The organism is Prevotella sp. MA2016, assembly GCF_000619825.1.
Lineage (GTDB): Bacteria > Bacteroidota > Bacteroidia > Bacteroidales > Bacteroidaceae > Prevotella.
In genome coordinates, this window is record NZ_JHUW01000008.1 from 57,672 (window position 1) to 173,014 (window position 115,343).

Here is a 115,343-nt window from a genome sequence, read left to right on the forward strand (position 1 = left end):
CCAATAACGGCGCCTACCTCCTTCATCTTGGTAGTAACGTTCACCTCGCCTACTGCAGCTGCAGTGTACTTGCCACCATGCTTCTCTGTAACATCACGCAGGGCGCGGGTTGAAGAGAGGTTGCTGACTGTGGCCAGCAAGGTGTTGGGTGACAGGTGCTGGGTGTTGGACAACACATAGTCGGCTACTGATACAAGGGTGTACTCCTCGCCAAACATGGTGCCATCCTCGCAGATGAAGGCCAGGCGATCTACATCAGGATCAACCACGATACCAAGGTCGAAACCACCTTGCTTCATCTTGTCCATGATGCCATGCAGATTCTTCTCCAATGGCTCGGGGTTATGAGCAAAGTCACCCGTGCACTCGCCATTAAGTATTTCGAAATCAACACCCAGCGCCTTAAACAACTCGGGCAGGATAATACCACCTACAGAGTTGATGGTGTCGGCACAAACACGGAACTTGCGCTTGGCAATGGCCTCGCGATCTACAAGCTTCAGAGCAAGCACAGAGTCGATATGTCGCTGGTTGAATGTATCGTCGACAGTACAGGTTCCCAGGTTGTCAACTTCGGCATAGTTGAAATCTTCAGCCTCGGCCATACGGAGCACTTCTGCACCGTCGGCAGCTGTAAGAAACTCGCCCTCGCTATTGAGCAACTTCAGGGCATTCCACTGTCGGGGGTTGTGCGACGCGGTAATAATGATACCACCATCGGCACCAGCCATGCGCACGGCCAACTCGGTGGTTGGGGTGGTGGCATAGCCAATATCTATAACATCATAACCCATGCCCATGAGTGTGCCCACAACTACGTTGCGAACCATCAGGCCAGAAATACGACCATCACGGCCAACTACAATCTTTTTGCCACCAATGAACTGAGCATAGGCTGTAGTGAATTTCACGATGTCTAATGGATTAAGCGTGTCGCCAGTGCGTCCGCCAATAGTACCGCGGATGCCAGAAATAGATTTAATCAGTGTCATATATTTAATTCTCTTTAAGATTCGCGCTGATAGGTTATCTCATAATAATAAGGTGATACATTGCTAGATGCTCGGGCATGCCCCTGAGAATGAGGCACAATAAGATGCACCTTGGCACACTCGTCGGTAAGCGACTGAGGACGACCAACCTTAATATAAGAAAGCGGAACTAACCAACCTGAAGGTACTGAAGCACTCTGGTTAACAAGAAGCATCAGACCACTCTCGAAAGAGGCGGTAAACGAACCACTGGTGCGTGATATCTGAACGATATCAGGCAGGGTGACTACCGACTTCCCTCTATAATAGATATCCGGATCATTGTTGGTTACAGATGCGGTATCCTGCAAAATATCATACTCAGAGAAGCGGCACACCAGACGTGTGGTCTCGCCATCCTGCAAAGCACTTCCACAGCCTACACGCTCAATCTGCATGTAAACACCACTCTTGTCGAGCTTCACATACTCATTGCGGCTCACATTGGTGGTATGGCCCTGCTGGTTGAACTGATCTTCGCTGATAACAACAATCGAGCGATCGGCAATAAACTTGGCAATGGCAGTACGCTCCTTTTCTTTCTTATCGCCGTAGGTCTCGTAGTCATTACAACTACTGAGCACTGCGGCTAAAGCTATCATGATAAAAAGTATCTTCTTCATCTCTATTTTAACGATTGATGGTGCAAAAATACGAATAATTTTGTAAACACCAACAATATTAGGCTACTTTAACTTGTTTTCATAAGCAGAAATTGCCTTTTTGGTAATTTCTATCGCCTCTTCGATGGTTCCTTCTATCTTTCCGCCAGATGCATTCAGATGTCCGCCACCATTAAAGAACCCCTCGGCCATCAGGTTACAGGGGAAATCATCAACTGATCGCAAACTTACCCAAACCACAGGCTTCTCTGTATCCTCGCGCAGCGAAATAGACAGTTTGAGGCCCTTGATCTGCTGGGGGATATTAACCAAACCTTCAGCATCACCCTTGGCATAGTTGAAACGCTTCAACTCCTCACGCGTCAGTGAATAGTAAGCTGCGTTATAATCGGGCATATAAACCAGTTTCTCATACATCACATAGCCCATGAGGCGGATACGGCTCTCTGAATAATTGTGATAGACGTTGCGATAGATGCGGTCCTTATCGATATGTTTGGTGAGCAGTTCGCCAATAATGAAATAAATCTCTGGTCGGCTGCTGTTATAGGTAAAGCCGCCTGTATCTGTCATCATACCACAATAGACGGGTGCAGCAAAAGCCTTGTCGAGCTGAGGGAAGGCGCCCATCTGATAGACAATGCGGAACACCAGCTCGCAGGTGCTGGAAGCATCAGGATGAGACACTACCAACTGGGCAGGCACATCGGGCTTCAAGTGGTGGTCGATAAGCACTTTCTTGGCAGGACTGCTGACGAGTGCCTGCTCCATCTCATCTACACGACTTGGGGTGTTGAAGTCGAGACAGAACACCAAATCGGCTATCTTGAAGAGCATGTCGCACTTCTCCTGATGCTTGTCGTAGCGCACAATCTTATCTGTATTGGGCAGCCACATCAGGAAGTCAGGGTACTGATCGGGCACGATGACAGTAACATCTTTGCCACGATGGCGCATATAGTCGGCCCAACCCAGCGATGAACCAATGGCATCGCCGTCGGGACTCTTATGGCACACCACAAGTACCGTATTAGCATTAGAAATCAGCTGGTCCATCAGGGCCAGCTGATCTGTATCTAAAATGTTTATATTCATTTAGAAAAGTTTGTTAGGATATACACCCTCGTCAACGAGCTGCTTGATACGATCCACAGTAGCATCGCGGTCGGCAGCATAAGTCACACCAAACCACTTGCTGGTAGTATCAAGAACCTCGACAGTAGCAGTACCATCGTTGATCAGCTTATTTACCATGAGAGGGATAAAGAACTCGGCCTTGAGGTTCTCGATGTTCTTTGGATCGCTCAGGAACTCCTTGAAGTAGGCCTCGCTATACTCGAAATAGTCGGGTGTGAAGCCCCACATGTTCATAGACACAGGCGTATTGTCGGCTACCTCAGTCCATGTGCCGTCCTCGTCCTTGAAACGGATAGGCTCGCTGGCAGCACCTGCATTAGAGCCGTCAGCAGCACAACGTACAATCTCAGTACGCTCAACTACAGTAGTAAGATGTCCCTGCTCGTTCTTAGAACAGATGCCACGAGCCACAGTACCATTCTCAGAAAGGGTATTGCCCACACGGAAACCTACCATAGCATACTTATTCTTGGCCCCCTCAGGCAGATTGGCCAGATACTTACCAATCACCATGAAAGCATCACGATTATAGAAGTCGTCGCAATTGATCACGCAGAATGGCTCCTTGATAACATCCTTACCCATGAGCACAGCGTGATTGGTGCCCCATGGCTTCTGACGGCCTTCGGGAACACTGAAGCCCTCTGGCAGCGCGTCGAGCGCCTGGAAACAGAGCTCGCACTTCACCTTACCCTCATACTTAGAGAGAATCTGTGTACGGAACTGCTCTTCGAAATCCTTACGGATAACCCATACGATCTTACCAAAACCTGCCTGAATGGCATCGTAAATACTATAATCCATGATGGTCTCACCATTGGGGCCCAGTCCGTCGAGCTGCTTCAAACCACCGTAACGGCTTCCCATTCCAGCTGCGAGCAAAAACAAAGTTGGTTTCATTTTCTTTCTTAAATTTTTTGAGTTATATCAATTTTTGCGTGCAAAGTTACAAAATATTTTGGATATAGAAACAAAAAGAGCCGAAAAAAAACACGTTAGAATGGATAACCAACTGCAAAATGAAGGGTATGGGCATTTTTAAAGCTGGGCACATTAAAATAGCCCGACTTCTCGGTTGGATAGGGATAATGAAGCGCCAAACCCCAATCTAAGCGAATAACGAGGAAGCCCATATCATAACGCAGACCTAGACCTGTGCCAACGGCCGTCTGTTTCACCAGATCCTTCAGCGTAGTGGGGAAACCACCATTCTCTACAAACTCATCATCAAAGTCCCACACGTTGCCGGCATCAAGGAACACGGCGCCATTCAGGTTGCCAAACAACTTGGTGCGATACTCCAGATTGCCCACCAGTTTCATCTCGCCAATCTGTATCAGATAACCTAACTGGCGACCTAAGCCAGAACCATCCAAAGCACCAGGACCTATCGAGCGCACACCAAAAGCACGAATGGTGTTGGCACCTCCTGCATAGAAATACTCGCTGTAAGGGGCCTCGCTACTGTTGCCATAGTTATAAATGAAACCACCACTGAGATGACCCACCAGGCGCGATGACGACGAGAGGGTCCACGTCTTGGTGAAATCGGTTTCAAGGCGCAAGAACTGTGAATAGGGGGTCTTGAAGAGGGTCTTGCCTTGCTCGTTGAAGGGGCGACCAAACACGGCATCCCACACTGACAACAGATTGCCCGACTCCTCGACTGTCAACTCCCAACGGATAGGATGACGCTTGGTGGTGGGACTGGTGTACAGATAGGTGTAGCGCATCTTTGGCACAAAGTAATCTTCCATGGTAGCAGCCAGATATGGATTGTAGGTGACCACAGAGTCGAACTTCTCTGTATGGCTGTTCATGTACTGATACTTGATGGTGAGGGGCGAAAACTCGTGGCGACTATTGGCCGACGACTGCCAGCGGTAGGTCCACTCGCCACTCACAATGTGCATCTTATAGTAGTTGGGGCGACGAACCACATCGCTCGAAACCTTGACGAAGGTGGTGGGGGTAGAGAAGAAACGGCGACGTATGGGGCGACCATTCTTATCGCGGCGCACACGGTCGTTCTTATAGAAAGGTGCGATGATGCGTGGGAACTCTATCGACACATCAGCACCATACTGATAGCTGTTCATATCGGCATCTGCCCCACTCTGCCACTCGTAGGCACCATGGAGGTTCAGATCGAGTTTCTCGCCTGCATGGAAAGCATTGCGACGCGTGATACCTATACGGGCCTCCGGACCATAACGACCACTGGTGCGACCAATGGCATTGCCCTCAATATAAAAATCGTAGGGCTTGTCGAAAGTGCAGTTCAAGCGCAGGTCGAGGGTATCGGTATTGGGGCGCGGGGTGAACTGGAAGTCGGTGCTGAAGAACACGCCTGTGGCATTAATCCTGCTGGCCGACTCCATGTACTTCTCGTAGCTGTACTCCTGGCGTGAGCGCAGACTGAGGTTGCGCAGCACCACACGAGGCATGATGGGCGACTTCTTACCATTAAAATGAATGGTGAGCGAGCGACGCTTGATAGAGTCGGAAAGCACCTCGCGCGCTGACTTGCGGAAATTGACATCCACATTGCCGATGTACCATTTGTGCAGGGCTGCATCAGGAAGACCTTCGGCCAACTGGAAGCGCAATTGCACTTTATTGTCAATAGCAAATGTATCGGCTAGATAGGAGGCATAGCCCGAGTTGTAATAATAGTAGCCGTTGTTGCGCAGCAGCGTACTGATGCGCAGGCGCTCGGCATCGAGATTATTGATGCTGAAAGGCGACTCGCTCTTGATGAGACTCTCCTGACGGGTAGAATCGATGAGCGTCTGTATGGCTGGTGGAAAGTTCACATAGTTGACCGTATCAAGCGTAAAGAGCGAATCGAGATGGATGGTATAGCCTATCTTGCTCTTCTTGGGATTCTTGCTGGGCACGAGCTCGTAGGTCACATCGCCACGAAAGAAACCATTATTACGCAGCACCGAACGGGCCACACTACTGCGCAAGGCGGGATTCACATGACTCATGAGCACAGGCGCACGACCGAACGACTTGGTCATCCATTTGGCAAAGGGCGACTCCTTGCCTGAAAACGTGTTATACACCCACAGATGCCACGACCAGGGCGCCGTGTAATAGCTGCTGCCAAAGAGCGAGCCATTGGGCTGGGTGGCCAGCGCAGCCTCAACCTCAGCCTTCGTGTTTTCGAGGTGCTCATCGTAGGCTTTGACATCGTAGTCTTTCGCATCGTCGTAGGCAATCTTAGTAAGTCCTGTAAAGAGCTGTTCGCCCTCAGGGATATTCTTTGTCATAGAGCATGATGCCAGACAAAGAGCCATTGTGAAATATAGATACTTACTTCTTCTCATGAGTTACTGCGGGTGTGATTCTGGTACTATCTGCCCCAGGTGTGTTGCGCACTGGAGATAAGGGCATCAGCGGATTGGTAAGCTTTGGCGTCTTGGTAAAGAGGTCGAGCAGTGAGTTCATCTTGCGTCGCCATACGAAACCAATACCATATTCGCCTGTGTAGCCCTCCAGCCAGTCGTAAACATTCTGGTTGTAGAACAGTTTGATGTTCTTGGTAGCATCTTGATTGAGGCGATACTCCATGGTGACATTGTCGAAGAACGACTGGTTCTGCCCCATGGCGTCATTTGCGCCCGACGACACTTTTCCGCCAAGCTCAATCTTAAGACGGTTGTTGAAGAATCGCTTGGCAAACTTAAACGAGTAGTCGGTATGCATCATGCCCGAGGCATCGGTCGTGTTGTCAATGCCCACACTCAGATCAAGCGTCTTCAGCGCTGAGCCTGCTATATTGTTGATTTCACTCTGAAGGAATGAGCTTAATGCCGAGTTCATGGAGAAGGCTCCTGTATTGCCATCGGCCAGATACATGCCTGTAGTAAGCATGCCCACAGCCAATTTGCCTCGCTCTTCCTTCGACATCGTTGCCAGCTCGCCACTGATGCTTTGGTCTTCAGGGGCCTCGATGATAAACTCCAAGCCCATATCGTTCAAGGTCTTGGTGATGATAACACCACAATCGAACTGAACAGAACGACTGGCACCAACATCTGTGGTAACATTCGACTTGACACGCTCTGTAGCTGTGATGTTCAGCTTGGGATTCATCGGGTCGCCTGTAAACTCTACATAACTACCCTCCTTGACGGCGAACGTCTTCAGTGGGATGACAGGCAGCGAATATTTCATCTGACCGCTGTTCAGGGTATAGCGACCCGTCAGGTTGATACCTTCAGAATTATACTTCAAGCGCATGTCGCCTCCACCCATCAGGTCAACATAGTTGCTCTCATCGGCATTGAGGTCGCACACGATGTGCGCACCTTGCGACACGCTCACATTCAAATCAATATTGAGTCCGGATGGTGTGGGCTTGGTGACGACGCTGGCTGTGGGATAGCTAAAGTCGGTAAACTTCACAAGCTCATCCAAGCGGGTATCTGTAGAAAGTGGCGAATCGAGCAGCATGTAGGTCAAGTCTGTAGAACCCAACACATCCAGTCGGCCACGCATGTTCAACTCGTCAAGCGGACCTTGCATACGAGCCATGAAATTAACGTAGGCCTTACCCCATGCCACACTGCGTGCCTGCTGTTTGGCATCGATAAGCAGGAAGTCGCGTGCACGCATGCGCATATCCATTAATATATGGTCGGTATCGCTGAAGTCGATACTGCCCATGAGGTTGAGCAGGTCGTTGTGACTCGAATAGAGTCCAAAATTCTCCAACAACAGCTTTGAACCCACAATACGCACAGGGTCGTTATCGAAACGCATACGAATGCCGTAAGGGATGCTGACAAGATAGGCTGAATCTACAAACACTTCGCCATTCACCTCGGGATGATCGGCAGTTCCGCGGATAGTGACACTACCTTCGCCATAGCCTTCCAATCCTATCAACTGGTCTGGCACGAAACCATTGACAAGCGACAGCGGCAGACGGGTCATATCAAACTTTGCATCTACAAAACCGTCGCTCTGGTAGATGCCGCTCAGCATGCCAAACTCCTCATCGTCAAGCATCAGTCGTGCCTCTACGGCATGGGTGTCGTTTTCCTTCATGAGATACACCAGCTCTGCACTGATGTTACCCACAGGTGAGCCCTCGAAGGTCATCTGGCGCACACCCATATCGCTGGCCACAGAGATATTCTCATGCTTATCTTGCAGGATGTGGTAGTCGCCATTCAACTTACCCGTAATACGGGGCAGATAAGGCACCACAGCCGTTATTTCACCCAGGTCGAGCTGATTGATGCTCAAAGTGATGTCTTGCAGCATTGTTGAGTCCTGATTCTCTGTATAGAGTTTAATACCTGTTTTGTCGTCGGCTATGAGGTCGACCTTGGCCTGCAGACGCTTGTTGCGAGCCAGGAACAGATAGTTATCCTTGTTGAGATTAAACTCCTTGTAACCAATGGTTGGACGATCGGGCAGCAATTTGAATCGGATACCATCTGGCTCCATATCGGCCGTTGCCCCTAAACGCACACCCAACTTATCGTGCTGGTCGTAGTAACGCAATCCAGCCAGAGCGCCATGCTGATGGATGGTGCCATCTATCAGCGCATTGAACACAAACTGGGGATTGCGCTTGTTGTTGCGCACCTGCCCCTGATAGGTGAGCCGCTCTCCCTTCTGAGTGAGATTCAGGCGGATGGTGTCGATGCGTGTGCTGTCGTAAACCAACGAGTAGAGATAACTCTGGCCGTTGACACCTGTTACGGGCGATGTGCTCACATCGAGCATGAGCTCCTTGAACTGCACATCCAGAGCCTTCATCAGACTGGCCAAGGGGTTATTGCGCTTGCTCTCAACATGCAGTTTCATTTCTGGCAGCAACCGCTTCAGCGCAGGCTGGTCGATAATGCGCTTATCTATCTGAGCCATAGCCGAGTCGGCCACAAGACTGAGTTTTTTTAACAGCCGCTCGTAATTGCCACTGGCATCGACTTTCACAATGAAATCGCCACTCTGAACGCGGGCCATCACCGTATCGACGGTGGTGTTGATGTGGAGTCCGATAAAGTCAGGGCGCAGGGTTTCCCTTCGTCCTGATATATATATTTCGTCCACCAATCCTGTCACGCGATGCGTCAGTTTCATATCAGAAGCCACATCAACCGATCCGCACAAGCCGATGGCTAGTGGGGTATCTACAAGGCGCAGGCGATAAAGATCGGCCTTGTCGAGGTCGGCACTCAGAGTAGCCATGATTTTCTTGGTGTTCAGCTGGGCATCCACGCCGATTGTGCCTTGCAGCAGCTCGTTATGCCCAATGATCTTGGCCAGCGCATGACCATTAGCCAATGTGGCTTCGGCATTGATATTCTTCAGATTCCAACTGCCATACTGCAACTGGCGCACCTTAGCTGTTGCTTTCAATCGGCTCTTCGGCGAGAGGAAATTGGTACCATAGCCATTGGCCTTCACATCTGAAGAGAAGGTATAGATAGAATCGCGCGGCATGAAGTGATGGAGGTTCAGACTGTTCACACTCATATCGGCCTCATACTTCATCAACGCTGTCAACAAGTCGCCTCGCGCATTTACAGGAATGCTGGCGCTGGCATTCAGATTCACGCTACCAGCACCTTCGCGCAGAACCATCTGAGTGGAATAGTGGGTAGCATTGGCTTTCAGTTTGCCATCGAGCGTCATACCAGCAGGAATGCGATAGTGGCGCATCAGCGATGGGTCGGCCAAAGCCAACATGAAGTTCATATTCTCAGCACGGGCATTCAGACAGATATCTGCCTTCATACTAGCTATGTCTGTCACATGATCAGCTGTACCACTGACCTTCAGATGGAAAGCAGTAGGCAAATGCATGTTGAGTCCTGTAAACGCAATGTGCTGCATATTGCCGTTTATAGAGCCCTTGATACTGATGGGATAATTGGGATAGCTACGCACAAACTGGTGAGGCAAGCCGCCAACAAATCGCATCACATCCTGCTTACCTATCTGAGCATTCAAGCGCATCTTCATAGCACCCGGATGCTGCTGGTCGAAGGTATTCAGGTCCATAGCCAGCTCGGTATCTATCTCTGTATCAGGTGTACGCAAGCGCAGCTGGGGAATGGTGAGCCGCTTATCATCCATAGCAACGCGCGCCATCAGATGACTGATCTGCAGCCCACTCTTCTCATGTGCCTTGAGATCCTTTAAGACAAATGCGGTGCTTGGCTCTACATACTCAAACGAGTCAACCTGCAGGTTTATATCAGTAAGCGCCAAGTGATTATAGTCCAATCCAGAGATGGCCGGCTCATATCGGTTATCGTAGTTCAATCGGCCTTGCTGCCATACCAGTTGGCCCACGCGGTATTGTTTCTGCCCCAAGTCGGCAAGCACATCACGAGCCACAGCCTTACCCATATAGGCATACGCATTGAGGGTGTCGCCAGGAAGATGCACCAGAAACTGACTCTTGAGCACACTCACTGAGTCGGCATTCACAATCCATTTAGCTGTAGATTCTGTGGTATCTACAGCAGCCGTATCACTCAAGGCGATATCAAGATGGGCCTCTGACAAGCGGGCACCATTCACTTCGACCGTCTCTTTATCGAGATCGATACCGCGTGAAGAGAGCCAGAGCTCCTGCAACTGACCTTTCACACGCAGGTCGCTGATAAACCCGTTGGTATTTATCTTGGCTTGAGCAAGCGACAGTTCGTCGATAACCACACGCTTTTGAAGCAGCGGCAACAGTTGCACGTCGCACACCATCTTGCGCACGTCGGCAATCGTATCAATCAAACCAGGGATAGAGTCGTTGGGATGTAAAGCACGAAAGCCCTCGATGCCTAAGTCGAGCGGAAACTCCAGATTCACATGCTCAACAGAAATCTGCATGCCTGTTTTCTCTGAGGCTACGGCAGCCACTTTCCTTACCGCCCAATTCTGCACGGGTGGCAGGTAGATAAGCACGGCCAGTATCACAAAGAGCAGAATGGGCGTCAGGACCGCTATGCCCATCCACTTCAGGGCTTTCTTCATGTACTATTATTCTTTGGGTGCAATAGCACGCCACAGTGCATCAGCAGGCAGTGGGGCTACAACACATATATTCTCTTTCGATACAGGGTGAACAAACTCCACACGACGCGACAGAAGCGAGATACTGCCATCAGGATTGCTTCGTGGGGATCCATACTTCAGATCACCCTTGATAGGACACCCCATAGCTGCCAACTGACACCTGATCTGATGGTGTCGGCCTGTCATCAACTGTATTTCCAGCAGGGTGTAATTGTCAGAACGCCCAATAGTGCGATACTTCAGTATAGCTTTCTTAGCATTGGGGCGCTCACGATCGTACGCATACGATTTATTCTGCTTCTCGTTGCGCACGAGCCAGTGTTCGAGTGTTCCTTCTGCTTGAGAGGGAGCATTTTTCACGATGGCCCAATAGGTTTTGTGCACTTGCCCTTCGGCAAACATCTTGTTGAGTCGGGGTAATGCTTTAGATGTACGGGCAAAGACTACAAGACCAGATACAGGACGGTCTAGTCGATGTACCACACCCAGGAACACAGCTCCTGGCTTGGCGTACTTCTCCTTGATATAGTCTTTCACCAAATCAGAAAGTGGGCGATCGCCAGTTTTGTCGCCCTGGACGATCTCCCCACTCTGTTTGCTAACTATGATAATATGGTTGTCTTCGTAAACTACCTCCATTATCAATCAATTGTCAATTATCAATTTCTTACATGTTCATACCACCATCAACCTGGATAACCTGTCCGCTTACATAGCTTGACATGTCAGAAGCCAGGAAGGTAGCTACATTGGCGATATCCTCTACCTGTCCACCACGGCGCAAAGGAATCTTATTACACCACTCCTTACGGATATCCTCAGGCAGGGCTGCGGTCATGGCTGTCTCAATGAAGCCTGGAGCGATGGCGTTGGCACGAATACCCTTGGGCCCCATCTCCTGAGCAATACTCTTGGCCAGAGCGATAAGACCAGCCTTAGATGCAGCATAATTGGCCTGACCAGCGTTACCATGAACACCTACTACAGATGCCATATTGATGATAGAACCACCACGCTGACGCATCATAACAGGCACACAAGCGTGAATAAAGTTGAAGGCCGACTTCAGGTTAACAGCGATAACGGCATCCCACTGCTGCTCAGTCATACGAAGCATCAGTCCGTCCTTTGTAATACCAGCATTGTTAACCAAAACATCGATGCTTCCAAATTCTTCCTTCACTGCCTTAACCACCTCTTCGGTCTGAGCAAAGTCAGCAGCGTTGCTCGCATAGCTCTTGGCCTTAACGCCCAAAGCGGCAATTTCCTTCTCAGTTTCCTCGTTGATCTCGAGGTCGGTGAATGCGATGTTACAGCCCTCAGAGGCATACTTCAGTGCGATAGCTTTTCCGATACCGCGTGCAGCACCTGTAATGAGCGCTGTCTTACCAGTTAATAATCCCATAATGTCTTCTATTATTATAATAATGTTATATTAAAATTACGTTTCAAAATACCAATCTTACTTGCGCTGTATCTTACCCAGTGCACCATAAACAACCTTAGCCACCTGTGGTTTGGTATCTTCTTCCTTCATGCCATGGGCAATACGTCCATAGATATAAGGCACTTCAAGACCTTTGATACAATAGTGGGTGATATCGGCCACAAGGTCCACATTGTCTATATCAAATTCGCCATCCTCCTTGCCTTCGGCATAAACCTTACGAAACAATTCAATCTCAGCATCATCGAAATGGCGGCGCACTTTCTCTACCATCCAAATATTGCGGAAAAACTCTGCGCGAAGGTTACCGTTGCGCACCACCGTCTCACGAATCATGCTCAGATGGGTGTAGATGAGCTCAATAATCTTATCCTGCGGACGTATCTTGCGTGCTGCTACTTCATCAAGCTTGTCACTCAATCGCTCCAACTCACATTCAATAACAGCATAATAGATTTCTTCTTTCGACTTAAAATAGGTATATAGCGTACGACGACCCTTGCCCGACTGCAAAGCAATATCGTTCATAGTCGTGTTCTCCAGTCCGTTCTTTGCGAACAACTGACGTGCTACGTCTACCAGCTTCTGTCTGGTTTTGGATATGGACATATCTATTTCCTCCTATTTATTTAAATTGCACACTAGTGTATGATGTGCAAAAGTAATCTAATAATTTGAAATACACAAGAAAAACAAGCTAAAATATTACAAAAACAACAAAAATGCAAAAAAATGAGCGAAATATTTGGTTAATTCAAAAAATAGTCGTACCTTTGCACCCGCAAAACAAGGGAGAGCCCTAGTAAACCATACTTTTTTAACATCGCGGAGTGGAGCAGTTGGTAGCTCGCCAGGCTCATAACCTGGAGGTCGCACGTTCGAATCCTGCCTCCGCAACTAAGCAAAGGTAATTCACTAAAACCCAGTGAGTTACCTTTTTTCTTTCAATATCTACATCACACAAAGTAAATACTCCAAAAGCAATCAAAATACACACAAAATAAATGATCCGATCGTCGGGGAACTATGCCCATCGACAATCGGATAATCAGACTTGCAAATAGTTGTCACTAAGCGATCCGCTGCGTTTTGGTTTTATTTCATACGGGCCAGCACTTTCTGATAGTACTTGTTTGTCGCCCTCACGCTGTACCTCATTCCTCCATTCCAAGAACGTATAGCCTTCTCGACGTTGTTCTCAGGGTTAAAGTACCGCTGGATTAAAAGGAACATCTCCTTCGATTTCTCTACACTGTATCTATCGGCCAGTGTGTAGCGCTTCTTACTGTTCTGCTTCGAGAGGATATTATTACACTCCTTCACAAGCACTGGGGTAATCTGCATCGCGCCAACCGAATTGCCACTCTGGGCATTGGGATTTCCTCCGCTTTCTACTTGAATAATCGCATCCATCACTGGATTCCAGTTGAAACTTGATGTTTTCTTGCTCTGGGTAGCTCTGCCGCCAGCCAAGGCCGTTGTACAAATCATCATCAGTACCATCAAGCTCACACTTGCTTTCTTAAAAAATTGAATCATAATCTCTATACTTTAGGCGGCAGCCCAAAGGCTAATCCGCGTATCCTTTAGATATTCTTTCATCATTAATACAAAGAAGTCGACTCACGTCGAAAATGCGTCATAATTAGCGCTTAGTTTCGCTTAACCGGTGCAAAGATACGACGAATAGAAATAATAGCCAAATAAATTTAGGATTTTTAAGTTTTATTGCGAACGTTCACGACATAGATCAAGAAGTGCAAAAAAAATGCCAAATCTACTCCAAATCAACCACTGTGATACCTGAACCACCAAACTGAACGTGCTCATCGCGATAGTTGGCTACATTAGGAATAGTAGCCAAATACTGACGGATAAGCTGGCGCAGAATGCCAGTACCAGTGCCGTGCAGGATACGCACGCGCGACACTCCCACAAGGATGGCATCATCGATGAAATAGGTGATAGCATTGATGGCCTCATCACCACGCATACCACGCACATCAATATCTTGTTTAAAGTTTAGTTTGCGATTATCAATCACATTACGGGTACCACTCGACACCATACCGTATGAACCAGTAATACTCTGATTGCGCTCCTCGGCCTTGGTAGCAGTCTGCTTTGGAGCCTCAGCATGCTCCAGGCGCTCTAAGCGCATCTTAGTTTTCATACCGCCAAACAGCACCACTGCCGATGTCCCATTGATACTCTCCACAGTACCCACCGATGTCAAGCCCTTTATGCGCACAGTATCGCCTACGGCGATTGGCTGGCTAGAGCCACTTGCCATACCAGCCCCACTAGCCATACCAGACTTCCCTGCGGCCGAGTCGGCCGCAGAACCAGCCTTGTTAGCTTTTTCCTGCTTGCGCTTTTCACGGCGCTCCTTGCGCTCTTGTATCTGGCGCATCTTCTTGGCAATAGCCTCATCAGTAGCCTTAGCATCAACCTCAGCTATCTCCTGCTTAAAGCTATCAAGCTCCTCACGAATCTTACGGGTACGTTCTTTCTCGGCCTGAGCCTCACGAATCTCGCGTATGGCGTTTTCTATCTTCTTATTGCTTTCACGCAACAACTCTTCAGCCTGCTCACGAGCCTTGCGCAGAATGGCTTTACGCTCAGCTTCTATCTCCTCAACAGCTGCCTCCAAGCGCTCGCCACTAGCCTGCAGTTTCTTTTCGTGCTGATGGATAGTCTGGCGTTTGCCCTCCCAATAGCGTTTGTCGCGCACGATGTCCTGTAGATATTTATCACTCTGTATATAGTCGCTTCCAACAATGTCGCTGGCATCTTTTATAACCACTTCAGGAATACCGGTTTTACGGGCAATCTCTATAGCAAAGCTTGAACCAGGCTGACCAATGGAAAGTTGGAACAATGCCTGCATCTCGTGGCGATCGTAAAGCATAGCGCCGTTAACCACCCCTTCGTGATCCTCGGCAAAGTGCTTCAAATTCTGATAGTGAGTGGTAATAACGCCAAAGGTACGCTTCTGCCAGAACTGCTTAAGCATAGCCTCAGCAATAGCACCGCCAATAGTAGGCTCAGTACCACTACCAAACTCGTCTATCAACAACAGTGAATGTTCGCCTGCCGACTTCATCATCTGCTTCATATTCATAAGGTGACTAGAGTAGGTAGAAAGATCATTCTCAATACTCTGCTCATCACCAATATCAATCATAATACTCTCAAAGATACCTGCAGTAGAGCGATCAGCAATAGGAACAGACAAACCACACTGCAACATATACTGCAAAAGACCTACTGTCTTGAGACACACAGATTTACCTCCTGCGTTAGGACCACTGATGATAAGCAGTCGGCCCTCATTCTTCTTAACTGGTCGTGGCGTAAGAGTAATATCGAGTGGCACCACGCCCCCACCCTTCTTAGCAAGCGAAAGCTGCAACAGGGGGTGAACAGCACGAATCCAATCAACCACAGGCTCATCCTTGACTGTTGGCTCGAAAGCATTGGTAAGTTCAGCCCACTGAGCCTTGCCCTGGATAAGATCTATCATGGCCAGCAACTGATAGGAATCGATAATCGCGCGCACATGCGGGCGTACCTCATCTGTAAATACGGTTAATATGCGGATCACCTCTCGACGCTCTTCAGCCTCAAGCAGTCTTACCTTATTATTAGCCTCTACCACTTCGGTAGGTTCAATGAACACTGTCTTACCAGTGGCACTCTCGTCGTGCACGATACCGTTAATACGTCGTTTCAGCTGTGGGGCCACGGGTATCACCAATCTTCCGTCACGCATAGCTGGCGCAGAATCCTTATCTACAAGTCCATCACGTTGTGCAGCGTGAAGAATAGTATATAATGTACGCGAGATAGAACCTTGTGTTTTTTCAAGATCGTGACGTATGCCCGCCAGAGTCATCGATGCCGAATCTTTAATCTTGCCAAATTTATCCAATATCGAATCAATGCGACGAATCATGGCTGGGAAAGTGGCCACACCCTCAGTGAGACGATAGAGAGCGGGATATTCAGGCTGCTCCTCGTCGGCTGGCTGCAAGAATCGCACAATAGCAGAGATTGTTTCCAGCGAGCGACGCAAATCCCACACCTCATTCTCTTCCAGATGAGTATTCTCCAATCGAATACGCGCTATGCTAGCGCGCACGTCAAAGAAGTACTGCATGGGAAAATTATCATGTTCTACCAACAACCTACGGAACTCACGCACCTGCGTAAGCCATTCATTAACCACAGCGGCATCAGTAGAGAATGCCATTTCATCAACTTTCTCCTGTCCTAAAGTGCTCTGGCATCGCGCCTTGAGCAGCTTCCTTATTTCATCGAATCCGAGCTTGCGCTCAAAGTTATTTGGATAAATCACGGGTGCAAAGGTAGTAAAAATCGACCAAAAACAGGCAAAATGCGAAATATTTTATAAAAAGTTGGCAAAATATTTGTTTATTCCAAAAAATATCCGTACCTTTGCACCCGCTTTCGAGAACGATCGAGCATTGGAGAGATGGTAGAGTGGTCGATTACAACGGTCTTGAAAACCGTCGTGCTGAGAGGCACCGGGGGTTCGAATCCCTCTCTCTCCGCCAAATGAGTTCAATGAGTAACATCGTTGAACTCTTTTTTTTTGCATTAAAAGGAATTAGCATTTAAGATATATATGAAAGAATTACTCTTAGTCTGCATCGGCAGCTTCTTTGGCGGTGGCGCACGCTATCTGGCATCTAAAGCTGTTCAGTCGTGGCTGACTGTTATGCCATTCACGGACACAACTCGCCTCCCTGTAGCCTTTCCTTGGGGAACAATGGCAGTCAATGTGATTGGCTGTTTTCTGATTGGAATACTGTCTGGATTATCATTAGGAGGACAGATTTTACCCAATACTAAGTTGATATTGGTTACTGGGTTTTGTGGTGGCTTTACTACGTTCTCTACTTTCATGAACGAAAATATGCTGTTAGGCCGCGACAGCGCAATGCTCTCCGCTGTGTTATACACGTTGCTCAGCCTTGCCCTGGGACTAATAGCTGTAATCATTGGTTATCAAATTGTGAAATAACACCACCATAATCATACAACAAAAGGGGCTGACATCGAGAGATGCAACCCCTTTTTATATGCTTAATTAGCTGACGTCGTTTGCTAATTAAAAAATTCCATTTCCGAAATCATTAGAAGTCGAGTCGATAGAAGATGTTTGGGAATGCGATACCGCCATCGTCTATGCGGACATCGCGAGTTCCCAGGTCGAAGCGCTGGTACTGTGGCACCTTGGCGCCCAGCACGTTCAGACCCTCGAAAGCGATGGTGTGGCTCACTTTACGCTTGTTGATCTTGTAGCTGATGGTGAGATCCACTACACCTGTGGGATCGAAGCGTTTGGTGAATTCCTCGCCTTCCTTGTAGATAGGATCATCGTCGATGATACCGGCTTCCACACGGTTGCGCATCTGATCCACATCAACTGGTGTATAGCGCAGACCGCCCTGAATGCTGTATTTGGCACTGACGTTGAACACGTTCTTACCAATCATCCACTCCTTACCGGCCAGGATCTTGAACATGAAACCACGGTCGTACAGCTGGTTGCGCCATACCTTATCCTGTCCGCGATATTCTGCCTTATAGAGCGAGAAGTTGGTCTGTCCGAAGAATCCATGCGACATGTAGTGCTCCAAGGTGATGTCACCGCCATAGTTGCGGGTATTGCCCTTGTTCACCAGTGGCTCGTCGGTATAGTTGTAGTAGCGGTTTGTCACACAATAGGTGCTGCCGTTGATGCCCACTGGCGTGTCGAATCCGTACTCGTAGAAGGCATTCACGCGCAGTGTCAGGTTGCTGTTGAACTTATGCATGTAGGTGGCATGCAGGTGGTGAGCCTTGGTCAGTCCCAGGTCCTTGTTGACCAGACGGTCGTTGCCGTCGCGATAGAAGTAGGCGTCGAGCTTCTCAATCATTGAGTGCAGACCGTAACCCATCGAGAAGCTGTTCTTCTCGTTAGGCTCCCACTTGAAGCTCACGCGTGGCTCAATCGAGAGGTCCTTCGAGAGCAGGAAGTAGTTGCCTGAAACGCCTGCTGAGAGACTGAAGTTCTCGCTCACTCTGATGATGTTATGCCAGAACAGGTTGGCCAGTCCGGTGTCGTCCTTCATCTTGGTATATTCTGTCATGGGGTTCACCGTGTCGTAGAGCTTGTCGTGCGAACGGTAGTAGAGGTTGAAGAAGCGGTGCGAGTATTCACCACCGAACTGTGTGAGCCACTTGCTGGTGACCTGCTTCGAAAACTCAGTGTTGAACACCAGTCGGTCTTCGTTCATCTGCTGCTGGCTGAAGGGGTACATCTTGCTCTTTGGGTTGTTGGGATCCTCATATGCCAATGGCTGCTTGATGGCACCATTTTCATTGCGTGCAAATCCATAGTAGTGCATGTTGCTCTTCAGGTGCTGCATATTGTAGGCCACAGTGGTGCGCCAGGTCCACTTGTTGTCGAAGTGGATTTTGTGAGATGCACCAGCCAGAATCTGTGTCAGTTTGCTGTCATTATTCGAAGCGTCGTAAACCGAATGCGCATCTTCAATCTTCAATGGGTCGTCGTGGTTAGTATCAAACAGACCTACACCGAAAATAGAGAACGTACCAGCACGCTTGGTGGGGAAGTTCAGCTTCACTGAGAAGTCTTGGAAGCCCAAGTGCGAACCCTCAGTGTCAACCAGTCCCAGTTTATCTACCAGTGATGTGAAACCATAGCGGTAGTTGATGATGTAACTACTGTTGTTCTTGCGCGAGATAGGACCTTCGAGTGTCAACTCCTCTGATACGGTACCGATCTGCAGGATGTTCTCGTGCTTGGAGTTGTTTCCCGAGCGCATCTTCACGTCGAACACACCACTCAGGGCGTTGTTGTAGTTGGCGTTGAAGGTCGAAGTAAAGAAGTCGCTGTTGGCAATCACGTTCGAGTTCAGACCGCTCACCAGTCCGTAACCGGCATTCCACATGTCGTTAAAGTGGTTAGGTGTAAACACCTCGACCCCCTCGATACGGTACTGCATGCGCTCAGGGGCATTACCGTGGATCGACAGTCCGCTACCACCAGCATCACCCGATACACCAGCAAACGACATCACCAGTCGGGCAGGGTCGTTGTAACCACCGGCGAATCGGCTGGCCTCTTCCATCGAGAGCATCACACCACCGGTGAGTACCGATGGGTTCACGGTGGCCTCCTTGTTCACACGTGGACGAACCACCACCTCTTTCAGTTCGGTGCTGTTCTCGCGCAGTGCTATCTCCAGCACCACTTCCTTGGCTCCCGAAATCATGATTTCCTTCATGATACTGGGCTCGTAACCGATATAGTTGGTTTCGATGGTGTAACGTCCGCCCTTGCTGATCTTGATGGTAAAGTTACCATCCATGTCGGCCACAGCGGCGGCATTCTCCAGTTCTACGATTTTTACGGTAGCACCAATCAGTGGCTCACCAGTAACAGCATCTTTCACAGTTCCACGTAGGGACTCAGCCTCTACATTCACAACGCCGCAAATTGTAAAGATGGCGGCCATCATCCATAATTTCATTCTTTCCATACTAAGATTAAATTGTTTTAGATAGCTGCAAAATTAAGTATTTTTTTCAAAACATACACAATAATCCCAATTATTTTCGCGACGTCTTGATATTTTTAACTATTTTAACTATTATAGGCTTAAAAATAAAAATATCTAACCGCAGAACAACGCGAAACGATAACACTTACATGTACAGAACTTTTTCGCTCAAAACGTGCAGCAATTAGATTATTTTTTGTACCTTTGCATCCGTTTTGCCCCAAAAGGGCATTTTTTGACATCATACTAAAAGTAAAAGGATTGTTTAAAACATGGGAATTGGAAAATATCAAATTACTGAACTAAAGAAGTTTAAAGCCGACTACCGCAACATTATTGGCGATGCTCGCAAGGATGAACTTAGAGACAAGATTACAGAGATTGTAATTATCAACAAAAAGTATCTGGATAAGAAATTCACAGCCTCACGGCTGGCATCAGAGATTGGTACCAATAGTCGTTACATTTCGGCTGTTATGGCCGACCGTTTCCACACTAATTTTAACGGACTGGTAAATATGTATCGCATCAACGAAGCCATGAACCTACTGGCTCAAGAGAAATATCGTGAAAAATCCATCGAAGAGATTGGCGAAATGGTAGGATTTGCCACCCGTCAGGCCTTCTATGCCTCATTTTTCCGTTTTCAGAACACTACCCCACGAGAATACCGTCTTACACATTTGCCGCCAACAAAAAAGAGACGCAAAAGTAAAAAGAAAGACGAGAGTAAAACAGAATAAAGACTAAGCGTGGCGCTTACGATATTCGTATAATTCAAGTGAGTTAACGATGTTCTGCCACAGCACATAACAGCCTGCACCTACCGAGGCTACAGGGTTTAGGTAGGTGTAGGCTACCCAAATAGAAAGAGCTGTATTTTTTTGGAACGAAGCCTGACCACCATCTATCTCATCATTCAAATGACGACCTATCGACCTGCCAATAAGGAAAAGCACAAAACACAAAATGAGTGACATTACAGCAATCATCAGCAATGTGCGCAGGGCTACATCGCTGTGCACTATATTGCGAACTGTGACACCCGAGGTGACTGCCAACTGAGCCGACCAAAGGTAAAACGACAGGTCGGGTATCGACACAATCCAAGCGCACAACCGCTTGGCATAGTGCTGAACGAGCCAACCTAGCACCAATGGCAGCACCAACACTAATGCCAACTTCTGCAGGATGACAAAGAATACAGGCCAGAAACCAGTGCTTACACCACGTTCTAACAGAGGAAAAGCAACTGGAATCATCAGCGCCGAGGCAAAAGCCGACATCACCACATAGGCCGTCATCGTATTAATATTTCCACCAATTTTTGCCGTTACCACTGGCGCTGCAGTGGCGCAAGGACCTATCACGCATGTCAAGACACTCTCCCATAGCAATTTCTGCTCAGGATCGGCCTCCACCTGAAAGATAATCCAAATATTAAGTGCCACCAGCAACAACTGCACAACCAATATGCCCACATGCCAACGATGTGGCCGCATCTGATGAAAATCGATTCGACAGTAAGTAGAGAACAACGTAGAGAACACCATCATCGGAAAAATAGCATCCACAATGCGCCCCAATGTATCGCCCGCAGCATCAAGTTGAGGCACCAGATAAAACAAAAAATATACGATTATTCCAGTGGCTATAGCCACAGGAAGAGTCCAGTCTTTAACGAATTGTTTGATTTTCATAGTGCAAAAGTACAAAAAAAATCGCCAATGTGGCACAAATAGCTTTTTTTTTACTATCTTTGCAGCCAATTATGAGTGTTACGAAGTTTATAGAACAAGATAAGGAGGCGCGTCGATTCTCCATCGAGGTACTGCCACCCCTCAAGGGTAATGGCACTACCAAGCTCTTTGCCGACATCGACAAGATGTGCGACTTCGACCCAGCCTATATCAACATTACCACCCACCACTCCGAGTTCGTATATCGCGAACTGGACAATGGGCAGTTTGAGCGTCATCGCGTGCGCAGGCGCCCAGGCACAGTAGCCATAGCCGCAGCCATACAGCAGCGATACCATATCCCCGTGCAGCCACATGTCATCTGCAGTGGTGCTACCATCGAGGATATCGAGTATGAGCTGCTCGACCTGCAATTCCTCGGCATCAACGACCTGCTGCTACTGCGCGGCGACAAGGCCAAGGAAGACAGCAGATTCGTACCCACACAGGGTGGACACGCTCACACCACCGACCTCATGGCGCAGGTAAAGCGATTCAACGAAGGTTTCTTTGCCGATGGCACCCCCATCAAGAATCCAGGAAGGCCTTTCGACTACGGTGTGGCTTGCTACCCCGAGAAACATGAGGAGGCGCCCAACTTAGAGATGGATATGCAGTATCTGAAGCAGAAGCAGGACCTTGGTGCCCAATATGCTGTGACACAGCTCTTTTTCGACAATCAGAAATACTACGATTTTGTGGGCAAAGCCCGACAGATGGGCATCACTATACCCATCATACCAGGCATCAAGCCTATGGCGAAACTCTCACAACTCACTGTAGTGCCCAAGACTTTCCACTGCGATATTCCAGAACCACTGGCTCACGAGGTGGTAAAATGCCACACAGATGAAGATGCCAAGCAGCTTGGTATCGAGTGGACCGTAGAGCAGTGCCGCGACCTATATGCACATGGCGTGCGCAACATCCACTTTTACACCGTTTCGGCTGTGGACAGCGTAACCCAAATTGCAAAACGCCTACTATAACGACACATTATGGACTGGAGCAAGGTTATAGGACAAAAAGAGGCAGAAGAACGATTGCTACAACTCGTAAACGAGGGGCGACTGCCACACGCACTCATGCTGTGTGGACCACAGGGTGCAGGAAAGCTTCCACTTGCAGTGGCATTTGCATGTCATCTGCTCGACAATGGTACACCGCAAGCCAAAGCCATGCTGGCCAAGCTGGAGCACCCCGACCTGCACTTTACCTACCCTACTATCAAACTGCCTTCAATGAGTTCTGAGCACAAACCCGTAAGCGATGATTTCGCCAAGGAATGGCACACCCTCGTTATGAAGACGCTCTATTTCACAATGGAAGAGTGGATGGCAGCTATGGGGGCTGAAAACCAACAGGCCATCATCACTGCAGGTGAAAGCGATGAACTGGTACGTAAACTCAGTCTCAAGTCAAGCCAGGGTGGCTACAAGATCAGCATCATATGGCTGCCAGAACGCATGAACATAGAGTGCGCCAATAAGCTTTTAAAGCTCATTGAGGAACCACCATACCAAACAATATTCATCATGGTGTGCGAAGAACCAGACAAGTTACTAGAAACCATTCGCAGTCGTGTGCAACGCATCGACATCAAAAAGATAGACAACGCTGATATAGAGCACTCGCTCGTTGAGCAACGTGGTATAGGCTCTGATGATGCGCACCGCATAGCCCGACTGGCCAATGGCAACTGGATAAAAGCACTCGATGAACTGCAGGTGGACTCGGAAAACGAGATGTTTCTCGACATGTACATCATGCTTATGCGTCTGGCCTACCAGCGCAAGATTAAAGACCTCAGGAAGTGGAGCGAGCAGATGGCAGGATTAGGGCGCGAAAAGCAAAAGCGTTTTCTCACCTACTTTTTGCGAATGACACGTGAGAGTTTTATGTATAACTTTCAGAACGAGGAGCTGGTGTATATGACACAGCGAGAAGAAGACTTTGCTAAGAACTTTGCAAGATTCGTGAACGAGAATAACATCCTGCCCATCAACGAGCTGGTCAATCTTGCTATTCGCGATATTGGCCAGAATGCCAACGGAAAGATAGTATTTTTCGACCTGGCTCTGCAAATGATTGTTTTGCTACTACAAAAGTGATAATATATGGAAAATAAAAAAGAACATACAGTACATGTAGGTTGCGACCGAGGCCTGTGCCATCAGGCCGTAGGACGACAGGACAAACAGCTGAACACCTACGATTGGTTGGCCGATGTGCCAGGCAATGCCAGCACAACCGACTTAGTCGAGGTGCAGTTTAAGCATACCCGCAAGGGATACTATCACAATGTGAACAACCTCGACCTCAAGAAAGGTGACATTGTAGCCGTAGAAGCTAGTCCAGGACACGACATTGGCGTGGTAACACTGACCGGACGACTGGTTAAACTGCAACTCAAGAAAGTGAATATCAAGAGTCCCGACGATATTAAGCGCGTGTACCGCATAGCCCGTGAAAACGACATACAGAAGTGGAACGAGTCGAAAGAACGCGAGCACTCAACCATGATTGAAAGCCGAAAGATAGCTAAAGGATTGGGGCTTGACATGAAGATAGGAGATGTAGAGTATCAAGGTGACGGCAACAAGGCTATCTTCTACTACATTGCCGATGAACGTGTGGACTTCCGTCAGCTTATCAAAGACTTAGCACAAGCTTTCCACGTGCGTATTGAAATGAAACAAATTGGTGCACGACAGGAGGCCGGACGCATCGGTGGTACAGGTCCATGCGGACGAGAGTTATGCTGCGCCACCTGGATGAAAAACTTCTCAAGCGTAAGTACCAATGCAGCCCGATTCCAGGATATTTCGCTTAACCCGCAGAAACTGGCTGGCATGTGTGCAAAACTGAAGTGCTGTCTAAACTATGAGGTAGATGACTACGTAGAAGCAGGAAAGCAGCTTCCACCAAAGGAGGTATTGCTACAGACTCAAGACGGCGATTATCACTTGTTCAAGAACGATATACTGGCAGGTCTTTGCACTTACAGCACCGACAAAAATATTGCTGCCAACTGCGAAACCATCACAGCTGAGCGTGCCAAGGAAATCATCGAGATGAACAGACGCGGCGAGAAACCAGTATCGCTCACCCACGACGACAGCAAGAAGCCTGAAACCAAGGTACACATCGACTTGGCAGGAGGCGACATTAGCCGCTTTGACAAAGCTAAGAAAAAGAAGAAAAAGAAAAACAAGAACAACAACCGACAGCCCAACGACAAGAAGGAGCATAAGGATGCGCAATAGATTATTTGATAAATGCATATTATTGACCTTGTTGGCAGGTTGCCTATTCATAGGTGCCTGTCAACAAGGCTCAATTATTTATACCCATTACGAACATGTAAACAATGACGGTTGGGAGCGTAATGACACCATACACTTTATCATACCACCAATAAAAGAGGCTGGCACTTATAGCCAGCAACTCATGCTACGCACCAACAACGAATTGCCATTCTTAGGCATCAGTGTAATTGTAGAACAAGACATTTACCCAATGCAGCGCAAACTACGCAAACGAGTTGACTGCACTTTGGTAGAGAAAAACGGACATATAAAGGGTAACGGCATCAGTTGCTATCAATACAAATTCAATATCGACAGCATCACTCTCAACGAGGGCGACTCACTACACATGTACGTAATGCATTACATGAAACAGGAAAACCTGCCCGGCGTGAGCGACGTGGGCATATTAATTACGAAGTAAGTTTCGACCTGCATCAATGCGCAGAAAAATAAAAAGCAATAATGTAAAGCCCCATAGCGACGAGCCACCATAGCTAAAGAACGGCAACGGAATACCGATAACAGGCGTAAGTCCCAATACCATGCCTACATTGATAAACACATGAAACAGGAACACACTCACCACACAATAACCGTACACTCGCCCAAACCTATGCACCTGGCGTTCGGCCAAGTGTATAAGACGCCATATCAAAGCTAGAAAAAGCAGCAGTACACCTGCAGAACCAACAAAGCCTTCCTCCTCGCCAACTGTGCAGAAGATGAAGTCAGTATCCTGTTCGGGCACATATTTCAACTTTGTCTGGGTTCCATTCAGAAAGCCCTTACCACGCAATCCACCTGAACCAATTGCTATCTCACTCTGATGCACATTGTAGCCAGCACCCTTCAGGTCTTCTTCCAAACCCAACAGCACATTGATACGTACACGCTGGTGAGGCTCAAGCACGTGATTAAGTGCATAGTCGGCTACATTATAGAAAAGCAGCGAGCCAACAGCAAATGTAAATATCCATAGATAGCTGCGCAGACGAGTTATCAGAAAACGGTATAACAGATAAAGTATCATAATACCGCAAAGAAGCATCTCAACCAGATTCAGATCAAAGGGAATAATCCACAGGCTAAATACGACTGCAGTCAGCGTAGCGCCAAGTCCAACCAATCCCATACGAATAGCATCACGCTTATCGCTACAATACACATAAACCAGTCCCACTGAGAAAAGTTGTATCATGAGCAACACCGCAAACTTTCCCACCGAAGTTGGTGTGTACGCCATCATCGTATCAGCAAAACGTATGCCTACCACGAAATAAATAACCATCGCCACGCCAGTAAACAAGATGCTACCAGGCATCCCCTCGCGATAAAGCATAAGAAAGAGTGATAAATATACCAAAGCTGAACCAGTTTCGCGCTGCAGCACAATAAACAGCATCGGAACGAAAATGACAGCCAAAGCAGTTGCAAAATCTTTCCACTTGGCAATATTAAAACCATAGGTATTCATAAGTTTTGCCAAAGCTAACGCCGTTGCAAATTTGGCAAACTCTGCCGGTTGCAAGCGTATCGGTCCTAGTACAAGCCACGATCGGGAGCCCTTAATACTATGCGGATTAAAGATAGTACCGAATAATAGCAGTAACATCAATCCAAAGATAATGTAGGCAAACATATCAAGGTAGCGGTCATCAAGCATCAGGATAACGAATCCCAACACAATAGAGGTGCCAATCCACACTATCTGCATGCCCGAACGAGTGCTCAAGCTGAACAAGTCGGTTTCGCCATAACTATAGCTAGCCCCACACACGCTCACCCAACCAAAAGTGAGCAGAGCTATGTAGATAATAATCGTCCAATAATCGAGCGAACGTATTACTCCCTTTTCATGTCTATTACCTATCGCCTGCACCATAAGCTATTCTACGTTCCTGAATGCTACGAGCTTTGGCCTCGCTAGCTTCAGATAATTTGCCTTTCAAATATTTCTCCATTATCAAGCCACCGATGGGCACTCCATAAGTAGCTCCCCATCCACCGTTCTCAACATAAACGGCAACAGCAATCTTAGGGTTCTCCATCGGAGCAAAGCCCATGAACACCGAGTGGTCATGACCTCTGTTCTGAGCCGTTCCGGTTTTACCACAAGCATTAAAGTCATACTTGCTCAACTCCTTACATGTACCACCAAGCACCGACGAACGCATGCCTTGCACCACATAATCGTAAGCCTCACGACTGGCTTTAGTATAGTGCTTACGGGTATAGAGAGTGTCGAGTGGATCTCCCTGCACTTGTTTCACTACATGTGGAACCAAGTAGTAGCCACGATTGGCTATTGTAGCGCCCAAATTGGCTATCTGCAGTGGTGTGGCGTTTACCTCACCCTGACCAATGGCAATAGAAATGACAGTAAGACCATTCCACGATCCCTTATAGGCCTTGTCGTAAAACATAGCATTAGGAATCAACCCACGTTTCTCACCAGGAAGATCAATGCCCAGACGATAACCAAATCCCATCGACACCATATAGTCGCGCCATATATTCATGGCATTCTGTACCGAACCATATTTTGAGGCATTAGTGTTTATCATGTGATAGAGACCCCAGCAGAAGTAACCATTGCATGAAGTACTGAGCGCAGGAACAAGAGGCAGAGGGGCTGCATGACCATGACAACCTACATGCAGACCTTTAAAATTAAAACCGTGTGAACAGGGATACAAAGTATGAGAATTGATGATGCCTTCTGTCATGAATGTCAACCCCTGCGTAGTCTTAAACGTAGAGCCTGGAGGATACTGTCCCATGATAGCACGGTTAAGCAACGGTTTCCACACATCTTGCGACAAGGCACGATGGTTCTTACTACGCAGACGTCCCACCATCTGGCGCGGATCATAAGTAGGAGACGACACCATACACAGCACTTCACCAGTGGCAGGTTCGATGGCTACTATAGCACCAATTTTTCCTTCCATAAGCCTCTCTCCCAAAGCCTGAAGTTCTGCGTCGATACCTAACGTAAGGTTCTTACCAGGTATGGCACGCTGATCGAGAGCACCATTCTGGTAGCGCCCCTGAATACGGCCGTGAGCATCACGTAATAGAATCTGAATACCCTTCTGACCACGCAGTTGCTGCTCATAAGAGCGCTCTATTCCGAGTTTACCAATATAGTCGCCTGGCTGGTAATATTCGTCCTCTTCAATGTCGGCTGGCGATACCTCAGCCACATCACCCAACACATGAGCACCTATATTATAGGTATATTGGCGCACACTACGTTTCTGGATGTAGAAACCAGGGAAACGGTACATCTTCTCTTGGAACACACTAAAATCCTTGTCGCTGAGCTGACTCATGAACAATTGCTCAGTGAATCGTGAATAACCAGGATTTTTGCTACGATCTTTCATCGTAGCCATGCGATGCTCAAATTCCTCCTTCGTGATGCCGATAGCTTGACAGAATTCAAGGGTATCTAGTCGTCCCTTAGCTTCGTTCATCACCACCATGATATCATAGCTGGGTTGATTATAAACCAGCAACTTACCTTTGCGATCTAGAATGGCACCACGTGAGGGATATTCTATTTTCTTAAGAAAAGCATTAGAATCGGCACTCTTCTTATAGTCGTCGCTTGTTATCTGAAGCATAAACAAACGAATGATATAGATGAACACAATCAATGCGGCCACCCCAGCAATCACGTATTTGCGGTATTCAAGATCGAAGTCGTTCTGCTTCACCTGCTTCTAACACTTTCTACAGACAATATCAAAACCATTGTAAGCAGAGCGCTCACAAAAGAACGCGCCAACCACAACAGCACATCGAAAAGATTAAATGTCTCAAGGGCAAAGAACACCAAACAGTACAACAGCGTAAGCAGACTGCTCATGGTGGCAAACCTGCTAAAGCCCAATGCCTTAGTAGATGCAGCCAAATCATCGGCTGAATCACGCGGTGCAATAAGATCTACGAGATAGGTCTGCACCAAAGCAACCAAGGTCATCACACTAGCGGCTAAACCTGGCGTGCTAGAGAATACATCAATAAACAGTCCCAACATGAAACTCGACACCAGCGCCAGCCATTTGGGAAAGTTGCGACGAAAACTGATGGCATAATAAACATAGAGCAACGGTGTGCCCACACCAAACAGATGGACATGATTAAGAATAAGCACTTGAGCCGCAAACAGGGCCAAGAACATCACCAAACGGTTTATCAATTCTATCTTCATACTGCTACTGTCGCTGTTTGAAACTAATAGAGTCACGTGCTGCCTGCATCAGTGCTGCACGTTCGGCAATACTCTTATCACTGATAACAACCACGTCGCGAAGATTGCCAAAATCAGTACTCAGGCGCACCTTCAACTTGTACGACAATCCATCGCTCGAGTTATAAACCTGCTCAATCTTACCAACTTGCACACCTGAAGGAAAGATAGATGAGAAACCACTCGTTATCATCCATTCACCAAGATTAAACTTGGCATGACGAGGCACATCTTCCACATAAGCCACAGAGGGATCACCACCATACCAATGCAGATAGCCAAAATATCCACGGTTGCGTATACTGCAACTGATACGCGAAGAAGCAGCATTTAAGACCGAAATAACCACCGAATAGTGGTCGCTCACCAAATAAACCACTCCCACAATACCATTACCACAGGCCACGCCCATGTCGGGTTCTACACCATCCTTACGCCCTTTATCAATGGTTATCAAATTCTCAGGCTTGTGTATTGAGTTTTCGACGACCTTGGCAGGAATAAGCTGATAGTGACTCAGAAAATTGAGTTCAGCTCGCTCTGCAGCTGTAGTATCCTTGGTTGCCTCAGCATACAAACGCCGCAATTGGTCAAGCTGGCGTTCCTGATAAATATTTCGAAGAGTGAGTTCTTCGTTCATCTTAGCCATCGACATATAACTGGCAATGTTACTTTCAATCTCGTACACCTTACCTGCTACAGCATTGGCACTTGAGAACCACACACTATTCTGATAACTGTTGAACTTAAACAACAGAACAACACTGACTACTTCCAACAATGCGAAAACTAGCCAGTGATGATATTTGTAAAGGAAATCCAGCAGATTGCGCATCGGCTCGCTCCCCTATGATTTATCTCATCAAGAAATTGAATCGATCGATATTCTTCAGTGCGATACCAGCTCCCTTAGCCACACTATGCAAGGGATCTTCGGGCACGTGGAAAGGAATATGCATCTTATCAGTAAGACGACGATCGAGTCCTCTCAGCAGTGCACCACCACCTGAAAGATAAATACCATTCTTTACGATATCAGCATAAAGCTCTGGTGGAGTATTCTCAAGTGCAGAGAGCACAGCATTCTCAATCTTAGCCACAGTCTTATCAAGACAGTGAGCAATCTCCTGATAGCAAACAGGCACCTCCATAGGAAGAGCGGTGATACGGTTAGGTCCGTGAACAATGAAATCCTCAGGAGCTTCGTCACCCAAATCGGTAAGAGCCGAACCTACGTTAATCTTAATACGCTCAGCCATACGCTCACTCACCTTCACATTATGCTGACGATACATGTATTCCTGAATATCGGCCGTCAAGTCGTCACCAGCGGTACGAATCGAGTTATTGGATACGATACCACCCAAAGAGATAACAGCTATCTCGGTAGAACCACCACCAATATCAACAATCATATTACCCTCTGGGGCCTCTACATCAATGCCAATACCGATAGCAGCAGCCATAGGCTCAAAAATAAGATATACATCACGACCATCGGCATGCTCAGCAGAGTCGCGCACAGCACGAAGTTCAACCTCAGTAGAACCAGAAGGCACACCAATAACCATTCTCAGTGAGGGAGAGAACAGACGACTGCCAGTATGCACCATTTTAATCAGGCCACGCATCATCTGCTCGCAAGCAGAGAAGTCTGCAATCACGCCGTCGCGTAATGGACGGATGGTACGGATATTCTCATGAGTTTTCTCATACATCATCTTCGCCTCGTTACCAACAGCGATCATCTTGTCGGTACGGCGGTCAAGAGCAACAACCGATGGTTCATCGACCACAATCTTATCATCACTGATGATAATCGTATTGGCCGTACCAAGGTCCATTGCTATTTCCTGTACGAAACTAAAAAAGCCCATATCTTAATTCTTCAAAATTTCAATTCTTTATTTTTTCTCAAACCAAGCGTTGATAGCTGTATCATAATGGCTGCTAACGCCAAAGGCACGGGTAGCAAACATACGACGATCCTCAATATCAGTCTGAGCACCCTTCTTATTCAGGATATCAAGCAATACTGAATACTCAGCCTTGCTAGGCACGATAACCACATCCTTAAAGTTCTTGGCTCCAGCACGAATGAGCGAAATACCACCGATATCAATTTTCTCAATGATATCTGCCTCATCGGCACCACTGGCAACAGTCTGCTCAAATGGATAAAGATCTACAATAACAAGGTCAATCTCAGGAATCTCGTACTGCTTCATCTGCTCAATATCACCGGCGTTCTCACGACGAGCCAATATGCCACCAAACACTTTTGGATGCAAGGTTTTTACGCGACCACCAAGAATAGATGGATAAGTTGTTACGTCTTCAACCTTCTGGCACTCATAGCCAAGCGATTCAATAAACTGCTGTGTTCCACCTGTTGACAGAAATTTCACGCCCTCAGCATTCAATTTCTTCAAAAGTTCGTCCAGTCCATCCTTGTGGAAAACAGATACCAATGCGGTTTTAATTTTCTTAATTTCAGCCATTTTTTATCCTTATAACGTTATAAAATTAATGCATTCTTAGCCACAACGCGGCTTTTCGGCCGCAAAGGTACAAAAAGAAAACGGATTAACCTTCATTTCTGAACGAAATTTTAGATTAATCCGTGTTAAAAATATGATAGGTCAATTATTTCAGCGTAAAATTCTTTACCCATTCCTTCATCGGCTCTACAGCTTGACTGTGTTCGGGGTTATAACGAAGTAACACAGTTACTAAACGGATGGTATCGTCTTCAAGAACCTTGCCGTAGTAGTCCCAATCTTCGTCAGATCCTTCTTGAATACTATAGTCATCACCTACTTCCACCAAGTCGGCCCCCATGGCCAACATAATCTGACTGGCGGGGTGCCCAGTTCCTGACAAAGAATCTACCATCACCGAGATTGACATCTCGTCGGCCATAAAAACCTCTTGAGCAGGCTCGTGCGGCAATTCTTGACGATAAAAGAACGAAGGATAATTGATGTCTAGACCAAGCTTGTCGCTATGATATTTCAACAGATCCCACTGCCCCATGCGGATAGTCATACTATCATCACTCGATAGCTCAAAACCGCTGTATATCTGGGGTTGTCTTTTTCCACCACAAGCCCCTAAAATCAACAATATCAGTCCAACAACTACGAACGACTTAACTAACCGCATTTCTCCTCTAAATCAAGTTCATGCCCAACTTTTTGCATTGCTTGCGCATATCATCTGGCCAAATAGAAGCCTGAATTTCACCGATATGGCCTTTATGCAACAATACCATACAAAGACGACTTTGACCGATACCGCCACCTATTGAAAGCGGCAACTTATCATTAAGCAACTGTTGGTGGAAGTAAAGCTGTTCGCGTTCTTCTTTGCCCTCCAACTTCAGCTGGCGCACCAAACTCTCCTTATCCACACGAATACCCATGCTCGACAGTTCGAACGAACGCCCAAGCACAGGGTACCATATCAGTATATCACCATTCAGTCCTGCACGACCATCTTCAGCTATGGTACTCCAGTCATCATAGTCAGGAGCACGTCCGTCGTGTTTCTCGCCATTGCTCAGCTTGCCACCTATACCAATCACAAACACGGCACCATACTTCTCACAGATAGCATCCTCGCGCTCTTTCGGAGTTTTATCGGGATACATCTGAAGCAGTTCCTCAGCATGCACGAAGTGTATTTTTTCAGGCAGGAAAGGCTTTATTTGCGGATAAGTTTCACAGGTAAGATACTCTGTACGACGGATGGCTGCATAGATACGCTCTACAATATTCTTCAAAAATACCAAGTTACGGTCTTCAGACTTAATTACAGCCTCCCAATCCCACTGATCAACATAAAGAGAGTGCAGGTTATCAAGCTCCTCGTCGGCACGAATCGCATTCATATCGGTATATATGCCATAACCAGGTTCAATCTTATATTCTGCCAAGCTCAAACGCTTCCATTTGGCCAAAGAATGAACCACTTCGGCTTTAGCATCTCCCAAATCCTTAATCGGGAAGCTTACTGGACGCTCCACTCCATTCAGATCGTCGTTAATACCTAAACCTTTCAATACAAACAGAGGTGCAGTTACACGGCGTAGTCTCAGTTCGGTAGAGAGGTTTTGCTGAAAGAAATCTTTTATCAGTTTGATACCCTGTTCCGTCTGCTTCATATCTAGCAGAGGTTCATACATAACAGGTTTAATTACTTGTCCCATTTTTTATTCGTATTATTTTTGTGTGCAAAGATACACATTTTTATCAATTTTGCAAGCAAAAATGCACTTATTTTTGCAAAATGAAATAAAATCATTGACTTTTACTAACAATTTGCTTTATAGACAATAAAAAAAAGAGGCAGTCACCATCACGGCGCCTGCCCCCCTTCATTATCAAAAAATTAATGGACTGATAGTTCTTTAGAAGTTCAAATACAGACCGAAGGTGAGGTTGTTGCCATCAAGATCGAGTCCAAACTTACTAATATTGTTGTCATCACCATCAGGATTGAGGGTATCATAGCCCAAAAATCCGAAGTGAGATACGAAGCTAACTTTATCCGAAAGAGCTACAGACAGACCTGGCTTGAAACCTACTTGCACCTCAGTCCAGTCGGCATCAGAAGCGGTAGTAAAACCAAGACCACCATCAACAAAGAAATTCACCTTACCGCACTTAGCAAAAGTATAACGGGCATAAGGAGCAAAACTGAAAGCGCTCTCGCTCACGCCAGCCACGCCCTGCCATTTATCGCTCTCATAACCAATAACGGTACCTACTGCCCAAGAGTCGTTAATATTGTAGCCAATTTCTGGCAAAATCTTAAATGTAGTCTCGCTACGGTCACCAGCATTCTTCTGGCTGTTCCATGCGTTAATACCAAAACTTCCTCCTACATAAACTTGTGCACTCATAGCTGTAGCAACGAAAGCAGCAGCAAGAGTCATAACAATCTTTTTCATCATACTAATTTTAACCTTTAAATCAAACATTGTCATTAATGCAGTGCAAAGGTAACCATAAAAACCCAGATACCCGAATGGGTTTCCTTTCTATTTACATATTTTAAAAGATTTATTGATTAATATCATTAAATCGATATTAATTAGGACTATATCGAAAAACATGCATGATATATGAAAAAGAAAAGCTCCGATTACTTTTTCAGCAATCGGAGCCAGTCCATAAATATTCTATTCAAAAAGAAATAGCGACTAAATGGTTGCTGCAGCTATCCACTCATACACACAACTTGCCACACCGAAGAGGGCGATACCTGCAGTACAGATGGCCAGGGCAGCCTTGGTATTCACATCACTCTGGAATGCAGGCAGAGGTGCATCGGTCTTAGTGATGTACATAGCCTTCACAATGAGCAGATAGTAGTAAAGTGACACGACGGTGTTGACAAGGGCAATAAACACAACACCATAAGCCATAGGCTCACCATTCTGCACACCAGCCATGAACACAAAGAACTTTGAGAACATACCTGCAAACGGAGGAATACCAGCCAACGAGAACAGAGCCAGTGTCATAAGGAAGCTCAGCTTGGGGTTGGTCTGATAGAATCCGTTATAGGCAGCCATGTCGGTACGACCACCATTGTTCTGCTCAACCACATTAATCACAGTAAACACAGCCATGTTAGCAACGATGTAAACCAGTACATAGTAAGTCAGTGCAGAAACGCCTAACTCACCATTGCCAACAACCGCCAGCATGATGTAACCAGCCTGCGAGATAGAGCTGAACGCCATGAAGCGCTTCAACTCGTTCTGACGGATGGCAAACAGGTTAGCCACGGTGATTGAGAGTACAATCACGATATACAGCATGTAATCCCAGTACTCAACCATAGGCGCGAAGGCCTTCATCAAGATGGTGCACAGTGTGATAGCGGCAGCACCCTTAGAGATTACGCTCAGGTAACCGGTAACAGGTGTAGGCGCACCCTGATAGGTATCGGCAGTCCAGAAGTGGAAAGGCACCAACGAAATCTTAAAGCCCAGACCACTGAAGAAGAATACCAGACCCATGATGCACAAGGGCGAGTTAGATACTGCAGCACAAACATCATCGAAGTACAGGGTACCTGTAGCAGCGTAGATGAACGAGATACCGAACAGCATCACACCACTCGAGAAAGTAGCTACCAGGATATACTTGGCAGCACCCTCGGCACTCTCCTTACGATGGCGATCGAAAGCCACCATACAAGCCAGGGGCACTGAAGCCATCTCCAAGCCCAGGAAGAACATCAGGAATGAACCGCTTGACATCATCACAAACATACCCAACAGAGTGCTGATAATCAGCATATAGAACTCGCCTGTGAGTTTGCTATTCTTTTCAACCCAAGGTGTAGCCATCACCACAACAATGAGCGAACCAAAAGCTAAGATAGCCTTCATCACATTGATGGCTGCCGAGGTAACATAGATACCACCAAAAGCCTGCGAAGGCTCGCTAGTAGCACTTACAACAGCAGTGCCTGCCATGAGCAGAGCCACTAAAGCACTCATGGTTTTTGTGCGATCGGTGCCACAGCTTGGGCAGCAGAAGTCGGCACAGAAGACAATCAACAGAGATACCACTAAGGCAAACTCTGGAACCATATTCAGAAAATCACTATAATTCATATCTTAAGTCCTCCTATTTTTACATGACACCAATTGACTCCAAAATAGTACCTGCGGCAGGCGAGATCATATCACTTACCCAGAATGGGAAGCTACCTAGACCAGCTACGCAGAAAATCAGGCAGATAACAGCCACGCGCTCATCCCATGTTGCATCGGTGAGCTCCAGGAAGTGCTTGTTCTCTACCTCGCCATACAGAATCTTACCAACCACACGCAGGATGTAAACAGCTGTTACAACAATCGACATACAAGCGATGATGGTAGCCACCATGCGGAACGAGGCGTTGGGGTCGCCACTCAGTGGGTGTGCACCAAACGAACCTACAAAGATGGTCATCTCGGCAATGAATCCAGAGAAACCAGGCAATCCGAGGTTAGCCAAACCGGCAATCACATAACCTACAGCCAGGAAAGGCATAATCTTCATCAGTCCAGCCAGCTCGCGGATGTCACGGGTATGTGTACGACCATAGATCATACCGATGAGGGCAAAGAACAGGGCTGTCATCAGTCCGTGTGAGAGCATCTGCAGTACAGCACCTGTCACAGCAGTCTGACTCATCATCAGCAGAGCAAACAGTACCAGTCCACAGTGCGAAACCGAAGAGTAAGCATTGATATACTTCAGGTCGGTCTGTACACAGGCTGAGAGTGCACCGTAAACTACCGAGATAGTAGTGAGGATGAGGAAGATCCACGAGAGATCCTGAGCAGCCTCAGGGAGCAGGTACATAGCTACACGGAAGCAGCCGTAACCTCCCAGCTTCATCAGTACACCAGCGTGCAGCATTGATACTGCTGTAGGGGCCGAAGCATGACCATCGGGGCTCCATGTATGGAATGGGAACAGCGCACCCAGCACACCGAATCCGATGAAGATGAATGGGAAGAAGATGTTCTGGATATGACCAGGAATGCAGTGGTTAGCAGCAATCGTGGTCAGCTCGAAGGTGTAGTTGCCGCTGTAGATACCGTTAAAGTAGTAGATACCCAGCAGACCAAGGATCAGCAGAGCCGAGCCTCCCATCAGCATCAGGGTCAGCTTCATGGCCGAGTACTCCTTGCGACCCGAACCCCATACACCAATCAGCAGGTACATAGGAATCAGAGCCACCTCGTAGAACATAAACATAGTAAACAGGTCGGTAGAGATAAAGAAGCCATACACACCTGTAGAGAGCAGGGTGAACCACAGGAAGTACTCCTTAGTAAGTGGCTTCAGCTGCCATGAGGCAAAGGTTCCTGTAAACACGATGATACTAGAAAGCAGCAACATCACGACAGAAATACCATCAACACCAACACTGTAAGCGATATTCAGCGGTTTGAACCAAGGCGTGCTATAAGTAAGTAGCATCTCGGCAGTATTACCAGCCGCACGCTCCTGAATAAAGTAGATGGTTAACCAAACAGAGAGGGCCAACAGACACGAAGCTCCCGTTACCATCACACCACGCACCTGATTCACGTTCTTGGCCAGCCAAAGGCCCACCAGCATTAGAGCTGGAATTATTACGAAAATACTTAATATACTCATATCTTTAGATGCATAAAAGGATTAATGTCAGGGCCACAGAACCCGTAATGAACCATACGGCATACTGGCGCACATCGCCACTCTGCCAACCACGGATGCTCTCACCAGCCTCGTTAGCACCCCACGCCATAAAGTTGAAAGTGCCATCCACAACGTGACGATCGAACCAGGCGATAGGTGTAGAAACCAAACGGAAGATGATGCGATGCGTCACAAACTGCCAGATCTCATCCTGATAGAAACGCTTGTAGGCAGCGCGATGCAAACGTGGGAATGTCGCATACAGACGATCGGCAATAGGCTGCTGCTCACCCTTATAGATATAGGTAGCCAGACAGATGCTCAGAATGGCAATTACCGTAGAAGTAGCAGCGATCTGAGTATTGAAGTGGATAGTGTAGTCGGTACCAGCAGCACTCACATAGCTACCGAACGAACCACCCCATCCAGCAAAACCACCGATCGTGGTGTAAACACCAACGCCAACGGTAATCACACAGAGTACGATCAAGGGGATGGTCATAGTCAGAGGAGCCTCATGTGGTGTATGATGCGCATGTGCCTCCTTATTCTCAGTACCCCAGAAGATGCCGTAGTACAGACGGAACATGTAGAAGGCAGTCATGGCAGCGATACCCGTCATAATCCAACCAACCACCGGACTGTACTCCATGCAGGCTGTGATAATCTCATCCTTTGAGCTGAAGCCCGAGAAGAAGGGGATACCAGCGATAGCCAGGCACGAAATCAGAAAGGTGATATGGGTGATAGGCATATACTTGCGCAAGCCACCCATCAGCGCCATCTCATTGCTGTGAACAGCGTGGATGATACATCCGGCACCCAGGAACAGGCAAGCCTTGAACATAGCGTGAGTAAACAGGTGGAACATACCAGCCATATAACCCAGCTGTGCGTGGTTGTCGAGTACAGCACCATGATGACCAGGCAACGATACACCCAGAGCAACCATCATAAAAGCAATCTGCGAGATGGTTGAGAAGGCCAGCACACGCTTGATATCACTCTGGGCACAAGCCACAGCAGCAGCATAGAAAGCGGTAAACACACCCACCCAAACCACGATGCTCATAGCCTGAGGTGCATACTCTATCCAAAGTGGGAACATACGTGCGATCTGGAACACACCAGCTACAACCATGGTAGCTGCGTGAATCAGTGCAGATACTGGTGTAGGACCCTCCATGGCATCTGGCAGCCAGATGTGCAGTGGGAACATAGCACTCTTACCAGCACCACCGATAAACATCAGTACCAATGCAGTAGGAATGATGAAACCACCAGCGGCAACAGCCTTAGCCAAGTTACCCTCGATGAAAGGTGTTGTACCCTGGCCCATCACGATATCGCCAGCAAACGAGAAACTGAACGAGTCGACGAAGTAACCGAAGGTCAGGATACCTACGAGGAAGAACATATCGGCAAAACGTGTCACGATGAATGCCTTCTTCGAAGCAGCGATAGCTGGCTTCAAAGGATAGTAGAAACCAATCAGCAGGTACGAACTAACACCTACCAACTCCCAGAACATATACATCTGGAAGATGTTGGTAGCCAACACCAAACCTAACATCGACATGGTGAACAGTGACAGGAAAGCGTAGTAACGCTGGAATCCTTTCTCACCGTGCATATAGCCGAACGAGTAGATATGAACCATCAGCGAAACGGTTGAGATCACGATCAGCATCATCACGCTGATAGGATCCAACAGGATACCGAGGTCGAAATGCAGATTGCCCAATGGCAACCATGTGAAGTTATACGGAACAAAAGTCTGATACACACCATCTACACGATCCATTCCAAAATACTGGAAGGCAGTGAGGTAAGAGAGTATCGTAACCAATCCCAACGAGCAGGTGCCGATGAGTCCGGCCACCTTATGCTGCATCTTCATGCCAGCCAGTCCAAGAACGATGAACGACAGCAGTGGCAGAAGCATGATAAAAATTGTATATTCAAACATAAATCTTCAATTTTTCAATTATCAATTTACTACTATCGTTTCATATTCTTGATAGCCTCAACACTATCACTCTTGAACTTGCGATACACATTGATGATGATAGCGATAGCCACAGCACTCTCAGCCGCAGCCACACCAATCACGAAGAGTGTCATGAACATACCCTCCATACCGTTTGGATAGAGCAAGCGGTTGATAGCGGCAAAGTTGATATCCACGGCGTTCAGCACCAGCTCAACCGAGATGAGCATGGCAATCAGGTTGCGACGCGTGGTAAAACCATACACACCGATAAAGAATAACAGGGCACTCAGTGCGAAATAACATTCTACTGGAATCATGCTTTATCCTCCTTTCTTGCTACAACCAAGCCACCGATGATACATGCCAGCAGGAATACTGAGATGAACTCGAAAGGCAGTACATACTGATATTTACCCGAACCAACGAGAGCAGTACCAATCTCCTTCATAGGTACCTCTACGCCGGCAATCTCCTGTGTATAGAAACCAGTCTTAAGCAGAATCAGGCCTACTACCACCAGTCCGGCCAGGGCGGCCAGGGCGCCAGTAATCATCTTGCTACTCTTAACTCGCTCCTCCAAACCCTGAAGTGTGCGCTTGCTTACCAACTGGATGGCAAACACATAGATCATCGTAACGCCACCGGCATATACGCTAATCTGAGCGGCTCCAAGGAAGGTGTAATCCAGCAGGAAGTAGATACCTGCCACACCAAAGAGCACAAACAACATGAATGTTGCGGCTCGCATAATCTTCGTCGTGGTCACACACATCAGTGCCGAAGCAATGATGAATACCGCGAGAATGATAAACATAACTGTATTACCCATAATGCGTTACTTGGTTTTAGTGTTAAACTTACCGACCTGCCATTCGGCACCACCCTCAATCAGGTTAGGCAGAGAGCCACCAGCGTAAACCTCCTCGTTCAGGTGCAGCACCAGACGAGAGCGGTCGAACACAGCGTTCTCAAAGTCGTTTGTAAACTCGATGGCGTCAAAGTTGCAGGCGTTGGTACACAACTGGCAGAACATACAGTCGCCCAGGTCGTACGCATAATCGTCCAGCACCTTCTTTTTCTTTCCTGTCTCAGGATCCTCAGCCATGTGGGCAGTAATCTTGATGGTTCCGTTAGGACAGGCCTTTTCGCACAATGTGCAAGCGGTACACTTGTAGCTGCCATCCTCGTTGCGCTTAAAGGTCAAGCGACCACGGTGACGCTTTGATACGTGCAGTGTAGTCTTGCGGTTTTCGGGATACTGCTCTGTCGACTTATTGGTGAAGAAATCCTTGAAATACTCCTTCCAAGTAATCTTCATACCTGTAGCCAAAGTCTTCAGGCCGTGTCCGATTTCTCCGAAATATGTTTTGTTATCTTCCATTGCTATACCTTATTTAATATATAGGCCCAGGGCCACAACAACAGTCATAATTACCAGGTTGATAAGTCCCAGAGGCATCAAGTACTTCCACTCCAGCTTCAGGATCTGGTCGATACGCAAACGTGGGAAAGTCCACTTCACCCACATCAGCAACCAAACCACCAGCAGGGTCTTGCCAAAGAACCATACGATACCGGGGATGTAGTTCATCACGGTATCAAAGGCGTCCACACCAATGTTGATAGGCGCCCAACCACCCAGGAATACAGCCGAAGCCAGTCCAGCGATGATAAAGAGGTTCAGGAACTCAGCCAGATAGAAGAAACCGAAGCCCATACCCGAGTACTCAGTGTGGTGTCCGGCAGTCAGCTCACTCTCAGCCTCAGCCATATCAAACGGACCACGGTTAGCCTCGGCATTACCAGCAATCAGGAATACCACAAAGGCGATGATAGCAGGGATATGACCCTGGAAAATCAACCACTTAAAGGCACCTGTCTGAGCCTCTACGATACCACTCATCTGCATGGTACCTGTCAGGATCACAGCGGTAATCAGACAGAGGCAGAGCGACATCTCGTACGAGATCATCTGAACAGCAGCACGCATGGCCGAAACCACCGAGTACTTGTTGTTCGAACCCCAACCAGCCAGGAAGATACCTACCACACCAATCGATGAGATAGCAGTTACCAGGAAGATACCTACATTAAAGTCAAGCACTTGGGCACCATTGTTCCAAGGCAGGAAGCTGAAGGTTCCTACCGAAGCAATGATCACCAGCAAAGGAGCCACTGCATAGAGCAGCTTATCTGCGCGATCCACGAAGAAGATCTCCTTGACGAGCATCTTCAGTACATCGGCAAAAATCTGCAGGGTACCGTGGAAACCTACACGGGTAGGTCCCAGTCGGCACTGGAAATAAGCGCATACCCAGCGCTCCATCATAATCATCAGCATGGCAATCAGCGCATATCCAGCCAGGATACCAGCGCCAACCAGCACGCACTCAATCAATATCGACCAGAAATCTCCCAAGCCAAGTGTATCGCGCAGGAGAGCGTCGAACCATGTTGTAAATATAGAAAAGTCGAACATAATCTTTACTTTTTACATTATTACATTTTTACATTTCGACTATCTGTCGATATCAGGAATTACAACGTCAATGGCAGCACAGGTGGCAATCAGGTCGGCAATCTTCTGACCACGCAGCATGGGGTCGAAAGCACCAACCAGCGAGAGACCCATTGGACGCATCTTCATGCGGTATGGACTCTTGTCGCCACGCGAGTCGAGATAAACACCAAACTCACCAGCCACACCCTCAACCGAGTAGTACCACTGACCCTCGGGCACCTTGATGATTGGCTTCTGCTTCACGTAGAAGTCACCCTCAGGGATATTGTCGATGAGCTGCTCGATAATGTTCAAGCTCTGGTACATCTCGTTGATATGAACCAGGTAGCGGTCCATAGAGTCACAACCAGTCAGTGTGCACTGCTCCCACTCTACCTTGTCGTACATATCATATGGGTGGTTCTTACGCACATCGCTCTTCCAACCCGAAGCACGTCCGGCAGGACCAGTTACTGCATACGAGATACAGTCCTCCAGGCTCATGGGTCCGCACTTCTCCAGTCGGTTGTGAGTAATCACGTTATCACCAAACACATCCATATACTCCTTGATCATGGGGCGCAGGTACTTCACCAGTGCCTTCACGTTCGATACAAAGTTAGGATCGATATCATCCTGCAGTCCACCTATTCTATAATAGTTCTGAATCAGGCGTCCACCGGTGGTCTCCTCCATGCAGTTCAGCACATGCTCACGATCGCGCATACCATACAGGAAGGCAGTCAGAGCACCCAGGTCCTGAGCCACACACGAGGTGTACAGCAGGTGACTGTCCAAACGCTGCAGCTCATCCATAATGGTACGGATGTACTTGATACGGTCGGTCAGCTCAACCTCCATGGCCTCCTCAATCACACCTACCAATGCATGACGATGCTGCATGGCACCCAGGTAGTTCAGTCGGTCGGTCAGAGCCAGTGTCTGAGGATAGGTCATACCCTCCCACATCTTCTCGATACCACGATGAATATAACCAAAGTGAGGATAGATGCGCTTCACGGTCTCACCGTCCAGCACAGTCTGCAAACGCAGCACACCGTGGGTAGCAGGGTGCTGGGGACCGATGTTAATCACATAGTCGTCGGCCTCAAACAGCTTGTTCTGCTTGCACTGCAGCTTACCGTCCTTATCCAGATAGTACTCCAGACCGTAGTCGGGCTCTACATCATCCTCCAGGGTGTACTTATCGTTAAACTCCCAGTCCTTACGGAAGGGGTGACCCTTAAAGTCGGTACGCAGAAACAGGCGACGCATATCCTTATGACCCAGGAACACGATACCGAAGAAATCGTAAACCTCGCGCTCCAGCAGGTCGGCCACCTTCCAGATATCTGATACAGTAGGGATATAAGGCGTGTCATTCTGAGTCTGGGCCAGCTGCTTCACAGCGCAACGCTCGTGGGTGTTGGTATTCTCAAGGATATACACACAACCCAGACCTTCTTCACCACCAAAATCCTCACCTACAATAGTTACAAGATAGTCAAAGCCTTTCTTGCTCTTCAAGTTCAGCATCTCCGAGGCGAACTTCTCAAAGTCGAATGATAAAAATTCTAATTTCATGCCTTGTCCTCCCCGTTCTTTAATTCTTCTACAAACTCCTGTGGAACATCTGTTACCACGATAGGCTCGCGGCGATGATCACCCAGGTTGTTACGGAATGTCAACTCCTCGTTCGATACACCCAGCTCGCGCTCCTCAGCGTTCTGTTTGTGGTTAGCACCTCCAAAGAATTTCTCTACCTTCACCTTACGCTGCAGCTGCATCATACCATACATGATGGCCTCTGGACGTGGGGGACAGCCAGGGATGAACACATCCACGGGCACAATCTCCTCGATACCCTTTACCACATGGTAGCTCGACTTGAAAGGACCACCGCTGATGGCGCATCCACCAACAGCTACCACATACTTAGGCTCAGCCATCTGGTCGTACAAACGCTTCAGGGCTGGGGCCATCTTGTGGGTGATGGTACCTGCACACATAATCAGGTCGGCCTGTCGTGGTGAGTTACGTGTTACCTCGAAACCAAATCGGGCAAAGTCGTAACGTGAGCAACCACATGCCATAAACTCAATACCACAGCACGATGTAGCAAAGGTGAGCGACCACAGTGAGTTACTACGTCCCCAGTTAATCAACTGGTCGAGCGAACCTGTCACCACGTTCACGCCACCCTCATGCAGCTCGTCGATAATCTTCTCCAACGACTCGTTGTCGTTCCACTCCTCGTAAGGAATGCTCTTGATGTGGGGCTTTCTTACTTCCATTCTAAGTCTCCTTTCCGCCAGGCATAAGCCAAGCCTAATACCAGAACTACTAAGAAGAAGCCGATGCTAAGCAGAGCCATTGCGCCGAACTCCTTCACTACCACAGCCCATGGATACAGAAACACCGTTTCCACATCGAACATGAGGAACAAGATGGCAAAGAGATAGAAACCTACCGAAACAGGCAACCATGAGCTGCCGCGGGTAGGAATACCGCTCTCATACGGCTCACCCTTGACCTTTGCGTAGGACCTTGGTCCCAACAGCTTGGCCATCACGTAAGCCGCTACCACCAATGTAATAGCCGTCACCAAGACGGTAATTAACAAAGTAAAGTTCATAAAAAGCTAACTATAATTATTTATTAATGTTTTAATTATTCCATTATCAAGTAGTTACTCACCCATCACCTCTGTAATAGGCTCACCCACACAGGCGTTTGGCTGCTGTATGTGCAGCTTGTGGCACACCGTTGGGGCAATGTCGGTAATGTGTACCTCTCTGCTGGTTTCGCCGTGCTTCACCTTCCAGCCATAGAACAGCAGGGGGATATGGGCATCGTAGGGGTTCCACTCACCATGAGTGGTACCGATGGGCGACGAGCCCTTGCCAAATCCATACCAACCAGGCTCCAGCATAAAGATGATATCACCCGAACGATCGTGATGATACCCCTTCAGGGCACGTTCTTTCAGCATCTCTGGCACGGGAGCTGTGGCAGCCTTCTTGAAATCAAAGGCGAAAGCAACATGTGGTGTCTTCAGCAACTCCTCTACCACCACCTCGCGCACTTTCTCCTCGTCGAGTCCCTGCTCACGGATAGCCTCCTTGTCCAGTACCAGTCGGTAATCCAAACAGTCTTTGATAATATTCTTTGTCAGATGCAGACGCTCTTGCAAACGCTTGGCAGCCTCGCCACCATACAGTTCGTCGAACATAAACGCGCCTCCACCTAGATGGTGGTCCTCCATGAACTTAAAGTTATGCGCAGCGCCATGGTCGGCAGTCAGGAATACCAGGTAGTTACCCTCGCCCACCTGCTCGTCGAAAGCCTTCAGCAGTTTGGCGATATCCTTATCCAGCTCCAGGTAAGCCTCGTCGGTATGTGTTCCACGCGTGCCGAACTCATGTCCGATCACATCCGTCTGCGAGAAGCTCACGCACAGCATGTCGGTAACCTCACCCTTACCAAGCTGTTCGCCTTTTAAAGCAGCAATGGCCATATCAGCAGTGATATGACCACACAATGGATACAGTCCGACGTTCTTACCTACCTTCTGTAGCTCTTTGTTTTTCTTCAACTGGGCGTTATACTCCTTGGCCCATTTAGGCAGTTCCTGCATATACCAGGTACTGCTGATAAACTGTCCGGCCTTGGTATCAATCCAGTAGGCAGCATTGGCACTTCGTCCGGCAGGCAGAATGGCAGCGCGGTCTTTGTAGCTCACGCCAATCACCTTCGACTTGAAGTCGGTATGCAGGCGCAACTGGTCGCCAATGGTCGTGGCCAACAGGTTGACAGGCGACGAAGCCTTCACCTTGTCCGAGCCAACGGTCTTCACGTCGTGATCCTCGCAACTCTCAATCTTCACGCCGTTCTTGTAAAAAGCATTACCGCAGATACCATGAAAAGCAGGTGTTGTTCCCGTGTAAGCACTGGTATGTCCGATGGCAGTTACAGTGGGCAGATAATTAATCAGGCAGTTATCACACGAGTATCCTTGATTGATGAGTCGTTTCAGTCCATTTTCCTGATACTGGTTGTAATACCTGCCGAGATAATCCCAACGCATCTGATCTACTACGATTCCTACCACGAGCTTAGGGCGCTCGTTAAACTGCGTTTGCGCCTGACTGTCAACAACATAGCACAACGCCAATGCAACGAATAGTATCAATCTTTTCATAATTGGTTGCAAAGGTAAGAAAAATCCGCCAAAGTTCCAAATTCTCTGGCGGATTTTTTTATCTCTCTATGATTTCTAGACACATGCGCGAATTGTGATACGGACATTTCCAGAAACCGGCTTTGTCGTCTTTTGTGTTCAGCAAGCCGTTGGCATGCCTGCTCCAGTACCACTCACCGTGTTCGTAATCAATCAGCTGTTTTTTGATATAATGCCAGCATTTTTCAGCACGATTCAGGGCCTCTTCATCGCCGAAATGCTGCCAGATATTATACCAGCCCACCACGTTCTCGGCCTGTACCCACCAGTGCAGATCATCATCCACATAGCCTGTATCCAGATTGGCCTCATGTATCAGCGAGCCGTCGGGTCGCAAACCCTTCGCCGATGCCTGTGCAACCGCTTGTACAATAGGCTCCACCTTGTTCAGCACCTGCTGGTCGCCCAGCACCAGAGCCGCCTCGTGCAACAGCCACGAGCACTCAATATCATGCCCATAGCTCTCCAGATGTCCTGCACCTCGTGTCCAGTCCATACCAAAGAACAAATCCAGGTGATTTGTATCCTTATTCAGAATCTTATCTGTAAAAATATCTACCAAGTTTCTCAGCGCCCCTTCCACCTCGCTGATGGTCTGTGGCGGCACACTGATTCCCACAGGCAGCACAGAGCCGATGGCCGACACATAGTCGCACGACTCCTGCGCCTGCGCCTCTTTCAGACATCTCAGCAGGTTGGTATAAGGCTCGATAATATGCAAGTGGGTGTTTTGCGATTTGGGGTAGTTGGCATCCAGATCCGACAGGCGCATATCCGCAATCTCGCCCCACTCGCGTGTGCAGGCCTCGATATAGCCGTTATGTTCCCTGTCGAAGGCATGTTCCTCGATACAGTCATACAGGTCCAGCGCATAGTCCAGCGCCTCTCTGTCGCCCGTTGCTCGGGCATATTCCGTCAGTCCGTAAATCATAAAGCCGATGGCATAAAACTGCTTCTTGGTGTCCAGTGGGTTCCCCTCGCAATCTACGCTCCAGTACACGCCTCCATACTCCTGATCGATAAAATGCTCAATGATATAGTCCTTGGCTCTGGTAGCCGCCTCCAGGTATTCCGGATGTTTCAGCACCCGAAAAGCCGCCGAGAACGCCCAGAGGATACGAGCATTCAGGATAGCCCCCTTCTCAGCCTCGGGGTGCAGTTCGCCGTCATGGGCCATGCGCCCGTAAAAGCCCCCATGCTCATAGTCCATCATCTGGTTGAGCCAGAAACGCAGGATGTTATTCTCCAGCACGTCCTGCATCTCGCGCTTCATCATATCAACACGTCCGTTCATTTCTTAATCGGATAAATCCAAGTCAGTACAATAATCAATCCTGCGATGATAGCAGGGAATAGCGAGAACAGACTCCATACCATCGAGAGTACCGAACTGGTAATCGAGGCAGGGTCAACCATGGTGTTACCCATCTCATCCGTAATCATACTGGCACCAGCCAGACCTAAGAAGAGGGCTACCAGCGAGCCCGAGATGGCCGTACCGAACTTCTGCGCCATGGTTCCCGACGAGAAGATCAAGCCAGTCGATGACGTACCGTTTTTCTCCGTAGCATAGTCGGCCACATCGGCATACATACTCCACAACAAGGGCGAATACAAGCCGATGCCCACCGATGTGAGCACCACCAGTGCCACCATCACCCAGATATAGGCGGGATCCATGGGCACGAAGAAGAAAGCTACCGAAAAAACCACACAAATCAGCGCAGCCGCCATAAAGGCATTACGCTTCGACCCTATCAGTTGGGTGAACTTTGGCGACACACCACCGAAAATCATGCAAGTCAGCTCACCAAAGGTCATAAACACGGTGTAGTTGATAATCAGTCCACTCACCGTCACATCCCCATGCAGACAGTATTCCAACAGATAGCCAGCCACAGCGTAGCGGAATCCGTTAAAAAAGTTTGTACAAATACCAATCAGTGTCAGGATAATCCAGGGTTTATTCTTAAACAAGTCGCCGAACTGTTTAAACGAGAATTTCTCGGCGCGTACCGGCTTCAGACGCTCCTTGGTCAGGAATCCGCAAGCCAACGTTCCGGCAGCTGCCAGCACACCAAAGAAAGCACCCAGCACCGCATACTGGTGCTGCTCGGTGCCACCCACCAGTCGCTGCAGGTAGGGAAACGACAACAGGGTTACAAATCCCATAGCATAAGCGCCCACCATACGGAAACTCGAGAACTGATTTTTTTCATTGTCGTCATCTGTCATCACACCCAGCAGCGAGCCATAAGGCACGTTCACAGCAGTGTACATCGCCATCATCAGCAGATACAGACTGTAAGCCCAGATGCGCTTGCCCGTCAGTCCGAAGTCAGGCGTATAGAGCAGCAGGGCAAACACTAGTCCGAAGGGGATAGCGCCAAATATCAGCCAGGGGCGATACGTGCCCCATTTGCTCTGTGTACGGTCGGCGAGCGAGCCCATCAACGGGTCGGTCACCACATCAAACATACGTGCTATCAGCATCAGTGTCGCTGCATCAGCAAACGTCAGTCCAAACACATTTGTAAAAAACAGCGGGAAGGCTATCGACATAATTTTCCATGTGATACCCCCAGCAGCTGCATCGCCCAAGGCGTAACCTATTTTCTCCTTTAACGTCGCCATAATGTTATTGTTTTTTCCTACAGATTATCATTCCTCTGTATCTTTGTAACTCTGTGTTTAAAAATTACTTACGATTCTTTGCTATCAGTTTCTTGATGGTCTCTACGCTTGCAGCGGTATAATAGCCATCCTCAGGGGTGTTCATACAGTAATCGATCAGTTTATCGATGGTCGATGTAGCCACGTGCATACGCGTGTCGGCCGAGGCATAGTAAATAAACACCTTTCCATCCTCGTCAGCAATCCAACCATTTGCAAAAGCCACGTTCATTACGTCACCATAGTACTCACTTCCCTCAGGCACTAGGAAGTAGCCACCAGGGCGCGCAATCACCTGCGTGGGGTCATTGAGTGCTGTCATATACATGTACAGCACATAACGTAGTCCGTCGGCCGTAGCACGCACACCATGCGCCAGATGCAGCCAACCTTTGGGCGTTTTGATGGGATGCGGACCCTCGCCATTCTTCACTTCGGTAATCGTATGGTATTTACGCTCGTAGATAATCTTCTCGTCGTGAATTTCAGCATGCGTGATGTCATCCACAAGCGCCCAACCAATACCGCCACCGCTACCAGTATCAATAAAACCATCCTGCGGACGGGTGTAGAACGCATATTTTCCTTTCACAAACTCAGGGTGCAGCACCACGTTACGCTGCTGGCTCTTGGTTTTCAAGTCAGGTAATCGGTACCAGTTTTTCAAATCTTTGGTACGCGCTATACCCGCAGTAGCCGTTGCAGCACTCAGGTCGCCAGGCTGCGAGTCGTCGTGACGCTCAGCACAGAACACGCCGTATATCCAGCCATCCTCATGCTGTGTCAGTCGCATATCATAAACATTGGTAGCAGGCACCACATCATCCGGCATGGTGATAGGCTCATCCCAGAAACGGAAGTTGTCGATACCATTCGGACTCTCAGCCACAGCAAAGTAACTCTTGCGGTCAGCCCCCTCTACACGCACCACCAAACAATACTTTCCCTGCCATTTGATAGCACCTGCGTTCAGTGTGGCATTACACATAATACGCTGCATCAGATAAGGGTTGTCGTGCTCATCAAAGTCGTACTTCCACTCCAGGGGCACATGTTCAGCCGTCACCACCGGGTTCTTGTACTTCTCGTAAATACCATTTCCCCACTCCAGGGGTTCGTTCTTTTTCGCAAGCAGCTCCTCATGATGTTTTCTCAGAGCCGCCACCTTCTGTTCAAACTCGCTCATATTTTATTTTTTATTTTTTTATTCTTTTATTTTTTTATTCTTCCCAAAAACATCACGTTCTGGGCCTCCTTAAACGCTTTGCGGTAGTCATCCCCACAGGGTGTGCCCGGCACTGGTCCGAACCACTCCTTCTCGTAGTTGCGCCACAATAGGAAATAGCTGATGGGATATTTATCCATCTGTGGTTTCAGCACTCTGCTGAACCAGGTGGCGTCAGGGATATTCTTAAAGCCACACTCCGTCATCGCCAACAGTTTACCGTTATTCTTGGCAAACTGTGTCAGGAATGTCAGGTCGCTGTTCACGGCCTTGATAAAATCCTGCTCCGAGCCCCACTGATAGGCATCCTCACCTATCAGCGTCACGCGGTCGTTACCCGGGTAGCGCTGCATAAAGCGCTCCAGCGTCCAGCCACCATCCAGATTGGGCGAGTAGCTCCACAACAGGTTACTGAATCCACGCGCGTTCATTTCATCCTGTAGCAGGTTCCAAAGCGCCTTGAATTCGCTGTCGCTGCACAGTTTCTGTCCCCACCAGAACCACGAGCCGTTGTTCTCATGCCAGGGACGGAAGATGATGGGCACCGGCTGTCCGGCTTCATCCTTCAGACTTTCGAGGAAGTCGGCCAAGCGGGCCATCCACACTTTAAACAGGTCCGCCTTCACACCACCAGGCAGGATACTCTTTACCACCTTGTTGCTGGTCACATCCCAGGCCGTTCCGCCCGTCAGCGGGTTACGTGGATGCCAACTGATAGTCACCACGCCCCCACGCTTCACATGGGCCAGCAGTTCATCGTGTATGCGGGTAAAGGGCACGCTGTCCAGGTTCTTCTCATCCCCCATCTCTATGCCGCCAAGCTCAAAGCCCATCACAGCAGGATAGTCGCCCACGGTCAGTTTCACGTCGCTCTTACCATCCTCGTAGGCCCAACCGATACCGTAGAACGGATCGTCCTGATGCCCAGCCATGTAACCTTTCTGTTGCAGACTCGTCAGTCTGTCGGCCAACTGCGTGGCTGTCGTCTGTTTCAACTCTTTCAGCAACCAAGCCTCCCAAGTGTCCCATTGCTCCTGATGCCAGAAGTGCCATGTTGCCTGATAAGGCTTTATCTCCTTCGGTCCCTTCACACTATTATAAGTAGCCCAGGCACTGGTAGGAGGCACCACGTCGTCGTTATAGCCAAACGAGAACCAACCCTTCTGTCCCCCATCAATCAGTCGCGCAAAATTCACGCCATCATAATATCTCGAGACCTCAATTCTTCCACTCTTCCCTTCTTCCACTCTTCCACTCTTATAAAAGTAATGTGGCCATCCGCAGGCAGCTCCATTCAGCGAGTTCGTATGGTCGCAAAGCGCCGCATGCACAGGTGCATAACAGGTGAAGCGTTTGTCCAAACCAGCAGACGCCAACGTCAGGAATCCTCCTTGACTCGAGCCCGTCACACCAGCTTTCTGCCCATCCCATGGCGTATACTGCTCAATATAGTCCATCGCACGGATACAGCCTATGATAACATGGTGGTAGTAGTGCTTGTCGCGATGGTCCATATTAAACTCCCAGTAGCCCTGCAGCGCACCGTTTCCCAGGTTGTCATACACCCCCTGCTCCATCGTCACAGGAATACCATGAATACCAATCTCCAGGGTAATCACCCCTTGCGAAGCCGTATATACATCCCCCCCATAGGGACGCACACCAGCACCGGGCACACGCAACAAGGCGGGATATTTTCCCTCGCGCACGGGCACGCATAATATGCCATAGGTACGCGAGCCCCAGCGTTCGTTGTTAAAGCTTACTTCATATACGTTTACGTCCTTCGTACAACGCTCAGGCAGCAAACGTTTGGTAGGGTTCAGGTCGGTTTTTCGGGCTGCCGCAATCGACTGCTGCCAGAACTGCTCAAAATCCTGTGGCATCACGGTCGATGGTTGCAGTTTCTCCGGACTAAACGCAGCGCCACATGCCCCGCGGTAATCCTTGCCATTCACATGGGCAGTCACATCCAGTCGGTAGAATCCCGGTTTTGTCATCTTGCCCTGCAGTTTCAGCACGCCATCCTTCAGTACCACGCTTTTGTGGATATCCTGATACATCTCAGGTCCCATGGCATAGTCGATAGCCACATTTTTCACCAGCGCCCCCTCCTGGCGCACCTCTACAGTAAAGGTCACCTTATCACCAGTATCATAGCGCCAATCAGCATGGTCGGGTTCCACAGTCACCACGACACTATTTCCACGTATTTGTGCACACAGATTTATGACTGTTACTAAGCATAATGTGATTAATAATAATTTCTTCATAACTTTTAGCTATTCGATATCGGGTGCAAAGATACGATATCTTTCTGAAACTCCAATACTTTTTTTTGCTCAATCATTATACTTTTTCACCAAGAAAAAAAGTACATCTAACAGAATATCAAAAAATGCGACCACATATCGTTAATTATTCTAAAAACACAAATATGTTTACGCATAATTAGCAATTAAATATGTAATTTTGCAATTTGGAATTAATACATATCACTATATGGAGAAAAAAGATTTTATCTACATTTGTACCAAAGCAGCGGCTGGTATAATAGTGGCGATTGGCTTTTTTGCCGCAGTCCCAATGATTATGCTGGCCATGGAAATTATTGGTGCCAGAATGGCTCCTGAGAACATGGAACTACCATTCACATTAAAACGATTCGGACTTGACGAAATTGAAGCAAACACCCCCGGAATGCTCACAACTTATGTCATATCCTTGTTCATAACCTTATCAGCAGTTTTCTATACTTTGCTACATTCATTGATGCGTTCTGCTTTCCAATTCAAGCCAATGAAGCGAATTGAGCAGATCATTGTAGGAGGTATATTCTTGATATCACTCTTCACACTGGTTTCTACTACTAAAAATATTTTAGAGGCCAGTTCGAAAGCATTATTAGCAGAGGAGGAGAATCGCAACACCTATATGGGAGCTCAGATGGATGAGTTTAGTAAGAATTATCTCATAAAAAATGGTTGGACACTAGTGAAGCATGAGTATTGTAACGACAGCTACGTACGAAAAGGCGAATTCTACACAGGCGACCCAGAACATCCATATCTTGATGCTTGGAATCCTGCTGGACAACAAATTTACCACGCCGAAAAGCGTCAGCCAGTAGAACCAGGTACCTATCGCATTATTTGCAGTGCACGTGCAGAAGGCAACGGATGCTACATTTTTGCGACGACAACCAGTAAGAAGAGTGGCTTAAAACTTGTTGAAGTTCCTCATTACGGCAACACAGGTGGTGAATTGTGGGACAATGCTCCTGAAGGCTCAGACATCAAGGAGGCCAATAACGGCGAAGGATTCGGATGGAGCAAAGTAGTTGTTACAATTGAAGTTAAAGACACCGACACACTGGTGTTTGGTGTAACAACAGACTCCAGCTTCACCGGCAAGCCTTATAATTCTAAGTGGTTCTCTGCTGCCGACTTCGAAGTAGAGCGAATCAATATTGACTAAAGCATTTAAGAGTTCTGATGGTAGGTTATCAAACCTTCCATCGGACTTTTTAATATAGTACCTACACGATAGCCTAGTGTTTGCAGCACTAGGCTTAATTGTGTACGATAATACCAAGCTATACTACCTACAAACGAAACAGGAAGTTCACGACGACCGTAACGTGACAAGTGCAGATTGGCAAAATCACTAAAAGTGCTATAAACCATATCCCGTATCCCATCATCATCAAGATGACGGTAAACAAATTCAGAAAGAGATGCTAAAAAACGATTTGGCTGAGGCTGACGATACACCTTATCAATGATATCCGCCAAATGTAGCCCAGTCTCTTGCTCAAAAAGCATACGCATATGCTGTGACAACACACCAGTATAAATATCATGAACCAAGTGCTTGCCTAATACTGCACCGCTACCCTCATCGCCAATAATATATCCCAAAGCAGGTGTATTATGAACGATGTTCTTTCCGTCGAAAATACAGGAGTTTGCACCTGTACCAAGAATACAAGCTATTCCCCAAGTATGACCACACAAAGCACGTGCAGCCCCTAGCATATCGCTATGAGCTTCAATGGTAGCTGCAGTTGGAAATGCTTCTCGCAGCAAATCTATCATACGCTTCTCAACTTCAGGGCGCACACCACTTCCATAAAAAAATACATCTGTAACCTTGACATCACCCAATTGTGACAACAAATCATGATTAACAACTTCACGAATCTCGTCATCAGACATATGAAACGGATTAAGCCCAACAGTATGGACCTCAATAAGCGGCGTCATGTTATCTGCGTCTATGCAAACCCAATCGGTCTTTGTACTACCACTATCGGCAATGAGAATCATAACTAAACAAATTATATAAAACAATTGATTTTGGTGCAAAAGTAATAAAAAAAAGGAGAATATGCAGAAAATAAAGAAAAAAACAGTATATTTGCAAACAAATTAATGAGCATTTTACCGAATATGAAAAGATTATTGGCATTCTGTTTTTTCGCTCTGGCCTTTGTACTAGACGCCAGTGCTGTACTGAAAGAGAAGGATTTGGAACAGACGTTGGGAATATTGCGCACAGAGTTAAAGCAATACAATAACGAGTTGGACCGTCGTTCAAGTGTACGCAGAGATCGCACAAAACGACTCATACAGCAACTTATGTCGACAATGAAACGAGCAGATCAGAATGCGTTGATGTTATACTCGCAGCAGCAAGACAATGTGTTCGACTTAACTTATGCTTGCCACGAAGCTACTCAACAATATCGTGATTTCCATCGTCAGCAGCTACCTTTCACAAGTTTCTTAGAAAAGACTGAAAGTGAAATTGCCAGGTACGACAGTTTGGTAAACCACCTACAAGGAATACCTACACGTATGATGACAAATTATGGCGCAAAAAATCGCGATTCATGCCTTGTATTAGCACGTAGTATTCGCAACAAGCTGGAAGACAATGCCAGTACTCTGAGACGCAACATATATCTTTACAACAAAGCAGAGAACCGCCTGAGTGAGTTAAACGAATATGCACACAAGCGCTATACCGACATACAGCAGAATATTTTCATTAATGGCGGTGACAGTTACCCTACCCTACTAAAGAACATAGGCCGACGCTGGCAACAAGTTAGCGACAACCTGCGTAAGAAGTATAGTTTTAATGCCAATGCCAACTCGCAATGGAGTCCGCAATGGATATTCGGCATGTTCCTTGGTATCATCTTTTATGTTATTGTCGCCATCATACTCAATTTATTATTTTTTAAATTCTTACTTCCAAGTAGAATCAAGACCGAGGAGTTCAGGAAAAAGCGCTTATGCATTATCATGGCCACTACTACAATTACCTTTGCCATCATTCAGGGTCTGGTAATCAACAACTCCAGTCAAAACTTTCTGATCATGGCATCAAATCTGCTTGTAGAGTATTCATGGCTATTGGCTGTCATCCTCATATCTCTGCTACTACGCGTTAAAGGCGATCAGATCAAGAGTGCCTTCCGTATATATGCGCCACTGATAGCGATAGGATTTATTGTCATAGGATGCCGCATTATACTCATCCCCAACGAGTTGGTCAACTTAACATTGCCACCAGTATTACTATTAAGCGCCCTATGGCAATGGAGCGTCATCAGGCGACACAATCAGAATATTCCACGTAGCGACATCTTTTACACTTACGTATCATTAATTGTTTTCGTAGCATCCGTCATATGTTCTATGGCAGGCTACACACTATTTGCTGTGCAACTCATTATATGGTGGATTATGCAGCTCACGTGTATCCTAACCATCACTTGCATCAGTCGTTACCTAGAGATATATGCAAAGCGTAAACGTTTGACAGTCAAACCAATAACAAAGACATGGGCTTACTATTTGATAGAGAAAGTGATAATCCCTGTTATGGGTGTTCACTCTATCATGCTAAGTGTTTATTGGGCAGCCAAGGTCTTCAATCTTACGGATATGTGCATGCGCATATTTATGTACAACGTCATCGATTTAGAAAACCTCAAGGTATCCATTGCCAAGCTCACCATGGTGGTCACCACATGGTTTATTTTCCGCTACATTTCAAAAACGATATTGTCATTTCTCCGAATGCATTATGAAATCAGCGACCCATCTACAGCTGCCAGCAAAGAAGTCATGGGTCGGAATGTCATTCAAGTGTTGGTATGGGGTATGTGGCTCATGTTTTCACTGTCGTTATTAAACATCAGCCTTGCGTGGTTGCTAGCCATATCGGGAGGTTTGTCAACCGGTATTGGTTTCGCTTCGAAGGATATCATTGAGAATATTTACTATGGCGCCTCGCTGATGGCTGGTCGTATCAAAGTTGGCGACTGGATTGACGTAGACGGCACTATGGGTAAGGTAGTATCAATCAGTTACACTTCAACAGTGGTGGAATCCATTTTGGGGGAAGTTATTACATTCCAAAACGCACAATTGTTTACCAAGAATTACAAAAATCTGACACGCAACCACGGTTACGTTTTGGCAGTTGTTCCATTCGGAGTTGCATATGGCGCGAACCTTAAGGAGGTAACTAACATGATTGAAGAAGCAGTAAACAGCATGCACCATCAGTATCTTGATCCCGAGAAACAGGCAAAGGTAGTTGTATCCGAGATGGCAGATTCCAGCGTGAATTTCAAGTTGACAGTATGGACCGAGGCTCCCAAGCGTTCGGTTGTTGTCAGCGACATGTTAAAATGCATCTATAATACGCTGAATGAACATAATATCTCTATACCATTCCCTCAGCGAGATATACATATCATACAAAATCCACAGTAAAACTGAATTATTTTATAAATAATTTGGCAAATTTATAGAAAATGCGTATTTTTGCAGCATAAATTATGAGCAACATGACAACTATTATAGCAGGTCCATGTGTTATCGAGTCGGCAGAACTGCTTGACACGGTAGCAAAGAAATTGTTGAGTATCAACAAAAAGCATGGCACAGATATTATTTTCAAAGCATCGTTTGATAAGGCTAACCGTACTTCTATCACCTCATTTCGAGGTCCTGGTATTGATCGCGGTCTGCAAATGTTGGCTGACATCAAATCAAAATACGGATTACGCATACTTACAGACATCCATGAGAGTTGGCAGGCACAACCTGTTGGCGAAGTATGCGACGTCATACAAATCCCAGCCTTTCTGTGTCGCCAGACAGACTTGATTGTAGCTGCAGCAAGAACAGGTGCAATAGTAAACATCAAAAAAGCCCAATTCTTGTCAGGAAAAGACATGGTCTATCCAGTTGGCAAGGCTAAAGATGCAGGCGCCAAAGAAGTCTGGTTAACTGAGCGCGGCAATATGATGGGTTACAACAATTTGGTGGTTGATTTCCGCAATATCCCCGATATGTTGGAGATAGTCCCCACAGTTATTATGGACTGTACCCATAGTGTCCAGCGCCCTGGTGGAAGTAACGGCAAAACAGGAGGCGACCGTCGTTTCGTTCCTCAAATGGCCCTGGCAGCCAAAGCATTTGGTGCTACCGGTTATTTCTTCGAAGTACACCCTACTCCTGATCAAGGCCTTAGCGATGCCGCCAACATGTTAGAGCTCGACAAACTCGAGAGTCTAGTACAAAAACTATTAGCATAATGAAGACAATAAGAGATATCGCTATACAATGCATAAAGGATGAAGCGGAAGCTGTATTAAGCCTCATTCCGCAATTGGATGAAAACTTTGACCATGCAGTGGAACTGATTCTGAACTGCAAAGGCAAAGTTATCGTAACAGGTGTGGGCAAAAGTGGCCATATTGGTGCAAAAATTGCCGCAACGTTATCAAGCACTGGTACTCCTTCATTTTTCACCAATCCACTGGACGTGTTCCATGGTGATTTAGGTGTGATGACACAAGATGACGTAGTACTCGCTATATCCAATTCGGGACAGACAGACGAATTGCTACGTTTCATACCAATGGTATTACACATGCAGATTCCTATCATCGGCATGAGTGGCAACCCTAAATCACTACTGGCCAAATACTCAACCTACCACTTAAACGTACAGGTTGAGAAAGAGGCATGCCCCCTGAACCTAGCTCCAACAAGTAGCACCACCGCTCAACTCACGATGGGTGATGCCCTGGCTATTGCTCTGATGGAGAAAAGAAATTTCCAGCCTCGCGACTTTGCCCAGTTCCATCCTGGCGGTGAACTAGGCAAGCGCTTATTAACAACAGCTCAGGATGTAATGCGAACAGAAGACATGCCTGTATTGCCACCAGAGATGCATCTTGGCGAAGCCATTATCTTAGTCAGCAAAGCCAAGTTAGGTCTTGGTATTGCCATGGTGGACGACAAGATTGTAGGCCTCATTACTGATGGTGATATACGCCGTGCTATGGAAAAATGGCAGGCACAATTCTTTGACCGCACTGTCAGCGACATTATGACGCGGACGCCTAAGATGGTAAAACCCGAAACAAAGATTACAGAGATTCAACGCATCATGAACAAGTATAAAGTACACTCGGTATTAGTGACCGATGGCGATAATCATTTATTGGGCGTTGTTGATCATTATTCTTGTATGTTATGAGAACGATAAAAAAACTATTACTTGTGTTACTGCTCACCATACCATTAGCTGTGGTGGCCGACTATCTGTTTAAGACACTGGAAGCCAGAGACGGTCTGACATCCAGCCAAGTAAACTGTATATTAAAAGATTCACGAGGTTATATGTGGTTTGGTACACCAGCAGGCTTATACCGCTTTGATGGCTACCATTTCCGCAATTTCCAAAGCGATTCGCAAAATGGCAGTTCATTAAGTGATAGTTATATCAACTCCATCCAAGAAACACTCGATGGCAATCTGCTCATCGAAACCGCTTCAGGCTATTGCATATACCACCCACAAACAGAGAGTTTCGAACGAGATATGAAACAAGCTTTCGCTCGTATGGGTATTGAGACTATTCCTTCGGTGGTATATGTTGATAAGCATAAAAATCTTTGGGGAGCAATACCCAACAAAGGCGTAGTATGCTATAACCAGCAACAACAAACACTACACGAATTTGGCTATACCGACGACTCAAAAGGTGTACCACAAGGTGTAGTATGCTCTATCAGCGAATGTAAAGAAGGCGCCTTGATTGTTTACGACGATGGAAAGATTGCCTGCTGCGATGTCATGCACCAGCAAAGCACGGTTTGGGTGAAAGAAGGAATCCCAGCCCTGAAAGACCATCGCACCAAATCTCTCCACGCTTTTGCCGATGTCAACGACAATATCTGGTTGTATGGACAAGGTACATTGGTGATGCTCGACAAGCAAAAGGGAATTTGGGACTATACGATGGGCCAGAAACTTGGCGTGACAGGCTTGGGCGTAGATCGTAACATCAACGGTATGGCAGGTAGCGAGGGTAGTATCTGGGTAGGTAGCGACCAGCTTGGCCTTATCCGCTTCAACCCCAACAACTACGAAGAATACGAATCAGTTCAGCCGCGAAACATCAACGACAAGCAATGGATTAAGGACAACATCAGCATACAGAGTATTTACCTTGACGACACTGGCTTGCTTTGGGTTGGAACTGAAAAATCTGGCGTAGCCTATACTGGAAAATATATCTATCGTTTTGGTTCTGACTTAAAAGGAGATATTACCGCTATGGCTCAGCATGCCGATGGCAGTATCTGGTATGGAACAAGCGACAGAGGTGTGATAGGCTTTGATGGCAAACTGGCCAGTCTGAAAGTCTCATGCATGGGCAACACGCCCGATGGTAGCATTTGGATTGGCTCCAAGCGCAATGGTCTCACACGTATCAAGGATGGAGTATCAACCATCTACTCGGTGGCAAAAGACAGCGTTCGCACTATCATTGACGATCATATCAATGCTCTTACCACAGATAAGATTGGCAACCTGTGGATAGCCACCAATGGCGGACTTCAGGTGTATAATCCAAGAATGAACTCATTCTCAAGTTACACCCGCGAGAATGGAAAGCTAAGTACAAACAGTATTACTTGCCTTTTCTACAAACAAGATGGCAATGCCAATAACTTGTTGGTAGGAACCAGTGAAGGTTTGATTATCCTAAACCTTTCTACTACAGAAAAAAAGATATATACTGGAAACAGTACAAATCTAAAGAGTTTTACCAACAATTACATCACACAGATATTCCAGGATTCTCGTGGACTCATCTGGGTTGGTACGCGTGAGGGCTTGAACATTCTGAATTTGGAAACCGATGAGCTTGACTATCTGACAGAGAAGCAGGGATTATGCAACAACAACATCTGCGGTATTGCAGAAGATAAGAATCATTGCATCTGGGTAACCACCAGCCGTGGTGTAAGCCGTATTGTCATCCAGCGTAACCACGAAGATGGTGTTAACAACTATGGACTTTACAACTATAGCACAGCAGATGGTTTACAGAGCAACGAGTTTAATACAGGCTCTATTCTCACAAAACATGATGGCGAAGTTCTGCTAGGTGGACTATATGGTGTGAACTGGGTTTTACACAGGGCTGGCGCTGAAAAGGAGGAGTTGCCACGTGTTATGCTTACACAGCTTTTTATTGGTGAAGAAGAAGTTCTTACGGGTCACGAGTACCATGGAAAGGTGATTCTGAGTCAGGCACTTAATGAGACTAGTCGTATAGACTTGAGCCACAGCCAGAACACATTCACCATCAAATTTGCAGCTGGCAACTACAACCAGAGCGAGCGCCTGCAGTTTATGTATTGGATGGAAGGTAAGGACGAGGACTGGCATCATGGAGACGCTTTGTCGCATGGAGTTACCTTCAATAACCTGAGTGCGGGCAAATACTATCTGCACGTAAAGGCTATCAATGCCGAGGGAGCAGTAAGCAACCAAGAGCGCGTGCTGGAGATAAATGTAGAACGTCATTTCTTGCTGTCGTGGTGGATGATCACTGCTTATATCATCGTACTAGCTGTCATTATCTACTTCTGGCGTATAGGTCTGAACCAGCTGAAAGCCATCAAACACAGGAAAGAGGCTGTCATTAAGGAACTGCAGTTGCAACGTGAAGAGATTAAGGCAGCAAGTGACGATTTGCGTCAGCCAATGGCCCGAATGACTTCTATCATTGGCAATCTGTCGGAAAAGGAGAAGACACTCGAAGAGAAAGAACAGCTCAATGCCCTCCACTCGCAGATGTTGCAGATTATCACCCGTGTGGCTGACATGCAGATGAATCTTGAGCATCCTGAAGAAAGAGCTAAGAACTTGGTTCAGGATAGACTGACAATAAATAGCAAGGGTGAAATTGAGCTGCCAGAAATTGCCAGTGAAGTTCTTACATCAGAATCTACCCACTCACGTGCTGCTATTGATTCGCCTACATCCAAGTTTACTGTTATCATGATTGATGACAACGAGGAATTCCTGGAGTTTGCAGCTGCCAGATTGAGATTTGTGTACAATTTCCATGTATACAATGACATAGAGAAGGCTGCAGAAGACTTGGAGCAGATGAAGTGTGATTTGGTTGTATGTAAGCAGGATATGTTTGGTATGACTGGTAGCGACTTGTGCAACCAGTTGAAGACCAACTATATCACTCAGAACATGAAGTTTATCCTGATGACCGATACCATATTGACACCTCAGGATATGCGTTCGAAGAACATCACTCTCAGCGCCGATGACTATTTAGCTAAGCCATTCAATATGCAAGAGGCCACCACCCGCTTCAACAAAGTACTGGGTCTGGGTGCCGTTCAAATGGACAGCAACCTGATTGAAGGTGCAGAAACACGCCGATTAGAGGGTCAAAGCAGCAGTATGACTACAGCTACCGAAACGATGAATGCAGGCGAAATTGAGACAACAGCTCTGACTGAGGTGAGCGCTGACGACCCAATGAACAAAGTAGATACTGTGGTTAAGAATCCTCGCAGCCAGGTTGTTTCGAACAATCTACCAGAAGGCATCAAGGGCTTTGATGACGACGAAGAAGGCGGCGGCAACGACTTCTCAATGGTAGATGCGATGGACCAGCAGTTACTGAAGAACATCGAGCAATACGTACTACAGAACATGAGCCGTGGACAGATCAGCTTGGAGGAGATGGCCAATGCCATGGGAATGGGTCGCGTACCATTCTTCCACCGTGTGCGTAGTTTAACAAACAAGACGCCTGCAGAGCTCGTAAGAGACATGCGCTTAAAACACGCTTGTATTCTGCTGAAGCGTACTAATATTAATATGAGTGAGTTGGCATCAAATATCGGATTCATGACTGCCGAGAACTTTATCAACATATTTAAGGAGAAGTTCGGCATGACGCCACTCGAATACAGATTGAAACATCGTAAATGATACTAAGCAACAAACATCAGTCAGGAATAGCAATCATGCTATTCCTGCTGATTTCTCTTACTGGAAAAGCTCAGACTAGCGACTCGCTGATAGTGAGCCAAATGAAAAGTGTAGGTATTAACTTCTCCCCCTGCAACGAAGTACAGCTAATCATGTCGGGCAAAGATAAGTTTGCCCTTTTGTTCGACGACATTCGTAAGGCCAAGAGTAGTGTACACCTTGAGTATTTCAACTTCCGCAACGATTCGATAGCATCGCTATTATTCGATATCCTACGCGAGAAGCGCAAGGAGGGTGTAGAGGTGCGCGCGCTCTTTGACGGATTTGGTAATGACTCAAACAACCAGCCATTGAAGAAACACCACATTCGCAGTCTGCGCAACGATAGCATCGACATCCATGAGTTCGACCCAGTTCGTTTTCCATGGGTAAATCATATCTGGCCTCGCGATCACCGTAAGATTGTAGTCATTGATGGGCACATCGCTTATACTGGCGGCATGAACGTGGCCGACTATTATATCGTAGGCACCAAGCAGGTGGGCGAATGGCGCGACATGCACTGCCGCATAGAAGGTCCTGTCGTAAATGAGCTACAGGAAATCTTTGCGCGTATCTGGCAGAAAGTTACCAAGGAGAAACTGCAGGATGCGAAGTATTACCAAGGCACAGAAAAGGGCAACAAGATGGTGGGCATAGCCAATCGTGAGCCCAATAAGACCAACAAGATCATGCGCCAGTTTTACATCTCTGCCCTCGACGATGCACAGGATTCCATCAAGATTATCAATCCTTATTTTACGCTCACTCCATCAGTTAAGAAAGCCATCCATCGGGCTATCAAACGTGGAGTGAAGGTTGACATTCTGGTATCTGCCAAAAGTGATATCCCGCTTACTCCCGATGCAGTATTCTACAATGTACACAAGCTCATGAAGAAAGGCGCTAATATTTGGCTTTACCAGCCCGGATTTCACCACTCCAAAATTATGATGGTAGATGGCCGTTTCTGTACTGTAGGCAGTACCAACCTTGATGCGCGCAGTCTGCGATACGATTACGAAGTGAATGCGCTGATTATCAACAAGCAGGTCACTCAGGAGTTGCAGGATATGTTTATGAGAGACACAAAGAAGAGCATACTGCTCACCCCAGAGGAGTGGGACAAATTCCGCACTGGCTGGCAGAAGTTCCGCGGATGGTTTGCTCAGTTGTTCACCCCATTTATGTAAAATAGCTCATGAATAGAAATACTGTCATATCCATCTGTAAAGGTATTGCCATCATTCTGATGGTGATAGCTCATGCCGAAGCACCTGCGTGGCTATGCAAATTTATCTTCGAGTTTCACATGCCCTTGTTTTTTATCACAGCAGGCTATTTCTTTTCGGTAAAATACCTGAATGATGAGAGCACGTTCATCAAGAAACGCATAAAGGGCCTCTACTTCCCATTCGTAAAATGGAGCGTAGTTTTCCTCATACTCCACAACCTGATGTTCAAGATAGGCATCCTGAACGAGACTTATGGCAATGAGTTGGGAGGCGTTACCCATCCCTATAGCTGGCACCAAATGCAGCAATGTTTATGGAATATAATAACTGCCATGGGAGGCTATGATGCTTTCCTCTGTGGTGCATTCTGGTTTTTCCGTGGATTGTTTGTAGCCAGCATCTTATACCTTATTATATATAAGCTGTTAGACAGCCGTATATCGTCAGCTCGATTCAAGAAGGCCATTCCATATCTCATCTGCGTCATCATGCTATTATTATGCGGATGGAAAACCTATGAAGGTTTGAAGGTGATAACCCTTGTTCAAGGTGGCTATCGCGACATGATGGGCTGTTTCTTTTTCGGATGCGGTTTCATTTTCAAGCAATATGCCGATAGCTATCAGGCTATTATCAAGCGTAACTATGCTGTTATATGGTCTAGCGTGGTGTTTGGCATTGCAGTTTACCTTTTCTCGCAATACCTCACAGCCAATATGAACTGGAGATCAAGTTTCGTTCAGTTCCTGTCTCTGCCAGTGCCAGCATTATTAGGATTCCTGATGACGTATAATATCAGCATGCTACTCGACAGAAAAGAAAACTGGATAAAACGCTTTCTGGTATATACAGGCGACCATACACTCTACATCTTTATCTTCCACATTATTGCTTACAAAGTGGTAAGTCTCATAAAGATCTGGTACTATGGTCTGGACATACGACAGATAGGATGCCACATGGTGGTACACGAACATTCGCAAGAAGATGCCTTTTGGATTCTTTACACCATTGCAGGCGTTGGCATCCCCTTGCTAGGCACCTGGTTGTCAGAGAGATGTACCATCAAAGGCCGTAAACATCAATCCAGTCAATCATCATCCGCATTTCCTCAGAAGTGATGCCTTTTTTCTCTATTAACTGACGTTCTTTGTCAAGAATCTGCAGGAGATCACTCCACCTGTCACCTTTAGGCGAAGCTTTCATCAAATAGGCACGGAAAATGCTAGCAGCCTCGTCTATCTTATTGGAGAACCAAAGGCAGAAGGCATAGTTGATACGGTCTGTATCGGCAGGTTTCTCCTGTTCCAGCAGCTGTTCATACAGTCGGCCAGCCTGGTCATATTTACCATCGCCTGTAAGTGCCCACGCCAAGACGCGAGTCACATTCAAATCGTCAGCATCCTCAAAGCTCAGACGGTACAATATCTGCTCAGCCTCATCATAACGATACAGATTGGTGAGACACACTGCCTTGTTGAGCTGATACGACTTCTTGTCGGGATTCAGTTCCAGCAATTTTCCGTATGCTTCAAGGGCCAGGCTGTATTCTTCCTGCTTAAAATGCATTTTGGCCAAAGCCAATAGTGCGCGTTCGCTCTTTGGATTCAGCTCTAGTGCTTTCTGATAGGCCTCCATAGAATCGCTGTCAAGATACCCCTTCAGCATGTAGTAATCGTAATCGAAAAGTTTCTCGTTAGAGATTACATCCAGCAGTTTTTGGGCATCCCCCTTACGCTTGCGCTTGAGCAGGAACCTTATCACCTCCATGAAATGCGTCTGGATATCGGTATCATCAAATATCGGAGCCCTCATGAACAGGGTATTATAAGTACCACTCTTTGAAAAGATGGAAACAAACTCATTGCAGACGGGATGCAAGCGGAAGAATCTGAACAGATCCTGCAGATAGATTCTACGAATATAGGCAGGTGTTGACATTTCTGATTTTTCCACCTGATGCATCATCATAGCTTCTCCACGATCCAGCATCTGGCGCACATTATCTGGAATCTGATTCAGCACCACATCAAAGGCCAGCATAAACGAATATTTATCACTATCGCAGAAGGGGCCATTCTCCATGATGTTAGTCAGGAACTTTATTTTTTTGAATTTCTCACGAGATGCAGCTATGCCAGGATGGTCCATATAGAAGGGAATGAACCAGTTGGATATTTCGTTGAAAAAGGAAAATCGCTTCATCTGCGAGAAGCCGCCGAAATAGATATCGCTGCCTTGCTTCTGCATGTCAACCATTCTACGGAAACTGCTTTCAAGTCTTTCCAGATTTTCCTCTTCGGCATTAGGATGCAGAATGTCGTTCAGCACGCTCTCTTCATCCTGATCTATGAAACCGGTACGGGTGATGTTCTGCTGATTCTTGATTAAATCAGGCAGTATCTCCTGCTCTATCGTATGGCGATCATCCTCAGCACCCAGACAATAAAATATCTGTTTCTGTAGTTCCACCAGTTCTTTCATACACTTCGGATTCTCGAGAGTTTGCGTCACCAAAGCACGCATCTCTGGATAGAGCGCCTCCTCCAGATCGTTGTTGATGGCAAACACCCACCCTACCAGAGCTCTTTGTCGCACATATTCATCGGTAGCCTGCTGATATACGTGTATCAATGTGCGAAACTTCACCATGTCATAGCAGCCCACAGAGGCCAATGTCATGGCGCTCACAATGAGTTGCTGGTCGATACTGTCGATAGTAGGCGACAGTAACAGTTGTTCAATCTCTTCACCTTGACCTTCTGTCCATAAGTCGGAAGTAAGTATGCGTGCGAACACCTCACTTATCAGTTGGAAGTGCTGCTGATGGAGCGCCTTTCTGCGTTCAGCCACGATATGAGGAGGTTCCAATTCCAGCAAAGCTATATCCGAAACAAACGCCTCGAGCTGCTCTCTGATCACCGATACTGCCCAGTCGCGAGTGCTCATATTCACTTTCATGAAAAGCGAAGCCAGCAAGGGCGATTTCAGTACCTTGGCATTGGTGGCCACATTAGCAGCCAGCACATACATGCGATGCAGCAGTTTATCGTTTAGTTTGGGCAACTGTGGATCTTTGAAACCTTTGCGCCAATAGTCTATCATCATCTGATAATCAGCCTTGATGGTATAAAGCCTATCTGAGTTCACCTGATGTGGGTGTACCAATAGATAGTCTTCCATCTCTTTGATTGCACACAACAGGTCTCTATTCGCAAGGTGCCCAAACACCATGTCTAAATTCATATCGTTCATGCGTCACTTCTTTTTTTCAAGCCAGTTTTTGGCACGGTCAATATCCTTCTGTCTCGTTGCCTCGTAAGTAAACTTCAGCGAATCAGGCAAGGCTTTAATGGTTTGCTCAGTCATGCCATAATACTTCTGCAGCACCTCTTTATAATGAGTCACTCCAAAGCGGTTGATAGAGTCGCAAGCCTGCTTGTAACCTTTCATAAACACCTGCATTTGTTGCTGTCGCGTCTTGTCGCTCATACCTTTGGTACGGAACACAAGTGCGCCCATCTGCATGTCTATCTTGCGTGTATCAAGCATCACGTAGTGTTTCTTCATCAAGGCCTGACTGGCTTGTGGCTCAGTCAACAGTACGGCATCCATCTCGTTGTTCTCAAGCATCTTCAAACGGATATTCACATCGTTAATCTGAATACGGAACACACGTTCTGGAGCCAGTTTGGCACTTTCAACAGCCAAATCACCCAACAGGTCGGTAACCGAATAGCGGGTCATGGCCAGCATCTTGTCGTCCAGATGCTTAAAGTTGGTGATACGCAGCTGTCGCTGACTCAACATAAGCCAATAGGCGTTGGTAGCAGCAGCATAGCGAAGGGATGTGCCCTCTTTCATCATTTTCTCTGCTCTCACCAGATCGGTGATAGCTCCTTCTACACGCCCGTTAATAAGGGCGGTGTCAACATCCATCTGTGCATTGAATCGCTTCAGGCGGATATCTACAACCGAGTCAAACATCTGGCGCTCTTTGGCCACAAATACTGGCAGGCAATCAAGTGTAGGCATTACTGCTATCTTGAGTGCAGCCGAATCCTCACGCCATAGTCTTAATCGCTGCTCGCGTGAGAGGCGTTTGGTCTCTTCGTACGATTGCCCACACGCAGCGAGCACCAGAAGAGCTATGAATCCAATAACTAATTTCTTCATATCGCCTGCAAAGTTACAACTTTTTTTTCAAAATATCAATTATCAATTATCAATTATCAATTATTTATTGTACCTTTGCTGCCATTATGGCAAAAGATAAAACAGCATACGTATGTTCCAACTGCGGCCAAGAGTCGCCAAAGTGGGTGGGCAAATGCCCGGCCTGCGGCCAATGGAACACTTTTAAGGAAATAAAGATTGCTGCCAGTTCACCTACTAAGTCGGTTATGAGCAAGGGTGGACTGCATGCTGGTGCTACAGCCCAGTCGTCAGCTCTTCATGCAGGCAAGGTATTACGTCTTCGCGATATCAGTTCGAAGGACGATCCGCGTATCGACATGCACGATGCTGAGCTGAACCGCGTGCTTGGAGGCGGCTTGGTGCCAGGTAGCATAGTACTGCTGGGTGGCGAACCTGGTATCGGAAAATCCACACTCTCGCTCCAAACCATGCTCAACATGCCTGAGAAGAAGATTCTCTACGTGAGTGGCGAGGAGAGCGCCCACCAGCTGAAGATGCGTGCTGAGCGTCTTGGGGGTGAAAACGATAATTTCCTGTTGCTGACAGAAAACTCACTCGAGAGTATTTTTGACCATATTAAGGAGGTTCAGCCAGAAATGCTCGTTATCGACTCTATACAGACGATATCTACTGAGGATGTAGAATCTAGTGCGGGCTCTATCGCTCAGGTTCGCGAATGCGCCTCTGCCCTACTCCGTTTTGCAAAGATCAGCGGTGTGCCCGTTATCCTGATTGGCCACATCACCAAAGAAGGCACACTGGCCGGCCCTAAGATTCTGGAGCACATCGTGGATACCGTCATCCAGTTTGAAGGCGACCAGCATTATATGTATCGTATTCTGCGCAGCATCAAGAACCGCTTTGGTTCTACAGCCGAACTGGGCATCTACGAGATGCAGCAGAGCGGTTTACGACAGGTGTCAAACCCATCCGAACTGTTGCTAACACAGGATCGCGACGGACTTTCAGGTATTGCTATCACATCTGCCATCGAAGGTATCCGTCCTTTCTTGGTTGAAACACAAGCTCTGGTATCTACAGCAGCTTACGGCACACCTCAGCGTTCGGCCACTGGCTTCGATCAGCGCCGATTGAACATGCTGCTGGCTGTGCTCGAGAAGCGTGTAGGCTTCAAGCTGGCGCAGAAAGATGTGTTTGTAAATATCGCTGGCGGACTGCGAGTTACGGATTTAGCGATGGACTTATCCGTTATCGCAGCAGTATTGTCATCGAATGTTGACACCCCAATCGAGTCAGGCTGGTGCATGGCAGGCGAAGTGGGACTGAGTGGCGAGGTGCGCCCCATCAACCGTATCGAGCAGCGCATAGCCGAGGCTGAGAAGCTGGGATTTACGGATATGATCATCCCAAAATACAACCTACAGGGCTTCGACAAGAATAAATATTCAATCCATTTACACCCTGTTCGAAAGGTAGAAGAAGCCCTGCGTGCATTGTTTGGCTGATATTTGCAAACTCCGCCTTACATTATCAATATTTATACGCAAAAAAGATTTAAATATTCAATGTTCAGTGTTTAATGTTCAATGAATTTTAGTAACTTTGCAATCGTTTTGAAGAGAAGTATTTAACATTATTAATAATATTAAGATTATGACTATCAACGAATTCAACTTTGCCGGTAAGAAGGCAATCGTACGTGTAGACTTCAACGTACCCCTCGATGAGAATGGTAAGATCACAGACGACACCCGTATCCGCGGTGCCCTGCCTACCCTGAAGAAGATTCTGGCCGACGGTGGTGCTACCATCATCATGAGCCACATGGGTAAGCCCAAAGGTAAGGTAGATGCTAAGAAGTCTCTGGGTCAGATCCGCGAGGCTGTTGAGAAGGCACTGGGTGTTCCCGTTGCTTTCGCTCCCGACTGCGCTAAGGCTGCCGACGCTGCCAAGGCTCTGAAGATGGGTGAGGCTCTGCTGCTTGAGAACCTGCGCTTCTATCCTGAGGAAGAGGGTAAGCCCGTAGGTGTAGAGAAGGGTACTCCTGAGTACGACGAGGCTAAGAAGGCTATGAAGGCCAGCCAGAAGGAGTTTGCTAAGACTCTGGCTTCTTATGCAGACTGCTACGTAATGGATGCCTTCGGTACAGCTCACCGCAAGCACGCTTCTACAGCTGTTATCGCCGACTACTTCGACGCTGACAACAAGATGCTGGGCCTGCTGATGGAGAAGGAGGTACAGGCTGTTGACGCCGTACTGTCTAACATCAAGCGTCCTTTCGTTGCCATCATGGGTGGTTCTAAGGTATCTTCTAAGATTGGTATCATCGAGAACCTGCTCGGTAAGGTTGATAAGCTCATCCTCTGCGGTGGTATGACCTACACCTTCGCTAAGGCTCACAACGGTGAGATTGGCGACTCTATCGTAGAGCTCGACAAGCTGGATGTAGCTCTGGGTGTTGAGGAGCTGGCTAAGAAGAATGGTGTAGAGCTCGTTCTGGGTTCTGACTGCACAGCTACCAACGGTCTCGACTTCGGTACAATGACTGTTAAGGATGGTGCTGAGATCATCAACTGCCCTGCCAACAAGGTTCCTGCTGGTTTCGAGGGTGTTGACGCTGGTCCTGAGAGCCAGAAGGCATTTGCCGAGGCTATCAAGGGTGCTAAGACCATCCTGTGGAACGGTCCTGCCGGTGTATTCGAGTGCGACGCCTTCACCGCTGGTTCACGTGCCATCGGCGACGCTATCGCTGAGGCTACCAAGAATGGTGCATTCTCTCTGATTGGTGGTGGCGACTCTGTAGCTTGTGTAAACAAGTTCGGTCTGGCCGACCAGGTATCTTACATCTCAACTGGTGGTGGTGCTCTGCTCGAGGCCATCGAGGGTAAGGTTCTCCCAGGCGTAGCAGCCATAAAGGGTGAGTAAAAAATCTGATACACTCCGATTTTTAAATAACTATCAATGGCCGTTCTGCTTCAGGCAGACGGCCATTGTGCTTTTAACCTTCAAACTAAATTTTTCAAGTATGAAAAAGAAAATCGGCAGTTTTACCAATGTGCAAGGCGACGAACAGGCCGATGGAACCTATAAGTGGGAAGACAACAAACTGGTAATGATCATCGACAATATGCCTTGGTCAGCAATAGTCAAGAAGATTACCGACAAAGAGATGACATGGTACGGTCCCATCACCGGCAAAACCATCAAGCTGAAAAGAAATTGATTACTGCTGCAAAAATATACAACTGAAAGAAATACTGAATGGTAAGCATCCTGTATCTACAGACTTTGCACTCATGGTGGAAGCCGCACTTGGCATTAATCCAGAGCTGCTGATTAACATGCAGGCACGATATAATTTGGCAGTACTCCCCTCCCAGGGTCCCGTTTTTACTTGAAACATCTGTGTTTATGCGGGTTTGAACACGGGAGGGTACTTGATTTCACCCTCCCGTCTACCCTCCCGTTTACCCTCCCCTACAGTCGGTACCCCAGTACTTCATTGGCGTACTGGAGTACTTTAGTAGGCGTACTGGAGTACTTTAGTAGGCGCACTGGAGTGCTCCAATAGGCGTACTGGAGTACTTACATAGGCGTAAACTTCCGAAACCTGTAGCTTAACGATTTTAGTTAAAGTACTATTACCAACGGAAAACTAAGCGGGAGGGCAAACGGGAGCCTAAACGGGAGGGTAGATTGTGGTAGCCTCCCGTACTAAATGCCGTATAAACACAGGCGTTTCAAGTAAAAACGGGACCCTGGGAGGGGGAGAGAAATGTAATGCAATAAATTAAACTAAAAGTTGCCGGGCAATCGCTCGGCAACTTCAATTTAGTATATCTGCGTGTAGTACAATGTAGATACATTATAGCCTGCAACTACACTAGCGACGTTCTTGGCCAAAGGCTTCACAGGGTCGAAATTCTCTCTACCACACAAATCAAATCAGAATAATCGTCCTTACAAGCTTATATCCTTATGAAGGATAATATTATAACATTTTTTATAAAAAAATATGTTTTCTCGTATTTTTTTGCCCAAATATTTGGATTTTTAGGGGATTATTATTATCTTTGCCACGCTAACACTTCTTAAACGGGGTGCAAGCAGCTATAAATGTGTGAAAACTATATGATAGATAAGGTGATTACCTGACTTTGTTCTTTGATGCTTGAGGCGAGAGAGGCGAGTAGCAGGTCAGCTACCCACACTTTATTATATTATGTACATAAACAAATTTAATTTAGAATTCCTTGGTAGGGGGGCTCCAAGACTTTAGAACAATCAATAATATGAAGAAAGTATTATTATTCTGTTTCGTCTTTACAATGGTTGCGTTGTCTTGTACGAGTCTTGACGACGTAGAAAAACGACTTGACAACCTTGAATCGGCAGTTAAAGAATTGCAATTAGCTCACGACAGAGGCAAATTAGTTGAGCAAATAAATCAATTAGACAACAACGGGGGATGGGAAATCGTGTTCTCAGACAACACCTCGCTTAAAGTTGGTTCAAGTGTGTTAAGCACAATTGATAAGGATAAGGACAATGACTATGTTACGTTTGTTATGCGAGATGGTAGTTCTTTGAAGTTCGCACTTTTCAATCTCAAGTTGCTTTCATTCTCAATTATGGCCAACGACAATCCTATGCAGCTAACTGCAGATGTAAAAGGTGAGATTATTGGCGATAGCGTTGTAGAATGCAGGGTACCAAACATCATGAGCGATAAAGAACTGATACCTTTGGTTGAGTTTACAGGCGAGAGCATCATGTTCGATGATGTACCTGCCACTATCGGTTCGTTGAAACACGACTTTAAAAAACCAGTAAAGATGACTCTCATCAATGGTGGCAAGTCGAAAGACTATACCATATACGTACATTCATATACAGGCCTGCCTGTTATGTGGATAGAAACAGAAGGCAGACAAGACATAACATCGAAAGAGAACTATCTGAAAGCGAGTTTTAAACTTCAAGAAAATGTTACAACGCGTGGCGTCGGCGATGTATTGATTGATAGTGTAAATATCAAAGGAAGAGGAAATACAACATGGAGAAATTTCCCCAAAAAACCATACGCACTGAAATTTGATAAAAAAGTCTCATTACTTAATGAACCTAAAGATAAATCGTGGGTGTTACTAGCTAATTATGGCGACAAATCAATGATGCGTAATAGTATATCTTTTTATTTAGGACATATTAGTAATCTTGATTATACACCAAAATCTCACTTCGTTGAACTTATTTTGAATGGAATGTATAATGGAACATACCTTCTTTGTGAAAAATTAAAAATTAGCAAGGACAGAGTCAATGTAGGCGATGACGGTTTCTTGCTAGAAATAGACGCTTATGCCCCAGAAGAAAGTGATTCTAGAATTTTCTATACTTCACATTTGGAGAAATCGGTTAATATTAAAGATCCAGATGTTGAATACGATGATGATAATTTTAACTATATTAAAGAATACGTTCTGATGTCGGAGAATGCTTTGTATTCTGATAACTTTACAGACCCTGATGATGGATGGCAAAAGTATTTGGATATTAATAGTTTTGTCGATTGGTATTTAATAAACGAAATTATTAAAAATGTAGATGGTGCAAGACATTCTGGATATATGAATATGTCGCGAGGAAAGAAACTAAAAATGGGACCTCTTTGGGATTTTGATATTTCATTAGGAAATTGTAATTATTTAGAATGTGGTTTGCCTGATGGTTTTTTTGTAAAACAATACGGATGGTTTCCTCGCCTTTTTGAAGATCCTGCATTTGTAGCAAAGGTCAAGGAACGCTTTGACTTCTTTTACAGCAAACGTAATGACATTATGCGCGTAATAAACGCGAATGCTACCTATCTGAAATATGCTGTTCAAGAAAACGATAATAAATGGCATACTTTCTACACTCAAACATGGCCTAATTACGATGTATGGGGTAGCTATAACAATGAGGTTCAGTCGATGAAAGAGTGGCTTAATGCCCGCTTTGAATGGTTGAAAGGAGAATTTGACAAAATGTAATAATAAACAATGAAGGTGCCGGGCAATTGCTCGGCACCTTTTTTATTATTAAAATTCCGTAATTTTTTCCTTTCTACGGTGCAAAGGTATGAAGAATAGTGGCAAGCTCAAAATCATTTTCGGCGTTCACCCCATCTTATTCGATGTTCAGACCAAAATGGCCTGCAAACAGTAACATCCAGTGTAGCCCTTGGGCTTGCACTTTTTCCTATTTTCCCTTGTCAGTAAAAAAATAATGCGTAAATTTGCAGTATCGTTTATGAACGTAAAAGCAAAAAAAAGAATAGCCTATGCTAAGATTTAAAGAAAAAACCAGAATTATAGATATTGGCATTACTGCCATAGCGGGGATGGTGTCGGTTGGAGTGATGCTGTATGGTGTCGGACATTTCGGACTGCAAGAGGCGTGGCCCGAACTAGTGCTCAACTTGTTCTACATAGCCTGTCTGACAATGATTGGAATGTACTTCTTCAATCGGCTTAAGCCTCAGCAGTTCAACTATTGGTGCTCGATATGCGTGGGCATCACGGTGTTGCTGCGCGACATTCTATTTCCACCGCCATTGGCTTTCTATTGGTTGCACTTGGTTTGCCTGACGCTCTCGGTGCTGCTCCTCCTCATGCTCACATTCTTCTATGCTCGCAAAGACTGGAAGAGCTACACCAAGCGCAACCTGTGGATGATATGTATCGTGGATATGCTCATAGCTGCCCTCTACAACTACGACATCTATATCGAGCCTATCAACGAATATACCGACTATCTGCTTACAGAAATCTGGATTCGTCCCACCATCACCTACGGTTTGGTGGCCTGCTTCGTGTCGGAAACGGAGCCCAAATCAGTCTAACGGTATCTCCGGATGCTGAACAGCAAGGGGAAGATCTTTCTGTGAGAGGTAGAACATGTAGAGAATGACGGGCTTAGTGCCACGATTCTCGCCATGATGGATGGTATTCACCATCTCAACAACTGCCTCGCCCTCATGCACAGTCTTCTCTTTGCCATCCTGACCAATAATGGTCAACTCGCCTTGTACCAACACACCATAGTTCATCACTGGATGGTGATGCCAGCCTAACTTCTTACCGGCAGGAAACACATACTTCACAGCCACCAACTCAGGCCGTCCCTGCAGATAGTCGGGCAACTCTACCCCATCCCAACTCTGGCTGGTACGTATCAGTTCGGAACTAACAACCTCCTGCGGTGCAGGATTGTCATTGTTGGCATTAGCCCTTGTGCAGGCTGTTAACACAAAAGATGTAGCTCCAGTAAGCAGGAGCGCGCTCATTACGTAAGTTAAAATCTTTTTCATTCGTTCAATTGTTTTAGATTGTTTTGTGCAAAGATACACATTATTTTTTTAACAAACAAAATCATTTCACTTTTTTTATTTACTCAAACGTTTACATAACATTTTTGGGGGTGTGGCGGTACATAGTTGACAGAAAGTACGTATCTTTGCATCACAAACTACAAGTCGAATATATAAAGAGTAACAATTATGAGTCAGAAATTTGTTATCGGAAACCGACTGAAGGATGAGTGGATATCAGTTCTGGATACAGAAAAGAAAGAACTTGTGTTCACTGGCCAGCTTGCTAATGCAAAAGAATATCCACAGGAAGAAGATGCACAGATTAGCTTGGCCGAGATTCAGAAAACAGGTTACTTCAGTGATTTGCAAATCTACGTGAAGGGAGATAACAAAGCTTATAAGATAAACGAGCGCGACTCATTCATGTAAAACATTGCAAAGACAGAAAGAAGAAATCCCAGCCGAACTGGCTGGGATTTTCTTCATTTATATCAATCTTCTTTGTCAAGCAAGATTTTCATCATCTCTACAGCAGCTTTAGCTACCGACGTGCCTGGACCGAAGATGGCAGCTACACCTGCTTTATAAAGGAAGTCGTAGTCCTGAGCTGGGATTACACCACCGGCAATAACCATGATATCCTCACGCCCCAGTTTCTTGAGTTCCTCGATAAGCTGAGGTATCAGCGTCTTGTGACCTGCTGCCAGCGAAGAGGCTCCAACGCAATGCACGTCGTTCTCTACAGCCTCACGGGCAGCCTCGGCAGGCGTCTGGAACAATGGTCCCATATCCACGTCGAAGCCACAGTCGGCATAACCTGTTGCCACTACTTTTGCACCACGGTCGTGTCCATCCTGTCCCATCTTAGCAATGAAGATACGAGGACGGCGACCTTCCTTCTCTGCGAACTCATCAGTCAGCTTGCAAGCCAACTCGAAGTCGCTATCGTTCTTTGATTCTGAACTATACACGCCTGAAATTGTTCTGATTACTGCTTTATAACGACCTACGATCTCCTCGCAGGCATCTGAAATCTCACCTAACGTACAACGCAGCTGGGCTGCCTTGACTGCCAGGTCGAGCAGATTGTTCTCACTCTTACGCCCCTCCTGGAAGTCGCGCACACACTCTGTGATAGCCTTCAGCGCTGCCTGGCATGCAGCTTCGTCGCGCTTGCCGCGCACCTCCTTCAGACTCTCCTCCTGCTGCTTGCGCACAGCGGTGTTGTCCACCTCGAGGATATCGATAGGATCCTCATGCTCAAGGCGATACTTATTGGTACCCACAATGGTCTGCACACCTGAGTCGATACGGGCCTGAGTACGGGCTGCAGCCTCCTCGATACGCATCTTGGGCAGACCAGTCTCGATGGCCTTAGCCATACCACCCAGTTTCTCAATCTCCTGGATGTGCTCCCAAGCCTTGTGAACAAGCTCGTTGGTCAGCGTCTCCACATAGTAAGAGCCAGCCCATGGGTCGATTTGCTTGCACACCTTCGTCTCGTTCTGAATATAGATCTGGGTGTTACGGGCGATACGAGCCGAGAAGTCGGTAGGCAAAGCAATAGCCTCGTCGAGGGCATTGGTGTGCAGCGACTGAGTATGACCCAGCACAGCAGCCATCGCCTCAATACAAGTACGACCTACATTGTTGAATGGATCCTGCTCTGTGAGACTCCAACCAGAGGTCTGCGAGTGTGTACGCAGCGCCAGCGACTTTGGATTCTTGGCACCAAAACTCTTCACGATCTTAGCCCACAGCAGGCGACCTGCACGCATCTTGGCTATCTCCATGAAGTGGTTCATGCCGATAGCCCAGAAGAAGCTGAGACGGGGAGCAAAAGCATCCACATCGATACCGGCATTCACACCTGTACGCAGATAGTCCATACCATCAGCCAATGTATAAGCCAGCTCAATATCAGCGGTAGCACCAGCCTCCTGCATGTGATAGCCTGAGATAGAAATAGAGTTGAACTTAGGCATCTTCTGCGAAGTATATTCGAAGATATCAGCGATAATCTTCATTGAGAATGCTGGTGGATAGATATAAGTGTTACGCACCATGAACTCCTTCAGGATATCGTTCTGGATGGTTCCTGCCATCTCTTCGAGCTGAGCGCCCTGCTCCAGTCCGGCTACGATGTAGAATGCCAGGATAGGCAGCACAGCACCGTTCATGGTCATAGAAACCGACATCTTGTTCAAGGGGATACCACTGAAGAGCACCTTCATATTTTCCTCGTTACAGATACTTACGCCAGCCTTACCTACATCACCCACAACACGAGCATTATCCGGATCATAGCCACGGTGTGTAGGCAGGTCGAAGGCTACAGACAGACCTTTCTGACCTGATGCCAGATTACGACGATAGAAAGCGTTCGACTCCTCGGCGGTAGAGAATCCGGCATACTGACGGATGGTCCATGGACGGAAGGGGTACATCATCGAATAAGGACCACGCAGATAAGGTGGAATACCAGCCGTAAAGTCGAGGTGCTCCATGCCTTCCAGGTCTTCTTTAGTATAAACTGGGCGCACCTCAATATGTTCTGGGGTTTTCCAGTTGGCCTCAATACCATTATCTTTAATCCACTTGGCACCATCTTGAGCCTTGATGCCTGCATAGATATCTATATCTTTAAACTGTTTACGCATAATTCAAGTCTCCTTTCCGTTAAATACCAAGTTTCTGATTATATTCTTTCAAAGTCTCGAGCACATTGCACTTCACGTGGATGTAGTTCTCGATGCCAGCGGCCTTCAGATCTTCCATGCAAGCAGGTGCACCAGCCACAACAAACATGGCTCGACCATTCAGATACTTAAAGGCTGGGATAGCATACTCGGCATACTCGTCGTCAGAAGAACAGATCACCACGATATCAGCCTTAGCCTCCAGCGCAGCATCTACACCCTCTTCAACAGTCTTGAATCCAAGGTTATCAATCACTTTATAGCCTGCACAAGCCAGGAAGTTGCACGAGAACTGTGCACGAGCCTGACGCATGGCCAGATTACCAATAGTAAGCATGAAAGCTGTAGGCACCTTAGTCTCCTCGGTATGGATACGCAGATTCTCGAAGTCGGCAGCCAGACGAGTGGTCTCGATAGCCTTAAAGGCAACATTCTCCTCGCCCTGATGGTGCACGCCGCCACAACCGCAATGATGCTTATAAGCCTTCTTGCCCTCACTCTTCTCAGTGAAATTAGGGAACTGGTTGGTGCCCAACAGGAACTCCTTGCGCTTGGCAGCATCGCCGTGGCGCTTTATGTTGGTAGCGTTGATATCATCCTGGATGGTTCCAGCCTTGATAGCTGCCAGGAAGCCACCTTCCTCTTCCACCTTCAGGAATATCTTCCAAGCCTCCTGCGCCAGTGCATCAGTCAGATGCTCAATATAATAAGAGCCAGCAGAAGGATCGACGATACGGTCGAAGTGGCTCTCCTCCTTAATCAGCAGCTGCTGGTTGCGAGCGATACGCTCAGAGAAATCGGTAGCCTCCTCGTAAGGTGCATCAAATGGGGTCACCACCATCGAGTGCACACTGCCCAGCGCAGCACTCATAGCCTCAGTCTGCGAACGCAACAGGTTCACATAACTATCAAAAAGCGTCTGATTATAGGTAGAAGTGGTGGCGTTGACAATCATCTTGCAAGCACAGTCGCACTTAGGCTCATACTGCTTCACTATCTGAGCCCAGAGCAGGCGGGCTGCACGAAACTTAGCAATCTCCATGAAGTAGTTCTCGCTGACGCCCATATTAAACTTGATACTCTTGGCAGCGATGTCAACATCTACGCCAGCATCCGTCAGCTGCTGCAGATACTCATTACCCCAAGCCAGCGCATAGCCCAACTCCTGAACGATGTAGGCTCCAGCATTGTTGAGTGCATCACTATGAACAGCGATGCCACGGAAGTTTGGATATTCCTTAAGCGACTCAGCCAACTTAGGCCCGAAAGCCAGCACAGCCGACACATCCTTGCCCTTAAGGAGCATTTTCTTCATGGGGTCCCACTCTATCGAGCCCACAATCTTCTCCTTATCATAGCCCTTCTTCTGCCAGTAGCTTTTCAGAATCTCAGCCAACTCGAGCGAGTGGCGCTGACAGGTAGAGAAGTTCACCTCGATAATATCGCAATAAATACCCTCAAGCAGTGTCTCGATTGTCTCCATCGACACAGCCTTTCCTGGAATATGGAATCCCAGCGAGTCGATACCTTTATTCAGGATATCAAGCGCTTTGGCATTCGCAGCCTTAGCATCGCTGGCCTCAATATTCTGACGAACATACCACTCATTAGAATTCTTCTTATTGCCACGTACGAAAGGAAATTCGCCAGGCAGTGCGTCTGGTGTTTTCAGGTTAGCCAGATCTTCTCGGCGATAAAAGGGCTGTACGTTAAAACCCTCGTTTGTCCTCCATACCAAGCGCTTCTGGAAGTCGGCACCCTTCAAATCAACCTGAATCTTATCAAGCCATTCCTGGGTTGTCGGAGCTACGAACTCGGTAAAGAGTTTCTCTTTGTTTGCCATAGATTTAATACGTTTTAATTATTATATAAGTAATATTTTAAGTTGCTATTATCAGCTGACAAAGTTACAACTTTTTTGCACAAAACATCATTTTGAAGTGTGAAAGAAATAAAAAAACACTATTTATGCGAAATTTGATGCACAAAAATGATAAAGATGAGCATTTTTTAACTACCTTTGCACCGAAATTTGAGAAATTTTAAAGAATAGGTATTATTTAGAATTATTTATGGAATCATTTCAGTGGTTAAGTGACCTTTTTACGACGACAGACTCGGTAGCACATATTGCGCTGCTCTATGCTATTGTGATAGCAATTGGAGTCTATTTAGGAAAAATTAAGTTTTTTGGAGTATCATTAGGAGTAACCTTTGTTTTGTTTGCCGGAATCCTTGCTGGACACATCGGCTTTACCGCTCCAACTCCCATTCTTACATTCGTACAGGATTTCGGACTGATCCTATTTGTATTTATGATTGGTCTGCAGGTTGGTCCTGGATTCTTTGAGAGTTTTGGCACACAGGGCATCAAACTTAACGCAGTGGCTGCAACAGCCATCCTGCTCAACATCCTCGTGATGTTTGGATGCTACTACATCTTCTTCGACACCAGCAACATCAACAATCTGCCTATGATGGTTGGTACGCTGTATGGTGCTGTAACTAACACGCCAGGACTTGGTGCTGCCAACGAAGCCCTTACAACAGTTTTCGGCAGCAATGCTCCACAGATTGCATCGGCCTATGCCTGTGCCTACCCACTCGGTGTGCTCGGCATTATCGGCGCTATTATATTAGTAAGGTACATCTGCAAGGTTAAGCTCGACAACGAGGAAAAGCAGCTTGAGGCTCTCGACGAGACCAACGCCAACAAGAAGCCATACAAGATGCACCTCGAAGTAACCAACAAGTATCTTGAGGGCAAGACCCTGCTTCAGGTTCACGACTTCTTGAATCGCGACTTTGTAGTATCTCGTCTGGTTTCTAACGGAGAACTTTGCATACCTAACCGCGACACCATCTTCCACTTAGGCGACCAGATGCTGATTGTATGTGCCGAGGCCGACCAGGAGGCTATCACCGCCTTCATCGGACCAAAACTCGACATCGACTTTGAGCAGCAGGATCAGCCAATGGTATCTAAGCGTATCGTCATCACCAATCCAAAGGTGAACGGTAAGACACTGGCTTCGCTCCACTTCTCAAGTGTACATGGTGTAAACGTTACTCGCGTCACCCGTCATGGCATGGACATCTTCGCTTCTCCCACACTGCCCCTGCAGGTTGGCGACCGCATTATGGTAGTTGGTCCTGAGGACGCTGTAGATCGTGTGGCAGGAAAAATGGGTAACTCTATCCGCCGTCTGGATGCACCTAACATCGCTACTATCTTCGTAGGCATCTTCATTGGTCTTATCTTTGGTATGTTCCCATTGGCCATCCCAGGCATGCCTGTTCCCGTGAAGTTAGGTTTGGCAGGTGGTCCACTTATTATCGCCATTCTCATCGGCCGATACGGTTATAAGATACATCTGGTAACCTATACCACCACTTCGGCTAACATGATGTTACGCGAAATTGGACTGGTGCTCTTCTTGGCATCTGTAGGTATCAAGGCTGGTGCAGGATTCTTTGAGACAGTAGTTCAGGGCGACGGTCTGCTCTATGTGCTCACAGGTTTCCTGATTACTATTATTCCTATCCTGATTGTAGGTCCTATCGCCCGCTTGAAGTTTGGTTTCAACTACTTTACTCTGGCAGGTATGATAGCTGGTACCTATACCGATCCCCCCGCACTGGCTTATGCTAACAGCATCTGCTCTAAAGAAGCTCCTGCTCTGGGCTACTCAACAGTTTATCCGCTGGCGATGTTCCTACGCATCTTTACAGCCCAGATAGTAGTACTCTTCTTCTGCGGCTAATTCCGCAGCCAACTAGGAATACTAGTAAAACTAGTAATACTAGATTATCTAGAATTATCTAGAAACAATATAATAATACACCAACTAAAAATGAAGAAAACCAAAATCCTGCTCAGCGGACTATTGCTGGCTGGCACCACGGCGATGATGGCTCAAGGAGCCAAGAACATTCGCATTAACGAGGTGCTGACCAACAATAGCGCCAGCATCCAGGATGACTACGGACAGAACCACGCATGGATAGAGTTGGAGAACACCTCGTTCACTACCTATAACGTGCGTGGTATGTATTTTACTACTGACCGCTCCGTACTCAATCCCAAAATGAGTGTGCCTGAACGTATCAAGCGCATGAGTGTCATCCCCAGTGGCGACCCTCGTACGCAGATAGGCGGGCGCCAGCATCTGATCTTCTATTGCAACTCTAACCCAACACAGAGTAAGTTGCATCTCTCACTCAACGTCCCCATGTCGGAGCCTATCTGGCTGGGATTCTACAATGGTAATGCCACAGAACTTATCGACTCAGTCACCATCCCAGCATTGGCTGCTGATCAGAGCTATGCCCGACAGAATGCCAAGGCATGGGCTGTAAAATCGGCTGAGAACGTAACACCAGGCATTGAGAACTTCATTAAGACCGATGAGACAAAAGACGCTTATCTGAAGCGCGAAGACCCACATGGCTTCGGCATTACCCTGCTAGCCATGGGCATCGTATTCTTCTGTCTGTTAGTGCTCTTTTTGTTCTTCTGGATTTTCGGACTTGTGATGCGTAATATCGAGATGGCGAAGAAAGTGGCCAACACCCAACCCATCAAGCCCATCACCAAAACTGTCGAAGTTACCCACGATCTGGCTCATGCCACAGGTAACATTCTGCAGGATGGTCTGAAAACCAAGGGTATAGACAAGGAGGTTTACATCGCCGTCATCTCTATGGCTTTGAAGCAGTATCAAGACGATGTTCACGATGTAGAGAGTGGTATCATCACTATCAAAGCCCGTGAAACGGGATGGGCCGACGAAGGCAGTCAGATGACGCACTTCTCAAAACCCATTATTCCCACATCACACAATGCACCTAAAATCCCAACAACCCCAGAAATACGATAGAACATTATGAACAAGTATCAATATAAAGTACAAGGCGTTGATTACGACGTAGAGATAGAAGAAGTGGAGGGCAACGTAGCCAAAGTAGTAGTGAATGGCGTGCGTTTCGACGTAGAGTTGAAACAGCCCATCAACCCCACAAGCACCCTGAAGAAAGTACATGTAGAGGCCCCCAAAGTTGTGGCTCGTCCATCTGTAGCTCCAGCAGCTGCTCCAGCCGCCGCCGCGCCCGCAGCAGCAAGCACTGGTTCAGCCATCAAGGCCCCGCTGCCTGGTACCATCATTGATGTGAAGGTGAACGTAGGCGACACGGTAAAGCAGGGCGACGTGGTTCTGGTGCTCGAAGCAATGAAGATGCAGAACAACATCGAATCTGAGTACGCTGGCACCGTTACATCTATCACCGTGAAACAAGGTGAAAGCGTCATGGAAGGCTCTGTTCTACTCACCATAGGTTAGTTGACAATTGATAATTGATAATTATGGATTTAGGACAGTTTATCATACAGAACTTTCATGAGTTTCTTACCTATACCGCTTTTGCCAATGCGACGGTAGGAAATCTTATCATGATTGCCGTGGGAGCCTTCTTCATCTGGCTTGCCATCAAGAAAGACTTTGAGCCACTGCTTCTCGTCCCCATCGGACTAGGCATCATTCTTGGCAATATCCCCTTCCGTGCAGACGCAGGACTGGAGATTGGACTTTATGAGGACAACTCTGTGCTCAACATCTTCTACCAAGGTGTGCGCCAGGGTTGGTATCCACCACTTATTTTCCTGGGTATCGGTGCTATGACCGACTTTACAGCTCTGCTGGCCAACCCCAAGCTGATGCTGATTGGTGCCGCCGCCCAGTTCGGTATCTTTGGAGCTTATATGGTTGCACTGGCTATGGGTTTCGAGCCTTCGCAGGCTGCAGGTATCGCCATCATCGGTGGTGCCGATGGTCCTACTGCCATCTTCCTGAGTTCTAAACTCTCACCCAACCTGATGGGAGCCATCGCTGTTTGTGCTTATTCATACATGGCGTTGGTACCCGTTATCCAGCCATTCATCATGCGCCTGCTCACTACCGATAAGGAGCGCGTCATCAAGATGAAGCCAGGTAGAGAGGTATCGCAGACTGAGCGCATCCTGTTCCCTATCATCGGACTGCTGCTCACCACCTTCATCGTACCATCGGGCCTGCCCTTGCTGGGTATGCTGTTCTTTGGCAACCTGCTGAAGGAGAGTGGCAAGACCACCCGTTTGGCTAAGACTGCAGGTGCAGCACTCAACGATATCGTAGTGATGTTACTAGGTTTGACCGTTGGCTGCTCTACTCAGGCCAGTGAGTTTCTCACCTTTAACACCATCAAGATTTTCGCCTTAGGTGCCATGGCCTTTATGATTGCCACTGCATCGGGTGTATGCTTTGTTAAGCTGATGAACCTCTTCCTGCCTGAAGGCAAGAAACTGAACCCGCTGATTGGTAACGCCGGCGTAAGTGCCGTACCAATGGCAGCACGTATATCTAACAACCTCGGTCTGGAGTACGACCGTCACAACTTCTTGCTCATGCATGCCATGGGACCAAACGTAGCAGGTGTGATTGGATCGGCTGTAGCCGCTGGTGCATTATTAGGATTCTTATCATGAACAATAGACCCAAGATAGCTATCATCGACCCCAATACCCTCTCGGCATTGGGGTTGAAGGCTATTCTCCAGAATGTCATGCCTATCATGACAGTAGATGTATATGGATCGCTGACGGAGCTTGAAGCCAACGATCCCGACAGCTACTTCCACTATTTCACAGCGATGGCTGTGGTATTGGAGAATATGCCATTCTTCATAGAGCGCAAACGCAAAACCATCGTCCTGACACTATCACTCGACACCATGTCGCAGTTGTCAGAGTTCCATAGCCTATGCGTGAACGTACCAGAGAAAGAGTTGGTTCGTTCGTTGCTGATGCTTGAGCAGCATGCTCACGGTGGCGGCAAGAACATGCCTCCTATGCCAGCTATCTTGAATCAGAAAATCCTGTCTGATCGCGAAATCGAGGTGATGTCGCTGATTGCACAAGGATTAATCAATAAAGAAATCGCCGACAAACTGAACATCGGACTGGCAACTGTCATCACTCATCGCAAGAATATCATGGATAAACTGGGCTTCAAAAGCGTGTCAGCCCTCACCATTTATGCTGTGATGCATGGTTATGTTGACATCAACAAAATTTAGCGCAAAGGTTTTCGTGTTTTTTTATGCATTTCGGTTCTTTAAATTTGGAAGTATCACAAAATTCGTCTATCTTTGCAGTCGAAATGAGTAACAATTAAAACAATATTTAAAAATGAAACCACTAAACAAACAGTTTGCTCCTAAGAGCGTAATGCCTGAAAAGGTTATTCAGTTTGGCGAAGGAAACTTCCTCCGCGCTTTCGTTGATTGGATTATCTGGAACATGGACCAGAAGACCGATTTCAATGGTTCGGTTGTAGTTGTTCAGCCTATCGAGAAAGGTATGGTTGACTGGCTTAATGCTCAGGACTGTCTGTACCACGTAAATCTGCAGGGCCGCGAGAACGGTAAACCTGTAAACACATTGGAGCGAATTGATGTTATCAGCCGCGCGCTGAATCCATATACACAAAATGCCGCCTTCATGGCTTTGGCCGATCAGCCAGAGATTCGTTTCGTTATCTCAAATACCACTGAGGCTGGTATCGCTTTCGATCCTTCTTGCAAGCTCGAGGATGCACCTGCTAGCAGCTATCCCGGAAAGTTGGTTCAGCTGTTGTATCGCCGCTATCAGACTTTCAATGGCGACAAGACTAAAGGTCTTATCATCTTCCCATGTGAACTTATTTTCCTGAACGGACACGTTCTGAAGGATTGCATCTATAAGTATATTGAGCTGTGGAACCTTGGCGCCGACTTCAAGCAGTGGTTCGAAGAGGCATGTGGTGTTTATGCCACTCTCGTTGACCGCATTGTACCAGGATTCCCACGCAAAGAGATTGCAGAGATTCAGGAAAAGATTTCTTATCGTGATAATCTGGTTGTACAGGCCGAGAACTTCCACCTTTGGGTTATCGAGGCTCCAAAAGAAGTTGAAAAGGAGTTCCCTGCCGACAAAGCAGGTCTGCACGTACTGTTCGTACCTTCAGAGGAGCCCTACCACAAGCGTAAGGTTACCCTGCTCAATGGTCCTCACACCGTGCTGAGCCCTGTAGCATTCCTGAGTGGTGTTAACATTGTTCGTGATGCTTGCAACCATGAGGTTATCAGCCAATATATCCACAAAGTTCAGTTTGACGAGCTGATGCAGACCCTCGACCTGCCAATGGACGAGCTCGAGAAGTTTGCCGGCGACGTGCTGGAGCGTTTCGACAACCCATACGTTGACCACCAGGTTACCAGCATCATGCTTAATTCATTCCCCAAGTTCCAGGCTCGCGACCTGCCCGGTGTGAAGACCTATCTGGAGCGCAAAGGCGAGTTGCCTAAGGGATTGGTATTCGGTTTGGCTGCTATCATCACCTATTATAAGGGTGGCAAGCGCGAGGATGGTGTTGAGATCGTACCTAACGACGACCAGAAGATTATGGACCTGCTGAAGGAGCTCTGGGCAACAGGCGACACACAGAAGGTTACCGATGGTGTATTGGGTGCTGAATTCATCTGGCAGGAAGATTTGAATAAGATTCCTGGTCTGAACGCTATGGTGAAGCAGGATCTCGACCTCATTAAGAGCGTAGGCATGCTCGAGGCCGTGAAGAGTATTCTTTAATAATGAATGAGTGATTCAATAGAGATAAAAGGGGCAAGAGTCAATAACCTTAAGAATATTGACGTCAAGATACCCCGAAACCAATTTGTAGTGATTGCCGGAGTCAGTGGCTCCGGTAAATCATCTTTGGCCTTCGACACCTTGTATGCCGAAGGCCAACGCCGTTATGTAGAGAGTTTGTCGAGCTACGCCCGACAATTCCTTGGCAGAATGAACAAGCCAGAGTGTGACTTTATCCGTGGCATACCGCCTGCCATCGCTATCGAGCAGAAAGTGATATCACGCAATCCACGAAGCACTGTGGGCACCAGCACAGAGATTTACGAGTATCTGCGTCTGCTGTTTGCCCGCATCGGCCATACCTATTCACCCATTAGTGGTTGCGAGGTAAAGAAGCATTCTACCGAGGATGTGGTACAGAAGATGCTGGAGTTTTCTAAAGGAACAAGATTTGTGGTTATGGCACCCATCCATTTACGCGAAGGGCGCACCATGGAGCAGCAACTCAAGACCTACCAGCTAGAAGGCTATGCCCGCATTTACATGAATGGCGATTTCCAAAGAATCGATGATTATCTGGCTAGTAATCCTAGTCAGGCTAGCCAGGCTAGTGAGGCTAGCATCTACCTAGTCATCGACCGCCTATCGGTTGATGACAGCAAAGATGTTATCGCCCGACTGGTCGATTCTGCCGAGACGGCTTTCTATGAAGGTCACGGCGAATTGCGCTTGCTCTTCCCACCCACCATCTTCTACGATTTCTCTATGAAGTTCGAGGCCGATGGAATGACCTTCGAAGAGCCTACCGACCAGATGTTCTCATTCAACTCGCCAGCAGGCGCCTGCCCCGAATGCCAGGGATTTGGGAAAATTATTGGTATCGATGAGAAATTAGTGATACCCAATACAACCCTTTCTGTTTACGATGGTTGCGTGGTTTGTTGGCATGGTGATAAGATGAAGCAGTGGCAAGATTGGTTCTGTCGCAATGCCGCAAAAGACGATTTCCCCATCTTTGAACCATACATGAACCTCAGTCAGAAGCAAAAAGACTGGTTATGGCATGGTCTGCCATCCGACAATGGAAAGGCAGAGCGCCCCTGTATCGACAGTTTCTTCGAGATGGTGAAAGAGAACCAGTACAAAATACAATATCGTGTGATGCTGGCACGCTATCGTGGCAAGACTACTTGTCCGAAGTGTCATGGCACACGCTTGAAACCAGAAGCCGACTATGTAAAGATAGGTGGACGCAGTATCACCGATCTGGTTCAGATGCCAGTCATAAAAGTAAAGGAATGGTTCGAGCATCTGGAACTCGATGCCCACGATGCAGAAGTAGGTAAGCGACTGCTGGTAGAAATCAAAAGCCGCCTCCAATTCCTGTTGGATGTCGGTTTGGGCTATCTCACGCTTAACCGTCTCTCTAACACCCTTTCAGGTGGAGAGAGTCAGCGCATCAACCTCTGTACATCACTAGGCAGTTCGTTGGTTGGTTCATTGTATATTCTTGATGAGCCCAGCATCGGCTTGCACTCTAGAGATACCGACCGTTTGATTCATGTACTGAAGGAACTACAGTCGTTAGGCAATACCGTTGTAGTGGTTGAGCATGATGAGGAGATTATGCGCGCCGCCGACCATCTGATTGATATTGGTCCCGATGCAGGTCGCTTGGGTGGTGAGGTTGTTTTTGATGGCGATGCCAAGGAAGTAGAACCCGCCTCTCTCAAGAAGTGGCCCAAGAGTTATACGGTCAAATACCTGTTACACCAGGAAGAGATACCCGTACCAGCATCCCGACGCCCTTGGAACAGATTCATCACCATCAAAGGTGCACGCATGAACAACCTGAAAGGAATTGATGTAAAGATTCCTCTCAACGTGATGACTGTAGTAACAGGCGTTTCAGGTTCTGGCAAGTCCAGCCTCATCAAAGGTATTCTCTATCCTGCTATACGCAGGCGTCTGGGAGATGCTTGTGATGCGCCAGGCGAATATCTCGGACTTGACGGCGATATTGAAGCTATCAAGCACATTGAGTTTGTGGATCAGAACCCGATAGGTAAGAGTAGCCGTTCAAACCCTGCTACCTATGTAAAAGCCTACGATGCTATTCGTGAACTTTATGCTCAGCAGCCACTTGCCAAGCAGATGGGCTTTACCCCACAGTACTTCTCATTTAACGCTGATGGCGGTCGATGCGAAGAGTGTAAGGGAGCAGGTACCATTACTGTTGAGATGCAGTTTATGGCCGACTTGGTGTTGGAATGCGAAGCCTGTCATGGTCACCGATTCAAGAAAGAGATTCTGGATGTGAACTATCATGGCAAGAGTGTAGATGATGTATTAAATATGACCATCTCGGAAGCCATCACATTCTTCCAGGAAGGTGGTGAGACAACCATCGTGAAGCGCCTGAAGACACTTGAGGATGTTGGTTTGGGATACATTAAACTTGGTCAGAACTCATCATCGCTGTCAGGTGGTGAGAACCAGCGTGTAAAGCTGGCATACTTCATTGGTCAGGAGAAACAGGAGCCCACACTCTTTATCTTCGACGAGCCTACCACTGGTCTTCACTTCCACGACATCCAACGCCTGCTTAAAGCCTTCGAAGCGCTGATAGCAAGAGGTCACACCATCTTGATTATCGAGCATAATATGGAGGTAATAAAATGCGCCGACCACGTGATTGATTTAGGTCCTGACGGAGGCGACAAAGGTGGTAATCTGGTAGTAGCGGGCACACCTGAAGAGGTTGTAGCATGCAAAGGAAGTCTGACAGGTAAATACCTGAAAGAGAAACTGGAATAAAATAATATCAATAACTTTGAGATACGATCAACTATTCACCAAGACACTACTGAGCGCCATACTTCTGAGTATGGCCATCAGAGTATCAGCGGGCAACAAGCGTGACTCGCTGGTTGTCTTGAATCGTATCTATAACTATCAGAAGACCCATACACCAGCCATCGACAGTCTCGAGGATCAGGTGTATGCAAAGTTTCTCTACCATGTTGACAAGCGCAATTCCATATTGAAGCTTATCCCTTCGATGTATGTGTTGACCAAGGAGCCGAAAGACTACATCCGCGAATCATACAGTAAGGTGGTATTTAAGGATGCCCACAATTACAACATCTCAAACCAGATACTATCAGGTACGATACAGCAGAATCGCAAAGCCCTGCCCACCCTACTTGATTATATGACTCCAAACATTTATGATATTGCGCTCTACGATGGACATATGCTCTCGCCTTTCAACAAGACCAATCGCAGATATTACCATTTCAACCAGAAGTCGCAGCATGATGGCACCACGCGTTTGGAGTTCCGTCCGAAGATATATAACACCCAGCTACTGAATGGTTATGCAATCGTAGAAACAGAGACAGGCCGCATCATCCGTACCCTACTGAATGGTGAATTCGACATGATCACTTTCCGTACTGAGGTTACTCAGGGCAAAGAAGGCGGACGCTCTGTGATGCCAGCCAAATGCACCACAGCAGCCACATTCAGGTTTATGGGCAACAGAATTTCAGCGCTCTTCGATGCCAGCTACAACTGCAACGAAATGCTTCCCGACTCCATCGACAAGCTTGATAGCAGGAGTGCGATGGCAAAGGTTCGACCTACTCCTCTTTCAGAGACAGACAAGCAGATTTACGATGCCTACGACCAGCAATTACTTCATGACAGCTTGGACCAGGACACCATTCCAAAGAAAGAGCGCTTTTGGAAAAAGATCTTCTGGGATACCATTGGTGAGAATCTCGTGACACCTATCAGCGCAGAATCAGATGATGCCAATTTCAAGATGTCGCCCATCATCAACCCGCTATACATCAGCTATAGTCACAATCGTGGTGTACGTTACAAAATGCGTTTTCGTTCGCAATACAATTTCTCACCACACCGGTATCTGACACTTAATCCCACTTTCGGTTACACATTCAGAGACCATCAGTTCTACTTCACAGCACCATTACGCATGACGTATAACCCTAAGCGAAATGGTTTTGTTGAGTTGATATATGGTAATGGCAACCGCATCAGTAATTCGAGTGTCATGAACGTGATAAACAAAGCACATCAAGACACTATCAACTTCGACAATACAAACATTGACAAATTCAAGGACAGGTATCTCAGCATCACGAATAACATCATGGTGTTCAGTTGGCTTGATATCGAGACTGGATTCATCTACCATTGCCGCTCGGCTGTCAACAAGGAGATTATGCAATCCTATGATATGCCCACCAAGTATCGCAGTTTTGCACCTATCATCGGCTTGAAGTTCTCACCTTGGTTAAATCGCGGTCCTGTATTAACAGCCAACTATGAACGAGGCATCAAGGATGTCAACAAGTCAGATTTGGAGTACGAGCGCTGGGAGTTTGATGCTCAGTGGAAGAAGAAGATTCCAGGACTGCGACTGCTCAACCTCCGAGCAGGTGCAGGTTTCTATACCAATAAGAAGGATAACCTGTTTGTAGATTTCGCAAACTTCCACGACGAGAATCTGCCAGAAGGCTGGGATGACGACTGGAGTGGTAACTTTCAACTGCTCAGAAGTCGTGTTTACAACGAGTCTGATTATTATCTCCGTGGCAATGTGTCATACGAGTCACCTATGCTGGTGGCCACTTGGATTCCCTATCTGGGAAAATATATAGAGAAAGAGCGATTCTATCTGAGTTCCGTATTGTTGCAAAACTCTCGCCCTTACTACGAGTTGGGCTATGGTTTCACCAACAGATACATCTCAGTAGGCGCTTTTGCCAGTTTCCGTAACACCCATTTCGACCGCATAGGCGTAGAAGTAGAATTTGAACTATTCAGAAGATGGTAAACGAATCAATAAAACCACTCACCGTATATAAAGCCAGTGCAGGCAGCGGCAAGACGTTCACACTGGCCACCGAATACATACGCTTGCTGGTGGAGAATCCACAAAGCTATCGCAACATCTTGGCTGTAACCTTTACCAACAAGGCCACAGAGGAGATGAAGATGCGTATCCTCAGTCAGTTGTATGGCATCTGGAAGCAACTGCCAGAATCAGACAACTATCTCTCCGTTATCCAGTCCAAGACAAGTCTCGAGCCTCACGTCATCAGTGAGCGTGCAGGTATTGCGCTCAATAATCTTACACATAACTACAACTATTTCCGTGTAGAAACCATCGACACCTTCTTTCAGAGTGTGCTACGCAATATGGCACGCGAGCTCGACTTGACCACCAATCTGCGCATTGGATTGAATGACTATCAGGTGGAAGAACTTGCCGTAGATCAGTTGATAGAAGACTTGACCACTGAAGATGTCATGCTGCAATGGATTCTGAAGTATATCATGGAGAATATTTCAGACGACAAGTCGTGGAACGTTATAGCCCAGATTAAGAAGTTTGGTCAGCACATCTTTAAGGACTATTATAAAGAAGTAAGCAGCACGCTTAATCAGAAGATGAGCGAAGAAGGCTTCTTTGAGCACTACACCAGAAATCTGCGCGAACTTCGCAAGGCTGCCGAGGACCACATGAAGGAGATAGGTGTGAGTTTCTTTGACACTCTCGAAGGCGAAGGGCTCAGCGTTGACGACCTGTCGAAGAAGAAAACGGGCATTGCCAGTTTCTTCAATAAGCTCTGTAGAGGCACTTTCGACCCCTCCATCATCACATCTACAGTGACCACTCACTTGGAGGATCCTGGGAAATGGTGCACCAAGACCCATCCACAGCGCGATATGGTGCTGCAGGTGGTAGAATCATCGCTGCTGCAGATACTACGCTATGCCTATGATTCACTACCCACACAGTGGAAAATCTACAAGTCGGCCGACCTCACCCTGCGCCATCTTAATCAGTTGCGCCTGCTGAGTAGTATTGAGAAGAAGGTGCACGACTTGAATGCAACAGAGAATAGATTCCTGCTGAGCGATACACAGCAACTGCTCCACGCACTGATTGATGGCAGCGACTCACCTTTTATCTTCGAGAAGATTGGCACCCAACTTAAGCACGTGATGATTGATGAGTTTCAGGACACTTCAACCATTCAGTGGCAGAACTTCAAGGTGCTCCTTTCAGAGACGATGAGTCATGATGATGGCAGCAACCTGATTGTGGGCGACGTGAAGCAGAGCATCTATCGCTGGCGCTCAGGCGACTGGCGATTGTTGAATGGCATCGAGCAGCAGTTTAATTCGATGCTGATAGACATCAAGTCGCTCTCTACCAACTACCGCTCTACCCGCAATGTCATCGACTTCAATAATCAGTTCTTCACCCATGCGGCTCAATCAGAATACAAAGAGCTCGAAGAATTGAATAGCATCGAGCGCGAACAACTACAGAAAGCCTATGCCGACGTAACCCAACAGGTGCCTGAAAAGCGCCAGCAAGAAGGTAAGATAGAAATCAAACTGCTACCTAACGACGATTATCAGGAGCAGGTATTGCAACAGCTCACAGAGAACGTGAGCGAACTGATAGCAAAGGGTGTCAGTCAGAAAGACATTGCTATCCTGGTACGTTTCAATTTCCAGATACCCATCATCGCCCAGTATTTCCTGGAGCATCTGCCCACAGTGAGTATTGTTAGCGACGAAGCCTTCCGCTTAGATGCCTCAAGCGCAGTATGCCTGATCATTCAGGCCTTGCAGCTTTTGCTCACTCCCACAGATAGTCTCACCAAGGCCTCCATTGTGAAGACCTGGCTTTGCACAGTGCAAGGCAAGGAAGAGTTGGGCGACGATGAATTTATGATAGCCGGCACAGATCTCGACAGCTATCTGCCTGAGGCCTATATCAAGCATTTCGACGATTTGCTCACCCTACCACTCTATGAACTTGCCGAGAAGATCTACGCCATCTTCGAGTTGCATCGCCTGGAGGGTCAGGGAGCCTATCTGTGCGCCTTCTATGATCAGTTGGCCAGTTATGTCAATGAGAACACCACCGACATCCAGTCATTCCTCACCGAGTGGGAAGAGTCGCTTTGCAAGAAAACCATACAGAGCGACGAGACCAATGGCATCCGTCTTATCTCCATCCATAAGTCAAAGGGGTTGGAGTACGACCATGTACTCATCCCCTTCTGCGACTGGACCTTGGAGAAGAATACCGACAACACTATCTGGTGCCATCCTCAAGAAGCCCCATTCAGCGACCTCCCTATCGTACCCATCGATTACAACAAGCAACTGATGGGCACCATCTACGAGGCCGACTATCTGCATGAGCACCTGCAAAACACAGTAGATAATCTGAATCTGCTCTATGTGGCTTTTACTCGTGCTGCCAAGAGTCTCTATGTCATTGGCAAGCGTGGCGCCAAAGGTTCTCGCTCCGCACTGATTGAGCAGTGCTTGCCATTAGTGGCAGGCGATATGCCTACAGCTCAATTGGAAGGGATGGAAGATGATCAGGCTGCCATTGTGTTTTCATACGGCACCGATGCTGCCACACCTACTAAGGCAGCCAGTTCATCTACCCCCATTAGCAAGAATCCGTTCCTGCAAAAGGCCGAGAGCGTGAACGTATCTATCCGCACCTTTGACAGCAAGATCAACTTCCGTCAGAGTAATCGTAGTCGCGACTTTATCGAGGGCGACGAGACAGACCAACAACGTCGTTATATTCAGGCAGGTAGTGTGCTCCATGAGATATTCTCAACTATCCAAACAGAAAAGGACATTCCAGAAGCCCTGCAACGCCTTCAATTCGAGGGTATTCTCTACGACGAAGAGATGACAGCCGAGAAGATTACAACCATGCTGCGCAAACGTCTTGCCGACCCACGTGTAGCCTCTTGGTTCTCCCCTCACTGGACTCTTTTTAATGAGTGTACCATTCTCTCAGTAGAAGATGGCGAAGTGAAGGAACATCGTCCTGACCGTGTGATGACAGATGGTAAAGAGTGGATAGTAGTAGATTTTAAATTTGGTCATCCCGCCCCAGAATATCATGCACAGGTTCACCAATATATGAACCTGCTGGCATCCATGGGGCATCAGAATATCAAAGGCTACCTTTGGTATGTTTACAGCAATAAAATAGAAGAAGTATGAAGAGTTTCCTCGAACATGTAGCAGAAGATCTGCTTTCAAGATATGGTACCAACCTCTCGCGCGTAGCCGTGGTATTCCCCAACAAGCGAGCCTCGCTATTTCTTAACGAGCACTTGGCACGCCTGGCTGGCAAACCCATCTGGAGCCCTGCCTATATCACCATCAGCGATTTGTTTCGTTCGCACTCCCAACTTCAGGTTGCCGACCCTATCCTATTGATATGCGAACTGCATCGTGTGTTCTTAGCCTGCACAGGCACCGACGAACCACTCGACCATTTCTATGGATGGGGCCAACTGCTATTGGCCGATTTTGATGATTTGGATAAGAATATGGCCCCCGCCGATAAGGTGCTTGCCAATCTGCGCGACATCCATGAACTCGACGACACCTCGTATCTCACCCCCGAGCAGCGCGAGATGATCAAACGCTTCTTCAGCAATTTCTCTGACGAGCATAACACGGAGCTCAAAGAGCGTTTCCTGCGCCTCTGGAGTCATCTCGCCGAGATATACCACACCTTCAATCAGAAGTTGGCCGAGAAACAACTGGCTTACGAGGGTGCCCTCTATCGCCAGGTGGCCACCGACGAAACGATTGAGTTTGAATACGACACCTACGTATTTATTGGCTTCAACCTCCTGCAACAAGTAGAGCAAACACTCTTCAGTCGCTTGGAGAAACAAGGCAAGGCACTGTTCTATCAGGACACTGACGAGATACCCCCTCGCCACCTTCATTTCATCTCTGCCCCTACAGAAAACATTCAGGCACGTTATATTGGCGATTGGCTGAACAACGAGCGCATCCAAGGTGGGCGCCATACCGCCATCGTACTTTGCAACGAGGGATTGCTGCAGACGGTCATCCACTGTCTGCCCGAACAAGTAGATAAAGTGAACATCACCACTGGTTACCCACTCGGTCAGACGTCGATAGCTTCACTCATCAACACGCTTCTGAACATGCAGGTTCATGGCTACTCACTGCGCAAGCAGCAGTTTGCCCGCCGTTGGGTAGAGAGCATCAAGCGCCATCCCTATGCCAGCATCATGCCCGACGACTTTGCCTCGCAACGGTATCAAGATATCCAGTCCATGCTGCATTGGCTCATTCATATCACACAGACCATTGCCACCTCCAAGAGTCCTATCATCGACTCACCTTTGGATACAGAAAGTCTGTTCCGCATGTACACCTTACTCAACCGTCTGAGTGGTTTGGTAGATAGCGGTGTGCTGTGCGTAAATGTCGTTACACTTCAGCACCTGATAGGTCAGTTGATAACCTCCACCTCCATCCCCTTCCATGGCGAACCGGCAGAAGGCATCCAGGTGATGGGCGTGCTTGAAACACGTAACCTTGACTTCGACCATGTTCTACTGCTATCGTGCAACGAGGGCAACATGCCACGTGGCGTCAACGACACCTCGTTTATCCCCTATGCACTTCGTAAAGCCTACGGACTGACCACTGTAGATTATAAGGTGTCTATCTATGAGCACTATTTCCATCGCCTGCTGCAACGTGCCAGCGATGTAACTATTTTGTATAACAATGCCACCAGTGATGGTCAGGCAGCCGAGATGTCGCGCTTTATGCTGCAACTGATGGTCGACAATAAGATACCCATCACGTTTCAGACCCTCAAGGCAGGTCAGATGCCACAGTTGCACGCGCCCAAAGTGATTGTCAAAACGCCAGAAGTAATGACCCAGTTGCAGAAACGCTTCAGCAAAGATGCAGGTGGTATTAGTCCTACAGCCATCAACACCTATCTGCGCTGCCAGCTCCGCTTCTTCTACCGTTTTGTATGCGAACTAAAAGAACCCGACAATACCGACGACGACCTGATAGACAATCGCCTGTTTGGTAACATTTTCCACAAGGCAGCCCAGTTGGTTTACCAATACCTGTCTCAAACCCATAACACCATCACCACAATGGCGCTCGATGATCTATTAAAAGACGCAGTGACCATAGTGCACATGGTGGATGAAGGCATCAAACAAGAGTTCTTCCATATCGATGATGCCTCGCGCCCCCTCCCCCCACTTGATGGTCTGCAACTCATCAACCGTGAGGTTATCATCAAGTACCTGCGCCAGCTATTAGAATGCGACAGGGGCCTGACCCCCTTCCGTATTCTTGGACTTGAGAAATGGGTCAACATCACGCTAGGCGATAAGTATATAGCAGGTATCATCGACCGTTTAGACAGCATTACCGATCCCGAAACAGGTCTGGAGCGCATTCGTGTTGTCGATTACAAGACAGGATCTCGCAACGTCAAAGCTATGCCCCATGTAGCCGCCATTTTTTCGCAAGAAGCTATCAAGGAGCATAGTGACTATTTCCTGCAGACGTTCCTTTATGCGCACATCGTACGCTCCAACACGCCAGAGATGGTGTCGCCTTGCCTGCTGTTCATTCAGCATGCAGGTGGTGATGGCTATGACCCGACATTAAAGATAGGAAAAGAAAAAGTAACTGATATAGCTACCTATTCCGAGGAGTTTATCGAGTTGCTCAATCAACTGTTGGCCGACATCTTCAATGCCCAGATAGCATTTGTACCAACTGATGATCAGCATCGTTGTGAAACATGTCCTTATGCCTCACTCTGCCGAGGCTAAGGACATGTTCCTATTTTATCTGTTTTTATTATTTGTAAACCAATTGTGTGTAAAGTGATACATAACCGAAGCCACTATCACCAGCACCAAAGCAGCAACCAAGCCAGAGAGCACATCCCCTTTCAGCACGGCCAGTCCGATGCCCACACCCCATGCTATGCCACTCTCCCATCCCAGTAGGAAAGTACTCTGTGAGGTGCCTCGCTGGCAGTGGCGACTCAGTTTGATGAAGAACAGCAGGAAGCGCGCTCCTATCAGTCCTACTCCCATACCAATAAACAATGGTGCTGCAAGCAGTACGATAGGCAGATGGCGTGTTATCAGCATCAGCAGGGCAACCCCCATCAGGATGAGTCCTGTCACCACCTCGCTCTTCAGTTCAGCATTTTTAAACACAAAGCGCTGCGACAAGATGGCCACAGCAAATCCCACCATCATCATCGAGTAAAACTGCTCTACATGCACTACCGACAAGATGATGCCCACAGCCAGCGTTACCAGCTGCAGATTAAGGAACAAAGGGAATCCATGAGGCAGGAAGAAGCGATCCAGACTCACTGTCGGGATATCATCCTGCGGAGCTCTGAATGGGAAGTTCACCATCAGCACCATTAAGATCACAGCCAGTGCACATCCCAAAGTACCCAACAACACGTATTGGAAACCAAGCTGCCTGCCGATGACCAGTCCAGCCATTGGTCCCATCGAGAGGGCAAACCTTGAGAACCAAGCAGCCGAATGATTAGCTTCTGTGCGCTGGAAGGATTCGCTCGTGTCGATAATCAATGTACTCGTCAGCACCATCTGCGCCAATCCGAAAGCGGCTCCCATAGCAAAGCGCTGCACATAGATAATAATCGGACTGGCCACACGCATGTGCAACCCATCCAGATAATACAATGCACCAATCAGCAGTGCCTCCATAAGCACAGCATAGATACACACCAAGTTACGACGATAGTGCTGAACCAGGTATGATATAAAAGCCCCAAGGGCAAACAATCCTACACCAAAAGCAGCCATGGCTATGCCAGCATTCTGAACAGAAAACTCCTGGGTCTCCATCAGCCAAGCAGGCATGGTAGGTACCAACATATAGACAGACATGGCCAACAAGAAGTTGGCAATTGCCATGAGCCAAAAATCCTTATGCCACAATCTGATATGTACGGGCGTACTCTGAGAATTCATTCGGGTTGTAATGATTCTGTTAATATTCGGCTGCAAAATTAGTAATTTTTTATGAGAAATTTGCTATTTTCGAGATTTTAGTGTAATTTTGCACAGAAATTAGAGCAAAAATATGGCAAACCAACTCAAATATGCACTTTTTTTCGCTATTCTCACCTTTTTTACTGGTTGCAGGAATGAGGACGAAGGCAAACTGACGTTCGAAATGCTTCAGGCCGAAAAAACTGTACGTCTCTCTAATGAGGAACAGTCACCATTGTGCAGTGTCAGTCTGAAGATGGCTAGTGCTACCAAAGAGAGCGGTGAGGCAGGTAAGAGAATAAATGAAGCTGTGGTCTATCGCTTTTTCAACCAGGAAGACATGAGCATTCAGGGCGCTATGGATCGCTTTACAGAGGGCTATACGATGAGCTACAAGAGCAATATGCTCCCCCTGTACAACGAAGATCGTGGCGACACCACCAAGCGCTCATGGTATGAGTTTCACTACATCATCAATTCCACCACCGAGCAAACCTCACGCCGCACCCTGGCCTATCTGGCCACCATTGATTACAGCGAGGGGCATGCCAACAGCATCCACCAGCTTATTCCCCTTAATTTCTATAGTGAGACAGGCAAGGAAATCGGCATAAAAGACATTTTTGTGTCGGGCTATGAAACCCAACTGCCCCCACTGCTGCTCAAGGCTCTCATGGAGAAGACAGAGTCAGAGAATCTGAGTCAGCTTAAGGAAAAGGGGTATCTGGACCAGGTGGATATCTACGTACCCGAAAACTTTATTGTAGGTGACAACACCATCACCTTTATCTATAATCCTTCTGAGATTGCCTCGCTCGAGTTGGGCACTATCGAGCTGATACTTACCTTTGCACAATTACAGAAATTCGTAAAACCCGCATTTATCAAATCAGTACAATGACAGCAGATATTATACAGAAATACTTTCCACAGCTTAGCACAGAGCAGCGCCAGCAGTTTGATGCCCTCGACGCACTCTATCGCGATTGGAATACCAAGATCAACGTTATTTCACGCAAGGATATCGATCAGCTCTACGAGCACCATGTGCTCCACTCGCTGGCCATCGCCAAGATGATCAACTTCCGTCCAGGCACACGCATTCTCGACTTTGGCACAGGCGGAGGTTTTCCTGGTGTGCCCCTCAGCATCCTGTTTCCTGAGTGCCAGTTCAAACTCATCGACGGCACAGGCAAGAAGATTCGCGTGGCCCAGGAAGTATGTAACGCCATCGGTCTGAAGAACTGCCAGCCCACCCATCTGCGTGGTGAGGACGAAAAAGATAAGTACGACTTTATTGTGAGCCGTGCTGTGATGCCTCTGCCCGATTTGGTAAAGCTGATGCGAAAGAATATCTCAAAGACGCAACAAAACGCACTGCCTAATGGCATCATCTGCCTGAAGGGTGGCGACTTGCAGGCCGAACTGCAACCCTATCGTAACATTGTAGAGACCACCGACATCTCGCAGTTCTTCAGCGAGGATTGGTTCAAGGAGAAATACGTTATCTATTTGCCACTATAATGCTTAATATCAAGACATTCAGTTTCAACCTGCTCGACGAGAACACCTACGTTGTGAGCGACGACAGTCAGGAGTGTGTCATCATTGATTGTGGAGCCTTCTATCCAGAGGAGCGCCAGGCGCTGGTCAACTATATCAACACCAACCAGCTCAAACCTGTCCACCTATTGAGCACCCATGGTCATTTTGACCATAACTTTGGCATCAACACCGTTTACGACACATGGGGACTGAAGCCAGAGATAGCCGCAGAAGACGAGTGGCTTATTACCGACATTCCAGGACAGTTCGAAGCTATGGCTGGTGTCAAGCTCGACTGGACCTTCCCCCAGCCTGGTCATTATTTCGTTAAAGGCGAAATCATCCGTTTTGGTAACCATGCTTTTGAGGTTCTTCCCACTCCAGGTCATACTCCTGGTGGCGTCACCTTCTATTGTGCCGAAGAGAAAGTGGCCTTTACAGGCGATACACTGTTCCGCATGAGTATAGGTCGCACCGACTTTGAGCGCGGCAGCTATACTGAAATGATGAACAGTCTGAAGACAGTTATAGCTCAGCTCCCCACCGACACCGCTGTTTATTGCGGCCATGGCCCCAAGACAACCATCGGCGACGAAAAGCTTTACAATCCTTATTTTAGAAGTTAAAGGGAATAGAAGGGGAAGTTAAGTTAAAACTTCCCTTTCACTTAGACGAGCTTCTTGGCTCGTTCTAAGGCAACGTTGATGTGCGAGCAGATATTATCCTCGCCCAGCATCTGATCGAAACCAGCTCTGTGAAGTACAGCCTGCACCTTAGGATTCACACCCGAGAGCACTACCTGTATGCCTTCCTGCTGACTCATCAAGCAGAGGTTAGTCAGGTTGTGGATACCAGTAGAATCCACAAAAGGCACCTTACGCATACGTATGATACGCACCTTAGGACGCTGATGCCCCATAGTACTCATCAAGTCTTCAAACTTATTTCCTGCACCAAAGAAGTAAGGACCGTTAATCTCATAAACCTCTACGCCTTCAGGGATAGTCAGGTGCTCCAGGTTGCCCAACTGGAAGTCGCTCTGCTCTTCAGCAGGGTCAATCTCATCACTGATCACCTTCACATCGGTAGTCTCAGCCATTCGGCGCATAAACAGTAAGCAAGCACATATCAGCCCCACCTCGATAGCGATGGTAAGATCGAAGATAACAGTCAGAAGGAATGTTACGCAGAGCACGATGACATCGCTCTTTGGGTTCTTCATGATAGATGCAAACGAGCGCCATCCACTCATGTTGTAGCTCACAATCACCAGCACACCAGCCAGACAAGCCATTGGGATATACTTAGCCAGTGGCATGAGGAAAAGGAAGATGAGCAGCAGCACGGCAGCATGCACGATACCAGCCACAGGTGTACGTCCACCATTATTAATATTGGTCATTGTACGCGCAATAGCACCCGTTGCAGGGATACCACCAAAGATAGGACTTGCCAGGTTGGCCACACCCTGAGCGATGAGCTCCGTATTAGAGTCGTGGCGATCGCCAATCACACCGTCGGCCACCGTGGCTGAAAGCAAAGATTCTATGGCACCCAGGATGGCGATAGTGATAGCTGGCGATACCAAACCCTTAATCACATCCCATGACAAAGCGGGCATTTCAGCCTCAGGCAACTGGTTCGAGATTGAGAATCTGTCGCCAATGGTTTCTATACTCATAACGCCTGCATACTGTTTGAGCAGCAGCACAGCGACAGTCATCACGATAATGGCAATCAGTGATCCTGGCAACTTCTTCAGGATACTGTTATACTTGGCCACCATAGGCCATGCCGCAATCACTGCTACAGATCCGATACCCACCAAAGCGCTCCAAGGGTCGATGGTACCAAAGTCTCTGAAATAGGCCATCCACTTCTCCACGAAGTCGCTTGGTACGCTCTCCATGGTCAGTCCAAAGAGGTCTTTCACCTGTGTGGTGAAGATGGTGAGAGCAATACCGCTGGTGAAACCCACCACAATCGGGTAAGGAATATATTTGATGATGGTTCCCAGATGCAGCACACCAAACATGATGAGGAATACACCAGCCATCAGTGTGGCGATGGTCAGTCCCTCAAATCCGTACTGCTGGATAATGCCATAGATAATAATGATAAACGCACCAGTAGGTCCGCCAATCTGTACTTTCGAACCACCCAGCACACTCACGATGAGTCCAGCCACGATGGCCGTGATGATACCTTTCTCAGGGGTTACGCCCGAAGCAATACCAAAGGCGATGGCCAGTGGCAGTGCCACGATACCTACGATGATACCAGCCAGCAGGTCGGTGGTAAACTGTTGTTTGTTGTAGTGCCGAAGTGTCGACAAAAGTTTCGGCTTGAATGCAAATGTTGTCATCATCTTCTATAAAACTTGTTATCTTGAAAAAAACGTGTGCAAAAGTATAAAAAAAATAAAAAAAACAGCCTATTTGAGCCACCATATTGCAAAAAAATGTATTTTTGTTGCCACATATCAAGTCACTTTTATTGTTTTACTTAAAATTCAAAAGCATGATGAAAAAAATTCTTTTCGCAGTAGTGGCCTGTGTGGCCATGGGTTTTGCATCTTGTGGTAACAAGACTCAGACTTCCGCTGATGCCACAGACAGCACAGTAGTAGCCGAACAGAATGTTGACGAAGCCGTAACCGCCATCACCAGTGCTCTGAGCGAGCAGATCGAGGCTAAGGATGCCAACAAATTCCAGGAGACCCTCGCCACCGTTCAGGAGCAGGTGAAGGAGTTCCTTACCACCAACCCCGAACTGGCCGCCGAGTATGTCACCAAGATTCAGGAGTTCCTGAAGACCAATGCCGAGCAGATCAAGGCCTTTGCAGGCGATAATGCTGCTGTTGCAGCTGCCGTAGAGAGCCTCACTGCAGCCCCTGCCGATGCCGTTGTTAACACCCTTGCCAGTGCAGTAGGTGGTGTACAGCAGGCTGGTCAGGCCGTTGCCGATAGCACCAAGAAAGCTGTTGAGGATGCAGCAACCGCAGCCAAGGAAGACGCCAAGAAGAAGGCCAATGAGGCCATCGATGGTGCAGCCGACAAGCTGAAGAAAGGTCTTGGTATCTAATCTATCAAAGATCTATTTTGAGTTCTACTGGGCAGTGATCGCTGCCCAGTATTTCTGTATATATATGGGCATCCTCCATGCGCTCACGCAGGCTGTTGCTAATCACGAAGTAATCGATACGCCATCCTGCATTCTTCTGTCGCGCCTGGAAACGATAGCTCCACCAGGAATAAGTCACCTGCTCTGGATATTTATAGCGGAACGAGTCTGTAAAACCTGCAGCCAAGAGGTTTGAGAATTGCTCGCGTTCCTGGTCGGTAAAGCCCGCGTTCATGCGGTTGGTCTTAGGGTTCTTCAAGTCAATCTCCTGGTGTGCCACGTTCAGGTCGCCACACAATATCACAGGTTTCTTGGCGTCCAACTGCAAGAGATAGGCTCGAAAATCGTTCTCCCACTGCATGCGATAGTCCAGACGCTTCAATCCGTCCTGCGAGTTTGGTGTATAGCAGGTCACGAGGTAGAAGTTATCCATTTCCAATGTAATCACACGCCCTTCGTGGTCGTGTTCATCGATGCCGATACCATAGCTCACGCTCAGCGGGTGGTGCTTGGTAAAGATGGCCGTACCGCTATAACCTTTCTTGTCGGCATAGTTCCAGTAGCTCTCATAGCCCTCAAAAGCCAAGTCCAACTGTCCTGCCTGCATTTTTGTTTCCTGCAGACAGAAGAAATCAGCATCCAACTCGCGAAAGGCATCACTGAATCCTTTACCCTCACATGCCCTCAGGCCGTTCACATTCCAACTTATTAATTTCATTTTTTATTCTATCTTCTGTTCTTAAATAAATAATCACTACAATCACCAATAGCAGCAATCCCAGGAAGAATATGCCTATCAATCGCAGCACATACATCGTGCCCAGCATATCCAATTGCCGGCATGGCACCACCGTTACCATGATCCAATTGGTGTATTTCATTGGGGTATAGAAGAAGTAGCTCTCCACGCCATTAAACAGGTAGCGTTCGTTGGTCTCCATGCCACTCATCCTACCCTGTTTCATTTTTCTCTCCAGCAAGGTAGTCCTACCTTTCTCACCTCCCATCACGTGGTTAAAGAAGTTGCTTTCCAGCTTTTTCTCGGCCTTAGGATGGGTGATAAACTTTCCATCATAGTTGATAATAAAGCTTTCTGATCTCAGTCCAAACATATATGCAGCAAAGGGTGAGTGCGCATTATAGGCACTATCCGTCTCCTCCAGTTTGCTGGTCAACCAGTCGAGCGAAATGTCGGCTCCCAACACAGCCACAGGCTTTCCCTCGGCATCATGAATGGGCACCATATAGGCAACTAGTTCTGTTGTGTTGTCATAGCCATCATAGAAGGGGTCGCTCCATTGGCAGGTATCACCTTCGATGACACTTCTGAACCAGCGGTCGTTCAGGTAGTCAAAATCCTTATCCCCCTTCTCCTCTGTCAGAATCTCTTTGGGATTCTTAGGGTTTCGCCATGCAAAGGGACAATGGCGTTCGCCTTTCTCCGGGTAATAGTTTCTGATGAAGTTCATGCCACAGCTGTGCACGCGATTACCATTGTGCACGATGCGCTCCATCACCTCCAGGTGGCTATCGGGTTTATCAAGCATGTGCTCGATATAGGTCACATTGTTTACCACCTGTACATACACGTCAGACAGCACGCGGCGTGTATATTCATAGTTAATCTGCATTCTGATGTGAAAGTTCTCAGCATACAGCGCCGTTATCTCCTTGCGCGTGTAGTGATAGAAAAAGCACCCCACACTCACTGTGATGGCCAGTCCCCACAACGCGAGCCGCAGTGCCATCTTCGAAGCAAAAGATCTATTTTTCCCTTTCATAATCAAAACTATTAAATCAGAAGGGGCAGCCGTTAAAAGCTGCCCCCTGAACAATTATTTAGCCTCTTGCTCGGCCGTTGGTTTGGCAGGCTCCTTTTTGGCTGCTGTTTTCTTAGCTGTAGGTTTCTTTGCAGCAGGTTTCTTTGCAGCTGTCTTCTTTTTCTCGGTGCCTTCCATTTTTTCAATCTTCGCCTTCAGTCGGATAATCTCCTTATCCTTCATTTCAATCTCGTCGCCCTGATTCTTGATAGTGGTGAGCAATCCTTCCAGCTCATCATTGTCGATATCAAGCGGATAAAGCGCATTCACACGGTTGATAAAGTCGCCCAGGATATTCATATAGTTGGTGAAGGCGTCAAATGGTCCGCTGTAGATGCCACGATCCAGTCCTACGTTCGAAGGTTTGGTAGTCATGAAACGGAAGTTGTTTGAGGCCTGCAGATAATCCCAGTCCTGATTGATGCGCGGATCGTTGGCGATACGCAGGCGGTCGGCCACGCTATAAAGCTTTGTGAAAGCCTCACGCTGCATGGCATTACCCAACCAGCAACTTACATCGCGCTCCTCGTCCACCCATGAGAGTGTGTCGGGCACGTCGAGCTGACTGACGCTCTTGCAGGCTTTGCAAATTTCTGTAGGTGTAGAGAATGTGATACCCTTGGCCTTAGCCTGAGCAGGCAGTGCCTTCAGGAAGTCGAGGATATTGCTCGACAAGGGCTGTGCGATGCCAATGGCCGACAGTTCCATGAAGATATTGATAATCTGCTCCTCTTCTGGCAGACGTGCGATGCGATCGATATAGGCATCAGCAAAGAGCGGATAGCCCTCCCACTCTGAATTATTGAAGCGCAGTGAAATATCGTCAGAGAGTTCGATGTCGCGCAACAGCAACTTCAGGTTGGGCGCCAAGTTACAGTGGTAAACATAGTGTGGACTCTTCCATCCCAGCACATGCTTGGCCCCCTCAGTAAGCATACCCTTGAAGCCCATCGATGCCACCTGTGCACCAATATCGTCGCTATAGATAAGCGAAGAGTTGCGCAGCACGGTTGGCTTCTTGCCAAAGAGTTCCTCAATCTTAGCGCACTGTTTCTTCACATCCACAGCAAATGAGTCGGGATTGGCCAGCGACGACAGTCCGTGGCTGTAGGGCTCTGCCAGGAACTCCACGCAACCTGTTTCGTTGAGGGCCTGCAGTTTCTCCAGCACCTGTGGTGCATGCATCTCCAACTGCTCGATACCAGTACCTGAGAGACTGAAAGCCACCTTGAAGAACTTACCATGCTCAAGAATCATCTCATGCAATGCATTGAGAGCAGGCATGTAAGAACGCTCGGCGATGTCGCTGATGCTACGCTCATTCTCGTAGTCATCATAGTAATAATGATCGGTACCGATATCAAAGAAACGGTAACGCTTCAGATGAATAATCTGGTGTATCTCGAAATATAAACAAATCGTTTTCATAAACTTTGAACTTTGAATTTTGAACTTTGAACTTTATGATCACTCTTCCCATCCTAGGGTGCGGAGATAGAGTGTACGGATCCAGCGCCCCACTTTCTCCCATGTAATCTGGTCCACCTCCTTCTTTCCCTCTTCCTTGAGGTACTGGAAGAGCGAGTCGTTATGACAGATGGAGTAGATGGCATCGGCCAGTGCGTGGATATCCCAGTAGTCAACCTTGATACAGTTGTCGAGAATCTCAGCACAACCACTCTGCTTAGAGATGATAGAGGGCGTGCCACACTGCATAGCCTCAAGTGGCGAGATGCCGAATGGCTCACTCACAGAAGGCATGACATACACATCAGAGTCTTTCAAGCACTCATACACCTGCTTGCCTCGCATAAATCCTGGGAAGTGGAATCTGTCGGCAATGCCACGCTCAGCAGCCAACTGAATCATAGCATCCATCATATCGCCCGATCCTGCCATACAGAAGCGCACGTTGCGTGTACGATGCAGCACCATGGTAGCAGCCTCCACGAAATACTCAGGACCTTTCTGCATGGTGATACGTCCTAAGAAGGTTACTACCTTCTCCTTGCCGGTATGGTCAGGACGTGGTATATCCTGATACTCCTGTGGCAGCGGATACACAGCATTGTGAACGGTGAAACACTTGCGTGGGTCCTGATGATACTGGTTGATAACCGTTTGTCGTGTCAGTTCGGATACACACATAATACAATCAGCCCAGTCCATACCATTCTTCTCGATCGAATATACAGTAGGATTCACCTTACCTCTCGAACGGTCGAAGTCGGTGGCATGCACATGGATGCACAGCGGCTTTCCACTCACCTGCTTGGCATGGATACCAGCGGGGAATGTGAGCCAGTCGTGAGCGTGAATGATATCAAACTCCTCTGTTCGGGCCACCTGACCGGCAATGATCGAGTAGTTATTGATTTCCTCGTGCAGGTTACTGGGATATCCCCCAGCAAACTCCAAGGCACCAAGGTCGTTCACGTTCATATAGTTAAAGTCGGCGTAGATATGCTCGCGCAACTTGAAATAGTAGTCGGGATCCATGATGTTACCCACACGCTGCTTCACGTAGTCGTAGTCCACGTCGCGCCAAGCGATGGGCACAGCATTCATAGCAACGATACGACAGGCATGCTGACTCTCATCTCCAAACGGACGAGGCAAGCACAACACCGTCTCAATATCACCCTGAGCCTTCAAGCCCTCAGAGATTCCGTAGTTGGCAGTAGCAAGTCCACCAAACACATGAGGAGGATACTCCCATCCAAACATTAATACCTTCATAGCAGCTCCTCCTTATTTTTGATATGAATACTTTTCCATCAACTTAAGCGTGCGCAGAATCTCTGCCACGTTCATAGCAAACGACATGGCGCCACGTCCGTGGAATGGTGGGTTACCATCAAACAACTCTGATATGGTGCCAATGGCATGATAATCCATCTCATCTTCATACCCCACCATCTGTCGCTCAACGAAGCTCAGGCGCGAGCGCTTGTACAGTTTCAGACAAGCCTCCAAATAGAATCCGCCCAGCCAAGGCCAAGCCGTACCTTGATGGTAGGCATAGTCACGCTGTGCCTGCGGTCCTACATATATAGGATTATAACCACCGCTCTTTGGTGAGAGCGAGCGCAGTCCCTTAGGCGTGAGCAATTCACGCGTACAGATGTCCACAACACTCTTCATCTGCTGCTGTGAAAGTGGTGAATAGTCGAATGCCACAGCGAATATCATGTTGGGGCGAACGCTCCAGTCCATCATCGGTCCATCCACATAATCCAGCAGATAGCCATATTCATTGACAAAGGTCTCAACGAATGATTCCTTCACCTTGGCAGCCAACTCTTCCACCCTGGCAGCCCCCTCGACATCCCCCTTTTCGGCAGCCATCAAGGCTGTAAACTTCAGGGCGTTATACCATAGTGCATTAAACTCCACGATATAACCCGAACGAGGCACTACAGGCTTGCCGTTGGCAGTAGAGTTCATCCAGGTCACAGCCTTGTCTCTACCGTTTGAGTAGAGCAGTCCGTTATCGTCAATTCTCAAGTTTGGATGCTTACCGTCCAAGATAAACTTCACAATCTTATGCAGGAGCATGCCATACATCTCGAAGCACTTGTCGCGCCCCACCTCCTTGGCATACTGCTGCATGGCCCATACTGCCCAAAGGGGCACATCAGGCTGTTCTATCTCATAGATCTTGCCATTACCAGGCTTGCCATCCATAAAGTCGCACAAAGCCTTTTCAGCGGTTTTCATCACCTTCTCAAAGTAGTCCACCTCGCCAATAGCCAGCGTCAGTCCTGGCAGTGCGATGAATGTATCTCTTGCACGCACTTTAAACCAAGGATAGCCCGCCATCAGATAGCGGTCGTGGTTTTTCTCCTTGCGGTGGAACTGATGCGCAGCCGTCACCAGACAATGATAGAAGTTGTCGCGAGGCACACGGTCGGCCACCTCATCAACAAACAGCTTCTTCATGCTAGCTGGTTTGATGGCCGATGTAGAGGCCGAGAAGATAATGCTCTCACCCTTCTTAATAGGCATCTCGAAATATCCAGGCACGTACAGGTCTTCATTGGATGCGTAGCCACGTTCCTGCTCCTTAGGATACTCAATGCCACGATACCAGTCGGGCTGGAAGATAAACTCATTTTTCTTAGAGAACTGCATATAGAGATCGGGATAACCGGCATACATACAAGTCTTGATACCATTATCCACCAGACTGTAGTCTCTGCTAGCAGTAGCGTTCTCGTGTGTAAACTGTCTCACACTGCGAAAAGCCAGGAAGGGGCGGAAGCGCAGTGTTGTAGCCGAATGGGCATCATCAAGTGTGTAACGAATCAAGATGCGGTCCTCATAGTGCTGGAAGATTACTTCCTTCTTCAAGATCACACCACCCACACGGTAGGTAGTAGTGGGCACTGTGGTTGCATCGAATTCACGAATGTACTTGTGTCCGTTCGGACTAAAATTGTTGCCCTGATACTTATGCAGTCCGAGGTTAAACTCAGCTCCATGCTGGATCACCGTACAGTCGAGCGACGATAGCAACACATGGTTTTCATCGTCCAACTCAGGCACGGGCACAACCAGCAATCCATGATACTTTCGCGTATTGCAATCAACCAATGTTGAGCTGCTATAGGCACCCGAACGGTTGGTTCGGAGGAACTCACGGACCAGACTCTCCTGCAAGTTAGTCATCACGGCTTTTTCTAAACGTAGATAGCTCATTGTTCCTGTCTAAAAGGTGTTTATTAGTAAATATTCAAGTTTGATGTTTCAAAGGTAGGCATTTTTATGCATAGTTCAAAGAAACGCGAACTACATTTAACAATTATTGATAATTCAACAAAAAGGGTGCACCATCCGGCACACCCTCTATTCTCAACTTGGTATCAAGAAATTTACAACTTCTTGTTCCACCGTAATTCTGTACGACCCTACTGGTGTTTTCATCATACGCCCGTCGATGCCTACGATAGCTTTCTTGGCATACTCCACCTCAATCTCTTTGGTACGATAGGGGTGCACACTGCGATGATTCAGGAATCGTCCAGCCACCAGCAGCCACAAGCCCTCAATGAGTTGCACCACCTCAGGATGATACACCACACTCACATCGAGCATACCGTTATAGGGCACGGCATTAGGTGTTTGTCCATACCCAGGCCCTGATCCTATACACACCGTCATCACCTTGCGCTCCACCACCTCGCTGTTGATTTTCAACTTCATCTTATACTCCATGCGGTGGAACAGCATCACGAAGAGCGACACCAGGAATGAGAGTGTATGCGAACCGAAGAGCCTACGTGTCTGTCGGCGCAGGTTCATGATGTCGGCAGTCAGTCCGATGTTAATACAATTCAAGAAGTAGCGATGACATTTAGCACCATGCTTGTTGGTATAGCGTATGCATCCCAGATCTATCTTGCGAATGCGCCGCTGTATCAGCCAGTCGATGGTTTGTTCTATCTCATCATCATCGAAATCCCAGAACTTAGCAAAGTCGTTCAGCACGCCATTGGGTATCACGCCCAAAGCTATCTCGTCGCGCACGGCTTTCTCCTCCATCATCAAGCAGTTCACTGCGTCGTTCAGGGCCGAGTCGCCGCCCACTATCACAATGGTCTTATAGCCATTCTGAATCAGCATTTTCGCCAGTCGTTCCACACTGTCGGCCGTCTCGCTCTGTACAAAGTCGTAGAGCACATGACGCTCGTCCAGCACCCTTTGAATCTTCTCCCAGCGTTTGCGCGAGTTGAAGAGTCCTGTCTTTGGGCAATACAGTATGCCCCATCTTGTCGTTTCTACCATATTTCAAGTATTTTTTCTATTTTTTCGTCCATAGGCATGGTAGCGTCAATCCAGTGGATGGTAAAACCACGCCGCTCCATACCCCGGAACCAGGTCATCTGACGCTTGGCAAACTGGTGAATGGCTATCTCCAGTCGCTCAAACATCTCATCGTATGTCAGCACTCCAGTGATGTATTCTGTCAGGAATTTATACTCCAATCCGTAGTAAATCAGGTCGTCGGGCTGGATTCCTTCGTCGAGCAAATGGCGCACTTCGTCCACCATACCTTCATCCAGTCTGGTCTTCAGTCGGCGTGTAATTTTCTCACGTCGCAACTCACGGTCAATGTCGATACCGATAATCAAGGAATCGATCGGAGGTACGGTGGTGCGGAGGAGCGGGGGTTCGAGATTACTATTCTCTCGCCCTCGAGAATCGGCAATAGCCGTCTCTATCTCGATGGCCCGGATGGCACGCTGACACGAGTCCACATCCGTCTTGTTGTGCATGTTCGAGCCGTTCTTAGCCTTCAGTTCCTGCAGTATCTGCGTCAGCTCAGGCAGACTTTTACCCTCCAGACTATCGCGCAGGGGCTGGTTCTGAGGCACTGGCGACAGTTGGTAGCCTTTCAGCACAGCCTCGATATAGAGGCCCGTACCACCACAGAGGATGGGCACAGCCTCCCTACTCCTGATAGCCTGATAAGCGTCAAAGAAGTCCTGCTGATACTGGAAGAGGTTGTACTTGGTTCCAGGTTCGCAGATATCTATCAGGTGGTAAGGGATAGGCTCTCCATCCACCTGATAATCCTTCAGGTCTTTTCCTGTTCCTATATCCATACGACGATACACCTGGCGCGAGTCGGCCGAGATAACCTCGCCTCCGATGGCTTTTGCCAGGTGGGCTGCCACAGGTGTCTTACCTGAGGCTGTAGGCCCTAATATCGTGATCATTTTCTTCATATCAAATTCTATTATTCGCTATTATCTTACGCCTCCTCCGCCGCCGAAGCCTGAGAAACCGCCTCCTCCGCCACCCCATGAAGAGTGACCGCCACCACCATTGGCTCTCATCTCACGTGCAGCCTTGTCGGAAACAGCACGCGAGGTGCTGCGATGCAGGGTTGAATAGATGATGGGCAGCGTCATGTCGTCGGCCATCTGACTGGCCACCTGGTCCATATTAAAGTACTCAGGATTTATCTTCTTCATGTCGCGTATCACCTGGTCGGCTATACCAAAGAGGGTGGCATAGATCATATAGTCCTTCCACAACTTCACTTCGCCCACGCCTCGCTCGTTCATCAGTGTAAACTCTTTCAGGAACTTGCGCAGTCCATACAGCTGGCGCACCTCTTCCTCCCGGTTCTTATAGGCGCTCAACTTGGTGCTGCTGTGCAGTGTGCTCACAAAGTTGTCGGTTATACCCTGGTTCTTGTTGCTGCTCATAAACTGTTTCAGTTCCTTGGGCTCCAGCACGGTATCGTCACCAGCAGCCTGCTTGAATATGCTGTAAATATGGCGCATCAGCACGGGCTGTTTCTCTTGGTTTTTCAGCTCGTGTATCACGAAATTGGGCTCCATCTTCCCCTTTTTGTTGGGGCGGGTTTCGATGGTGATAGCCCCCTGGTTTATTAGTTTCAGGATGCAGGCCGACATCAGGTTGTTGTAGTCGCTGCCAAAGTAGCGATGGGCATTCAGCACATCGTTAGCCTGCTGCAGGTTGCCATTCATCGGGATGTCGCGATACCACAGCAGATCCTTGTTTATCCTGCGACGTGCACGCCACACACTCACCATGCGCCATATCCAACAAACTATAGGCACCAGGACAACAACAATAAACGAGCCTATCATCACCAGGTAGTCAAACCATGATAGCTCCTCCTCGTCGTCACTCGTGTAGTCGCTGCCCTCCAGCGCCTCGGCCTTTTTATCTTCGAAGGTACCATCTTCTGTAACAGATGGTTCAAACATCCCTTGTGGGAACCGGGCCATCACAAAGAGTGCCGCCTCGCTGTTCATGGGTTGCGCTGTTTCTACCACGATAGTGCCATTCTCAAACCACAGATTACCGTCGAAACGGAATCCCCAGATACCACAACTGTCAGCTGCAAACACCATGGTCGAATCCTCACCCACGATGGTTATCTTGGCATGTTCAGGTTTTGGGTTTACACTAGCATTCAGAAACACGTGGCGCATGGCGTTAGCATCACTGTAGCCACGCACTAGTCCTGTTATCGTATAGCTGGTGGTGTAGGTACGTTCGCCCTCGCTGCCCAAGCCCCAGCACAGTTCGTAGCCCTTGCTGGTGGTGAGTATGCCGCAGCGCTGGTTCTTCCAACTGCGACTCTCGTCCACGTCCCAGTCCACATAAGCATACTGTGCCCCTGTCTCGTCACTCACGTTCATGTCCAGAATCTGACTGGCCCCTAAGTTTGCCAATCCGATATAACACTCTGTCCCCTCATCGTCTATGGTCATTTGTCTAGTTTCGGTGATGCGGGCATCACCATTCTTACTGAGCACAACCCTGATGTCGAGGTTGTGCAACTGCGGGCGTGCCAGTCCTTCCATGGCTATACCCAGCAGCATGATAGTGGTTAACAGTTTATATTTCATATCCGGGTGCAAAGATAATAAAAATAATCAATTATCCACTCGGCTTTGCCGCTTTTTTCACAAAAAAAGCCACCCGAAGAAATCGAGTGGCTTAAAATATGTCAAACTAAGAATAAATCTTATTTGAGCTCTGCGAGGTACTTGATAGTACGAACCATCTGAGAAGTGTAAGAGTTCTCATTGTCGTACCAAGAAACAACCTGTACGAGTGAGTTGCCGTCCTCCATCTTGCTTACCATTGTCTGGTTAGCGTCGAAGAGTGAACCGAACTTCATACCGATGATGTCGCTAGAAACGAGCTTCTCCTCAGTGTAACCGAAGCTCTCGTTAGCAGCAGCCTTCATGGCAGCGTTGATGCTCTCAACAGTTACATCACCCTTAACAACAGCGTGCAGGATAGTTGTAGAACCAGTTGGAGTTGGAACGCGCTGAGCAGCACCGATCAGCTTACCGTTGAGCTCAGGGATAACGAGACCGATAGCCTTAGCAGCACCAGTTGAGTTAGGAACGATGTTCTGAGCACCAGCACGAGCGCGCTGAACATCACCCTTGCGCTGAGGACCGTCGAGGATCATCTGGTCGCCAGTGTAAGCGTGTACTGTTGTCATGATACCGCTCTGGATTGGAGCCAGGTCGTTCAGGGCCTTTGTCATAGGAGCCAGGCAGTTTGTTGTGCAAGAAGCAGCTGAGATAACAGTGTCAGCAGGAGTCAGAGTCTTGTGGTTTACATTGTAAACGATAGTAGGCAGATCGTTACCAGCAGGAGCAGAGATAACAACCTTCTTAGCACCAGCAGTGAGGTGAGCAGAAGCCTTCTCCTTAGATGTGTAGAAACCTGTGCACTCCAGTACAACGTCTACATCCAGCTTGCCCCAAGGCAGCTCAGCAGCGTTAGGAATAGCATAGATAGTGATCTTCTGACCATCAACTACGATGTAATCCTCACCAGCCTCTACAGTGTGCTTGTTCTCACCAATCTTGCCACAGAAACCACCCTGAGCGGTATCGTACTTCAGCAGGTGAGCGAGCATCTTAGGACTTGTCAAGTCGTTGATAGCTACTACTTCATAACCTTCAGCCTCGAACATCTGACGGAATGCGAGACGACCAATACGGCCAAAACCGTTAATTGCTACTTTTGTCATTTTCTTAATTATTTAATTGGGTTATACCTAAATTACTAACTTTTTTCGCTTAAAAAACGAACTTTTTTTTGATTTCGGATGCAAAGTTACAAATTATTTCCTATATTTGCACCATAAATCACTTAAAAATAAAGTGAAAAGCGAAGTGCGAAAAGTGAAAAGAGCAAAAATCTGAGGCCTAAGACCAATGATTGCAAAATACAGATTACAATTCGAACATTGCACATTAAACATTAAACATTAAACATTATATCTAACAATTAAAAATTTAAAGCTTATGGGATTAATCAAGGAATTCAAGGAGTTTGCCGTTAAGGGCAATGTGATGGACATGGCTGTCGGTGTAATCATCGGTGGTGCGTTTGGAAAGATCGTTAGTTCGCTGGTTGACGATGTGCTGATGCCATTAGTAGGCATGCTGACAGGCAATGTTGACTTTACCAGCCTGGCATTCCAGATTGGCGAAGGCGAGGGAGCTGCCGTACTGAAGTATGGTACGTTTATCCAGAACGTGGTTGACTTTGTGATTGTGGCTTTCTGCATTTTCCTGATGCTGAAGGGTATCAACAAGTTGAACCGCAAGAAGGAAGCACCCGCTCCAGAGCCTGAGGCACCTAAGGGTCCCACGCAGGAAGAGCTGCTGGCCGAGATCAGAGATCTTCTTAAGAACAAATAAAAAAATTCCCCGCCGGTTGGCGGGGATTTTTTTACTTAAACTTATAGGGCAGGTCGCCTTTTGCCCAGTTGGTGCCATCGCCCCATCCTGGGTTCTGCTCCAAAACGCCATCCGACAGCGTTACCTGGTCCTCTGGAATCTTGAAGAATCCACCACCTGTCTCATTGTAGCGCTGCATATAATCGTTGG

At 47.4% G+C, this 115,343-nt stretch carries 89 protein-coding genes, 2 tRNA genes and 1 pseudogene (2 of these 92 cut by a window edge); 37 read left to right on the forward strand and 55 right to left on the reverse strand.

Going from position 1 to position 115,343, the window contains the following annotated elements:
- The 9 genes from glmM to T360_RS0104595 form a co-directional block, all read right to left on the reverse strand.
- Positions 1-992 carry the 5' portion of a phosphoglucosamine mutase gene (gene glmM, locus T360_RS0104555; protein WP_028911728.1) on the reverse strand. 403 nt of this gene lie to the left of the window's left edge, so 992 of the gene's 1,395 nt are visible here — the first part of the coding sequence; it begins with the start codon at positions 990-992; the stop codon falls past the left edge of the window.
- A gap of 14 nt (positions 993-1,006) precedes the next feature.
- On the reverse strand, positions 1,007-1,654 hold the full coding sequence (locus tag T360_RS0104560; protein ID WP_028911729.1) for a DUF4827 domain-containing protein: 648 nt from the start codon (positions 1,652-1,654) through the stop codon (positions 1,007-1,009).
- 63 nt (positions 1,655-1,717) lie between these two features.
- Positions 1,718-2,749, reverse strand: a complete 1,032-nt coding sequence (locus T360_RS0104565) for a bifunctional oligoribonuclease/PAP phosphatase NrnA (RefSeq protein ID WP_028911730.1) — start codon at positions 2,747-2,749, stop codon at positions 1,718-1,720.
- The gene (locus T360_RS0104570; protein ID WP_028911731.1) at positions 2,750-3,691 is read right to left on the reverse strand and encodes a nucleotidyltransferase; all 942 of its coding nucleotides are present in this window, start codon (positions 3,689-3,691) and stop codon (positions 2,750-2,752) included.
- A gap of 95 nt (positions 3,692-3,786) precedes the next feature.
- On the reverse strand, positions 3,787-6,126 hold the full coding sequence (locus tag T360_RS0104575; RefSeq protein WP_028911732.1) for a BamA/TamA family outer membrane protein: 2,340 nt from the start codon (positions 6,124-6,126) through the stop codon (positions 3,787-3,789).
- The gene (locus T360_RS14660; protein ID WP_051523367.1) at positions 6,113-10,795 is read right to left on the reverse strand and encodes a translocation/assembly module TamB domain-containing protein; all 4,683 of its coding nucleotides are present in this window, start codon (positions 10,793-10,795) and stop codon (positions 6,113-6,115) included. The genes T360_RS0104575 and T360_RS14660 overlap by 14 nt, the downstream gene beginning before the upstream one ends.
- Positions 10,796-10,801: 6 nt before the next feature.
- On the reverse strand, positions 10,802-11,476 hold the full coding sequence (locus T360_RS0104585) for an RluA family pseudouridine synthase (protein ID WP_028911733.1): 675 nt from the start codon (positions 11,474-11,476) through the stop codon (positions 10,802-10,804).
- 28 nt (positions 11,477-11,504) lie between these two features.
- Positions 11,505-12,242 carry a 3-oxoacyl-[acyl-carrier-protein] reductase gene (fabG, locus tag T360_RS0104590; protein ID WP_028911734.1) on the reverse strand — a complete coding sequence of 246 codons (738 nt, stop codon included), beginning with the start codon at positions 12,240-12,242 and terminating at the stop codon, positions 11,505-11,507.
- Between the two features lie 57 nt (positions 12,243-12,299).
- Complete coding sequence (locus T360_RS0104595; protein ID WP_028911735.1) at positions 12,300-12,893, reverse strand: TetR/AcrR family transcriptional regulator; 594 nt, start codon at positions 12,891-12,893, stop codon at positions 12,300-12,302.
- Between the two features lie 215 nt (positions 12,894-13,108).
- On the opposite strand from T360_RS0104595, the gene T360_RS0104600 reads away from it, so the two are divergent.
- Positions 13,109-13,181, forward strand: a tRNA-Met gene (locus tag T360_RS0104600).
- A 198-nt stretch (positions 13,182-13,379) separates the two neighbouring features.
- Here T360_RS0104600 and T360_RS0104605 read toward each other — a convergent pair.
- Together T360_RS0104605 and T360_RS0104610 are read right to left on the reverse strand one after the other, a co-directional pair.
- Complete coding sequence (locus T360_RS0104605) at positions 13,380-13,823, reverse strand: lytic transglycosylase domain-containing protein (RefSeq protein ID WP_028911736.1); 444 nt, start codon at positions 13,821-13,823, stop codon at positions 13,380-13,382.
- Positions 13,824-14,061: 238 nt separating this feature from the next.
- Positions 14,062-16,644, reverse strand: coding sequence for an endonuclease MutS2 (locus T360_RS0104610; protein WP_028911737.1), 2,583 nt, complete (start codon positions 16,642-16,644; stop codon positions 14,062-14,064).
- Between the two features lie 132 nt (positions 16,645-16,776).
- Here T360_RS0104610 and T360_RS0104615 point away from each other — a divergent pair.
- Together T360_RS0104615 and crcB are read left to right on the forward strand one after the other, a co-directional pair.
- Positions 16,777-16,864 (forward strand) — tRNA-Ser (locus T360_RS0104615).
- 71 nt (positions 16,865-16,935) lie between these two features.
- Positions 16,936-17,334 (forward strand): fluoride efflux transporter CrcB, encoded by a 399-nt coding sequence (gene crcB / locus T360_RS0104620; RefSeq protein WP_028911738.1) that lies wholly within the window; start codon positions 16,936-16,938, stop codon positions 17,332-17,334.
- Between the two features lie 112 nt (positions 17,335-17,446).
- Here crcB and T360_RS0104625 read toward each other — a convergent pair whose 3' ends face one another.
- A complete protein-coding gene (locus T360_RS0104625) occupies positions 17,447-19,861 on the reverse strand; it encodes a TonB-dependent receptor (protein WP_028911739.1) in 2,415 nt (804 codons plus the stop codon).
- A gap of 293 nt (positions 19,862-20,154) precedes the next feature.
- On the opposite strand from T360_RS0104625, the gene T360_RS0104630 reads away from it, so the two are divergent.
- Positions 20,155-20,625 carry an AraC family transcriptional regulator gene (locus tag T360_RS0104630; protein WP_051523369.1) on the forward strand — a complete coding sequence of 157 codons (471 nt, stop codon included), beginning with the start codon at positions 20,155-20,157 and terminating at the stop codon, positions 20,623-20,625.
- A gap of 3 nt (positions 20,626-20,628) precedes the next feature.
- Here T360_RS0104630 and T360_RS0104635 read toward each other — a convergent pair whose 3' ends face one another.
- Positions 20,629-21,582: a hypothetical protein gene (locus T360_RS0104635; RefSeq protein WP_028911741.1), complete on the reverse strand. Its 954-nt coding sequence runs from the start codon at positions 21,580-21,582 to the stop codon at positions 20,629-20,631.
- Between the two features lie 71 nt (positions 21,583-21,653).
- Between T360_RS0104635 and T360_RS0104640 the strand changes: the two genes are divergently transcribed.
- The 4 genes from T360_RS0104640 to T360_RS0104655 are packed head-to-tail and all read left to right on the forward strand — an operon-like array spanning position 21,654 to position 25,353.
- A complete protein-coding gene (locus T360_RS0104640) occupies positions 21,654-22,610 on the forward strand; it encodes a methylenetetrahydrofolate reductase (protein WP_028911742.1) in 957 nt (318 codons plus the stop codon).
- 9 nt (positions 22,611-22,619) lie between these two features.
- The gene (locus T360_RS0104645) at positions 22,620-23,732 is read left to right on the forward strand and encodes a DNA polymerase III subunit delta (RefSeq protein ID WP_028911743.1); all 1,113 of its coding nucleotides are present in this window, start codon (positions 22,620-22,622) and stop codon (positions 23,730-23,732) included.
- A 6-nt stretch (positions 23,733-23,738) separates the two neighbouring features.
- On the forward strand, positions 23,739-24,887 hold the full coding sequence (locus T360_RS14665; protein ID WP_036928879.1) for a regulatory iron-sulfur-containing complex subunit RicT: 1,149 nt from the start codon (positions 23,739-23,741) through the stop codon (positions 24,885-24,887).
- 31 nt (positions 24,888-24,918) lie between these two features.
- Positions 24,919-25,353 carry a gliding motility lipoprotein GldH gene (locus T360_RS0104655; RefSeq protein ID WP_051523370.1) on the forward strand — a complete coding sequence of 145 codons (435 nt, stop codon included), beginning with the start codon at positions 24,919-24,921 and terminating at the stop codon, positions 25,351-25,353.
- Here the strand turns inward: T360_RS0104655 and rodA are convergent.
- The 24 genes from rodA to T360_RS16705 all read right to left on the reverse strand — a co-directional run bounded on the left by rodA (position 25,339) and on the right by T360_RS16705 (position 52,289).
- The gene (gene rodA, locus T360_RS0104660) at positions 25,339-26,814 is read right to left on the reverse strand and encodes a rod shape-determining protein RodA (RefSeq protein WP_028911745.1); all 1,476 of its coding nucleotides are present in this window, start codon (positions 26,812-26,814) and stop codon (positions 25,339-25,341) included. The genes T360_RS0104655 and rodA overlap by 15 nt on opposite strands.
- Positions 26,795-28,654: a penicillin-binding protein 2 gene (gene mrdA / locus T360_RS0104665; RefSeq protein WP_028911746.1), complete on the reverse strand. Its 1,860-nt coding sequence runs from the start codon at positions 28,652-28,654 to the stop codon at positions 26,795-26,797. Before mrdA ends, rodA begins: the two co-directional genes overlap by 20 nt.
- Positions 28,651-29,151 (reverse strand): rod shape-determining protein MreD, encoded by a 501-nt coding sequence (mreD, locus tag T360_RS0104670; protein ID WP_028911747.1) that lies wholly within the window; start codon positions 29,149-29,151, stop codon positions 28,651-28,653. The genes mrdA and mreD overlap by 4 nt, the downstream gene beginning before the upstream one ends.
- A 4-nt stretch (positions 29,152-29,155) precedes the next feature.
- Positions 29,156-30,025 carry a rod shape-determining protein MreC gene (mreC, locus tag T360_RS0104675; RefSeq protein WP_028911748.1) on the reverse strand — a complete coding sequence of 290 codons (870 nt, stop codon included), beginning with the start codon at positions 30,023-30,025 and terminating at the stop codon, positions 29,156-29,158.
- Between the two features lie 19 nt (positions 30,026-30,044).
- On the reverse strand, positions 30,045-31,067 hold the full coding sequence (locus T360_RS0104680) for a rod shape-determining protein (RefSeq protein ID WP_013064665.1): 1,023 nt from the start codon (positions 31,065-31,067) through the stop codon (positions 30,045-30,047).
- Between the two features lie 27 nt (positions 31,068-31,094).
- Entirely contained in the window at positions 31,095-31,691 is a 597-nt protein-coding gene (locus T360_RS0104685; RefSeq protein WP_028911749.1) for an IMP cyclohydrolase, read from the reverse strand.
- A gap of 145 nt (positions 31,692-31,836) precedes the next feature.
- A complete protein-coding gene (locus T360_RS0104690; protein ID WP_028911750.1) occupies positions 31,837-32,355 on the reverse strand; it encodes a hypothetical protein in 519 nt (172 codons plus the stop codon).
- Between the two features lie 7 nt (positions 32,356-32,362).
- The gene (gene asnA / locus T360_RS0104695) at positions 32,363-33,400 is read right to left on the reverse strand and encodes an aspartate--ammonia ligase (RefSeq protein WP_028911751.1); all 1,038 of its coding nucleotides are present in this window, start codon (positions 33,398-33,400) and stop codon (positions 32,363-32,365) included.
- Positions 33,401-33,601: 201 nt separating this feature from the next.
- Positions 33,602-34,147: an outer membrane beta-barrel protein gene (locus T360_RS0104700; protein ID WP_369793492.1), complete on the reverse strand. Its 546-nt coding sequence runs from the start codon at positions 34,145-34,147 to the stop codon at positions 33,602-33,604.
- 249 nt (positions 34,148-34,396) lie between these two features.
- On the reverse strand, positions 34,397-35,824 hold the full coding sequence (locus tag T360_RS0104705; RefSeq protein WP_028911753.1) for an NADH-quinone oxidoreductase subunit N: 1,428 nt from the start codon (positions 35,822-35,824) through the stop codon (positions 34,397-34,399).
- A 19-nt stretch (positions 35,825-35,843) separates the two neighbouring features.
- A complete protein-coding gene (locus tag T360_RS0104710) occupies positions 35,844-37,364 on the reverse strand; it encodes a NuoM family protein (protein ID WP_028911754.1) in 1,521 nt (506 codons plus the stop codon).
- A gap of 4 nt (positions 37,365-37,368) precedes the next feature.
- Entirely contained in the window at positions 37,369-39,354 is a 1,986-nt protein-coding gene (nuoL, locus tag T360_RS0104715; RefSeq protein ID WP_028911755.1) for an NADH-quinone oxidoreductase subunit L, read from the reverse strand.
- Positions 39,355-39,386: 32 nt separating this feature from the next.
- Positions 39,387-39,695: an NADH-quinone oxidoreductase subunit NuoK gene (nuoK, locus tag T360_RS0104720; protein WP_028903150.1), complete on the reverse strand. Its 309-nt coding sequence runs from the start codon at positions 39,693-39,695 to the stop codon at positions 39,387-39,389.
- Positions 39,692-40,207 carry an NADH-quinone oxidoreductase subunit J gene (locus T360_RS0104725; RefSeq protein WP_013065044.1) on the reverse strand — a complete coding sequence of 172 codons (516 nt, stop codon included), beginning with the start codon at positions 40,205-40,207 and terminating at the stop codon, positions 39,692-39,694. The genes nuoK and T360_RS0104725 overlap by 4 nt, the downstream gene beginning before the upstream one ends.
- 6 nt (positions 40,208-40,213) lie before the next feature.
- Entirely contained in the window at positions 40,214-40,759 is a 546-nt protein-coding gene (locus tag T360_RS0104730) for a 4Fe-4S dicluster domain-containing protein (RefSeq protein ID WP_013064037.1), read from the reverse strand.
- Between the two features lie 9 nt (positions 40,760-40,768).
- A complete protein-coding gene (gene nuoH / locus T360_RS0104735; RefSeq protein ID WP_013064661.1) occupies positions 40,769-41,857 on the reverse strand; it encodes an NADH-quinone oxidoreductase subunit NuoH in 1,089 nt (362 codons plus the stop codon).
- Between the two features lie 39 nt (positions 41,858-41,896).
- The gene (locus T360_RS0104740; RefSeq protein WP_028911756.1) at positions 41,897-43,462 is read right to left on the reverse strand and encodes an NADH-quinone oxidoreductase subunit C; all 1,566 of its coding nucleotides are present in this window, start codon (positions 43,460-43,462) and stop codon (positions 41,897-41,899) included.
- On the reverse strand, positions 43,459-44,172 hold the full coding sequence (locus T360_RS0104745; protein ID WP_028911757.1) for an NADH-quinone oxidoreductase subunit B: 714 nt from the start codon (positions 44,170-44,172) through the stop codon (positions 43,459-43,461). Before T360_RS0104745 ends, T360_RS0104740 begins: the two co-directional genes overlap by 4 nt.
- Positions 44,163-44,513, reverse strand: coding sequence for an NADH-quinone oxidoreductase subunit A (locus tag T360_RS0104750; RefSeq protein ID WP_028908178.1), 351 nt, complete (start codon positions 44,511-44,513; stop codon positions 44,163-44,165). Before T360_RS0104750 ends, T360_RS0104745 begins: the two co-directional genes overlap by 10 nt.
- 54 nt (positions 44,514-44,567) lie before the next feature.
- On the reverse strand, positions 44,568-46,079 hold the full coding sequence (locus T360_RS0104755; RefSeq protein ID WP_028911758.1) for an alkaline phosphatase family protein: 1,512 nt from the start codon (positions 46,077-46,079) through the stop codon (positions 44,568-44,570).
- A gap of 58 nt (positions 46,080-46,137) precedes the next feature.
- On the reverse strand, positions 46,138-47,412 hold the full coding sequence (locus tag T360_RS0104760) for an AGE family epimerase/isomerase (RefSeq protein ID WP_028911759.1): 1,275 nt from the start codon (positions 47,410-47,412) through the stop codon (positions 46,138-46,140).
- Complete coding sequence (locus T360_RS0104765) at positions 47,409-48,752, reverse strand: MFS transporter (protein WP_028911760.1); 1,344 nt, start codon at positions 48,750-48,752, stop codon at positions 47,409-47,411. The genes T360_RS0104760 and T360_RS0104765 overlap by 4 nt, the downstream gene beginning before the upstream one ends.
- A gap of 64 nt (positions 48,753-48,816) precedes the next feature.
- On the reverse strand, positions 48,817-49,977 hold the full coding sequence (locus T360_RS0104770) for a glycosidase (protein WP_028911761.1): 1,161 nt from the start codon (positions 49,975-49,977) through the stop codon (positions 48,817-48,819).
- A 26-nt stretch (positions 49,978-50,003) separates the two neighbouring features.
- The gene (locus tag T360_RS16705; protein ID WP_081772691.1) at positions 50,004-52,289 is read right to left on the reverse strand and encodes a glycosyl hydrolase; all 2,286 of its coding nucleotides are present in this window, start codon (positions 52,287-52,289) and stop codon (positions 50,004-50,006) included.
- Positions 52,290-52,815: 526 nt separating this feature from the next.
- Between T360_RS16705 and T360_RS0104780 the strand changes: the two genes are divergently transcribed.
- Entirely contained in the window at positions 52,816-53,493 is a 678-nt protein-coding gene (locus tag T360_RS0104780) for a hypothetical protein (RefSeq protein WP_155949383.1), read from the forward strand.
- A 5-nt stretch (positions 53,494-53,498) separates the two neighbouring features.
- On the opposite strand, the gene T360_RS0104785 is transcribed toward T360_RS0104780, so the two are convergent.
- The gene (locus T360_RS0104785; protein WP_231488092.1) at positions 53,499-54,233 is read right to left on the reverse strand and encodes an ATPase; all 735 of its coding nucleotides are present in this window, start codon (positions 54,231-54,233) and stop codon (positions 53,499-53,501) included.
- 234 nt (positions 54,234-54,467) lie between these two features.
- Here T360_RS0104785 and T360_RS0104790 point away from each other — a divergent pair, with 234 nt between their 5' ends.
- The 6 genes from T360_RS0104790 to T360_RS15700 all read left to right on the forward strand — a co-directional run bounded on the left by T360_RS0104790 (position 54,468) and on the right by T360_RS15700 (position 64,761).
- Positions 54,468-56,810, forward strand: coding sequence for a mechanosensitive ion channel family protein (locus T360_RS0104790; protein ID WP_028911764.1), 2,343 nt, complete (start codon positions 54,468-54,470; stop codon positions 56,808-56,810).
- A gap of 74 nt (positions 56,811-56,884) precedes the next feature.
- On the forward strand, positions 56,885-57,637 hold the full coding sequence (gene kdsA, locus T360_RS0104795) for a 3-deoxy-8-phosphooctulonate synthase (RefSeq protein WP_036928968.1): 753 nt from the start codon (positions 56,885-56,887) through the stop codon (positions 57,635-57,637).
- The gene (locus tag T360_RS0104800; RefSeq protein ID WP_028911766.1) at positions 57,637-58,587 is read left to right on the forward strand and encodes an SIS domain-containing protein; all 951 of its coding nucleotides are present in this window, start codon (positions 57,637-57,639) and stop codon (positions 58,585-58,587) included. The genes kdsA and T360_RS0104800 overlap by 1 nt, the downstream gene beginning before the upstream one ends.
- Complete coding sequence (locus tag T360_RS0104805; RefSeq protein WP_036928885.1) at positions 58,584-62,366, forward strand: AraC family transcriptional regulator; 3,783 nt, start codon at positions 58,584-58,586, stop codon at positions 62,364-62,366. The genes T360_RS0104800 and T360_RS0104805 overlap by 4 nt, the downstream gene beginning before the upstream one ends.
- Positions 62,363-63,598, forward strand: a complete 1,236-nt coding sequence (locus T360_RS0104810; protein ID WP_028911768.1) for a phosphatidylserine/phosphatidylglycerophosphate/cardiolipin synthase family protein — start codon at positions 62,363-62,365, stop codon at positions 63,596-63,598. Before T360_RS0104805 ends, T360_RS0104810 begins: the two co-directional genes overlap by 4 nt.
- Before the next feature lie 8 nt (positions 63,599-63,606).
- Complete coding sequence (locus T360_RS15700; RefSeq protein WP_051523372.1) at positions 63,607-64,761, forward strand: acyltransferase family protein; 1,155 nt, start codon at positions 63,607-63,609, stop codon at positions 64,759-64,761.
- Here the strand turns inward: T360_RS15700 and T360_RS0104820 are convergent.
- Together T360_RS0104820 and T360_RS0104825 are read right to left on the reverse strand one after the other, a co-directional pair.
- Complete coding sequence (locus tag T360_RS0104820) at positions 64,706-66,886, reverse strand: tetratricopeptide repeat protein (RefSeq protein WP_197019267.1); 2,181 nt, start codon at positions 66,884-66,886, stop codon at positions 64,706-64,708. The genes T360_RS15700 and T360_RS0104820 overlap by 56 nt on opposite strands.
- 12 nt (positions 66,887-66,898) lie before the next feature.
- A complete protein-coding gene (locus T360_RS0104825; RefSeq protein WP_028911770.1) occupies positions 66,899-67,816 on the reverse strand; it encodes an ABC transporter substrate-binding protein in 918 nt (305 codons plus the stop codon).
- An 86-nt stretch (positions 67,817-67,902) separates the two neighbouring features.
- Between T360_RS0104825 and radA the strand changes: the two genes are divergently transcribed.
- The 6 genes and pseudogenes from radA to T360_RS0104860 all read left to right on the forward strand — a co-directional run bounded on the left by radA (position 67,903) and on the right by T360_RS0104860 (position 74,684).
- The gene (gene radA, locus T360_RS0104830; RefSeq protein ID WP_028911771.1) at positions 67,903-69,303 is read left to right on the forward strand and encodes a DNA repair protein RadA; all 1,401 of its coding nucleotides are present in this window, start codon (positions 67,903-67,905) and stop codon (positions 69,301-69,303) included.
- A 148-nt stretch (positions 69,304-69,451) separates the two neighbouring features.
- Positions 69,452-70,723 carry a phosphoglycerate kinase gene (gene pgk / locus T360_RS0104835; RefSeq protein WP_028911772.1) on the forward strand — a complete coding sequence of 424 codons (1,272 nt, stop codon included), beginning with the start codon at positions 69,452-69,454 and terminating at the stop codon, positions 70,721-70,723.
- Between the two features lie 100 nt (positions 70,724-70,823).
- Complete coding sequence (locus tag T360_RS0104840; protein ID WP_028911773.1) at positions 70,824-71,021, forward strand: hypothetical protein; 198 nt, start codon at positions 70,824-70,826, stop codon at positions 71,019-71,021.
- Positions 71,022-71,043: 22 nt separating this feature from the next.
- Positions 71,044-71,166: pseudogene (locus T360_RS16500) on the forward strand (transcriptional regulator); the annotation flags it as partial.
- Between the two features lie 924 nt (positions 71,167-72,090).
- Positions 72,091-73,833, forward strand: coding sequence for a CotH kinase family protein (locus T360_RS0104850; protein ID WP_028911774.1), 1,743 nt, complete (start codon positions 72,091-72,093; stop codon positions 73,831-73,833).
- A gap of 290 nt (positions 73,834-74,123) precedes the next feature.
- Positions 74,124-74,684, forward strand: coding sequence for a hypothetical protein (locus T360_RS0104860; protein ID WP_155949384.1), 561 nt, complete (start codon positions 74,124-74,126; stop codon positions 74,682-74,684).
- On the opposite strand, the gene T360_RS0104865 is transcribed toward T360_RS0104860, so the two are convergent.
- The gene (locus T360_RS0104865) at positions 74,676-75,152 is read right to left on the reverse strand and encodes a cupin domain-containing protein (RefSeq protein WP_028911776.1); all 477 of its coding nucleotides are present in this window, start codon (positions 75,150-75,152) and stop codon (positions 74,676-74,678) included. The two genes, T360_RS0104860 and T360_RS0104865, sit on opposite strands and share 9 nt — an antisense overlap.
- Positions 75,153-75,341: 189 nt before the next feature.
- Between T360_RS0104865 and T360_RS0104870 the strand changes: the two genes are divergently transcribed.
- Entirely contained in the window at positions 75,342-75,584 is a 243-nt protein-coding gene (locus T360_RS0104870) for a hypothetical protein (protein ID WP_028911777.1), read from the forward strand.
- A 62-nt stretch (positions 75,585-75,646) separates the two neighbouring features.
- Here T360_RS0104870 and scpA read toward each other — a convergent pair whose 3' ends face one another.
- Both scpA and mutA read right to left on the reverse strand, forming a co-directional pair.
- Positions 75,647-77,815, reverse strand: a complete 2,169-nt coding sequence (gene scpA, locus T360_RS0104875) for a methylmalonyl-CoA mutase (protein ID WP_028911778.1) — start codon at positions 77,813-77,815, stop codon at positions 75,647-75,649.
- A 19-nt stretch (positions 77,816-77,834) separates the two neighbouring features.
- Positions 77,835-79,697, reverse strand: a complete 1,863-nt coding sequence (gene mutA, locus T360_RS0104880; protein ID WP_028911779.1) for a methylmalonyl-CoA mutase small subunit — start codon at positions 79,695-79,697, stop codon at positions 77,835-77,837.
- Positions 79,698-79,926: 229 nt separating this feature from the next.
- Between mutA and T360_RS0104885 the strand changes: the two genes are divergently transcribed.
- The 10 genes from T360_RS0104885 to T360_RS0104930 all read left to right on the forward strand — a co-directional run bounded on the left by T360_RS0104885 (position 79,927) and on the right by T360_RS0104930 (position 97,240).
- The gene (locus tag T360_RS0104885; RefSeq protein WP_028911780.1) at positions 79,927-81,618 is read left to right on the forward strand and encodes a putative transporter; all 1,692 of its coding nucleotides are present in this window, start codon (positions 79,927-79,929) and stop codon (positions 81,616-81,618) included.
- A gap of 90 nt (positions 81,619-81,708) precedes the next feature.
- Complete coding sequence (locus tag T360_RS0104890; protein ID WP_028911781.1) at positions 81,709-82,734, forward strand: OadG family transporter subunit; 1,026 nt, start codon at positions 81,709-81,711, stop codon at positions 82,732-82,734.
- Positions 82,735-82,740: 6 nt separating this feature from the next.
- The gene (locus tag T360_RS0104895) at positions 82,741-83,193 is read left to right on the forward strand and encodes a biotin/lipoyl-containing protein (protein ID WP_028911782.1); all 453 of its coding nucleotides are present in this window, start codon (positions 82,741-82,743) and stop codon (positions 83,191-83,193) included.
- A gap of 23 nt (positions 83,194-83,216) precedes the next feature.
- Entirely contained in the window at positions 83,217-84,374 is a 1,158-nt protein-coding gene (locus T360_RS0104900; protein ID WP_013065095.1) for a sodium ion-translocating decarboxylase subunit beta, read from the forward strand.
- Positions 84,371-84,964 carry a response regulator transcription factor gene (locus tag T360_RS0104905; RefSeq protein ID WP_028911783.1) on the forward strand — a complete coding sequence of 198 codons (594 nt, stop codon included), beginning with the start codon at positions 84,371-84,373 and terminating at the stop codon, positions 84,962-84,964. The genes T360_RS0104900 and T360_RS0104905 overlap by 4 nt, the downstream gene beginning before the upstream one ends.
- A 112-nt stretch (positions 84,965-85,076) precedes the next feature.
- Positions 85,077-86,516 (forward strand): tagaturonate reductase, encoded by a 1,440-nt coding sequence (locus T360_RS0104910; RefSeq protein WP_028911784.1) that lies wholly within the window; start codon positions 85,077-85,079, stop codon positions 86,514-86,516.
- Positions 86,517-86,522: 6 nt separating this feature from the next.
- Positions 86,523-89,333 carry an excinuclease ABC subunit UvrA gene (uvrA, locus tag T360_RS0104915; protein ID WP_028911785.1) on the forward strand — a complete coding sequence of 937 codons (2,811 nt, stop codon included), beginning with the start codon at positions 86,523-86,525 and terminating at the stop codon, positions 89,331-89,333.
- 16 nt (positions 89,334-89,349) lie between these two features.
- Entirely contained in the window at positions 89,350-91,383 is a 2,034-nt protein-coding gene (locus T360_RS0104920) for a DUF5686 family protein (RefSeq protein WP_155949385.1), read from the forward strand.
- Positions 91,377-94,604, forward strand: a complete 3,228-nt coding sequence (locus T360_RS0104925; protein ID WP_028911787.1) for an exodeoxyribonuclease V subunit beta — start codon at positions 91,377-91,379, stop codon at positions 94,602-94,604. Before T360_RS0104920 ends, T360_RS0104925 begins: the two co-directional genes overlap by 7 nt.
- The gene (locus T360_RS0104930) at positions 94,601-97,240 is read left to right on the forward strand and encodes a PD-(D/E)XK nuclease family protein (protein WP_028911788.1); all 2,640 of its coding nucleotides are present in this window, start codon (positions 94,601-94,603) and stop codon (positions 97,238-97,240) included. The genes T360_RS0104925 and T360_RS0104930 overlap by 4 nt, the downstream gene beginning before the upstream one ends.
- 15 nt (positions 97,241-97,255) lie before the next feature.
- On the opposite strand, the gene T360_RS0104935 is transcribed toward T360_RS0104930, so the two are convergent.
- Positions 97,256-98,431 carry an MFS transporter gene (locus tag T360_RS0104935; RefSeq protein ID WP_028911789.1) on the reverse strand — a complete coding sequence of 392 codons (1,176 nt, stop codon included), beginning with the start codon at positions 98,429-98,431 and terminating at the stop codon, positions 97,256-97,258.
- A gap of 112 nt (positions 98,432-98,543) precedes the next feature.
- Here T360_RS0104935 and T360_RS0104940 point away from each other — a divergent pair, with 112 nt between their 5' ends.
- From T360_RS0104940 to T360_RS0104950, 3 genes are read left to right on the forward strand one after another with little or no spacing between them, the layout of a single operon-like run.
- A complete protein-coding gene (locus T360_RS0104940) occupies positions 98,544-99,353 on the forward strand; it encodes an RsiV family protein (protein ID WP_028911790.1) in 810 nt (269 codons plus the stop codon).
- Positions 99,350-99,976: a 16S rRNA (guanine(527)-N(7))-methyltransferase RsmG gene (gene rsmG / locus T360_RS0104945; RefSeq protein ID WP_028911791.1), complete on the forward strand. Its 627-nt coding sequence runs from the start codon at positions 99,350-99,352 to the stop codon at positions 99,974-99,976. The genes T360_RS0104940 and rsmG overlap by 4 nt, the downstream gene beginning before the upstream one ends.
- A complete protein-coding gene (locus T360_RS0104950) occupies positions 99,976-100,623 on the forward strand; it encodes an MBL fold metallo-hydrolase (protein WP_028911792.1) in 648 nt (215 codons plus the stop codon). The genes rsmG and T360_RS0104950 overlap by 1 nt, the downstream gene beginning before the upstream one ends.
- Positions 100,624-100,664: 41 nt before the next feature.
- Here T360_RS0104950 and T360_RS0104955 read toward each other — a convergent pair whose 3' ends face one another.
- The gene (locus T360_RS0104955) at positions 100,665-102,362 is read right to left on the reverse strand and encodes a SulP family inorganic anion transporter (protein ID WP_028911793.1); all 1,698 of its coding nucleotides are present in this window, start codon (positions 102,360-102,362) and stop codon (positions 100,665-100,667) included.
- 155 nt (positions 102,363-102,517) lie between these two features.
- Between T360_RS0104955 and T360_RS14685 the strand changes: the two genes are divergently transcribed.
- Entirely contained in the window at positions 102,518-103,081 is a 564-nt protein-coding gene (locus T360_RS14685) for a hypothetical protein (RefSeq protein WP_155949386.1), read from the forward strand.
- Between the two features lie 4 nt (positions 103,082-103,085).
- Here the strand turns inward: T360_RS14685 and T360_RS0104965 are convergent, their stop codons facing one another.
- The 9 genes from T360_RS0104965 to gap all read right to left on the reverse strand — a co-directional run bounded on the left by T360_RS0104965 (position 103,086) and on the right by gap (position 114,478).
- Positions 103,086-103,838 carry an exodeoxyribonuclease III gene (locus T360_RS0104965; RefSeq protein WP_028911794.1) on the reverse strand — a complete coding sequence of 251 codons (753 nt, stop codon included), beginning with the start codon at positions 103,836-103,838 and terminating at the stop codon, positions 103,086-103,088.
- Complete coding sequence (locus tag T360_RS0104970; protein ID WP_197019268.1) at positions 103,795-104,868, reverse strand: cache domain-containing protein; 1,074 nt, start codon at positions 104,866-104,868, stop codon at positions 103,795-103,797. The genes T360_RS0104965 and T360_RS0104970 overlap by 44 nt, the downstream gene beginning before the upstream one ends.
- A gap of 87 nt (positions 104,869-104,955) precedes the next feature.
- Complete coding sequence (locus tag T360_RS0104975) at positions 104,956-106,368, reverse strand: glycoside hydrolase family 57 protein (protein ID WP_028911796.1); 1,413 nt, start codon at positions 106,366-106,368, stop codon at positions 104,956-104,958.
- A gap of 39 nt (positions 106,369-106,407) precedes the next feature.
- Entirely contained in the window at positions 106,408-107,679 is a 1,272-nt protein-coding gene (locus T360_RS0104980) for a glycosyltransferase family 4 protein (protein WP_028911797.1), read from the reverse strand.
- 12 nt (positions 107,680-107,691) lie between these two features.
- Entirely contained in the window at positions 107,692-109,611 is a 1,920-nt protein-coding gene (locus T360_RS0104985; protein WP_028911798.1) for a glycogen debranching enzyme N-terminal domain-containing protein, read from the reverse strand.
- A gap of 183 nt (positions 109,612-109,794) precedes the next feature.
- Positions 109,795-110,727, reverse strand: a complete 933-nt coding sequence (locus tag T360_RS0104990; protein ID WP_028911799.1) for a diacylglycerol kinase family protein — start codon at positions 110,725-110,727, stop codon at positions 109,795-109,797.
- Positions 110,721-111,671 (reverse strand): tRNA (adenosine(37)-N6)-dimethylallyltransferase MiaA, encoded by a 951-nt coding sequence (miaA, locus tag T360_RS0104995; protein ID WP_051523376.1) that lies wholly within the window; start codon positions 111,669-111,671, stop codon positions 110,721-110,723. The genes T360_RS0104990 and miaA overlap by 7 nt, the downstream gene beginning before the upstream one ends.
- 21 nt (positions 111,672-111,692) lie before the next feature.
- Positions 111,693-113,333: a DUF2207 domain-containing protein gene (locus tag T360_RS0105000; protein ID WP_028911801.1), complete on the reverse strand. Its 1,641-nt coding sequence runs from the start codon at positions 113,331-113,333 to the stop codon at positions 111,693-111,695.
- Between the two features lie 119 nt (positions 113,334-113,452).
- Positions 113,453-114,478, reverse strand: coding sequence for a type I glyceraldehyde-3-phosphate dehydrogenase (gap, locus tag T360_RS0105005; protein ID WP_013063865.1), 1,026 nt, complete (start codon positions 114,476-114,478; stop codon positions 113,453-113,455).
- Positions 114,479-114,755: 277 nt separating this feature from the next.
- Between gap and mscL the strand changes: the two genes are divergently transcribed.
- On the forward strand, positions 114,756-115,154 hold the full coding sequence (mscL, locus tag T360_RS0105010) for a large-conductance mechanosensitive channel protein MscL (protein ID WP_028911802.1): 399 nt from the start codon (positions 114,756-114,758) through the stop codon (positions 115,152-115,154).
- A 31-nt stretch (positions 115,155-115,185) separates the two neighbouring features.
- On the opposite strand, the gene T360_RS14690 is transcribed toward mscL, so the two are convergent.
- A protein-coding gene (locus T360_RS14690; protein ID WP_081772693.1) for a RagB/SusD family nutrient uptake outer membrane protein crosses the window boundary here: on the reverse strand, positions 115,186-115,343 show its final stretch. The gene runs 1,603 nt beyond the window's last position; only the last 158 of its 1,761 coding nucleotides appear in the window; its start codon lies beyond the right edge, outside the window; it ends in the stop codon at positions 115,186-115,188.

Excerpts from the sequence above, each read along its gene's own strand:
- T360_RS0104560 (WP_028911729.1), bottom strand. The coding sequence starts at position 1,654 with ATGAAGAAGATACTTTTTATCATGATAGCTTTAGCCGCAGTGCTCAGT.
- T360_RS0104565 (WP_028911730.1), bottom strand. The coding sequence starts at position 2,749 with ATGAATATAAACATTTTAGATACAGATCAGCTGGCCCTGATGGACCAG.
- T360_RS0104570 (WP_028911731.1), bottom strand. The coding sequence starts at position 3,691 with ATGAAACCAACTTTGTTTTTGCTCGCAGCTGGAATGGGAAGCCGTTAC.
- T360_RS0104575 (WP_028911732.1), bottom strand. The coding sequence starts at position 6,126 with ATGAGAAGAAGTAAGTATCTATATTTCACAATGGCTCTTTGTCTGGCA.
- T360_RS14660 (WP_051523367.1), bottom strand. The coding sequence starts at position 10,795 with ATGAAGAAAGCCCTGAAGTGGATGGGCATAGCGGTCCTGACGCCCATT.
- T360_RS0104585 (WP_028911733.1), bottom strand. The coding sequence starts at position 11,476 with ATGGAGGTAGTTTACGAAGACAACCATATTATCATAGTTAGCAAACAG.
- fabG (WP_028911734.1), bottom strand. The coding sequence starts at position 12,242 with ATGGGATTATTAACTGGTAAGACAGCGCTCATTACAGGTGCTGCACGC.
- T360_RS0104595 (WP_028911735.1), bottom strand. The coding sequence starts at position 12,893 with ATGTCCATATCCAAAACCAGACAGAAGCTGGTAGACGTAGCACGTCAG.
- T360_RS0104605 (WP_028911736.1), bottom strand. The coding sequence starts at position 13,823 with ATGATTCAATTTTTTAAGAAAGCAAGTGTGAGCTTGATGGTACTGATG.
- crcB (WP_028911738.1), top strand. The coding sequence starts at position 16,936 with ATGAAAGAATTACTCTTAGTCTGCATCGGCAGCTTCTTTGGCGGTGGC.
- T360_RS0104625 (WP_028911739.1), bottom strand. The coding sequence starts at position 19,861 with ATGGAAAGAATGAAATTATGGATGATGGCCGCCATCTTTACAATTTGC.
- T360_RS0104630 (WP_051523369.1), top strand. The coding sequence starts at position 20,155 with ATGGGAATTGGAAAATATCAAATTACTGAACTAAAGAAGTTTAAAGCC.
- T360_RS0104635 (WP_028911741.1), bottom strand. The coding sequence starts at position 21,582 with ATGAAAATCAAACAATTCGTTAAAGACTGGACTCTTCCTGTGGCTATA.
- T360_RS0104640 (WP_028911742.1), top strand. The coding sequence starts at position 21,654 with ATGAGTGTTACGAAGTTTATAGAACAAGATAAGGAGGCGCGTCGATTC.
- T360_RS0104645 (WP_028911743.1), top strand. The coding sequence starts at position 22,620 with ATGGACTGGAGCAAGGTTATAGGACAAAAAGAGGCAGAAGAACGATTG.
- T360_RS14665 (WP_036928879.1), top strand. The coding sequence starts at position 23,739 with ATGGAAAATAAAAAAGAACATACAGTACATGTAGGTTGCGACCGAGGC.
- rodA (WP_028911745.1), bottom strand. The coding sequence starts at position 26,814 with ATGGTGCAGGCGATAGGTAATAGACATGAAAAGGGAGTAATACGTTCG.
- mreD (WP_028911747.1), bottom strand. The coding sequence starts at position 29,151 with ATGAAGATAGAATTGATAAACCGTTTGGTGATGTTCTTGGCCCTGTTT.
- mreC (WP_028911748.1), bottom strand. The coding sequence starts at position 30,025 with ATGCGCAATCTGCTGGATTTCCTTTACAAATATCATCACTGGCTAGTT.
- T360_RS0104680 (WP_013064665.1), bottom strand. The coding sequence starts at position 31,067 with ATGGGCTTTTTTAGTTTCGTACAGGAAATAGCAATGGACCTTGGTACG.
- T360_RS0104685 (WP_028911749.1), bottom strand. The coding sequence starts at position 31,691 with ATGGCTGAAATTAAGAAAATTAAAACCGCATTGGTATCTGTTTTCCAC.
- T360_RS0104690 (WP_028911750.1), bottom strand. The coding sequence starts at position 32,355 with ATGCGGTTAGTTAAGTCGTTCGTAGTTGTTGGACTGATATTGTTGATT.
- asnA (WP_028911751.1), bottom strand. The coding sequence starts at position 33,400 with ATGGGACAAGTAATTAAACCTGTTATGTATGAACCTCTGCTAGATATG.
- T360_RS0104700 (WP_369793492.1), bottom strand. The coding sequence starts at position 34,147 with ATGATGAAAAAGATTGTTATGACTCTTGCTGCTGCTTTCGTTGCTACA.
- T360_RS0104705 (WP_028911753.1), bottom strand. The coding sequence starts at position 35,824 with ATGAATTATAGTGATTTTCTGAATATGGTTCCAGAGTTTGCCTTAGTG.
- T360_RS0104710 (WP_028911754.1), bottom strand. The coding sequence starts at position 37,364 with ATGAGTATATTAAGTATTTTCGTAATAATTCCAGCTCTAATGCTGGTG.
- nuoL (WP_028911755.1), bottom strand. The coding sequence starts at position 39,354 with ATGTTTGAATATACAATTTTTATCATGCTTCTGCCACTGCTGTCGTTC.
- nuoK (WP_028903150.1), bottom strand. The coding sequence starts at position 39,695 with ATGATTCCAGTAGAATGTTATTTCGCACTGAGTGCCCTGTTATTCTTT.
- T360_RS0104725 (WP_013065044.1), bottom strand. The coding sequence starts at position 40,207 with ATGGGTAATACAGTTATGTTTATCATTCTCGCGGTATTCATCATTGCT.
- T360_RS0104730 (WP_013064037.1), bottom strand. The coding sequence starts at position 40,759 with ATGGAAGATAACAAAACATATTTCGGAGAAATCGGACACGGCCTGAAG.
- nuoH (WP_013064661.1), bottom strand. The coding sequence starts at position 41,857 with ATGTTCGACTTTTCTATATTTACAACATGGTTCGACGCTCTCCTGCGC.
- T360_RS0104740 (WP_028911756.1), bottom strand. The coding sequence starts at position 43,462 with ATGAAATTAGAATTTTTATCATTCGACTTTGAGAAGTTCGCCTCGGAG.
- T360_RS0104745 (WP_028911757.1), bottom strand. The coding sequence starts at position 44,172 with ATGGAAGTAAGAAAGCCCCACATCAAGAGCATTCCTTACGAGGAGTGG.
- T360_RS0104750 (WP_028908178.1), bottom strand. The coding sequence starts at position 44,513 with ATGAACTTTACTTTGTTAATTACCGTCTTGGTGACGGCTATTACATTG.
- T360_RS0104755 (WP_028911758.1), bottom strand. The coding sequence starts at position 46,079 with ATGAAAAGATTGATACTATTCGTTGCATTGGCGTTGTGCTATGTTGTT.
- T360_RS0104760 (WP_028911759.1), bottom strand. The coding sequence starts at position 47,412 with ATGAACGGACGTGTTGATATGATGAAGCGCGAGATGCAGGACGTGCTG.
- T360_RS0104765 (WP_028911760.1), bottom strand. The coding sequence starts at position 48,752 with ATGGCGACGTTAAAGGAGAAAATAGGTTACGCCTTGGGCGATGCAGCT.
- T360_RS0104770 (WP_028911761.1), bottom strand. The coding sequence starts at position 49,977 with ATGAGCGAGTTTGAACAGAAGGTGGCGGCTCTGAGAAAACATCATGAG.
- T360_RS16705 (WP_081772691.1), bottom strand. The coding sequence starts at position 52,289 with ATGAAGAAATTATTATTAATCACATTATGCTTAGTAACAGTCATAAAT.
- T360_RS0104780 (WP_155949383.1), top strand. The coding sequence starts at position 52,816 with ATGAAGCGAATTGAGCAGATCATTGTAGGAGGTATATTCTTGATATCA.
- T360_RS0104785 (WP_231488092.1), bottom strand. The coding sequence starts at position 54,233 with ATGTCTGATGACGAGATTCGTGAAGTTGTTAATCATGATTTGTTGTCA.
- T360_RS0104790 (WP_028911764.1), top strand. The coding sequence starts at position 54,468 with ATGAAAAGATTATTGGCATTCTGTTTTTTCGCTCTGGCCTTTGTACTA.
- kdsA (WP_036928968.1), top strand. The coding sequence starts at position 56,885 with ATGACAACTATTATAGCAGGTCCATGTGTTATCGAGTCGGCAGAACTG.
- T360_RS0104800 (WP_028911766.1), top strand. The coding sequence starts at position 57,637 with ATGAAGACAATAAGAGATATCGCTATACAATGCATAAAGGATGAAGCG.
- T360_RS0104805 (WP_036928885.1), top strand. The coding sequence starts at position 58,584 with ATGAGAACGATAAAAAAACTATTACTTGTGTTACTGCTCACCATACCA.
- T360_RS0104810 (WP_028911768.1), top strand. The coding sequence starts at position 62,363 with ATGATACTAAGCAACAAACATCAGTCAGGAATAGCAATCATGCTATTC.
- T360_RS15700 (WP_051523372.1), top strand. The coding sequence starts at position 63,607 with ATGAATAGAAATACTGTCATATCCATCTGTAAAGGTATTGCCATCATT.
- T360_RS0104820 (WP_197019267.1), bottom strand. The coding sequence starts at position 66,886 with ATGAATTTAGACATGGTGTTTGGGCACCTTGCGAATAGAGACCTGTTG.
- T360_RS0104825 (WP_028911770.1), bottom strand. The coding sequence starts at position 67,816 with ATGAAGAAATTAGTTATTGGATTCATAGCTCTTCTGGTGCTCGCTGCG.
- radA (WP_028911771.1), top strand. The coding sequence starts at position 67,903 with ATGGCAAAAGATAAAACAGCATACGTATGTTCCAACTGCGGCCAAGAG.
- pgk (WP_028911772.1), top strand. The coding sequence starts at position 69,452 with ATGACTATCAACGAATTCAACTTTGCCGGTAAGAAGGCAATCGTACGT.
- T360_RS0104840 (WP_028911773.1), top strand. The coding sequence starts at position 70,824 with ATGAAAAAGAAAATCGGCAGTTTTACCAATGTGCAAGGCGACGAACAG.
- T360_RS0104850 (WP_028911774.1), top strand. The coding sequence starts at position 72,091 with ATGAAGAAAGTATTATTATTCTGTTTCGTCTTTACAATGGTTGCGTTG.
- T360_RS0104860 (WP_155949384.1), top strand. The coding sequence starts at position 74,124 with ATGCTAAGATTTAAAGAAAAAACCAGAATTATAGATATTGGCATTACT.
- T360_RS0104865 (WP_028911776.1), bottom strand. The coding sequence starts at position 75,152 with ATGAAAAAGATTTTAACTTACGTAATGAGCGCGCTCCTGCTTACTGGA.
- T360_RS0104870 (WP_028911777.1), top strand. The coding sequence starts at position 75,342 with ATGAGTCAGAAATTTGTTATCGGAAACCGACTGAAGGATGAGTGGATA.
- scpA (WP_028911778.1), bottom strand. The coding sequence starts at position 77,815 with ATGCGTAAACAGTTTAAAGATATAGATATCTATGCAGGCATCAAGGCT.
- mutA (WP_028911779.1), bottom strand. The coding sequence starts at position 79,697 with ATGGCAAACAAAGAGAAACTCTTTACCGAGTTCGTAGCTCCGACAACC.
- T360_RS0104885 (WP_028911780.1), top strand. The coding sequence starts at position 79,927 with ATGGAATCATTTCAGTGGTTAAGTGACCTTTTTACGACGACAGACTCG.
- T360_RS0104890 (WP_028911781.1), top strand. The coding sequence starts at position 81,709 with ATGAAGAAAACCAAAATCCTGCTCAGCGGACTATTGCTGGCTGGCACC.
- T360_RS0104895 (WP_028911782.1), top strand. The coding sequence starts at position 82,741 with ATGAACAAGTATCAATATAAAGTACAAGGCGTTGATTACGACGTAGAG.
- T360_RS0104900 (WP_013065095.1), top strand. The coding sequence starts at position 83,217 with ATGGATTTAGGACAGTTTATCATACAGAACTTTCATGAGTTTCTTACC.
- T360_RS0104905 (WP_028911783.1), top strand. The coding sequence starts at position 84,371 with ATGAACAATAGACCCAAGATAGCTATCATCGACCCCAATACCCTCTCG.
- T360_RS0104910 (WP_028911784.1), top strand. The coding sequence starts at position 85,077 with ATGAAACCACTAAACAAACAGTTTGCTCCTAAGAGCGTAATGCCTGAA.
- uvrA (WP_028911785.1), top strand. The coding sequence starts at position 86,523 with ATGAGTGATTCAATAGAGATAAAAGGGGCAAGAGTCAATAACCTTAAG.
- T360_RS0104925 (WP_028911787.1), top strand. The coding sequence starts at position 91,377 with ATGGTAAACGAATCAATAAAACCACTCACCGTATATAAAGCCAGTGCA.
- T360_RS0104930 (WP_028911788.1), top strand. The coding sequence starts at position 94,601 with ATGAAGAGTTTCCTCGAACATGTAGCAGAAGATCTGCTTTCAAGATAT.
- T360_RS0104935 (WP_028911789.1), bottom strand. The coding sequence starts at position 98,431 with ATGAATTCTCAGAGTACGCCCGTACATATCAGATTGTGGCATAAGGAT.
- T360_RS0104940 (WP_028911790.1), top strand. The coding sequence starts at position 98,544 with ATGGCAAACCAACTCAAATATGCACTTTTTTTCGCTATTCTCACCTTT.
- rsmG (WP_028911791.1), top strand. The coding sequence starts at position 99,350 with ATGACAGCAGATATTATACAGAAATACTTTCCACAGCTTAGCACAGAG.
- T360_RS0104950 (WP_028911792.1), top strand. The coding sequence starts at position 99,976 with ATGCTTAATATCAAGACATTCAGTTTCAACCTGCTCGACGAGAACACC.
- T360_RS0104955 (WP_028911793.1), bottom strand. The coding sequence starts at position 102,362 with ATGACAACATTTGCATTCAAGCCGAAACTTTTGTCGACACTTCGGCAC.
- T360_RS14685 (WP_155949386.1), top strand. The coding sequence starts at position 102,518 with ATGATGAAAAAAATTCTTTTCGCAGTAGTGGCCTGTGTGGCCATGGGT.
- T360_RS0104965 (WP_028911794.1), bottom strand. The coding sequence starts at position 103,838 with ATGAAATTAATAAGTTGGAATGTGAACGGCCTGAGGGCATGTGAGGGT.
- T360_RS0104970 (WP_197019268.1), bottom strand. The coding sequence starts at position 104,868 with ATGGCACTGCGGCTCGCGTTGTGGGGACTGGCCATCACAGTGAGTGTG.
- T360_RS0104975 (WP_028911796.1), bottom strand. The coding sequence starts at position 106,368 with ATGAAAACGATTTGTTTATATTTCGAGATACACCAGATTATTCATCTG.
- T360_RS0104980 (WP_028911797.1), bottom strand. The coding sequence starts at position 107,679 with ATGAAGGTATTAATGTTTGGATGGGAGTATCCTCCTCATGTGTTTGGT.
- T360_RS0104985 (WP_028911798.1), bottom strand. The coding sequence starts at position 109,611 with ATGACTAACTTGCAGGAGAGTCTGGTCCGTGAGTTCCTCCGAACCAAC.
- T360_RS0104990 (WP_028911799.1), bottom strand. The coding sequence starts at position 110,727 with ATGGTAGAAACGACAAGATGGGGCATACTGTATTGCCCAAAGACAGGA.
- miaA (WP_051523376.1), bottom strand. The coding sequence starts at position 111,671 with ATGAAGAAAATGATCACGATATTAGGGCCTACAGCCTCAGGTAAGACA.
- T360_RS0105000 (WP_028911801.1), bottom strand. The coding sequence starts at position 113,333 with ATGAAATATAAACTGTTAACCACTATCATGCTGCTGGGTATAGCCATG.
- gap (WP_013063865.1), bottom strand. The coding sequence starts at position 114,478 with ATGACAAAAGTAGCAATTAACGGTTTTGGCCGTATTGGTCGTCTCGCA.
- mscL (WP_028911802.1), top strand. The coding sequence starts at position 114,756 with ATGGGATTAATCAAGGAATTCAAGGAGTTTGCCGTTAAGGGCAATGTG.